General features: G+C 71.7%; 61 protein-coding genes, 2 tRNA genes and 2 pseudogenes. 36 read left to right on the top strand and 29 right to left on the bottom strand.

Annotated features, from left to right (window positions below; genetic code table 11):
• Window positions 1–178: 178 nt before the first annotated feature.
• Entirely contained in the window at window positions 179–1,024 is an 846-nt protein-coding gene (locus tag ABZ858_RS31035; RefSeq protein ID WP_361386013.1) for an SURF1 family protein, read from the bottom strand.
• 154 nt (window positions 1,025–1,178) lie between these two features.
• On the opposite strand from ABZ858_RS31035, the gene ABZ858_RS31030 reads away from it, so the two are divergent.
• Window positions 1,179–3,068, top strand: a complete 1,890-nt coding sequence (locus tag ABZ858_RS31030; protein WP_361386009.1) for a prolyl oligopeptidase family serine peptidase — start codon at window positions 1,179–1,181, stop codon at window positions 3,066–3,068.
• A 143-nt stretch (window positions 3,069–3,211) separates the two neighbouring features.
• On the opposite strand, the gene ABZ858_RS31025 is transcribed toward ABZ858_RS31030, so the two are convergent.
• The gene (locus ABZ858_RS31025) at window positions 3,212–5,239 is read right to left on the bottom strand and encodes an NAD-binding protein (RefSeq protein ID WP_361386006.1); all 2,028 of its coding nucleotides are present in this window, start codon (window positions 5,237–5,239) and stop codon (window positions 3,212–3,214) included.
• A gap of 367 nt (window positions 5,240–5,606) precedes the next feature.
• On the opposite strand from ABZ858_RS31025, the gene ABZ858_RS31020 reads away from it, so the two are divergent.
• Window positions 5,607–6,452: an LLM class flavin-dependent oxidoreductase gene (locus ABZ858_RS31020; RefSeq protein WP_361386003.1), complete on the top strand. Its 846-nt coding sequence runs from the start codon at window positions 5,607–5,609 to the stop codon at window positions 6,450–6,452.
• Window positions 6,453–6,578: 126 nt separating this feature from the next.
• On the opposite strand, the gene ABZ858_RS31015 is transcribed toward ABZ858_RS31020, so the two are convergent.
• From ABZ858_RS31015 to ABZ858_RS31000, 4 genes and pseudogenes are all read right to left on the bottom strand, one after another.
• The gene (locus ABZ858_RS31015) at window positions 6,579–6,782 is read right to left on the bottom strand and encodes a cold-shock protein (RefSeq protein ID WP_361386000.1); all 204 of its coding nucleotides are present in this window, start codon (window positions 6,780–6,782) and stop codon (window positions 6,579–6,581) included.
• A 255-nt stretch (window positions 6,783–7,037) separates the two neighbouring features.
• The gene (locus tag ABZ858_RS31010; protein ID WP_361385997.1) at window positions 7,038–7,943 is read right to left on the bottom strand and encodes a phosphorothioated DNA-binding restriction endonuclease; all 906 of its coding nucleotides are present in this window, start codon (window positions 7,941–7,943) and stop codon (window positions 7,038–7,040) included.
• A gap of 15 nt (window positions 7,944–7,958) precedes the next feature.
• A pseudogene (locus ABZ858_RS31005) lies at window positions 7,959–9,105 on the bottom strand (hypothetical protein).
• Between the two features lie 111 nt (window positions 9,106–9,216).
• Entirely contained in the window at window positions 9,217–9,612 is a 396-nt protein-coding gene (locus tag ABZ858_RS31000; protein WP_361385994.1) for a hypothetical protein, read from the bottom strand.
• Between the two features lie 528 nt (window positions 9,613–10,140).
• Here ABZ858_RS31000 and ABZ858_RS30995 point away from each other — a divergent pair.
• On the top strand, window positions 10,141–10,371 hold the full coding sequence (locus ABZ858_RS30995; protein WP_361385991.1) for a hypothetical protein: 231 nt from the start codon (window positions 10,141–10,143) through the stop codon (window positions 10,369–10,371).
• 94 nt (window positions 10,372–10,465) lie between these two features.
• Here the strand turns inward: ABZ858_RS30995 and ABZ858_RS30990 are convergent.
• The 3 genes from ABZ858_RS30990 to ABZ858_RS30980 all read right to left on the bottom strand — a co-directional run bounded on the left by ABZ858_RS30990 (window position 10,466) and on the right by ABZ858_RS30980 (window position 12,439).
• Window positions 10,466–10,539 (bottom strand) — tRNA-Pro (locus tag ABZ858_RS30990).
• 33 nt (window positions 10,540–10,572) lie between these two features.
• Window positions 10,573–11,403, bottom strand: a complete 831-nt coding sequence (locus ABZ858_RS30985; RefSeq protein ID WP_361385988.1) for a Pr6Pr family membrane protein — start codon at window positions 11,401–11,403, stop codon at window positions 10,573–10,575.
• 109 nt (window positions 11,404–11,512) lie between these two features.
• Window positions 11,513–12,439: a metallophosphoesterase gene (locus ABZ858_RS30980; RefSeq protein ID WP_361385985.1), complete on the bottom strand. Its 927-nt coding sequence runs from the start codon at window positions 12,437–12,439 to the stop codon at window positions 11,513–11,515.
• A gap of 102 nt (window positions 12,440–12,541) precedes the next feature.
• On the opposite strand from ABZ858_RS30980, the gene ABZ858_RS30975 reads away from it, so the two are divergent.
• Window positions 12,542–13,006: a GatB/YqeY domain-containing protein gene (locus tag ABZ858_RS30975; protein WP_361385982.1), complete on the top strand. Its 465-nt coding sequence runs from the start codon at window positions 12,542–12,544 to the stop codon at window positions 13,004–13,006.
• A 195-nt stretch (window positions 13,007–13,201) separates the two neighbouring features.
• On the opposite strand, the gene ABZ858_RS30970 is transcribed toward ABZ858_RS30975, so the two are convergent.
• Window positions 13,202–15,538 carry a transglycosylase domain-containing protein gene (locus ABZ858_RS30970; protein WP_361385979.1) on the bottom strand — a complete coding sequence of 779 codons (2,337 nt, stop codon included), beginning with the start codon at window positions 15,536–15,538 and terminating at the stop codon, window positions 13,202–13,204.
• Window positions 15,539–16,021: 483 nt separating this feature from the next.
• On the opposite strand from ABZ858_RS30970, the gene wblA reads away from it, so the two are divergent.
• The gene (gene wblA, locus ABZ858_RS30965; RefSeq protein ID WP_361386038.1) at window positions 16,022–16,360 is read left to right on the top strand and encodes a transcriptional regulator WblA; all 339 of its coding nucleotides are present in this window, start codon (window positions 16,022–16,024) and stop codon (window positions 16,358–16,360) included.
• A 184-nt stretch (window positions 16,361–16,544) separates the two neighbouring features.
• Here wblA and ABZ858_RS30960 read toward each other — a convergent pair whose 3' ends face one another.
• Window positions 16,545–18,068, bottom strand: coding sequence for an ArsA family ATPase (locus ABZ858_RS30960; RefSeq protein ID WP_361385976.1), 1,524 nt, complete (start codon window positions 18,066–18,068; stop codon window positions 16,545–16,547).
• Complete coding sequence (locus tag ABZ858_RS30955; RefSeq protein ID WP_361385974.1) at window positions 18,065–19,042, bottom strand: ArsA-related P-loop ATPase; 978 nt, start codon at window positions 19,040–19,042, stop codon at window positions 18,065–18,067. The genes ABZ858_RS30960 and ABZ858_RS30955 overlap by 4 nt, the downstream gene beginning before the upstream one ends.
• 141 nt (window positions 19,043–19,183) lie before the next feature.
• Here ABZ858_RS30955 and ABZ858_RS30950 point away from each other — a divergent pair, with 141 nt between their 5' ends.
• The 4 genes from ABZ858_RS30950 to ABZ858_RS30935 all read left to right on the top strand — a co-directional run bounded on the left by ABZ858_RS30950 (window position 19,184) and on the right by ABZ858_RS30935 (window position 21,839).
• A complete protein-coding gene (locus ABZ858_RS30950; RefSeq protein WP_361385972.1) occupies window positions 19,184–19,342 on the top strand; it encodes a DUF4177 domain-containing protein in 159 nt (52 codons plus the stop codon).
• Window positions 19,339–19,803 carry a RidA family protein gene (locus ABZ858_RS30945; protein WP_361385969.1) on the top strand — a complete coding sequence of 155 codons (465 nt, stop codon included), beginning with the start codon at window positions 19,339–19,341 and terminating at the stop codon, window positions 19,801–19,803. Before ABZ858_RS30950 ends, ABZ858_RS30945 begins: the two co-directional genes overlap by 4 nt.
• Before the next feature lie 301 nt (window positions 19,804–20,104).
• Window positions 20,105–20,977 (top strand): NUDIX hydrolase, encoded by an 873-nt coding sequence (locus ABZ858_RS30940; RefSeq protein WP_361385966.1) that lies wholly within the window; start codon window positions 20,105–20,107, stop codon window positions 20,975–20,977.
• Between the two features lie 31 nt (window positions 20,978–21,008).
• Entirely contained in the window at window positions 21,009–21,839 is an 831-nt protein-coding gene (locus tag ABZ858_RS30935; RefSeq protein WP_361385963.1) for an MBL fold metallo-hydrolase, read from the top strand.
• A gap of 96 nt (window positions 21,840–21,935) precedes the next feature.
• Here ABZ858_RS30935 and ABZ858_RS30930 read toward each other — a convergent pair whose 3' ends face one another.
• Both ABZ858_RS30930 and ABZ858_RS30925 read right to left on the bottom strand, forming a co-directional pair.
• Window positions 21,936–22,688, bottom strand: coding sequence for a nucleotidyltransferase domain-containing protein (locus ABZ858_RS30930; protein ID WP_361385960.1), 753 nt, complete (start codon window positions 22,686–22,688; stop codon window positions 21,936–21,938).
• 89 nt (window positions 22,689–22,777) lie between these two features.
• Entirely contained in the window at window positions 22,778–23,452 is a 675-nt protein-coding gene (locus ABZ858_RS30925; RefSeq protein ID WP_009189818.1) for a Crp/Fnr family transcriptional regulator, read from the bottom strand.
• Between the two features lie 334 nt (window positions 23,453–23,786).
• Between ABZ858_RS30925 and nth the strand changes: the two genes are divergently transcribed.
• From nth to ABZ858_RS30910, 3 genes are all read left to right on the top strand, one after another.
• The gene (gene nth / locus ABZ858_RS30920; RefSeq protein WP_361385957.1) at window positions 23,787–24,881 is read left to right on the top strand and encodes an endonuclease III; all 1,095 of its coding nucleotides are present in this window, start codon (window positions 23,787–23,789) and stop codon (window positions 24,879–24,881) included.
• Between the two features lie 76 nt (window positions 24,882–24,957).
• Window positions 24,958–25,749: a CoA pyrophosphatase gene (locus ABZ858_RS30915; protein WP_361385954.1), complete on the top strand. Its 792-nt coding sequence runs from the start codon at window positions 24,958–24,960 to the stop codon at window positions 25,747–25,749.
• 125 nt (window positions 25,750–25,874) lie between these two features.
• Complete coding sequence (locus ABZ858_RS30910; RefSeq protein WP_361385951.1) at window positions 25,875–27,074, top strand: MarP family serine protease; 1,200 nt, start codon at window positions 25,875–25,877, stop codon at window positions 27,072–27,074.
• A gap of 24 nt (window positions 27,075–27,098) precedes the next feature.
• Here the strand turns inward: ABZ858_RS30910 and ABZ858_RS30905 are convergent, their stop codons facing one another.
• From ABZ858_RS30905 to ABZ858_RS30880, 6 genes are all read right to left on the bottom strand, one after another.
• Window positions 27,099–27,278 carry a hypothetical protein gene (locus ABZ858_RS30905; protein WP_361385948.1) on the bottom strand — a complete coding sequence of 60 codons (180 nt, stop codon included), beginning with the start codon at window positions 27,276–27,278 and terminating at the stop codon, window positions 27,099–27,101.
• A gap of 171 nt (window positions 27,279–27,449) precedes the next feature.
• Window positions 27,450–28,400 (bottom strand): alpha/beta hydrolase, encoded by a 951-nt coding sequence (locus tag ABZ858_RS30900; protein WP_361385945.1) that lies wholly within the window; start codon window positions 28,398–28,400, stop codon window positions 27,450–27,452.
• Window positions 28,397–28,891, bottom strand: coding sequence for a phage holin family protein (locus ABZ858_RS30895; RefSeq protein WP_361385942.1), 495 nt, complete (start codon window positions 28,889–28,891; stop codon window positions 28,397–28,399). Before ABZ858_RS30895 ends, ABZ858_RS30900 begins: the two co-directional genes overlap by 4 nt.
• A 77-nt stretch (window positions 28,892–28,968) precedes the next feature.
• The gene (gene nhaA / locus ABZ858_RS30890) at window positions 28,969–30,432 is read right to left on the bottom strand and encodes a Na+/H+ antiporter NhaA (RefSeq protein WP_361385939.1); all 1,464 of its coding nucleotides are present in this window, start codon (window positions 30,430–30,432) and stop codon (window positions 28,969–28,971) included.
• A gap of 395 nt (window positions 30,433–30,827) precedes the next feature.
• Window positions 30,828–32,783 carry an acetate--CoA ligase gene (gene acs / locus ABZ858_RS30885; protein WP_361385936.1) on the bottom strand — a complete coding sequence of 652 codons (1,956 nt, stop codon included), beginning with the start codon at window positions 32,781–32,783 and terminating at the stop codon, window positions 30,828–30,830.
• A gap of 269 nt (window positions 32,784–33,052) precedes the next feature.
• Entirely contained in the window at window positions 33,053–35,665 is a 2,613-nt protein-coding gene (locus tag ABZ858_RS30880) for a SulP family inorganic anion transporter (RefSeq protein ID WP_361385933.1), read from the bottom strand.
• A 256-nt stretch (window positions 35,666–35,921) separates the two neighbouring features.
• Here ABZ858_RS30880 and ABZ858_RS30875 point away from each other — a divergent pair, with 256 nt between their 5' ends.
• The gene (locus ABZ858_RS30875) at window positions 35,922–37,181 is read left to right on the top strand and encodes a hypothetical protein (protein ID WP_361385930.1); all 1,260 of its coding nucleotides are present in this window, start codon (window positions 35,922–35,924) and stop codon (window positions 37,179–37,181) included.
• 6 nt (window positions 37,182–37,187) lie between these two features.
• Here ABZ858_RS30875 and ABZ858_RS30870 read toward each other — a convergent pair whose 3' ends face one another.
• Complete coding sequence (locus tag ABZ858_RS30870; RefSeq protein WP_361385927.1) at window positions 37,188–38,168, bottom strand: ATP-binding protein; 981 nt, start codon at window positions 38,166–38,168, stop codon at window positions 37,188–37,190.
• Window positions 38,169–38,268: 100 nt separating this feature from the next.
• Between ABZ858_RS30870 and ABZ858_RS30865 the strand changes: the two genes are divergently transcribed.
• Window positions 38,269–39,093 (top strand): Fic family protein, encoded by an 825-nt coding sequence (locus tag ABZ858_RS30865; RefSeq protein WP_361385924.1) that lies wholly within the window; start codon window positions 38,269–38,271, stop codon window positions 39,091–39,093.
• A gap of 394 nt (window positions 39,094–39,487) precedes the next feature.
• Here the strand turns inward: ABZ858_RS30865 and ABZ858_RS30860 are convergent, their stop codons facing one another.
• Window positions 39,488–40,321 (bottom strand): HAD-IB family hydrolase, encoded by an 834-nt coding sequence (locus ABZ858_RS30860; protein WP_361385921.1) that lies wholly within the window; start codon window positions 40,319–40,321, stop codon window positions 39,488–39,490.
• A gap of 589 nt (window positions 40,322–40,910) precedes the next feature.
• Here ABZ858_RS30860 and ssd point away from each other — a divergent pair.
• The 7 genes and pseudogenes from ssd to ABZ858_RS30825 form a co-directional block, all read left to right on the top strand.
• A complete protein-coding gene (ssd, locus tag ABZ858_RS30855; RefSeq protein ID WP_361385918.1) occupies window positions 40,911–42,017 on the top strand; it encodes a septum site-determining protein Ssd in 1,107 nt (368 codons plus the stop codon).
• 179 nt (window positions 42,018–42,196) lie between these two features.
• Window positions 42,197–43,381, top strand: coding sequence for a TadA family conjugal transfer-associated ATPase (locus ABZ858_RS30850; RefSeq protein ID WP_361385915.1), 1,185 nt, complete (start codon window positions 42,197–42,199; stop codon window positions 43,379–43,381).
• A 32-nt stretch (window positions 43,382–43,413) separates the two neighbouring features.
• Entirely contained in the window at window positions 43,414–44,265 is an 852-nt protein-coding gene (locus ABZ858_RS30845) for a type II secretion system F family protein (protein ID WP_361386035.1), read from the top strand.
• Window positions 44,262–45,122 (top strand): type II secretion system F family protein, encoded by an 861-nt coding sequence (locus tag ABZ858_RS30840; RefSeq protein WP_361385912.1) that lies wholly within the window; start codon window positions 44,262–44,264, stop codon window positions 45,120–45,122. The genes ABZ858_RS30845 and ABZ858_RS30840 overlap by 4 nt, the downstream gene beginning before the upstream one ends.
• Before the next feature lie 120 nt (window positions 45,123–45,242).
• Complete coding sequence (locus ABZ858_RS30835; protein ID WP_361385909.1) at window positions 45,243–45,443, top strand: DUF4244 domain-containing protein; 201 nt, start codon at window positions 45,243–45,245, stop codon at window positions 45,441–45,443.
• Window positions 45,430–45,825: a TadE family type IV pilus minor pilin gene (locus ABZ858_RS30830; RefSeq protein WP_361385907.1), complete on the top strand. Its 396-nt coding sequence runs from the start codon at window positions 45,430–45,432 to the stop codon at window positions 45,823–45,825. The genes ABZ858_RS30835 and ABZ858_RS30830 overlap by 14 nt, the downstream gene beginning before the upstream one ends.
• Window positions 45,822–46,166, top strand: a pseudogene (locus ABZ858_RS30825) (Rv3654c family TadE-like protein); the annotation flags it as partial. The gene ABZ858_RS30830 and the pseudogene ABZ858_RS30825, both read left to right, overlap by 4 nt.
• Window positions 46,167–46,370: 204 nt before the next feature.
• On the opposite strand, the gene ABZ858_RS30820 reads toward ABZ858_RS30825, so the two are convergent.
• Window positions 46,371–48,869, bottom strand: a complete 2,499-nt coding sequence (locus ABZ858_RS30820) for a DEAD/DEAH box helicase (RefSeq protein ID WP_361385905.1) — start codon at window positions 48,867–48,869, stop codon at window positions 46,371–46,373.
• Window positions 48,870–48,950: 81 nt separating this feature from the next.
• On the opposite strand from ABZ858_RS30820, the gene bldG reads away from it, so the two are divergent.
• The 11 genes from bldG (at window position 48,951) to ABZ858_RS30765 (ending at window position 66,091) form a co-directional block, all read left to right on the top strand.
• Window positions 48,951–49,292 (top strand): anti-sigma factor antagonist BldG, encoded by a 342-nt coding sequence (gene bldG, locus ABZ858_RS30815; RefSeq protein ID WP_009189842.1) that lies wholly within the window; start codon window positions 48,951–48,953, stop codon window positions 49,290–49,292.
• 110 nt (window positions 49,293–49,402) lie between these two features.
• Complete coding sequence (locus ABZ858_RS30810) at window positions 49,403–49,834, top strand: ATP-binding protein (RefSeq protein ID WP_361385903.1); 432 nt, start codon at window positions 49,403–49,405, stop codon at window positions 49,832–49,834.
• Window positions 49,835–50,203: 369 nt separating this feature from the next.
• Window positions 50,204–52,615 (top strand): sodium-translocating pyrophosphatase, encoded by a 2,412-nt coding sequence (locus tag ABZ858_RS30805; RefSeq protein ID WP_361385900.1) that lies wholly within the window; start codon window positions 50,204–50,206, stop codon window positions 52,613–52,615.
• 274 nt (window positions 52,616–52,889) lie between these two features.
• Window positions 52,890–53,489 carry a small secreted protein gene (locus ABZ858_RS30800; protein WP_361385897.1) on the top strand — a complete coding sequence of 200 codons (600 nt, stop codon included), beginning with the start codon at window positions 52,890–52,892 and terminating at the stop codon, window positions 53,487–53,489.
• Window positions 53,490–53,579: 90 nt separating this feature from the next.
• Window positions 53,580–55,127: a class I SAM-dependent methyltransferase gene (locus ABZ858_RS30795; RefSeq protein WP_361385894.1), complete on the top strand. Its 1,548-nt coding sequence runs from the start codon at window positions 53,580–53,582 to the stop codon at window positions 55,125–55,127.
• 392 nt (window positions 55,128–55,519) lie between these two features.
• Complete coding sequence (locus tag ABZ858_RS30790) at window positions 55,520–55,717, top strand: hypothetical protein (protein WP_361385891.1); 198 nt, start codon at window positions 55,520–55,522, stop codon at window positions 55,715–55,717.
• 266 nt (window positions 55,718–55,983) lie between these two features.
• Complete coding sequence (gene topA, locus ABZ858_RS30785) at window positions 55,984–58,830, top strand: type I DNA topoisomerase (protein ID WP_361385888.1); 2,847 nt, start codon at window positions 55,984–55,986, stop codon at window positions 58,828–58,830.
• 324 nt (window positions 58,831–59,154) lie between these two features.
• On the top strand, window positions 59,155–62,679 hold the full coding sequence (gene tmk, locus ABZ858_RS30780) for a dTMP kinase (protein WP_361385885.1): 3,525 nt from the start codon (window positions 59,155–59,157) through the stop codon (window positions 62,677–62,679).
• Between the two features lie 106 nt (window positions 62,680–62,785).
• On the top strand, window positions 62,786–63,991 hold the full coding sequence (locus ABZ858_RS30775) for a DNA polymerase III subunit delta' (protein WP_361385882.1): 1,206 nt from the start codon (window positions 62,786–62,788) through the stop codon (window positions 63,989–63,991).
• Between the two features lie 380 nt (window positions 63,992–64,371).
• A complete protein-coding gene (locus ABZ858_RS30770) occupies window positions 64,372–65,907 on the top strand; it encodes an alpha/beta hydrolase (RefSeq protein WP_361386032.1) in 1,536 nt (511 codons plus the stop codon).
• Window positions 65,908–66,014: 107 nt separating this feature from the next.
• Window positions 66,015–66,091 (top strand) — tRNA-Thr (locus ABZ858_RS30765).
• Window positions 66,092–66,968: 877 nt separating this feature from the next.
• Here the strand turns inward: ABZ858_RS30765 and ABZ858_RS30760 are convergent.
• Together ABZ858_RS30760 and ABZ858_RS30755 are read right to left on the bottom strand one after the other, a co-directional pair.
• Window positions 66,969–69,113, bottom strand: a complete 2,145-nt coding sequence (locus ABZ858_RS30760) for a hypothetical protein (RefSeq protein WP_361385878.1) — start codon at window positions 69,111–69,113, stop codon at window positions 66,969–66,971.
• On the bottom strand, window positions 69,110–71,023 hold the full coding sequence (locus ABZ858_RS30755) for an AAA family ATPase (protein WP_361385875.1): 1,914 nt from the start codon (window positions 71,021–71,023) through the stop codon (window positions 69,110–69,112). Before ABZ858_RS30755 ends, ABZ858_RS30760 begins: the two co-directional genes overlap by 4 nt.
• Before the next feature lie 139 nt (window positions 71,024–71,162).
• Here ABZ858_RS30755 and ABZ858_RS30750 point away from each other — a divergent pair, with 139 nt between their 5' ends.
• The gene (locus tag ABZ858_RS30750) at window positions 71,163–72,437 is read left to right on the top strand and encodes a site-specific DNA-methyltransferase (RefSeq protein ID WP_361385872.1); all 1,275 of its coding nucleotides are present in this window, start codon (window positions 71,163–71,165) and stop codon (window positions 72,435–72,437) included.
• 380 nt (window positions 72,438–72,817) lie between these two features.
• On the opposite strand, the gene ABZ858_RS30745 is transcribed toward ABZ858_RS30750, so the two are convergent.
• The gene (locus ABZ858_RS30745; RefSeq protein ID WP_361385869.1) at window positions 72,818–73,039 is read right to left on the bottom strand and encodes a helix-turn-helix domain-containing protein; all 222 of its coding nucleotides are present in this window, start codon (window positions 73,037–73,039) and stop codon (window positions 72,818–72,820) included.
• 223 nt (window positions 73,040–73,262) lie between these two features.
• Window positions 73,263–73,511, bottom strand: coding sequence for a hypothetical protein (locus tag ABZ858_RS30740; RefSeq protein WP_361385866.1), 249 nt, complete (start codon window positions 73,509–73,511; stop codon window positions 73,263–73,265).
• 544 nt (window positions 73,512–74,055) lie between these two features.
• Here ABZ858_RS30740 and ABZ858_RS30735 point away from each other — a divergent pair.
• Both ABZ858_RS30735 and ABZ858_RS30730 read left to right on the top strand, forming a co-directional pair.
• Window positions 74,056–74,289 carry a DUF397 domain-containing protein gene (locus tag ABZ858_RS30735; protein ID WP_361385863.1) on the top strand — a complete coding sequence of 78 codons (234 nt, stop codon included), beginning with the start codon at window positions 74,056–74,058 and terminating at the stop codon, window positions 74,287–74,289.
• A gap of 218 nt (window positions 74,290–74,507) precedes the next feature.
• Window positions 74,508–75,317 carry an SAM-dependent methyltransferase gene (locus tag ABZ858_RS30730; protein ID WP_361386029.1) on the top strand — a complete coding sequence of 270 codons (810 nt, stop codon included), beginning with the start codon at window positions 74,508–74,510 and terminating at the stop codon, window positions 75,315–75,317.
• 72 nt (window positions 75,318–75,389) lie between these two features.
• On the opposite strand, the gene ABZ858_RS30725 is transcribed toward ABZ858_RS30730, so the two are convergent.
• Window positions 75,390–76,217, bottom strand: a complete 828-nt coding sequence (locus ABZ858_RS30725; RefSeq protein ID WP_361385860.1) for a helix-turn-helix transcriptional regulator — start codon at window positions 76,215–76,217, stop codon at window positions 75,390–75,392.
• A gap of 430 nt (window positions 76,218–76,647) precedes the next feature.
• Between ABZ858_RS30725 and ABZ858_RS30720 the strand changes: the two genes are divergently transcribed.
• Entirely contained in the window at window positions 76,648–79,182 is a 2,535-nt protein-coding gene (locus tag ABZ858_RS30720; RefSeq protein WP_361385856.1) for an NB-ARC domain-containing protein, read from the top strand.
• 17 nt (window positions 79,183–79,199) lie between these two features.
• On the opposite strand, the gene ABZ858_RS30715 is transcribed toward ABZ858_RS30720, so the two are convergent.
• Window positions 79,200–80,872 (bottom strand): hypothetical protein (locus ABZ858_RS30715; RefSeq protein WP_361385853.1); only part of this gene is annotated, 1,673 nt, incomplete at its 5' end.

Below are 80,872 nucleotides of genomic sequence, written 5' to 3'. Positions count from 1 at the left end.
ACCCGCCCACACACGCACATCCGCAAGGTCCCCACCCATGACCAGACCAACGACCGAACTGGCCAGCAGTCACGGTAGACACCGTTGCAGTACTAGGGCGACGAGGGGCGACTGTGCCGGCGGGTCGCGGGCAAGGACGGCAAGCCAGGCAGGGCAGGCCGCGGGCGGCCCGGGTCGCTCAGAGCGCCGGGGCGCGCCGCTCCTCAGCGGCCTCGCGGGTACCGGAGTCCCCGGGGTCACCGGAGTTCTGGGAACCTTCGGAGCCCTCGGGTGTCAGCCCCAGCTCCGCGTCCCGCAGCGCCTCCACCTCGCGCCGCACCAGCCGGAACCACATGAAGACCACGAACCCGGCGAAGACGAACCACTCGCCGGTGTACCCGAGGTTCTGGAACGCCTTCAGGTCCAGCCCGGAGCCCTCCGGCGCCTTCGCCGGTACGGCCTTCATCCCGGAGTCGGCCTTGTCGAGGGTGACCCACGCGTCGTACACGTCGTAGGGCACGAGGTTGACCAGCGACGCCGCGCTGATCACCCCGGTCTGCCCGGACGGCAGGCCACCCTGGGCGCTGACCCCGCTGTCGGTGGGGGACTCGGAGGCCTGGAGGGCGCCGGTGACGGTGACCTCGCCCGTGGGCGGCGCCGGGGCCTTCGCCGGGTCCGCGGCGCCGGGCAGCCAGCCCCGTACGACGGGCAGCGCCTTGCCGGAGCCGGTGCGCAGCAGCGTCAGGACGTAGTAGCCGGCCTTGCCGTCGAGTTCCCGGCCCGGGACCAGCAGCTGCTTGCCGTACCGGCCGGTCGCGGTGGCCGGCGCCCCGGAGGTCCGCTGGTCGACGGGCAGGAGCCGGTCCAGCGGACGCGGGGCCGCCGTGCGGGCGGAGGCGGCCTGCGCGGTCAGGGTGCGGTGGTCCTGGACGCGCGCGTCGAACCGGCTCAGCTGCCAGGACCCCATGAACACACAGAAGGGGATGGCGAGCAGGACGAAGACGTTGATGCCCCACCAGCGTGGTGTCAGCAGAAACCGGTACACGCCCCCACGGTACGGTGCGGGCCGGACACGGCGGGCCGCGGGGTCGGGGTTTTCCACAGGCGGGCGGTCGCCGGGAGCGGCCGGACCGGCCGGGTTTTCCACAGGCTGGGGGCGGGGGCGGCGCGCCGCCCCTCCGGCCAGGCACTATGGGGCCATGACTGAGAGCAACGGGTTGGGCGGCGCGCCGGACGAGCACAGCGAGCGGGGCAGGACGGGTCCGGTGGGTCCGGTGGGTCCGGTGGGTCCGGCGAAGGACGTGGGGCGGACGCCGGAGTGGGAGAAGCGCTTCCGGGCGCCCAGGGTGTCGCTGCCCGACTGGGCGGAGGACGCGCCGGACCGCTCCCTGTTCGTGTCCAACGCGACGGGGACGTACGAGCTGTACGCGTGGGACCGGGCGAGCGGCGCCCAGCGCCAGGCGACGGACCGGCCGAACGGGACGACGGACGGCCTGCTCTCCCCGGACGGCGCGTGGATCTGGTGGTTCGACGACAAGGACGGCGACGAGTTCGGCGTCTGGCGCCGCCAGCCGTTCACCGGCGGCCCCGACGAGCCGGCCGTGCCGGGCCTCGATCCCTCCTACCCGGCGGGCCTCGCGCTCGGCCGGGACGGCCGCACGGCGGTCGTCGGCCGCTCCACGGACGAGGAGGGCACGACCATTCACCTCGCGCGCCCGGGTTCGGGCGAGGCACCGGTGGAGATCTACCGGCACCGCGAGTCGGCGGGCGTCGGCGACCTCTCCCACGACGGCGCGCTGATCGCGATCGAGCACACCGAGCACGGCGACGCCATGCACTCGGCGCTGCGCGTCCTGCGCCCGGACGGCACGGCGGTCGCCGAGCTGGACGACACCAAGGGCGGCACGGTCGAGCTGGGCCTGGAGGTGCTGGGCTTCGCCCCGGTGGCCGGCGACACCCGGCTGCTCATCGGCCACCAGCGGCGCGGCCGGTGGGAGCCGCTGGTGTGGGACGTGGCGACGGGCGAGGAGACGGACCTCGCCCTGGACCTGCCAGGAGACATGAGCGCCGAGTGGTTCCCGGACGGCGGCGGCCTGCTCATCGCCCACAGCTTCGAGGCCCGCAGCGAGCTGTTCCGCTACGACCCGGCCGTCCGCGAGCTGACGCGGATCCCCACCCCGCCCGGCACGGTCTCCGGCGCGACGGCCCGCCCGGACGGCAGCGTGGAGTACCTGTGGTCGTCCGCGGCCGAGCCCTCGGCGGTCCGCTCGACCAGCGGCCGGGTGGTCCTGGACCCGCCGGGCCTGAAGTCCCCGGGCTCGGTGCCGGTGGAGGACGTGTGGGTGGACGGCCCCGGCGGCAGGATCCACGCCCTGGTCCAGAAGCCGGCCGGCGCCACCGGCCCCCTGCCCGCGGTCTTCGACATCCACGGCGGCCCCACCTGGCACGACAGCGACTCCTTCGCCGCGGGCCCGGCCGCCTGGGTCGACCACGGCTACGCGGTGGTCCGGGTCAACTACCGGGGCTCCACGGGCTACGGCCGGGAGTGGACGGACGCGCTCAAGCACCGGGTCGGCCTGATCGAGCTGGAGGACATCGCGGCGGTCCGCGACTGGGCGGTCGCCTGCGGCCTCGCGGACCCGGACCGGCTGATCCTCACCGGCGGCTCCTGGGGCGGCTACCTCACCCTGCTGGGCCTGGGCACCCAGCCGGACGCGTGGACGCTGGGCATCGCCGCGGTCCCGGTCGCCGACTACGTCACGGCGTACCACGACGAGATGGAAGCCCTGAAGGCGATGGACCGCACCCTGCTCGGCGGCACCCCCGAGGAGGTCCCCGAGCGTTTCGAGGCGTCCTCCCCGCTCACCTACGTCGACCAGGTCAAGGCCCCCGTCTACATCTCGGCCGGCGTCAACGACCCGCGCTGCCCCATCCGCCAGGTCGACAACTACGTCCGCCGCCTCGAAGCCCGCGGCGCCACCCACGAGGTCTACCGCTACGACGCCGGCCACGGCTCCCTGGTCGTGGACGAACGCATCAAGCAGGTCCGGCTGGAACTGGACTTCGCGAGGCGGCATCTGGGGGAGTGAGGGAGCGGCCCCCGGACTCCCACTGAGGGAGCGGCCCCCTCCGGGCACGCCGGGAGGCGGTGGCGGGCGCGGAGGCGGGGCGGGGGTGGAGGCGGGGCGGGCGCGGAGGCAGGGACGGCTGCCCGGCCCGGCTGTCCGCCCGGCTACCCGTCCCGCCCCCGCCTGCCCAGCAGCTCCGCCAGCCCCCGCCGGGTCGCCGCCAGCACCACCCGGTCCCCCTTCCGCAGGACGTACCCGGCGGGCAGGTTCCACACCAGCCCGCCACCGCCCCGGCCCGCCTCCTCGGCCGCGTCCTGACCGGCGTGACCGGCGGCGGGCTCCCGCCGCTCCCCGTCGGCCGGCTGCGCCCCCGCGTGCAGCCCGAGGACCCGCCAGTACCCGGCCCGGAAGGTCTCCCCGAGCGTCCGCCCCTCCAGCTGCGGATGCCCGTCCACGTCCATGGAGGCGAACAGCAGCACCCGCCGCTCCACCGGGATCGCCCCCAGGATCTGCCGCCCGAACATCGCCCCGGCGAACGCGGGCGCCGCCAGATGCGTCACGCTCCGGCTGCGGGTCAGCGCCCGCGGATGCGCGGCCCGCAGCGTCCGGTACACCGCCGTGGCGAAGTCGTCGTCGTACAGCCGCAGCACCACCCGCAGATCGGGCCGCACGGACCGGGCGTACAGCACGGCCTCCAGGTTCGTGGTGTCCGAGCTGGTCACCGCGAGCAGCGCGTGCGCGCGATGGATCTTCGCCGCCTCCAGCACGCCCTCCTGCGTCACGTCCCCGAGCACCACCGGTACCCGCAGCCGCCGTGCCGTGGCCAGGCCGCGCGCGTCCGGACCGGCCTCCACGCACACCACCGGGATCTGCAGCTCCCGCAGCCGCGTCAGCACCCGGGTGCCGATCTTGCCCAGCCCCAGCAGCACCACATGCCCGCCGAGGCCGCGCGGCGGCTTGCGCAGCGCGGACCCCGACCGGAACGTCCCCAGCGCCTCCAGCACCGCCGCCAGCAGCACCGGCAGCAACAGCAGCCCGACCAGCCCGGACAGCAGCTGGAGGACCTGCCGGCCGGTGCCCTGCCCGATCGCCGGGTCGTCGATGGCGAACAGGTCGAGCAGCGTCAGGTACAGCGCACCGAGCGGCCGTACCCCCGCCACCAGCCACAACGCCACCGCGAGCGCGAACACGCAGGCCACAAGACCCGCCACCGACCACCGCAGCCGCCGCGAGAACAACGAGGTGAGCGGCGGTACGATCCCGCCGCCGCGCCCGGCCGGCAGGGGCGGTGCGGCGGCGTACGACACCTGTTCGAGGACCACGGTCCCGCGCCCGGTGGCCGCCCGCACCGCGGCCTCGTCCGGCAGCAGCTGGGGCCGCTGCTCACCGCTGCCCTCGGACCCGTCGGCACCGGCCGGATCGCTGCTGGTCGCCGACAGCAGCGCCAGCGTGCACAGCCCCGGGTCGGCGACCTGCCCGGGAGCGGGCGGCGGCCGTTCCACCGCGCGCAGCAGCAGTCCGTCGGTCTGCACGACCTTGCTGGTGCCGACGACGGCGCTGGCGGCCAGAGCGGGCGCGGCGGTGTCGGCGTCGGACAGCACGGTGGTGGACGCGTCGCCGCCCGGCACCGGCTCACCGGCCGCCCCGGTCGCCAACGCGGCGGCCTGGTCGAGGAGTTCCTCGATGTGCTGGCCCAGTCGCCGGTTGTACAGGCGCAGGACGAGCCGCAGTCGCGGGTTGAGCCGCCGGACGGTGAGCGCGGCGCGGATGTTGGTCTCGTCGTCGTCGTACACGAGCGCCAGCGCGCTCGCCCGCTCCACACCCGCGTCCACGAGCACGGCCTCGGTCAGCTCGGCGGCCTCCACCACCCGCCCGGCGCCGACGAGCCGCCCGCCGTCACCGCTGCCACCGTCACCATTGCCGTTCCCACTGCCACTGCCACTGCCACTGCCACTGCCACTGCCACCGCCACCGCCGCCCCCGCCCGCCCCGTTTCCGGCCCCGCCGACCCGGCCCACGGCCGCGCTCACCATCCGGTCGAGCAGCGCCGAGGCGCCCCGCGTCCGGCCGACCACCGGCGGCCGTACCGCGCGCTCGGCGGGCGGCACGACCAGCGTGACCTGCTCGCCGTACACACCGCGCAGTTCGGCGGCCAACCGGTGTGCGAGCCCGTCGTCCCCGCACACCACCATGTGCGCCCCCGGACCACCCGGCGCACCACCTTGATACGGAACGCTCCCCACGAGAGAGAAGACTGCGGTACAGGGACGGCTGGTTCCACCGGCACGCCGCGCTTGCCGCTCGGCCGCATACCGTCTGTGGCCGGAAAACCATTGGCCCCGCCCCTGGGCCGCCCTGTCCTGACCCCACTCCGAAGAGACCTCCCCGGAAGTGCGCCGCAGAGCGGGAGCGTCCCACCCGGCCACCTGGCCGAGGTGCCGGAGAGGGCGGCACGGCTCTTCCGCGGATCTGCGGGCATGGTTCTCCCACACCCGCACGATTCTCCTGCCCGCGCGGCTCTCCTGCCCGCACGGCTCTCCTGCTTCCCGGAGGTTCTTCATGAACGTCGGTATCGGCCTGCCCATCAGCGATCCGGCCACCCTGCTCACCTGGGCCCGCCGCGCCGAGGACGGCCCCTTCACCACCCTGGGCCTGCTCGACCGGCTCGTCTACGACAACCCCGAGCCGCTGATCGCCCTCGCCGTCCTGGCCGGCGCCACCTCCCGCATCCGCGTCCAGACGGAGGTGCTGCTCGCCCCGCTGCGCGACACCGCCCTGCTCGCCAAGCAGACGGCCACCCTGGACCGGATGACCGGCGGCCGCCTGGTCCTCGGCCTCGGCGTCGGCGGCCGGGAGGACGACCACCGGGCCACCGGCTACGACCTGCGCACCCGTGGCCGCCGCCTGGACGAACAGCTGCCGCTGCTGCGCCACCTGTGGTCCGGCGGACCGTACGGCGACGGCGTGGGTCCCATCGGCCCGGCGCCCGCCCGCCCGGCCGGCCCGGAGGTGCTCTTCGGCGGCTTCAAGCCGGTGGCGCTGGAACGGGTGGCCCGCTGGGGCGACGGCTTCCTGGCCGCCGCGCTGCCGTCGTGGGCGGGCGGCCTCTTCGACACCGTCCGCGAGCAGTGGCGGGAGCACGGCCGCGCGGGCGCCCCGCGCCTGGTCGCCCAGGTGAACGTGGCACTGGGCCCGCAGCAGGTCGTGGACGAAGCCCGCGACGCCATGCACGCGTACTACGCCTTCACCGGCATGCCCGAACGCATGGTCGCCGACCTGCTCACCACCCCCAAGGCGGTCCGCGAGGCGCTCACCGCCTACGCCGACCTGGGCGCCGACGAGGTCATGTGCTACTGCCACGGCGTCGACCCGGCCCAGGTGGACCGCCTGGCAGAACTGCTGTGACCAGCGAAGACACCCCGCAGACGGCATGACATGAAAAGGCCCGGGCCGGCACTCTCGTCGAGAGTGCCGGCCCGGGCCGCTGGGGCACACCCGCCGCGCTCGGCGGCGGGGCCCCGCAGTTCATCGTCAGGCGGGGACGATGTTCTCCGCCTGCGGGCCCTTCTGGCCCTGCGTGACGTCGAAGTTCACACGCTGGCCCTCCTGCAGCTCACGGAAGCCCTGGGCGTTGATGTTCGAGTAGTGCGCGAACACGTCCGGACCGCCGCCGTCCTGCTGGATGAAGCCGAAGCCCTTTTCGGCGTTGAACCACTTCACGGTACCGCTGGCCATGATTTTCTCCTCACATGGGTCGATTCGACGTTCCACTGTGTGCGGAACACCGGTTGCCGAAATGACCCATCCGGAGTGATCCGGAAAACAAAAATGCGCCTGATGGTCACATACCGTCAGGCGCACACTCAGCTTCATGGGTACCAAACTGCAACTACGTCAAAGCTAGCACGGATCGGCATGCGATGCCGGTGTGGCAAGAACAACTTGGCCAGAAAGAGTGACGAAGGTGCTGCGGGCGCGAGAAACCGCAGGTCAGGCGGCGTCAGGCCGTGGCGCGCCCCGGAAGACCTGGCTGGTGTGCCAGGTGCGGTGGGTGTCGGCGACGGGCCGGACACCGGGCTGGGGCCCGAGGAGCGGACGGCCCGCGAGCGCGGTGACATGCTCACGAGCAGCCCGGCTGCGGCCGACGAAGCCCTGGGAGACCAGGATGCGGTGACCGGTGCCTATGCCGAGGACGCCCTTGTCGAAGAGCTTGTGGTGCAGCGAGCACAGGCACAGCCCGTTGTCGACGTCGTCCGGCCCGGCGAAGGCCCACCAGCGCACGTGCGCGGCCTCCAGCCCGACGGAGGCCGCGCCGATCATGCCGTCGTAGCCGCAGAAGGCGCACTGGTACTCGTAGGCGGTCAGCACCAGCTCCCGCATCCGCCGGTCCCGCTGCCGCTGCCGCTGCCCGGCCGCACCGGCGATCGTCTCCACCGGCCCCGGCTCCAGGCCCACCGCGTCGCACAGGTCCTGGTGCAGCGACGGCGGGAAGTGCAGCTCCAGCAGCACCCGCGCCATGCGCCCGAGCAGCGACGGCTCCCGCCGCAGCGCCGCCCGCAGCTCCGGGGCGAGCCGCCCGGTGGCCCGGCTGGCCCGCAGCTCCCGCACCCCGGTGCCCGGACTGCCGGGACCACGATCGGACCGCACTTCCCACACCCCGTCGTTCACCAGATGGTGGAAGGGATAGGCGGGCGTGCTCCCGCGCGCCGGCCCGTACTCCGCCAGCAACCGCTTCAGATCACCCTCGACAGCGCTGTACGGCAACTCGTCCGCGCCGCCCGCCCCGTCCGCCTGAAAACGCCCCAGCGCGTACAGCAGCAACAACGGCTTGTGCGGCGCCCGCACCCCGTCCCGACTCCACTGCCTCAGCGTGGCCACGCGCTCCAGCCAGTCCATGACCGGTGATCGTAGTCACGACCGCGTGGCGGCCGCGCACCCCGCGTCCCCGGCCTCCCGCATCCGCGCCTCCATCGACGTGCTCCGGGCGTACGGGTCGACCTCGGGCCCGGTCCCCGGGGACGAGGCCGCCAGATCCCTGCCGAACTCGGGGGTGAGGTACCCGGTGAAGGTGCGGCAGCCGCCGTTGGTGGTGTCCACCTTGTAGGACACGAGCGAGAACGTACCCGGCTCGATGACGACCTTCGCCGGATCGTCCCAGCTCATCACGGCCTCGCGGCGCACGATGGTACGCACCACTTCGTCGCTGCCCGCCGCCGCGCGCACGACCGGGTAGACGTACGTGATGTCGCTGGTCACCTCGACCGCACCGCGCTCACCCTGCCGGTACGTGATCCGCCCCCGCGTCTTGACCACGTCCCCGGCGAGCCGGACCTTCGACGCCTCGAACCGGCTGAACAGCAACAGCGGATCATTCTCCCGACTGGGCGCCCAGAACGCGGTCCCCACATACTCCTGCATACTCCTGCACATCGCGCTGATGAGGATTGACCAACGCGATCGCCTTGCTCGGCCGCTCCCCGCGCAGCACCCCGGGGTCCAGACTCGACGCGACGAGAAAGTCCCGGGTCCTCTCCAGCGCCTGCGCGACCTGCCCCTCGCTCATCCAGCCGGTGGCCCGAGCCTCCGGCACCCCGAACCCGGCCGTCCCGTCCCCCCACCGCACAGCGGGCGACCCCCGGAACGGCTCCGCCAGGGTAGGACGCAGCTCCACCCCGTCCGCCGGCGGCGGCCGATCGGGCCGCCCGGTCTCAAGGGCAAGAGGCACACGGTCACCGCCCCCATCACCCCCGCCCCCATCACCCCCGCCCCCATCACCCCCGCCCCCGAACCACCCGACCACGCGCCCCGGAGCCAGCGCCACGACCAGCAAGGCGACCGCGACCAGCAGACCGACCACGTACCAGCCCTTGCCCCCTCACCGCCGAGCCGGCCGATGACCCCGCCACGGCTCCGGCGGACCACTCTCCTCCCGCAACCGCCGCGCCACCATCCGCGCCCGCGCCGAAGGCTCCTCGGGCGCCCCCGCGCTCCCCGCCCCGGCCTCCCGGAGAAACCGCTCCCACTCCTGGTCCGATACGGACCCCCCACCGTCCCCCACGACGGCCCACCCTTCTCCCCCACCCGGCCCCTCCCCAGGTCCGGTCGTCCTCCGGGCACTTCACACGGAACGGCTCGGCCCAGCGGCCACCCGATCGGACACTCGACGCCACTACCCGTGGGTGTAGCGCAGGAGTTCCTCCAGATCGTTGGCGACCATGACCTGAGCGAGGCGCCCGGCGACGGCAACGACGTCAGGCCAGGAAGACGACCGCAGATGCTCTTCATCGGTCCCATCGGGAGCCTGAGCCGCTGCGGCACTGAGCGCCACACCCAACTCACGCATGAGAGCGACCTCTTCTCCGGTCCTCAGACTGACGCCGAGAAAACCTTCGGGGCTGTCGGCGTCGCAGAAGTCGTCGAAGAGCGTGTGGAAGATGTGGTCCAGATCCTCGAACACCGAAGGGTCCAGCCAGACGTCCCGCTGCCAGGGCGGATTGGCCAGAGCCAGAACCGCGGGTACGACGTTGACTCGGTGATTCGCTATGAGGCGGGCATCTTCCCTCACGGCACCGAGCCTATCGACGGGGCGCTGATGACGCGTCGACATCCAGCGCCTGCGCCCTCCGGCAGACGGAAGCGCTTATCTGGACGACCCCTTGTCCTGGCCGGTGCACCTCGGCGCCTGCCTGCGCGGTGAGGACGCGCAACGAGCCGCGTTCGGTCCCGACTGGGACGCGGCCACGGGGCTGTGCCGCGCACTCCACGCCGACCACCAGCGGCCGGTGTTCAGTGTGCCCCTGCGCTCCCGCCACACCCTTCATGTCGTGTACCGCAACCTCGACGGAGACCGAGGGGTGGACTACCTGATACACCACCCGGCTTGGCCCGTGGCGGAACTCCTCGCAGTGGACGACGGCCACTTCATGGCCCCGGCACGGCCTGGCCGCAACGGCTGTCCACCGCCCGACAGCCGGCGACCGAAGGCGCCGGCGATACCGACGCTCGCCTCCTTCTCCTCTTCCCGACACTCGGCGATGCACGGCTCCCCGACGACGCGACGCTTCCCCTCACCGCCGCGCTCACCGCTCTCACCGTGATCGAAGAACCCGCCGAAGTAGCGGAGACACTCCTGGAAAATCAGAGCCAGTGGGAACCACCCCACTGGAGGTCGGCAGACGGCATCCGGATCAACGACGGCAGAAACTCCCACCGAAACCCTCACAACGCCTTCGCCCTCCCGGAAAGACGCCTGCGGGAGATCAGCAACGCTGTGAACGACGACGTCGACGGGATCAGCACGGACGAGTGGACGCCCCGGATGTAGCCACGGGGGCTCTGATCGCGCGGGCAGACCCGCACGCAGAAACAGGTGTGGCACCTAGGAGCGTTCCTAGGTGCCACACCTGCTGTTACGGCTGTCGGGGTGGCGGGATTTGAACCCACGACCTCTTCGTCCCGAACGAAGCGCGCTGCCAAGCTGCGCTACACCCCGATGTCGCTGCTTGTCGCGGCGACGACGTTTACTTTAGCCCACTGGTGGCCGGAGACGAAATCCGGTTCTGGTGCGGCGGCGGATCGGGTTCGGGCGGGTGTGGTCGAGGGCGATGAGGAGGAGGGCGAGGGCGTAGAAGGAGAGGCCCAGGAGGAGGGCGTTGCCGAGGACGTGTTTGTAGCCGTGCTGGGTCACGTCGAGGAAGGCGTAGAGGTAGCGGTCGGGCGCCGTGGGGGGCAGGAAGGCTCCGCGGGCCAGGGAGAAGGCCAGGTAGGCCAGGGGGTAGAGGAGCCATGGGGCGGCCTGGCGCAGGTGGAGGCGGGCCGGGGTGGTCAGCAGGAGCCAGTCCAGGAGGGCCGCCAGGGGGATCACCGTGTGGAGGAGGCGGGCGGCCGTCGACTGCCACAGGGGGTGCGTGCCGGGGGCGCCGGTGATCGAGAGCGCCGGGGAGGTCTCGGTCAGCAGTACGTGGTGGATCAGGGCGCTGATCGTGACGTACAGCACGGTCGCGCCCGTCAGGGCCGCCGGTACGGGGCGGCGGGCGGTCCAGGCCCTGCGGGCCGAGAGTACGAGCACCGGTATCAGCGCGATGGTGCTCTGGATCGCGAAGTGGCTCAGGACGCGCAGCGGCGGGCCGATGACCATGTCCAGGGTCACCGCGCCCGCGGCCGCCGCGGCGAGTAAAAGGCGGTAGACCGCTGTCCAGGGGCGATGTACGGCCGGCACCACGGCGGTCGCGGGGACGGCCGAGGGGAGCAGCGCGGTGATGCCCGGGATCGCGGGGAGGCCCGGTATGTCCCGGGGGATCGGCGGCGTCGGGGGGACCTGGGGCGCCGAGGGGCCCGGAGGTGTCTGGGCGGTCATGCCCTCACGGTAGGAAGTGAGGGCATAACGGGCGATTCGGGTGGGCTGTGTGGGTGAGAGGGGGTGTAGGAGGTGGGGGAGGGGAGGTTCGCCTGCCGGTGGTGCGGAGTCAGTCCTTGGGCGCCAGCGTCAGCAGCGTCGCCTCCGGGGGGCAGGCGAAGCGGACCGGGGTGTAGCGGTTGGTGCCGCAGCCGGCCGAGACGTGCAGGTAGGAGGTGTGGCCCTCGGCCGTGTGGGTGGACAGGCCCTTCACCCGGTCGGTGTCCAGGTCGCAGTTGGTGACCAGCGCGCCGTAGAACGGGACGCAGAGCTGGCCGCCGTGGGTGTGGCCGGCCAGGACCAGCGGGTAGGCGTCGGCCGTGAAGGCGTCCAGGACGCGCAGGTACGGCGCGTGCACCACGCCCATCGAGAAGTCGGCCTCGCCGGACGGGCCGCCGGCCACCCTCGCGTAGCGGTCCCGCTTGATGTGCGGGTCGTCCAGGCCGGTCAGCTCCACCGAGGCGCCCTCGATCTTCAGGGTGCCGCGCGTGTTCGTCAGGTTGAGCCAGCCCGCCGCGTCGAAGCCGTCGCGCAGGTCCTCCCACGGGTTGTGGATCACGCCGACCGCTGGCGCGTTGCCGTTCAGGCCGTGCCGGCCGCTCGTCTTCTCCAGCAGGTAGCGGGCGGGGTTGCGCAGCTTGGGGCCGTAGTAGTCGTTGGAGCCGAAGACGTAGGCGCCCGGGAACTCCATCAGCGGGCCGAGCGCGTCCAGCACCTCCGGTACGCCCTGCGGGTCCGAGAGGTTGTCGCCGGTGTTGATCACGAAGTCCGGGCGCAGTCCGGCGAGCGAGCGCAGCCAGCGCTGCTTCTTGCGCTGGCCGCCGACCATGTGGATGTCGGAGACCTGCAGGACGCGCAGGGGGCGCATGCCGGAGGGCAGGACCGGGGCCGTCACCCGGCGCAGCCGGAAGGAACGGGCCTCGAAACCCGCCGAGTAGAGGAGACCGGCGGTCGCGACCGCCGTGATGCCCAGGGGAACTCCGTATCGCGCGCGCATGTGTCCATCGTCGCAGGGCCGCGCCGCACAGCGGAAATCACTCCTCGGGCCGGAGGGAAATCCGCGCGCGTCGGCGTCGGCGTACCTGCGACAATCGGAGCCATGACCACGCTCAAGTCGAAGCTGCACGACGACCTCAACGCCGCCATCAAGGAGCGCGACGAGCTGCGCTCCGCGACGCTCCGGCTGACGCTCGCCGCGATCACCAAGGAGGAGGTCGCGGGCAAGGAGAAGCGCGAGCTGTCCGACGACGAGGTCCTCAAGGTGATCACCAAGGAGGCCAAGAAGCGCCGCGAGGCGGCCGAGGCGTTCGCGCAGGGTGGTCGTACGGAGTCCGCCGAGCGGGAGAAGGCGGAGGGCGAGGTGCTCGCCGCGTACCTGCCCAAGCAGCTGTCCGACGACGAGCTGCACGCGATCGTCGGCCAGGCCGTCGAGGAGGCCCGGGCGGCCGGTGCGGAGGGGCCGCGGGCCATGGGCGCGGTCATGAAGATCGTGAACCCGAAGGTCGCGGGTCAGGCGGAGGGCGGGCGCGTCGCCGCCGTCGTCAAGAAGCTGCTGGCCGGCTGAACGGTAACTGAGCGGCCGATCAGTTGAGCGGGCGGCCGGGTGATCGGGCGGCCCGTTGATCGGCCGGCCGGGTGATCGGCCTCCGGCTCCTCGTGCGAGCCGGGACGGGAGTGAGGGGTGTCCGGCGGACAGCCGGGCGCCCCCGCCAACTCCCCGCCGGCCTGGCGGCCTCAACCGCCTCAGCCGGCTGCCGCCTCAGCCGCGCCGCCCCCCATTGCTGTTCCCGTGCGTGCCGCCGCCCTGGCCCCGGATGAGGCCGCCGGGGAGCGGGAAGCCCGGGTCGGTGCCGCCACCGGCTCCGCCGCCAGCTCCACCCCCGGCCCCGCCGCCTGCTCCGCCCCCGCCGCCGATGCCGCCGATCAGTCCGCCGATCAGGCCGCCGTTGTCACCCTGGCCGCCACCGTGGCCGTGGCCGTTCCCGTCGCCCTTCCCCTTGTCCTTGTCCCGGCCCTTGGGCTTGCCGCCGTCCGGGATGTCGACGAGGTTGAAGGAGGGGGCGGGCTTGCCGGCCAGGGCGCCGGTCATCGCGTCCCGCCAGATCGGGCCCGGCACGTCGGCGCCGTAGACGAGACCGTGCAGGACACCGCCGATGCTGATGTCGGTCATCTGGACCTTCTGGGTGGCGCTGCCCACCCACACCGCGCCCGCCATGTTCGGCGTGTAGCCGACGAACCAGGCGTTCTTGCGCTCGTCCGTCGTACCGGTCTTGCCCGCGTTGTCGCGGTCGGAGAGGCCGGCCTGCTGGCCCGTACCGGAGTCGATCACGCCCTGCAGCAGCGTGTTCACGGTGTCCGCGGTCTTCTGGGACATGGCGCGCGAGCAGCTCGACTTCGGCACGGCCAGTGTCTTCTTCTGGCCGCCGAGCTTCTGGGTGATCGACTCGATGGCGACCGGGGTGCAGTACACACCGCGGGCGGCGAAGGCGGCGTACGCGGAGGCCATGGTCAGCGGGGAGATGCCCTTCGAGCCGAGCGCGATGGCGGGCACCTGGGGCAGCTTGTCGCCGTTGCCCTGCACCACGTGCAGCTTGTCGGTCATGCCGACCACCGGGCACAGGCCGACGTCGGAGATCATCTGCACGAAGTAGGTGTTGACCGACTTCGCCATGGCCTCCTTCATGGCGTACGGGCCGTGCTCCGAGGTGCTCTCGTTCTCGACGTTCGCGTGTTCCGAGTTCACCCACTGCTTGCCGTCGCACGCCTGCACCGGGCTCGGGTACGGCATCTTGTACGGCGAGGAGTACTCCTGCGAGGGCGATTTGCCGCCCTCGATCGCCGCCGCGGCGACGAACGGCTTGAACGTCGAACCGGTCGGGAAGCCGAAGTTCGACCCGCCCGCGTCGCTGCCCACCGAGTAGTTGATCTCGGTCTCGTTCTTGCCGTAGCCGTACGGCTTGGACTGGCCCATGCCGACGATCTTGCCGGTGCCCGGCTCGACCAGCACGGCCGCCGAGGCCACCGAGTCCGACTGGTAGATGTGCTGCTTGAGCGAGTCCTGCACCGACGCCTGGGCCTGCGGGTCCAGGGTGGTGCGGATGGTCATGCCGCCCTGGTTCCAGACCTTGGCCCGCTGGGCGCGGGTCTTGCCGAACACCGGGTCGTCGAGAAAGACCTGCTCGACGTACTTGCAGAAGAAGCTCGCGCCCTTGACCGCCGTGATGCAGCCGTTGCGCGGGTGGGTGACCTTCAGCTCCAGCGGGGCCTTCTTGGCCTTGTCGGCCTCCGCCTGGGAGATGTCGCCGACCTCGGCCATGCGCTGCAGCACGGTGTTGCGCCGCTTGGTGGCCTCGGCCTCGTCGTTGACCGGGTCGTAGCGGGTGGGCGACTGGACGATGCCGGCCAGCAGCGCCGCCTGGGGGAGGGTGAGGTTCTTGGCGTGCACCGAGAAGTACCGCTGGGCGGCGGCCTCGACGCCGTACGCCTGCTCGCCGAAGAAGGTGATGTTCAGGTAGTTCTCGAGGATCTTCTTCTTGCCCAGGTCCTGCTCGACCTGGATGGCGTACTTCAGCTCCTTGATCTTGCGGCCGAGCGTCTGCTGGGTGGCCTCGGCGACCTTCGTCGGGTCGTCGCCGGCCTCCTCCACGAAGACGTTCTTCACGTACTGCTGGGTGAGCGTGGACGCGCCCTGCGAGACGCCGCCGCTCTGCGCGTTCTTGTTGAGCGCGCGCAGCACGCCCTTCAGGTCGATCGCGCCGTGCTGGTAGAAGCGCGAGTCCTCGATCGCGACGATCGCCTTCTGCATGTACGGCGAGATGTCCTTGAGGTCCACCACCGTGCGGTCGCGGGAGTACACCTGCGCGAGCTGGTTGCCCTCGTCGTCCAGGATGGTGGTGCGCTGGCTGAGCGGCGGGCGCCGGAGATTGGCCGGGATGTCGTCGAACCCCTGCACCGAGCCCTTGGCCGCCAGACCCAGCGCGCCGGCCGCCGGCAGCGCGATTCCGGCCAGGACCGCTCCCGCGAGCACGCTGACACCGAGGAACTTGGCGGCCTGCTGCGTTGGCGACAGACCGCTGCCCGAGCGCTTCTTTGGCATGAGGGCAGCCTACGTTCTCATTCGCCGGACACGCGTATATGCCTTGGCCTAAGCTGCTCTCGACTGTCACAGCGGTGCCGTCATACATCCCTACGTCCGGCGACCCCGAAACGTTCCGGACCCGCCCGGTTTCTCCCGACGCGGCGGCGCGAGAGGCGTGTCGGGCGTGTCGGGTGGGGTGGCGAAGGCGGAGGAAGCGGCGAAAGGCCCGCGGGGCACGGGCGCCCGAATTCGCCTTGTGTGCCACCCGGCGTCCGTTGTGGCGCAGCTGAAACCTCCCGTTCCGCCGGGAATGTCGCGCATGTCGCCACCTCACTCCCCCGGGTGATCTGTCGCTGACCCATAGTCCGTTCGGGCCATTCAAGATTGGGCCCGCTGGGGGTGTTGCGCTGTGCCCACCTTCCGTAACGTCCTCAACTGGCGGCGGTGAATATGCCGCTGCCGCCGTGGGGGAGCCTCGATTCGGGAGAGGACGGCGCCGGTATGGGCTGGGTAACCGACTGGAGTGCGCAGGCGGCCTGCCGCACTACCGATCCGGATGAACTGTTCGTTCAGGGAGCAGCGCAGAACAGGGCCAAGGCGGTGTGCACCGGATGTCCGGTACGCACCGAATGCCTCGCCGACGCGCTCGACAACCGTGTCGAGTTCGGCGTCTGGGGAGGCATGACGGAGCGGGAACGCCGCGCACTGCTGCGCAGGCGGCCGACCGTCACCTCCTGGCGCCGGCTGCTGGAGACGGCACGCTTGGAGTACGAGCGCGGGACGGGCCTCGTGGCCCTCGACGACGACCAGGTGTACGAGGCCTACGCGGCGGTGGGCTGAGGGCGCTTCCACGTGGCGCTTCCATGTGGACTCCCACGGGTGCTTTCGCGGGTGGCCTCGCGGGTTCCCCGCCGGGTCCTGCCTCCCCGCCGGGCACTTCCTCTTTGCCGGGTCCCGCCTCCTCGGCGGTCCGGTCCTCCGCGGGAGCCCGGTCCTCCTTCCTCGGACTTCCTCGGACGCCTCCTCACGCACCCGGCTCGGGCAGCTCGCGGCGGTTGTCCGCGAGCCGGTCGCCGATGTCCCGCAGCCCCACCAGGTCGTGCACGTCACCGGGCAGCGCGGCGACTTCGGCCACCGCCACCTCGGGATGCCGGGCGGCGAAGCGGTCACGCGTGCGCTGCTCACGGGCGAGCAGCTGCATGCGCTCGGCGTGCAGTCTCAGCAGGCCCGCGGTGACCTGATCGACCGGATCGGCATCGACTGGATCGGCATCGACCGGATCGGCGGCGTCCTGACCGGCCGGGTTCTGATCGGCGGAGGCCCGGTCGGGGGTGCCTGGATCATCGAGGGTGCCTGGACCCGATGCGCCCGCCTCGGGCGAGTCCGCGTGAGACGAGTCTGAACTTCCGTACGTTTCGGGAGAGTTACGAAGTCCAGCTTTCCCGCCGCCCTGATCCACAATGCGGGGCTCCTCAAGATTTTCCGCCGCGGCGAGGGCCCGCTCGGCCGACAGCCGGGCGGCGCCGCTGCCGTGGACGCGGTTGAGCACCAGCCCGGCCAGCGGCATCCTCTCCGCCGCCAGCCGCTCCACGAAGTACGCGGCCTCGCGCAGCGCGTCCCGCTCCGGGGCCGCGACCACCAGGAACGCCGTCCCGGGCGCCTGGAGCAGCTTGTACGTGGCGTCCGCGCGCGTGCGGAAGCCGCCGAAGGTGGTGTCCATCGCGGCCACGAAGGTCTGGACGTCCTTGAGCAGCTGGCCGCCCAGCAGCTTGCCGAGCGTGCCGGTCATCATCGACATCCCGACGTTCAGGAACTTCATCCCCGCGCGTCCGCCGAGCTTCGCCGGTGCGGTCAGCAGCCGGATCAGCCGGCCGTCGAGAAAGGAACCGAGCCGCTTGGGCGCGTCCAGGAAGTCCAGCGCCGACCGCGAGGGCGGCGTGTCCACGACGATCAGGTCCCACTCGTCCCGGGCCCGCAGCTGGCCCAGCTTCTCCATCGCCATGTACTCCTGCGTGCCCGCGAAGCCCGCCGAGAGCGACTGGTAGAAGGGGTTCGCCAGGATCGCGGCGGCCCGCTCGGAGTCCGCGTGCGCCTCGACGACCTCGTCGAAGGTGCGCTTCATGTCGAGCATCATGGCGTGCAGCTCGCCGCCGCCCTCGGTGCCCTTCACCCGGCGCGGCACGTTGTCGAGCGAGTCGATGCCCATGGACTGGGCGAGCCGGCGGGCCGGGTCGATCGTCAGGACGACCACCTTGCGGCCGCGCTCGGCCGCACGCAGCCCGAGCGCCGCCGCCGTGGTCGTCTTGCCGACCCCGCCCGAGCCGCAGCACACCACGATCCGCGTCGTCGGGTCGTCGAGCAGCGGATCGACGTCGAGCACGCGCGTGTGGGCGAGCCGACGGGAGCCCTCCCGCCCTCGGCCGGAGTCCTCCCGGCCGGAGTACTCCGGGTCCACGGCGTCGTGCGCGTCCACGGTTTCCTGCGCGCCCGCGGTCTCCTGGGCGTCCACGGTCTCGCGCGTCCGCGCGGGGTCCGGGTCCGGGCTCATGACATCCCCTGCTTCCGCAGCTCGGTCGCCAGTTCGTACAGGCCCGCCAGGTCCATGCCCTCGGCGAGCAGCGGCAGTTCGTGCAGCGGCAGGCCCAGCTCGCCCAGGACGGACCGCTGCTCCTCCTCCAGGGCGTACCGCTCGGCGTACTCCTCGGCCTGCCCCAGCAGCGGGTCCACCAGCCGCTCGGCGTTCCCGCCACGCCGCGCGCCGCCCAGTCCCGCGGAGGACAGCGACCGGGCGAGCGCGGTGCGCGGCACGGTCCGTACGAGGTCCAGACCGGCAGCGTCCAGCACTCGCGGCCGCACCATGTTCACGGCGATGCGGCCCACCGGCAGCCGGGCGGCGCGCAGTTCCGCGATGCCGTCCACCGTCTCCTGGACGGGCATCTCCTCCAGCAGGGTGACCAGGTGCACGGCCGTCTCGGACGACTTCAGCACCCGCATCACCGCCTGCGCCTGATTGTGTATGGGGCCGATCTTGGCCAGCCCGGCCACCTCGTCGTTGACGTTGAGGAAACGGGTGATGCGGCCGGTCGGGGGCGCGTCCATGACGACGTAGTCGTAGACGAACCGGCCGTTCTTCTCCTTGCGCCGCACCGCCTCGCACGCCTTGCCGGTCAGCAGGACGTCCCGCACGCCCGGCGCGATGGTGGTGGCGAAGTCGATGGCGCCGAGCTTCTTCAGGGCGCGGCCGGCACCTCCCAGCTTGTAGAACATCTGGAGGTAGTCCAGCAGCGCCAGTTCGGGGTCTATGGCGAGCGCGTACACCTCCCCGCCCCCGGGAGCGACCGCGATCTTCCGTTCCTCATAGGGCAGCGCCTCCGTTTCGAAGAGCTGTGCGATGCCCTGCCGGCCCTCGACCTCGACGAGGAGCGTGCGCTTCCCCTTCGTGGCCAGGGCCAGCGCGAGGGCTGCGGCGACCGTCGTCTTTCCGGTCCCGCCCTTGCCGCTGACGACCTGGAGCCTGCTCACGTCTTCGAGCCTAACCAGTCCGCGCCCGGCGCACGCGGGAGGCTGTGGACAACCGTCGTCGCGGTGCGGTCCCGGCGGCCTCGCGGACGGCCGCATGTCCGGCGGACGGAGGCGGTCACGGCAGCGGCTACAGTCGGCTCCATGACCAAGTGGGAATACGCAACCGTGCCGCTGCTCGTCCACGCCACGAAGCAGATCCTGGACACCTGGGGCGCGGACGGCTGGGAGCTCGTCCAGGTCGTGCCCGGGCCGAACCCGGAGCAGCTGGTGGCCTACCTGAAGCGGGAGAAGCAGGCATGAGCGCGGTCGAGGCCAAGCTGGCCGAACTGGGTCTGACGCTGCCGGAGGTCGTGCCGCCGCTGGCCGCCTACCAGCCGGCCGTGCAGTCCGGGCCGTACGTCTACACCGCCGGCCAGCTGCCGATGGTGGAGGGCAAGCTGCCGGTCACCGGCAAGGTGGGCCTGGAGGTCACCCCGGAGGAGGCCAAGGACCTGGCCCGCACGTGCGCGCTGAACGCGCTCGCGGCCGTCAAGTCCGTCGCGGGCGACCTGGACCGCATCGCGCGTGTGGTGAAGGTCGTGGGCTTCGTCGCCTCGGCCGCCGACTTCACCGGGCAGCCCGGGGTCGTCAACGGCGCCAGCGAGCTGCTCGGCGAGGTGCTGGGCGACAAGGGCGTGCACGCGCGCAGCGCGGTCGGTGTGGCGGTGCTGCCGCTGGACGCGCCCGTGGAGGTCGAGATCCAGGTCGAGCTGGCGCCCTGAGCGGTGGCTGGACCGGCCCCTGAGCGGTGGCTGGACCGGCCCCTGAGCGGCGGCTGGACCGGCCCCTGAGCTTGGGGGTCTCGGCCCCGGGAGTCTCGACCCGGGGCCCCTGGGCGAGGGTCCTGGGAGTCCCGGCCCGGGAGCCCTGGACCAGCTCGGGGGACCTTGGTCCGGGCCCGCGAAGCAGCTCGGGGGGCCTTGGCCCGGGACCCCGGACCAGCTCGGGGACCTCGGCCCCGGGGCCTCTCGAACAACTCGGGGACCTCTCGAACATTCGCGTGGCACGGGATAGCCTCCGCCCATGGCGAATGGGCAGTGGTTCCCCCCGGACTGGCCGGACCGCATCCGCGCGCTCGCGGACGGCAGCCTGACCCCGGTCACGCCGAGGCGCGCGGCCACCGTCATGCTCCTGCGGGACACCGACGCCGGTCTCGCCGTGCACATGCTGCGCAGACGCGCCTCCATGGCCTTCGCCGGGGGCGCGTACGCGTATCCCGGCGGGGGCGTCGACCCGCGCGACGACGACCACCAGGTGCGCTGGGCGGGTCCCACGCGCGCGTGGTGGGCCGACCGGCTCGGCGTGGACGCGACGGCGGCCCAGGCGCTCGTCTGCGCGGCCGTCCGGGAGACGTACGAGGAGGCGGGCGTCCTGCTCGCCGGCCCGGACCCGGACTCCGTCGTCGGCGACACCACCGGTCCCGACTGGGAGGCCGACCGCGCCGCCCTGGTCGCGCGTGAGCTGTCCTTCGCGCGGTTCCTGGACCGCAGGGGCCTGACCCTGCGCTCGGACCTGCTGGGCGCGTGGACACGGTGGATCACCCCCGAGTTCGAGTCCCGCCGCTACGACACCTGGTTCTTCGTGGCCGCCCTCCCCGAGGGGCAGCGCACCCGTAACGCCTCCACGGAGGCCGACCGCACCGTGTGGATCCGCCCCGGTGACGCCGCGGCCGGATACGACCGGGGCGAGCTGCTGATGCTGCCGCCCACCGTCTCCACCCTGCGCCAGCTCATCGGCTACGGCAGTCCCGCCGAGGCGCTCGGGGCGGCCCGCGAGCGCGACCTGACCCCCGTGCTGGCCCGGGCCCGCCTGGTGGCCGACGAGGTCGTCCTGACCTGGCCGGGCCACGACGAGTTCACCCGGCGCATCCCGGCCGACGGCACGGCGCCCGCATGACCGACGTCCAAGGAGAGGAAGGCCCCCTCGCATGACGGACGCAGCAGCGCTCCCCGGCCGGCCCCGGGGCGGCGTCCTCACCGGTCCCGTCACCGCGCGGGCCGTCAACGTCCTCGCGCCCAACGCCTCCGCCATGACCCTGGACGGCACCAACACCTGGATCGTCTCCGAGCCCGGCTCCGACCTGGCGGTGGTGATCGACCCGGGCCCGCTGGACGAGGGGCACCTGGGCGCCGTCGTCGACACCGCCGGGAAGGCGGGCAAGCGGATAGCCCTGACCCTGCTCACCCACGGCCACCCGGACCACGCGGAGGGCGCCGCCCGCTTCGCCGAGCTGACCCGCACGCGCGTGCGTGCCCTCGATCCGGCGCTGCGGCTGGGCGACGAGGGCCTGGCGGCCGGGGACGTGATCGCGGTGGGCGGCCTGGAACTGCGGGTCGTGCCGACCCCCGGACACACCGCCGACTCGCTCTGCTTCCACCTCCCGGCCGACCGGGCGGTCCTCACCGGCGACACGATCCTGGGGCGGGGCACGACGGTGGTCGCCCACCCCGACGGCCGCCTCGGCGACTACCTGGACTCGCTGCGCCGGCTCAGGTCGCTCACGGTCGACGACGGCGTGCACACGGTCCTGCCGGGCCACGGCCCGGTCCTGGAGGACGCGCAGGGCGCCGTGGAGTTCTACCTGGCCCACCGCGCCCACCGGCTCGCCCAGGTCGAGACGGCCGTCGAGGACGGCCACCGCACCCCGGCCGACGTCGTCGCCCATGTGTACGCCGACGTGGACCGCTCCCTGTGGCCGGCGGCGGAGCTGTCGGTGCGGGCGCAGCTGGAGTACCTGCGGGAGCACGGGCTGATCTGATCGGCCCTCGGGTGAAACGGGTCCTTGGACGAACGGTCCCCCGGGTGAAGCGGGTCCTCGGACGAACGGTCCCGGGTGGACGGCCCTCGGGCTCGGTCAGGGTCTGGGCGGCGTCTTGACGCCGTGCACGCGCGCGTACTCCCCGGCCGGCCAGGGCCCCAGGTCGTCGACGTAGCAGCGCGGCACGGTGGCGTCGCCGGTCGGCTCGTACCCGCGTACGGCCGCCGCGCTCAGCTGCGCGGCGCGCTCCGGGTAGTACGCCCCGAAGGCGGCGGCCATCTCGCGCAGGTCGCTGGTCCAGCCCTGCCAACGGGCCATGACCAGGGTGAATCCCGTCCGCACGAGGTGGCGGGACATGGACCGCATCAGGGGCCTGCGGGCCTCCTCGGTGTCCTCGGCCGCGGCGATCCGGGTCCGCCACCGGGGGAGGAGCAGGGCCAGGTCCCCGTTGGTCTCGCGGGCGAGCAGCGGGTCGCCGGGGCGGTAGCGGGGCAGGCGGGCGGCGAGATCCTCACCGAGCAGCGGGGTGCACAGGCAGGCCACGAACCAGCCCATGTCGTACCGCTCCGGGGTGCTCAGCAGCCCGTCCCGGCTGTGGAGCAGGAGACCGGCACCGTCGATCTGGGCGAACTCCCGGTCGAGTGCCGTGCCGAGCGCCCGGGCCTCCTGCCGGTCGGCGTCCGCCGGCTCGTCCCGCAGGACGACCAGCAGGTCGAGGCCGCTGCGGCCCACGCGCGCGGTGCCCCGGGGGATCGACCCGTAGAGGTAGGCGCTGTGCAGCCGCTCTCCATAGACCCGCGGCAGCCGGTCACGGGCCGCCGCGACGACGGGCCGGAAGGCGTCCGGCACGCGCGCGAGAGATCCCTCGCGCGCGATGTATCCCCCCGCGGTCAGGCCCCGGCGGTGACCGGGCACGGCCGCGGGACGGGCCTGCGGGGTCAGCGCGACCTCTTGGCCAGCCGCTCCACGTCCAGCAGGATGACGGCGCGCGCCTCCAGGCGCAGCCAGCCGCGCTGGGCGAAGTCGGCCAGGGCCTTGTTGACCGTCTCGCGGGACGCGCCGACCAGCTGGGCCAGCTCCTCCTGCGTCAGGTCGTGCACGACGTGGATGCCCTCCTCGGACTGCACGCCGAAGCGCCGGGAGAGGTCCAGCAGCGCGCGGGCGACCCGGCCCGGCACGTCGGAGAAGACCAGGTCGGACATCTGGTCGTTGGTCTTGCGCAGCCGCCGGGCGACGGCGCGCAGCAGGGCGCCGGCCACCTCGGGCCGCACGTTCAGCCAGGGCTGGAGGTCGCCGTGGCCCAGGGCGAGCAGCTTGACCTCGGTCAGCGCGGTCGCCGTCGCGGTGCGCGGGCCCGGGTCGAAGAGCGACAGCTCGCCGATCAGCTCACCGGGGCCCACGACGGCGAGCATGTTCTCGCGGCCGTCGGGGGAGGTGCGGTGCAGCTTGACCTTGCCCTCGGTGACCACGTACAGGCGGTCGCCCGGGTCGCCCTCGTGGAACAGCGAGTCGCCACGGGCGAGGGTCACCTCCGTCATGGAGGCGCGAAGCTCCGCGGCCTGCTCGTCGTCGAGCGCCGCGAAGAGCGGATTGCGCCGCAGAACGTCGTCCACGAGTTCTCTCCTTGTCGACCTGCTCAGGGGATCTTGTCCCCTGTTGCCAGGGGTCCGTGTTCCCCATTTTGCCGGACGGTCCAAACAGTGTGATCTGTCACAAGGATGCCGTACAGGTGTCCCGGGGTACGCGGCAGGGGTCCGATCGGACGCCGGTCTCCGGGGTTCGGGGCGGTTGCCGGTGCCGGGCCTCTAGGCTGGCCGGGTGTCCGAATCGCCGGTGAGAGCACAGGCCGAGGGGGCTGCGCGGGTGGTTGTACGTCAGGATTCCGCCGTGGGCGAACACGCGCCCGAGGGCGATGGTGAAGCGGCAAAAGCGACGAAAAGGGCACCTGTGAAGAAGGCTCCCGCGAAGAAGACCGCGGCGGAGAAGGCTCCTGCGGAGAAGACGCCGGCGAAGAAGGCAGTGGCGAAGAAGGCAGTGGCGAAGAAGGCAGTGGCGAAGAAGGCGGCCGGCGGCAAGAAGGCGACTGCCGGAAAGGCGACTGCCGGGAAGACCAACGGCGGAAGGACCACCGCCGGGAAGGCAGCCGCCGCGAAGGCCCCCGCGAAGAAGGCCGTACCCCCCAAGAAGGCGGTCGTCGCCCCGCAGAAGGCCGCCGCGGCCGTGGCGGACGCCTCGCCCGTGAAGACGGTCGCCGCGAAGTCCCCGAAGGGCGAGTCGCACACGGCCCTGGTCCGCCGCGCCCGCCGGATCAACCGCGAACTCGCCGAGGTGTACCCGTACGCCCACCCCGAACTGGACTTCGAGAACCCGTTCCAGCTGCTGGTCGCCACGGTCCTGTCCGCGCAGACCACCGACCTGCGGGTCAACCAGACCACGCCCGCGCTGTTCGCCAAGTACCCGGCCCCGGAGGACCTGGCCGCCGCCAACCCCGAGGAGGTCGAGGAGATCCTGCGGCCCTGCGGCTTCTTCCGGGCCAAGACCAAGTCGGTCATGGGCCTGTCCAAGGCGCTGGTGGAGGAGTTCGGCGGCGAGGTGCCGGGCCGCCTGGAGGACCTCGTCACGCTGCCCGGCGTCGGGCGCAAGACGGCCTTCGTGGTGCTGGGGAACGCCTTCGGCCGCCCCGGCATCACCGTGGACACGCACTTCCAGCGGCTGGTGCGGCGCTGGCAGTGGACCGAGGAGACCGACCCCGGCAAGATCGAGGCGGCCGTCGGCGCGCTCTTCCCCAAGAGCGAGTGGACCATGCTCTCGCACCATGTGATCTTCCACGGCCGCCGCATCTGCCACGCCCGCAAGCCCGCCTGCGGCGCCTGCCCCATCGCGCCGCTCTGCCCGGCGTACGGCGAGGGCGAGACCGATCCGGAGAAGGCGAAGAAGCTGCTGAAGTACGAGAAGGGCGGCTTCCCCGGCCAGCGCCTCAAGCCCCCGCAGTCCTACCTCGACGCGGGCGGCATCCCGGCACCGCCGCTGGCGGCCGGATGACCGGGACGGAACGATCTCGGAGCCCTCGGGCGTTGGACACGGCAGAACGGCGGCGGCGCCGGGAACAGGGGCGGCGATGACGAGAGCGAGCGACACGACGCACGGAACGGCGAGCGCCACGGGGCACGGGACAGCGCGCGGAACGGCGAGCGCGGCAGCACAGGGAACGGCCCGGCAGACGGCGCGCGGCGCGCAAGCCGCCCCGGTGGCGCTCAGCGCGGAGGGCCTGCCCGAGTGGCTGGACCCGGTGGTGCGGGTGGCCGAGACGGTCCAGCCCGTCCAGCTGAGCCGCTTCCTGCCGCCCGAGGACGGCGCGGGGCGCCAGTCCGCCGTGCTCGTCCTGTTCGGCGAGGGCGAGCGCGGCCCCGAGCTGCTGCTCATGGAGCGGGCGAGTTCGCTGCGCTCCCACGCCGGTCAGCCCTCCTTCCCCGGCGGGGCGCTCGACCCCGAGGACGGCGACCCGCAGGGCGAGGGCCCGCTGCGGGCCGCGCTGCGCGAGGCCGAGGAGGAGACCGGGCTCGATCCGGACGGCGTACAGCTGTTCGGTGTGCTGCCGCGGCTCTACATCCCGGTCAGCGGCTTCGTCGTCACCCCCGTGCTCGGCTGGTGGCGTGTGCCCAGCCCGGTGGACGTCGTCGATCCGGCCGAGACCGCCCGGGTCTTCACGGTCCCCGTGGCGGATCTCACGCACCCGGGCAACCGCGCGACGACGGTCCACCCCAGCGGGCACCGAGGCCCGGCATTCCTGGTCGAATCGGCGCTCGTGTGGGGCTTCACCGCGGGCATCATCGACCGTCTGCTGCACTACGCGGGCTGGGAGTTGCCGTGGGACCGCGGCAAGCAGGTCCCGCTCGACTGGAGGTCATGACAGGGTGAACCCGTGCCGTTCGGGCGGGAGCCCGCGAGGACGCCGTGTCCTGCTCCCGACCGCGTGGCGGGCCGGGCCCCGGCCGACCTGTGTGACCGGAAGACGATGAGGCGAGGCTCGACGCAGTGAACGTGCTGGACATCCTGCTGCTGCTCGCCGCCGTGTGGTTCGCGGTCATCGGTTACCGCCAGGGCTTCGTCGTGGGCATCCTGTCGGTGCTCGGCTTCCTCGGCGGCGGCCTGATCGCCGTGTACACGCTCCCGGTGGTCTGGGACGCCGTCACGGACGACACCCCCGTCGGCACCACCGCGGCCGTCGTCGCGGTCATCGTCGTGATCATCTGTGCCTCGGTCGGCCAGGCCCTGACCACCCACCTCGGCAACAAGCTGCGGGTGCACATCACCTGGTCCCCGGCCCGCGCCCTGGACGCGACCGGCGGTGCCGTGGTCAACGTCGCCGCCCTGCTGTTCGTCGCCTGGCTGATCGCCTCGCTGCTGGCCGCCACCGCGATACCGACCGTCCGCAAGGAGGTGCGCGGCTCCCGGGTGCTCATCGGCGTCTCCGACGTCCTGCCCGAGCAGGCCAACAGCTGGTTCAAGGACTTCACCTCGGTCCTCGCGCGCAACGGCTTCCCGCAGGTGTTCAGCCCGTTCGCCGACGAGCCCATCACCGACGTCCGGCCGCCGGACCCGGCGCTGCGCAACAGCGCCGTCGCCGCCCGCGCCCAGCGCTCCGTCGTCAAGGTCGTGGGCACCGCGCACGGCTGCGGCAAGGTGCTGGAGGGCAGCGGCTTCGTCTTCGGCGACCGCCGGGTCATGACCAACGCGCACGTGGTCGGCGGCGTCGACGAACCCACCGTCCAGATAGGCGGCGAGGGCAGGAAGTACGACGCCAAGGTCGTCCTGTACGACTGGCGCCGCGACATCGCCGTGCTCGACGTGCCGGACCTGAAGGCGCCCGCGCTCCAGTTCACCGGCACGGACGCGCACAGCGGGGACAGCGCGATCGTCGCCGGCTTCCCGGAGAACGGCTCGTACGACGTGCGCGCCGCGCGCGTGCGCGGGCGCATCACCGCCAGCGGCCCGGACATCTACCACCGCGGCACCGTCCGCCGTGACGTCTACTCGCTCTACGCGACCGTCCGCCAGGGCAACTCCGGCGGCCCGCTGCTCACCACGGACGGCCGGGTGTACGGCGTGGTGTTCGCCAAGTCCCTCGACGACGCCGAGACCGGCTACGCGCTCACGGCCGACGAGATCGAGCAGGACATCGCCCGGGGCCGCACCGCCACCCAGCAGGTGGACAGCGACAACTGCGCGATGTAGCGCCGCGGCGGGGCCGGCGGCGGATCAGGTGCGCGGGTGGCGCAGCCGTACCGAGACCCAGCGGGCCCGGCGGCGCAGAATGAGGGGAATGCCCACCCGCGGGTCGGCGTCCGTCAGTTGCCGGGCATCCCCGTGCAGGGATCCCGGTCCGCTCGCCGAACGGCGGGTGCGTGCTACGTCACTGTAGTCGTGCGTCCAGCCCATACCCCGACGTCTGCCCCCGCCCCAAGGTCCATAACCTCCCAGGGGTGCGCGAATTGGCTTATGCGCCGGGCAATTGGCCGTTCGGAGAACAGCTGTTCACGTCCGGATACCGGGCGGACCGCCCACATCACCGGACCGCCACGTCACCGGACCGGTCACCGGGCGCCGCCGTCAGCGGTCCGGCTCGGGGTCCTTCAGCCAGTTGATCAGCTCGGTGGAGAACGCCGCCGGGTCCTCCTCGTGCGGGAAGTGCCCCAGCCCGTCGAACAGCCGCCAGCGGTACGGGGCCTCCACGTACTCACCGGAACCGGCGGCGCTGCGGGTGCGCTGCACGGGGTCGAGGGAGCCGTGCAGATGCAGCGTGGGCACGAGCACCGGACGTTTCATCCGACGGTAGAACTGGATGCCGTCCGGGCGGGCCAGCGAGCGCACCAGCCAGCGGTACGGCTCGACCGAGCAGTGCGCCGTCGACGGGATGCACATGGCCCTGCGGTACGTCTCCACCGCCTCGTCGTCCGGCAGCCGCGGCCCCGACCAGTCCCGTACCAGCCGGGCCACCAGCGCGCCGTCGTCCGCGGTGAGCTGCCGTTCGGGGACCCAGGGCCGCTGGAACCCCCAGATGTAGGAACTCGCGGCGGTCTGCCGGACGTCCGAGAGCATCGCCGAGCGCCAGCGCCGCGGGTGCGGCATGGAGGCCACGGCCAGGCGCCGCACCAGCTTGGGGCGCATCGCCGCCGCCGTCCACGCCAGGTAGCCGCCGAGGTCGTGGCCGACCAGGGCCGCGTCCGGCTCGCCCAGCGAACGGATCACGCCGGTGACGTCGAGGGCCAGGCCCGCCGGGTCGTAGCCGCGCGGTGTGCGGTCGCTGCCGCCCACGCCCCGCAGGTCCATCGCCACGGCCCGGAAGCCGGCGTCCGCGAGGGCGGTCAGCTGGTGCCGCCAGGTCCACCAGAACTGCGGGAAGCCGTGCAGCAGCAGCACCAGCGGCCCCTCGCCCAGCTCGGCGATGTGGAAGCGGGCGCCGTTGGCGGCGACGTCCCGGTGCGTCACCTTCCGGTCGCCGGGCACGTCGATCCGTACGACCGAGGTCGATTGCGCCGAGGGAGTGGCGGGGTCCGTCATGAGGACGAGCGTGCCACAGCCTCGATGGCCTGCGGTGCCCGGTCCTCCAGCACGGGGGTCTGCGGACGCGGGTGCGGCTTGGCGTTCTGGAGCACACCGGCCGTCTGCTTCATCGAGGCGGCCACTTTCTGGGGGCCCTTGCCCTTCTTGGCCTTCTTCGCGAAGACGGTGCCGAGCAGCCCGAGGAGGACGGCGATCAGCACATTGGCCGCGAAGGACAGCAGGAAGCACCAGCCGAGGTTCCAGCCGCTCCAGGTGCGGATGCCGTACGCCAGGGCGAAGTTGAGCATCGGGAGCGAGAACAGCAGGATGGCGCCGGCCACCGAGAACGCGCCGCCGCTGACCGCGCCGCGCTTGACGTCCTGCTTCAGCTGGGCCTTGGCCAACGCGATCTCGTCGTGCACCAGCGCCGACATCTCCGCCGTGGCCGAGGCGAACAGCTGGCCGATGCTGCGTTCGGCGCCGACCGGGCTGCCGTCGGGTGCGCTCATCGCGGGTCTCCCTTTTCTGCTCTTCTGCCTGACTCTGCGATCCAGTACGGTCCAGCTTTTTGTACCGTCCCGTCAGATCATGCCGGACTGTCGTTCTGCTCGCCTGCCCCGCCCGGCACTTCGGCAAGCCGCTGTGCCCGTTCGGCCGCCTTCTCCGCCGCCTGCTCCTTCGCCTTCTCCTCGGCGAGCCGGCGGTGCTCGGCGGCCTTGCGTTCGAGGATCGCGGCCATGCGCAGGTGGTAGGCGGGGTCGTCCTGCGCGTACACGTCCGGGACGCCGTCGAGGTCGTCGTCGCGGTCCTCGGCCTCGCACAGCCGGCGGTAGCGGGCGTTGCGCATCCGGAGCAGGACCGTCGCGAGCGCCGCCGCGATCACGGAGCCGGTGAGGACGGCGGCCTTGACCTCGTCCGTCAGCGCCGCGTCGCCGGTGAAGGCGAGTTCGCCGATGAGCAGCGAGACGGTGAAGCCGATCCCGGCGAGCGTGGCGAGCGCGAACACGTCCGGCCAGGCCAGTTCGTCGCTGAGCGAGGCCCTGGTGAAGCGGGCGGTGAGCCAGGTCCCGCCGAAGATGCCGACCGTCTTGCCGACGACCAGGGCGAGGACGACGCCGAGCGTCTCGGGCCGGGTGAACACGTCCGCCAGCGCCCCGCCGGAGACGGACACCCCCGCGCTGAACAGCGCGAACAGCGGAACCGCCAGACCCGCCGACAGCGGCCGTACGAGATGCTCGATGTGCTCGCCGGGAGAACGCTCCTCGCCCTCGCGGGTGGTGCAGCGCAGCATCAGGCCCATCGCGACGCCCGCGATGGTGGCGTGCACGCCGCTGTTGTACATCAGCCCCCACACGACCAGCGCGAGCGGCACGTACACGTACCAGCCGCGCACGCCCTTGCGCAGCAGCACCCAGAAGACGGCCAGGCCCACGAAGGCCCCGCCGAGGGCGGCGAAGTCCAGCCGGTCGGTGAAGAAGATTGCGATGATCAGGATCGCGCACAGGTCGTCGACGACGGCCAGGGTGAGCAGGAAGGCGCGCAGGGCACTGGGCAGCGAGGTGCCGATGACCGCCAGCACGGCCAGCGCGAACGCGATGTCGGTGGCGGTCGGCACCGCCCAGCCGCCCAGCGAGCCGCCGCCGGCGAGGTTGGTGAGGGCGTAGACGGCCGCCGGGGCCGCCATGCCGCACAGCGCCGCGACCACCGGCAGCGCGGCCGCCCGGGCGTCGCGCAGGTCGCCCGCGACCAGCTCACGCTTGAGTTCGATACCCGCGACGAAGAAGAAGACCGCGAGCAGCCCGTCGGCGGCCCAGTGCGCGACGGACAGGTGCAGGCCGAGGGCGGCGGGGCCGAGGGGGAAGTGGCCGACGCTCTCGTAGCTCGCGCGCAGGGCCGGGACGTTCGCCCACACCAGCGCGGCGATCGCGGCGAACAGCAACAGCATGCCCCCGACGGTCTCGGTGCGCAGGGCGTCCGCCACGAAGGTCCGCTCGGGCAGGGACAGGCGTCCAAGGACTTTACGGGCGGTGCTGGTGCGGGGGGTGGCCACGGGAACCTCCGGTCGGTGGGCAGCGCTGAGCACATGCCGACCAGACTTCCCGGCGCACCTGATTGAGGATCTTGTCGCGTCGTTGACGCTCTCTTGACTGTACCCAAAGTGCGGCGGGAGTGGTGGGTGCGGGTGGGACGCGGTGTGCGGGGGGAGTGGTGCGGGCGCGTAGGACGCGGTCTGCGGTGGGGGAGGTGATGGGTGGTGCGGGTTGTGGTGTGCGGTGGGGGAGGTGATGTGCGATACGAGACGTGGTGAGCGGTGGGGGAGGTGATGAGTGATGCGGGTTGTGGTGTGCGCGCGGATGCGGGAAGGGGCACCCGGCGGCGTGTATCTGCCGCCGGGTGCCCCTTCCGCTCGCGCTCCATGCGCGAAGCGGTCCGCGGGACGCGCGCTCAGTCCTCGCTGGGCGCCGAGGGGAGCTGGGACTGGATGAGGTCCATGACCGCGGAGTCCGTCAGGGTCGTGACGTCTCCGAGCTGCCGGTTCTCCGCCACGTCGCGCAGCAGGCGGCGCATGATCTTCCCGGAACGGGTCTTCGGCAGCTCCGCGACCGGCAGGACCCGCTTGGGCTTCGCGATCGGCCCGAGCGTGCTGCCGACGTGGTTGCGCAGCTCGTCGACCAGCCCCTCGCTCTCCGCGGCCGAACCGCGCAGGATCACGAAGGCCACGATCGCCTGCCCGGTCGTCTCGTCCGCCGCGCCGACCACCGCCGCCTCGGCGACCGAGGGGTGGGCGACGAGCGCGGACTCGACCTCGGTGGTGGAGATGTTGTGGCCGGAGACCAGCATCACGTCGTCCACGCGGCCGAGCAGCCAGATGTCGCCGTCGTCGTCCTTCTTCGCGCCGTCACCGGCGAAGTACCGGCCCTCGAAGCGGGACCAGTAGGTGTCCAGGAAGCGCTGGTCGTCGCCCCAGATGGTGCGCAGCATCGACGGCCACGGCTCGGTGAGCACCAGGTAGCCACCGCCGCCGTCGGGCACCTCGTTGGCCTCGTCGTCCACGACGGTCGCGCTGATGCCGGGCAGCGGGCGCTGCGCCGAGCCCGGCTTGGCCTCGGTCACGCCCGGCAGCGGGGAGATCATCATGGCGCCGGTCTCCGTCTGCCACCAGGTGTCGACGACCGGGGTCCGGTCCCCGCCGATGTTCTTGCGGTACCAGATCCACGCCTCCGGGTTGATCGGCTCGCCCACCGAGCCGAGCACGCGCAGGGAGGACAGGTCGAACTTCGCGGGGATGTCGTCGCCCCACTTCATGAACGTCCGGATCGCGGTCGGCGCCGTGTACAGGATGGACACCTTGTACTTCTGGACGATCTCCCAGAACCGGCCCTGGTGCGGGGTGTCGGGCGTGCCCTCGTACATCACCTGCGTACCGCCGTTGGCCAGCGGGCCGTACACGATGTACGAGTGACCGGTGACCCAGCCGACGTCGGCCGTGCACCAGTACACGTCCGTCTCCGGCTTGAGGTCGAAGACGGCCCAGTGCGTGTACGCGGCCTGCGTGAGGTAGCCGCCGGAGGTGTGCAGGATGCCCTTGGGCCTGCCCGTGGTGCCCGAGGTGTAGAGGATGAACAGCGGGTGCTCGGCCTCGAACGCCTCCGGGGTGTGCTCCGCCGACTGCCCGCCGACGACCTCGTGCCACCACAGGTCGCGGCTGTCGTCCCAGGCGACGTCCTGGCCGGTGCGCCGGACCACGAGGACGTTGCGGACGCCGTCCACGCGGCCGACCGCCTCGTCGACGGCCGGCTTGAGCGCGGACGGCTTGCCGCGCCGGTAGCCGCCGTCGGCCGTGATCACGACCTTGGCGTCGGCGTCCTGGATACGGGTGGCGAGCGCGTCCGCCGAGAAGCCGCCGAAGACGACCGAGTGCGCCGCGCCGATGCGGGCGCAGGCCAGCATCGCGACCGCCGTCTCCGGGATCATCGGCATGTAGATCGCGACCCGGTCGCCCTTCTGGACGCCCAGCTCGGTGAGGGCGTTCGCGGCCCGGGAGACCTCGTCCTTCAGCTCGGCGTAGGTGATGGCCCGGCTGTCGCCCGGCTCGCCTTCGAAGTGGATGGCGACCCGGTCGCCGTTGCCGGCCTCCACATGCCGGTCCACGCAGTTGTACGCCACATTGAGCGTGCCGTCCTTGAACCACTTGGCGAACGGCGGATTCGACCAGTCCAGGGTCTCGGTCGGCTCCTTGGCCCAGGTCAGCCTGCGGGCCTGCTCGGCCCAGAAGCCGAGCCTGTCAGCCTTGGCCTGTTCGTACGCCTCTGCCGTGACGTTGGCGTTGGCGGCCAGGTCAGCGGGCGGCGCGAAGCGTCGCTCCTCCTTCAAGAGGTTGGCCAGGCTTTCGTTGCTCACGACATCTCCCTTTCCCAGGGTGTCCGTTGTGTCCCAGGCCACAGCTCATCAGACCCGGGGGTCCGATGACAAGGGCCGACCGGTAATTGGTTTAGACCTGTTGTGAAGCGTTCGCACAGCTCCGGCGGTGGAGCGTGCGAGGTGGAAGGCGGTCGGTGGACGATGGCCGGTCGGCCGTTCCCGGGGGCGGCGCGCCTTCCGGATTCAGCATGGCCCCCGGGAACGGGACCGGCCATGCGGTCGGGGCGCGTGTCGGCGTGTGTCACCGGTCACGTCCGGACGCGCGGCTCCACCCCGGCCTCCACGGCCTCCACGGGCGCGAACACCTCCCCACCGGGCTCTCCTGTGAGGAGATACGCCTGCGCCTCGGCCATGTGGAAGTACATCCCGTGCAACTCCAGCGCGTCCCTCCGCAGCGCCCGGGCCACCGAGTCGTGAGCGCGCAGGTGGTCCAGCTGCTGGATGACATTGGCCAGGCACAGCTCCTCGACCGCGTCGGCGGGTGCGCGCCCGGACAGCCCGGGCCCGGACCCGGGTCGGCCGGAGCCGGCCATCCTCTCCAGACTGGGCATCCCGTGCCGCAGCCAGCGGCCGAGGGGGGTTCTGGCGTGTCCGGGGCCGGTGTCGGCGCCGGAGCCGGAGCAGGAGCCAGCGGTGGTGCTGTTGTCAGGGGCGGTGCTCGCGCCGGTGCCTTGGCTGGTGCCCGTGTTCAGCAGCGCCTGCATCGCCCCGCAGCCGGAGTGACCGCACACCGTGATGGAACGCACCCCGAGCACGTCCACCGCGTATTCGATCCCGGCCGCCACCGAGGCGTCGCCGCCGTTCGCCCCGGGGAGCGGCACGAGGTTGCCCACGTTGCGCACGACGAAGAGGTCGCCGGGGCCACTGGAGGTGATCATCGACGTGATCAGCCGGGAGTCGGCGCACGCGAGGAAGAGCTGCGACGGTTGCTGTCCCTCCCGAGCCAGCCGCGCCAGCTCGTCGCGCACATGCGGTGCGGTGGTCCGCTGGAACGCGCTGATCCCGCGCGCCAGCCGCGCCCTGCCGGGGCCTGGTCCCAGGGCCGCGCCGAGGCCCGTGGGCGTCTGCGCGTCCGCACCCGTCGCCGCTGCTGCTCCTACTCCTACTCCTGTTCCGGGCTTGGTATGTGCGCCGGAGTACGTACCTCGGCCTGCGTCCGTGCCCGTGCCCGTGTCGGTCCCTGTGTCCGTGGCCGCCCCCGCCCTCGTCCCTTCGTTCGGCGCCTGCCATGGTCCCGACCCGCACTGGTGGTTGCGCCAGGGTGTCCAGGGGCGGCAGCGGCATTCCGCTCCGGACGGGCCGGTGGGCTCGGCGAGGCGTACGCCGGTGCGGCCCGCGGTGAGCCGGACGGAACCGCCCCGCGCGGTGTGCGTCCGCTGCCAGTCCTGCAGCGTCTCGTACGCCGCGTGGTCCATGAAGGAGCCGTCCAGTTCGACGACCGCTTCGTCTCCGTGGGGCACGAGGTGCAGGACCCGGCTGAGGCGCGGCACCGCGAGGAAGGTCAACTGCCCGCGCACCCGCACATGATGGACCCCGTCCCGCTCTTCGTGGGTGATCCGGGTGCGGGTGAGGCGGCGCAGGGCGACGGCGACGGCCACGGCGACCCCGAGGCCCACGCCCTGGAGGACCCCGAGGACGACTACGCCGAGAGTGGTGACGGCGTACACCGCCGCTTCTCGGTGGCGGGTCACCGTGCGGATGTGGTGCAGGGACACCATCTGGATGCCGACGGCCATGACCAGGGCGGCGAGCGCGGCGAGCGGGACCAGCTCCAGGACGGGGACCATCAGCAGCGCGGCGGCCACCACGAGAACGCCGTGCAGCATCGTGGAGTTCCGGCTGACGGCACCCGCCCGCACGTTCGCCGAACTCCGTACGGCCACCCCCGCGACGGGCAGCCCGCCGAGTGCGCCGGAAACCACGTTGGCGGCTCCCTGGCCGAGCAGCTCGCGGTCCAGGTCCGAGCGGCCGAGGCGGGCGGCCGGTCCAGGGCGGCCGCCCGCCAGCTTGTCCACGGCGACGGCGCCGAGCAGCGACTGCACACTGCACACCAGCGTCGTGCTGAGCACGGCCGCGGCGATGCCGAGCACCGGTCCGTCGGGCAGTCCGGCGAGGGCGTGGCTGCGCCAGCTCGGCAGGTCGACCCTGGGCAGCACCAGCCCGGTCAGGGAGGCGGTGGCGGTGGCCCCGGCCACGGCGACGAGCGCGGCCGGCACTCTGCGCAGCCGGAGTCCGGCCCGGCCGGGAAGCCGCGGCCAGAGGAGCAGCAGGGCCAGGGTCAGCGCGCTGACGGCGACGGAGGCCGGGTCCAGGCGGGCCAACTGAGCAGGCAGCGCACCGAGGTTGGCGAGGACGGAACTCTGCGGGCTGCCGCCGAGGACGATGTGGACCTGAGCGACGGCGATGGTGACGCCGATGCCGGCGAGCATGCCGTGCACGACGGCGGGGCTGACAGCGAGCGCGCCACGGGCCACGCGCAGGCAGCCCAGGAGGAGTTGGGTCAGACCGGCGAGGACGGTGATGGCACAGGTCGTGCGCCATCCGTAGCGATGGATCAGGTCGGCGGTGACGACGGTGAGCCCGGCGGCAGGCCCGCTGACCTGGAGGGGGGAGCCGCCGAGCCGGCCGGCGACGAGGCCGCCCACGGCGGCGGCCATCAGGCCGGCGCGGAGCGGGGCGCCGGTGGCCAGCGCGATGCCGAGGGACAGCGGCAGGGCGATCAGGAAGACCGCGACGGCGGCCGACAGATCGGCGCCCGCCACCGGGAAGCGGCGCCGCCGGCGCGGAGGCGGGCTGTGCGGTGGGTGGGAGCGGTGGGACGGCGAGGAGTTGCTGGTGCGGAGGGGAACGCAGGCTGACATGTCTCACCCTTCCTCGGGAACGGCCGAACCAAAGCCGGGTAAAGCAAAAGTAATGCAACGTAAAGTCCTTGCATAGGTTTTCTGTGCGAATGGGGTATGCATTCACCTTCACGGGTGAAGTGAACTTTTTATCGGCTTGTCGTATTAATTCCTTCTCAGCCCCGTGCGACCTTGACGGCGCTGTCGGCACGTCCGGCACAGCGCCAGCACACGCCGTCTCGGCGTTGGACGAGAGAAGGAAGAAGGTGGGCGGAACATGGCCGCCACCCAGAGGATCGCCATGGGCGTCGTCGCCACCGTGGCCTGCGCCTCGTCGCTCGCCGGTTGCGCGAGCGGACCCGACGCACCCAAGCAGGGCGCGCACGGTGCGCCGAAGGCAGCGCAAGCGCCGGGGAGCGTCGTCCGTCTGATCGGCGACGGGTCGACCGCGTACACCGGAGCCCAGCCGCACCTGCCCAAGCCGGAACGGCTGAAGGCCGGTGAGAAGCCGCCACAGTTCGTCGTGTTCTCCTGGGACGGCGCCGGCGAGGACAGCCAGAAGTTGTTCTCGCACTTCCGCAAGGTGGCCAAGGACAACCACGCGAACATGACCTTCTTCCTCAGCGGCGTGTACATGCTGCCGGAGGGGAAGCGCGACCTGTACCGGCCCCCGCAGCACGCGCCGGGCAGTTCGGAGATCGGCTTCAACGACGACCAGGGCATCGCCGCCACCGCCGAGCAGGCACGTCTGGCGTGGCTGGAGGGCAACGAGATCGGCACCCACTTCAACGGGCACTTCTGCGGCCCCCAGGGCGGGGTCGGCCAGTGGTCGGTCGACGAGTGGAAGAGCGAGATCGACCAGGCCAAGCAGTTCGTGAAGACCTGGAAGAGCAACAGCGGCCTGAAGAACGTGGCCTCGCTGCCCTTCGACTACGACAAGGAACTCATCGGCGGCCGCACCCCCTGCCTGGAGGGCCAGAAGAACTTCATGAAGGCGGCGAGCCAGATGGGCTTCCGCTACGACAGCAGCGGCGTCAACAACCAGGTGTGGCCCAAGAAGCGGGACGGCCTGTGGGACCTGTCCATGCAGCTCGTGCCGTTCCCCGGGCACACCTTCGAGCAGCTGACCATGGACTACAACTTCATGGTCAACCAGTCGGGCACGCAGACCCAGGGCGACCCCGACAAGTTCGACTACTGGGGCGACCAGATGCGCGACGGCCTCCTCAAGGGCTTCTACCGCGCCTACGACGGGAACCGCGCGCCGCTGGTCATCGGCAACCACTTCGAGTCATGGAACGGCGGCACCTACATGCGCGCCGTCGAGGATGTCGTGAAGGAGGTGTGCAACAAGCCCGAGGTGCGCTGCGTCTCCTTCCACCAGCTGACGGACTGGCTGGACGCCCAGGACCCGCAGACCCTCGCCAAGCTGCGCGGCCTGACGGTCGGCGAGGCCCCCAAGCAGGGCTGGGCGTCCTTCCTGTCGGCCCGCCCGGCTCCGGCGCCCAAGGGAGTGCCCGGGGCGCCCAAGCCGTAGCGCCCGTCAGGCGGAGGCGGTGACGCCCTCGCCGAGGACGAAGCCGGGGTCGACCTGGGCCGCCAGGTCGGCTCCGGTGCGCTCGTTGCCCCACGAGACGGCGTTCTTGAGGTGGAAGTGCGCCATCTGCCGGGTGTAGCGCTCCCAGTCGCGCAGCTCGTACGTGGCGTCCGCGGCGACCTGGAGCAGGCGCAGGGCGCGGCGGTCGGCGTCCGCCAGGAACTCGAACCGGGGCGGCCGGCCCTTCTCCATGGCGCGCACCCAGTCCGAGTGCCCGACGGTCACCAGCAGGTCTTCCCCGACCTCGGCGCGGAGGAAGTCGAGGTCGTCCTGGCCCTGCACCTTGTTGCCGACGACTCTGAGGACCACGCCGAAGTCACGGGCGTACTCCTTGTACTGGCGGTAGACGGAGACCCCCTTCCGGGTCGGCTCGGCGACGAGGAACGTGATGTCGAAGCGGGTGAACATGCCGGAGGCGAAGGAGTCCGAGCCCGCCGTCATGTCGACCACGACGTACTCGTCCCGGCTGTCCACCAGGTGGTTCAGGTACAGCTCCACCGCTCCGGTCTTGGAGTGGTAGCAGGCGACCCCCAGGTCGGCGTCCGTGAAGGGACCGGTGACCATCAAACGGACGGAGCCGCCGTCGAGTTCCACCGGTCGCGCGCAGGCGTCGTAGAGCGGGTTGTTCTCGGCGACGCGCACCAGGCGCGAGCCCTCGCCGGGCGGCGTCGTCTTGATCATCGTCTCGGCGGAGGCGATGCGCGGGTTGCTGCCGCGCAGGTAGTCCTTGATCAGCGGCAGCCGGTCGCCCATGGCGGGCAGCGCCGCCGCCTGGGCCTCCTCCAGGCCGAGCGCGGCTCCCAGGTGCTGGTTGATGTCGGCGTCGACCGCGACGACGGGCGCCCCGGTCGCCGCGAGGTGCCGGATGAACAGGGAGGACAGGGTGGTCTTGCCGCTGCCGCCCTTCCCGACGAAAGCAATTTTCATGTTCACGAAGCGTAGTAGGGGAATAGCTGTACGTGGCAGCCTGCGTGAAGAAGACCACTCCTTCGAGGAGGGGGCCGCCCGGGTGCGTAGGGTCGTACTCATGAGTACGACAGGCGCGACCGCTGATCCGCTCGCGACGCTGGGCACCCTGCCCGGGGTGGCCGAGTCCGTCGAGTCCGTGCGCAAGGCCGTGGACCGGGTCTACGGTCACCGGATCATGCGGCGCCGGAGCAACGCGGTCACCTCCGAGGCGGCGCTGCGTGGCGCGCGCGGCTCCGGGGCGCTGTCGGGGGCGGACTGGGCCCTTGAGGAGGTGCGCCGGCGCACCGACTTCAGCGGCGACGACGAGGCGCGCGTACTGGGGGCCGCGCTGCGGCTGACGGCCGAGGCCGGGCAGTTGCTGTCCGTCTGGCGGCAGTCGCCCCTCAGAGTGCTGGCCCGGCTGCATCTGGTGGCCGCCGCCGGCACGGAGGACTCGGTCGGACGGCCGCGTCAGGAGGGCGAGGGCGTCGACGAGCCGCTGATCGAACTGGCACTGCCGAGCGCGGCCGAGGTGTCCGGCCGGCTGGAGGGGCTGGCCGAGCTGATCATCATGGGCAGTGCAGCCCCGGCCCTGGTGACGGCGGCCGTCGTGCACGGAGAGATCCTGGCGCTGCGCCCGTTCGTCTCCCACAACGGCCTGATCGCGCGGGCGGCCGAGCGTGTCGTCCTGGTCGGCAGCGGCCTGGACCCGAAGTCGGTCTGCCCGGCCGAGGTGGGACACGCCGAACTGGGCCGGGCCGCCTACCTGGCCGCCCTCGACGGCTATGTCTCCGGCACCCCGGAGGGCATGGCGGCCTGGATCGCGCACTGCGCCGGGGCGGTCGGGCTGGGTGCGCGCGAGTCGACGGCGGTGTGCGAGGCGCTGCAGCGCGGCGCGGCGTAGCGGACACGGAGTGTGCGGGCGCAGGGGTGCGGACACAGAGTTGCGGCGGTACGAGTCCTCGTACCGCCGCTGGCATGAGCACCGGGTTACCAAGCGTCCTCGATATGTCGCCCATCAGGCCGGGATCTTTGCCCGTCACCTGGTGCGGCTGGCCCGTAATCGACGGGTCGACGTCGCGTGGGTGCCCGGTGTCCATGCTCGGTCCGTGGGGCCGGATGCGTAGGTGAGGTGACCCTTTCGGGTGTCCTCAAGGTCTCGCGGGCCGTTGAGTCCTTTGTACTGCACCCGTGTGACAAGCGGAACCCCCGGCCGCACTTCTTTACTTTCAGGCCCGAACGGTACGTAATCGGACGCCGGTGACCGGAAGGGAATTCCCGCCCGGAAACGGGGCCTGTCAGCCGAGCGTGCCCCGGCGCCGGCTCGCGTACCAGACGAGCCCCGCGGTGGCGGCCGCGGCTCCTACGGCGGCCGCCGCGACCAGGGCCGGACGCGGCGGTACGGAGAACGTGGGCAGCCGCTGCTTGAGTCGCACGGGGCGGTGGAAGTCCAGAATCGGCCATCCGCGCGCCACCGCCTCCTTGCGCAGCGACCGGTCCGGATTGACCGCGTGCGGGTTGCCCACCGCCTCCAGCATCGGCACGTCGGTGACCGAGTCGCTGTAGGCGTAGCACCGGGCCAGGTCGTACCCCTCGGACGCGGCCAGCTCGCGGACCGCGTCCGCCTTGGTCGGTCCGTAGGCGTAGTACTCGACCTCGCCGGTGAAGCAGCCGTCCTCGCCCACCACCATGCGGGTGGCCACCACGCGGTCCGCGCCGAGCAGTTCACCGATGGGCTCGACCACCTCCGCACCGGACGTCGACACGATGACCACATCGCGTCCGGCGCTGTGGTGCTCCTCGATGAGGGAGGCGGCCTCGTCGTAGATGATCGGGTCGATCAGGTCGTGCAGGGTCTCGGCGACGATCTCCTTGACCTGTCGCACGTTCCATCCGCGGCACAGCGCGGACAGGTACTCGCGCATGCGCTCCATCTGATCGTGGTCCGCACCACCGGCGAGGAACACGAACTGGGCATAGGCGGTACGCAGGACGGCCCTGCGGTTGATCAGTCCGCCTTGGTAGAACGACTTGCTGAAGGTGAGCGTGCTCGACTTCGCAATGACCGTCTTGTCCAGATCAAAGAACGCCGCTGTGCGGGGCAAGGAGTGGTTATCCACGACCCCGAGCATAGGGGCAGCCCATTCGGCGTAAGGTGGGCGTGTGGGTTTGCCTGAGAGGGCTCTCGGGTACACCATGGAAGTCACGGATCGTTCGCGACCGTGCTAACCCGGCCCGACTCCTCCCCCCCCGAGTCGGCCGTGGAGACGACCCCCGCTCTCCCCCCCGGCGGGGGTCGTCGCATGTCCGGACGCATTTTCGCTCCTTCCTCTGTCGTCGGCGGGCCGCCCGAACGCCTCGGTCGCGCCGCCCGGCCTTCGCCGCCACCACCATGATTCGTCACCGCGCGTAGTCGTCGTGCTGCGCTGTGGAAGACGCGGGGGATCGGGCACAAGGGGTCACCGGTTTGGGTGACGGTCATTTTCACTTGCGCCGAGTTGTCCACAGATTTCGACCAAGATCCACATCATTTTCCGCTTCGTTGCACCGTGATTCCCGCGCACACCGACGGCGCCGAGTTCATGGCCGGTTCCGTTTGTCGAGCGCGTTTGGCCGGTTTCTGTCGGCCGCCCATATGGCGGCCCGTGGCCGGCTCTTCACGTACGCGGGATTCGCGGGGCCGCAGGGGCCGCGCGAGACAAGCAGCGAGGGGGAAGTCCCATGGCCGAAACCGTCACCCACGATCCACCGCCGGGCCCCGCGGGGCGCCAGGGCAGGCCGCTGATCCTCACCGAGGACGCCGGACTCCTGGACGACCTGCTGCGCCTGTGCGCGGCCGCCGGCGCCACCCCCGAGGTCCATCACGGGCTGCCCGAGCGCCGGGGCGGCTGGGAGACCGCGCCCCTGGTCCTGGTCGGCGACGACGCCGTCCGGCGGATCCGCGGCGCCGCCTCGCGCAGACACGGGGTGGTGCTGATCGGCCGCGACCAGGACGACTCCGGTGTCTGGCGGCGCGCCGTCGAGATCGGCGCGGACCACGTCCTGATGCTGCCCGACGGCGAGCAGTGGCTGGTCGACCGGATCGCCGATGTCGCCGAGGGTGTCGGCCGGCCCGCGCTCACCGTGGGCGTCATCGGCGGCCGCGGCGGAGCCGGGGCGTCCACGCTGGCCTGCGCGCTCGCCGTGACCGCCGCGCGGGAGGGCCTGCGCGCGCTTCTCGTGGACGCCGACCCGCTGGGTGGCGGGCTCGACGTCCTGCTCGGCGGGGAGACGGCCGAGGGGCTGCGCTGGCCGGCGTTCGCGGCCTCGCGCGGAAGGGTCGGCGGCGGCGCCCTGGAGGAGTCGCTGCCGTGGCTGCACTCGCTGCGCGTGCTCAGCTGGGACCGCGGCGACTGCGTCAGCGTGCCGCCGGAGGCCGTCCGCGCGGTCCTGGCCGCCGCCCGGCGGCGCGGCGGGACCGTGGTGGTCGATCTGCCCCGCCGGGTCGACGAGACGGCGGCCGAGGCCCTGGCCCAGATCGACGTGGGACTGCTCGTGGTCCCCGCCGAGCTGCGCGCCGTGGCGGCGGCCGCGCGGGTCGCCTCCGTGGCCCGCATGGTCCTGCGCGATCTGCGGGTGGTGGTACGGGGCCCGTACGCGCCCGGACTCGACGAATGCGAAGTGGCCCGGCTGCTGGGACTGCCGCTGGTGGGCGAGGTGCCCGCCGAGTCCGGACTGCGGCGCCCCGGCGAGGGCCGGACACCGCCGGGCGCCGCCGCGCGCGGACCGCTGGCCCGGTTCTGCACGGCCTTCTGGGAGCGGGCGCTGGTCGAGGCGGGTGCCGCGTGAGGGCGCCGACCGGGCGGCAGGGGCCGACGGGGGAGCGGGGCGGAGCCGCGGGCGGATCGCACCTGGCGAGCCCGCCGCACCTGGCGCGCTCCCTGCACCCGACGCGTTCCCCGCACCTGACGCGTCCACCACTCTCGGCGCGCCCACCCCTTCTGGCGGGAGCCGCCGGTACTCCCGGCATGGCCCCGGACGGTATGCCCGCGGAGCTGCTGGACGGTGTGCGGCAGCGGCTGGCCGAGAGCGGGGCCGAGCCCACACCCGCGCGCGTGGCGCAGGCACTGCGCGAACAGGGCCGGGTGCTCGGGGACGCCGAAGTGCTCGGCGCGGCCGAGCGGTTGCGGTCCGAGCTGATCGGCAGCGGCCCCCTGGAGCCGCTGCTCGCCGATCCGTCCGTGACCGACGTCCTCGTGTCGGCCCCCGACCGGGTCTGGGTGGACCGCGGCGGCGGACTGGAGCGGGCCGCCGTCGCGTTCCCCGACGCGGCGGCCGTACGGCGCCTGGCGCAACGCCTGGCCGCCGTGGCAGGACGGCGGCTGGACGACGCCCGGCCGTGGGTGGACGCCCGCCTGCCCGACGGCACCCGGCTGCACGCGGTGCTGCCGCCGGTGGCTGTCGGCTGCACCTGCCTGTCCCTGCGGGTCGTACGGCCGCGCGCCTTCACCCTCGGCGAACTGGTGGCGGCCGGGACGGTACCGCCGGGCGGGGACCGCGTGCTGCGGGCGCTCATCGGGGCCCGGGTGTCCTTCCTCATCAGCGGCGGCACCGGCAGCGGCAAGACCACACTGCTCAGCGCGCTGCTCGGACTCGTCGGACCGGGCGAGCGCATCGTGCTCGCCGAGGACTCCGCGGAACTGCGGCCCGACCACCCGCACGTCGTCCGGCTGGAGACCAGACCCGCCAACCAGGAGGGAGCGGGGCTGGTCACCCTGGAGGACCTGGTACGGCAGGCGCTGCGGATGCGGCCGGACCGGCTGGTGGTGGGCGAGGTGCGAGGCGCCGAGGTGGTCCACCTGCTGGCCGCGCTGAACACGGGCCACGAAGGCGGCAGCGGCACCGTGCACGCCAACGCCGCGGCGGACGTCCCCGCCCGGCTGGAGGCGCTGGGCACCGCGGCCGGCCTCGACCGGGCCGCGCTGCACAGCCAGTTGGCCGCCGCGCTGTCGGTGGTGGTGCACCTCGCGCGGGACCACGCCGGGCGGCGGCGCATCGCCGAGGTGCGGGTGCTGGAGCGGGACGCCTCGGGCTGGGTGCGGGCGGTACCGGCGCTGAGCTGGGGCGCGCGGGCGTTCGTGGAGGAACGGGGATGGGAGCGGCTGCGGGAGCTGCTCCGCCCGGCGCAACCGGAGGGGAAGTGGTCGACGTGATGGGCGGGTTGCCGCAGGAGCCGATGCTCACGATGGTCATGGGGACGGTCGTGCTGTGCGCCGTGGCGGGCGCCTTGATGCTGGGCGAGAGGCATACGGGAGCCCGGCGCGCCCGGCTGCTGCTCGCGGGCGGCGAGGCCGTGGGCACCGGCCCTCCGGTGTGGGGACGGGTCTGGGGCCAACTGGTCCGCCTGCGCGCGCGGTTGCGCTCCGAGTGGTGGGCACTGGCCGCCGGATTGCTCGTGGCGGTGCTGGGTTCCTCGGTGCTGCCGCTCGCGGCGGGGGCGGCCGGGGTACCGGTGCTACGGCGGAACCGGCTAGCCCGAGCCGCCCGCCGGGTCCGTGAGCGGCGGGCGGACGCGGTGATCGCGCTGTGCGGTGCACTGGCCGGGGAGGTGCGGGCCGGACGACAACCGGGCCAGGCCCTGCTGTGCGCCGCACGGGAGGCGGACGGCTTCGGTGACGCCCAGGCGGCTGTGCTGGCGGCGGCGCGGTTCGGCGGGGACGTGCCCGGCGCGCTCGCCACCGCGGCCCGGCAACCGGGCGCCGAGGGGCTGCGCGCACTGGCGGCGTGCTGGCGGGTGGCCGTCGACCAGGGAGCGGGCCTTGCGGCCGGACTCGACCGGCTGGACACCGCCCTGCGTGCGGAGCGGGACCAGCGAGCCGACCTGCGCGCGCAGTTGGCGGGCGCCCGGGCCACGGCGGTGATGCTCGCCGGCCTGCCGGTCTTGGGCCTCCTGCTCGGCACGGCCATGGGCGCGGACCCCTTGCACGTGCTGCTGCACACCGGAGCGGGCCTGGGCTGCCTGGTCGTCGGCGGGGCGCTGGAGGGCGTGGGGCTGTGGTGGGCGCTGGGCATCGTACGGCGGGCGGAGGCGGCATGAGCGGCGATGTTGTCCACAGGCTGGGGACGACTGTGGGTGCGGTGGCTCTTCTGGCCCTCTCTCTGATCCTCCTGGGGCTGGCGGTGCGGTGGCCGGTGGCATGGCGCCGGGAGCGGCGGGTGCGCCGACGGATGGCCTCGCTGCTGGAGGCGGCCGGGGCGTCTGGGATGTCTGGGGCCACTGGGGCATCCGATTCCACCGGTACGCCGAAGGACCGGCACGCGGGTCCCCGCTTCGCGCCGCCAGGTGCCGTACGGCGGTGGCTTCCGGTGCTGGGGGTGGTGGGTGCCGGGTGCCTGCTGATCGGCGGGCCGGCCGGGGCCGTGGCCGGAGCGGTCGGTGCGGCGGCCCTGTGGCGGTGGCGGGAGCGCGCCACGAGCCCTCCCGACGCAGGTTTCGACACGGTCGAGGCCGCCCGGCAGCTTCCGCTGGCCGCCGATCTGCTGGCCGCCTGCGTCGCGGCGGGCGCGGGACCGGTGGTCGCCGCCCAGGCGGTCGGCGATGCCCTGGGCGGGCCGGTCGGGGAAGCACTGGCGCGGGGAGCGGCGGAGGTACGACTCGGCAGCGGACCGGCCGACGCCTGGCGAGGACTCGCCTCGATACCGGGCGCCGCGGCCCTGGCGCGACTGCTGGAGCGGGCCGGCGAGTCCGGGCTCCCGGCCGCCGCGCCGGTCGCCCGGCTCGCGGCCGATGCCCGCGCGGAGCGGGCCCGTACCGCCACGGCCCGGGCCCGGAGGGCGGCCGTCCTGGTCACCGCGCCGGTGGGGCTGTGCTTCCTGCCCGCCTTCGTCGCGGTCGGCGTGCTGCCCGTGGTGATCGGCCTGGCGGGCGGGGTGCTGAGGGGAGGCGGCGGCTGACAGGAAGGTGCGGCGCGGGCGCGCGTACCGCGAAAAGGCAGGGAACCGAGGACGCGACCGCATACGGCGGGGCGCGTACCGGGTGAGTGGATGACAGAACGAGACCTCACGGGGGTTGAGATGTACGTGAAGACACGGGCACGGATGCGTGCCGTGGTGAGCCGGCTGCGCCGGGACAGCGGAATGGTCACGTCCGAGTACGCGATGGGGATCATCGCGGCGGTGGCGTTCGCCGTGCTGCTGTACGAGGTGGTGACGAGCGGCCAGGTCAAGACGGAGCTGCAGAACATCGTGAAACGGGCCCTCAGTGCGCGGATGTGAGCGCCGGGGCGGGCGGGCGGCCGACCGGGGGTTCGTGACGGCGGAGGCCGCCATGGTCCTGCCCGTGCTGGTGCTGGTGGTGACGACGCTGGTGTGGGGGCTGCTGGTGGTGCTCGCGCAGATCCAGTGCGTGGACGCGGCACGCGCGGGTGCCCGGGCGGCCGCCCGCCAGGATCCGGACGGTGCCGTCGTCCGGCTGGCCCGGCAGGCGGCTCCGCGCGGCGCGCGGGTCACGGTGAGCCGGGAGGAAGAGCAGGTCCGGGTGGCGGTCGTCGCGGACCCACCGGGGATGGGCGCGCTGCCGTTCGAACTGAGGGAGGAGGCCGTGGCCGAGGCGGAGGACACGGTGGGGGCCCGGGCGGCGAGCGGGGCGGGCTCATGAACCGCCTCCGCTCCGGCCGCGACCGCGGGTCCGCCACCGTCTGGAGCGTCGGGGCGATCGCGCTGCTCTGCGTGGTGTTCGGGGCCGGTCTCGCGCTGGGGCAGGCGGTGGTCGCCCGGCACCGGGCGGCGCAGGCCGCCGACCTGGCGGCGCTGGCCGCGGCGGACCACTGGGCGCAGGGCGGGGAGGCGGCCTGCGCGCGGGCGGAGCGGGTGGCCCGGGCGCAGCGCGCCCGGCTCGTCCGGTGCGCCCTGACCGGTGACGTCTCGGACGTCACGGCGGCGTCGGGCCGTGGGCCGTTCGCGGCGCGGGTCCGGGCGCGGGCGGGGCAGCCCACCGACCGGGCACCCCTGCGACCGGCCGGCGCGACGTCTCCTGAACGGGAGGGTCACCCGATCGGCGTAACCCACGTCCTCGGCCTGAGCCACCCCCTCCGCCGACGCCAGCCCCTCGGCCCAGGTCACTCCCTTGGCCCGACCCTCTCCCTCGGCCCGACCCTCTCCCTCAGCCCAGCCCACCCCGCCGGCCCAACTCACCCCAGCGGCCTAAGCCACCCCTTCGCCCTGAGCCACCCCTCCGGCCTCCGCTTCCTTCTCCGCGGGCGCCCCCTTCAGCAGCACGGTCAGCAGCCGTACGGCGCCCCTCTTGTGGAGGGGGTCGTTGCCGTTGCCGCACTTGGGGGACTGGATGCAGGACGGGCAGCCGGCCTCGCACTCGCAGGAGGCGATGGCCTCACGGGTGGCGGAGAGCCAGGCACGGGCGGTGTGGAAGGCGCGCTCGGCGAAGCCCGCGCCGCCGGAGTGGCCGTCGTAGACGAAGACCGTCGGAAGGAGCGTGTCGGGGTGCAGCGGGATGGAGACCCCGCCGATGTCCCAGCGGTCGCAGGTCGCGAACAGGGGGAGCATGCCGATCGACGCGTGCTCGGCGGCGTGCAGGGCACCGCCGAGGATCTCCGGATTGATCCGGGCTTCGTCGAGCTGGTCCTCGGTGACCGTCCACCACACCGCGCGGGTGCGCAGCGTACGGGGAGGGAGATCGAGCTTGGTCTCGCCGAGCACTTCCCCGGTGATGACACGCCGGCGCAGGAAGGAGACCACCTGGTTGGTGACCTCGACGGAGCCGTAGCACAGGCGGCCCGCGCCCCACGGGACCTCGACGTCGGTCTCCAGGACGGAGATCGCGGTCGTGTCGCGGGCGACCGTCGTGTACGGCGGATTCGCCTCCTCGACCAGGGCGACCGAGTCGTCCAGGTCCAGGGAGCGCACCAGATAGGTGCGGCCCTGGTGCAGGTGGACGGCGCCCTCGTGCACGCTCGTGTGCGCGGCGGCCTCGTCGACCGTGCCGAGCAGCCGTCCGGTGCCGGCCTCGACGATCTGGACGGGCCGCCCGCCCTCGCCGCGGATGTCGGTCAGGTCGGCGGCCCGCTCCCGGCGGGTCCAGTGCCACGCGCTGGTCCGCCGGCGCAGCAGCTTCGCGGCCTCAAGCTGGGGCAGCAGGTCCGGGCAGGCCGGGCCGAACAGTTCCATGTCGTCGGCGGTGAGCGGCAGCTCGGCGGCGGCGGCGCACAGGTGGGGGGCGAGGACGTAGGGGTTGTCGGGGTCGAGGACGGTGGATTCGACCGGCTGGTCGAACAGGGCCTCCGGGTGGTGGACGAGGAAGGTGTCCAGCGGATCGTCGCGGGCCACCAGCACCGCCAGGGCGCCCTGGCCGGCCCGGCCCGCACGGCCCGCCTGCTGCCACAGGGAGGCGCGGGTGCCGGGATATCCGGCGATCAGCACGGCGTCCAGGCCGGCGACGTCCACCCCGAGTTCCAGGGCGGTCGTGGCGGCCAGGCCCAGCAGCTCGCCGGAGTGCAGGGCGCGTTCCAGGGCGCGGCGCTCCTCGGGGAGATAGCCGCCCCGGTACGCCGCGACACGCCGGGCCAGCGGCCGGTCGATCTCCGCCAGCCGTTCCTGGGCGATCACCGAGATCAGCTCGGCGCCGCGCCGGGAGCGGACGAAGGCGACCGAGCGCACCCCCTGGAGGGTGAGGTCGGTGAGCAGGTCGGCGGTCTCGGCGGTGGCGGTGCGGCGCACGGGCGCGCCCTTCTCGCCCTGGAGTTCGGTGAGCGGGGGCTCCCAGAGGGCGAACACCAGTTCGCCGCGTGGGGAGGCGTCGTCGGCGACCTCCACCACGGGCAGGCCGGTGAGGCGGCGGGCGGCCCCGGCGGGCTCGGCCGCGGTCGCCGAGGCCAGCAGGAAGACGGGGGAGGCGCCGTAGCGCGCGCACAGCCGGCGCAGCCGGCGCAGCACCTGGGCGACGTGGGAGCCGAAGACGCCGCGGTAGGTGTGGCACTCGTCGATGACGACGTACTTCAGGGCCCGCAGGAAGGCGGACCAGCGGGGATGGGAGGGCAGGATCCCGCGGTGCAGCATGTCCGGGTTGGTCAGGACGTAGTTGGCGTACTGGCGGATCCACTCGCGTTCCTCGACCGGGGTGTCACCGTCGTACACGGCGGCCCGTACGGCGTTGCCGAGCGGCCGGGCGAGTTCCCGCACCGCGCGGCACTGGTCGGCCGCCAGGGCCTTGGTGGGGGCCAGGTACAGGGTGGTGGCGCCGCGCCCGTTCGGCGCCTCGGAGCCCTCCAGCAGCGTGGAGAGCACCGGGACCAGATATGCCAGCGACTTGCCGGAGGCCGTGCCCGTGGCGACGACCACCGACTCGCCGTCGAGGGCGTGCTCGGCGACGCGTGCCTGGTGGGCCCAGGGGTGTTCGATCCCGCACTTCTGGACGGCCGCGACGACCTCGGGCCGAATCCGGTCGGGCCAGACGGCATGCCGACCCGCCCGCGGGGGCAAGTGCTCCGTATGAGTGATGCGCGCAGCCCGGCTCGGCCCGGAGGTGAGCCGGTCCAGAACCGCGCCCGGCGTCAGGCGGGTTGCGGTGTCCGTCGGGGTTCGATCGGATCGGTGATTCTTGGCCATCGGCATCGAGTGTGTCACCGGCGTGACGGACAATGGGGCCAAGGCGTCGTGCACGCCTGCCGGTAAGTGATTGAATGCCATCGCGGCTGGCGAACCGTCCCGGGGGCTTCAAGCCGAGGTGCCCGAGGGGCGAACGCTCGATAGCAAGGTGCTGGAGGATCCGTGGACCTGTCCCTGTCGACCCGTACCGTCGGCGATCGTACGGTCGTCGAGGTCGGTGGCGAAATCGACGTATATACCGCGCCCAAGCTGCGCGAACAGCTGGTCGAGCTGGTGAACGACGGGAATTTCCACCTCGTCGTCGACATGGAGGGCGTGGACTTCCTCGACTCCACCGGGCTCGGCGTACTGGTCGGCGGTCTCAAGCGAGTGCGGGCCCATGAGGGCTCGCTGCGCCTGGTCTGCAACCAGGAGCGCATTCTCAAGATCTTCCGCATCACCGGTCTGACCAAGGTGTTCCCCATCCACACCTCGGTCGACGAGGCGGTGGCGGCCACCGACTGACCGGTGGCCAGCCCCGGGCCGGTGTCCGGGGCGGAAGAAGTACAGGCGGGGGACCGGGCTCTCGGCGGCCCGGCCCCTCGACAGCACGCCCGTAGCTCCTAGGGGGATGCATGGCCACCGTCGAACTCCGCTTCAGCGCGCTGCCCGAGCACGTCAGGACCGCCCGGCTGGTGGCGGCAGCGGTGGCGCGCAGGGCCGGAGTCGACGAGGCCGTCCTGGACGAGGTCAGGCTCGCCGTCGGCGAGGCGTGCTCCCGTGCCGTCGGGCTGCATCAGAGCAGCAACATCGCGGCGCCGGTGACGGTGATGCTGATCGAGGAGGAGAAGGAGTTCTCCATCGAGGTCGGCGACGAGGCCCGGCACGCGTCGCACCACGCCGGGGACGCTCCGGGGGCCGCGGAGGAGGCCGAAGCCGAGTTGGACGAGATGGGCCTCGCGGTCATCAGCGGTCTCGTCGACGACGTGAAGGTCACGGCCGGGGAGGACGGTGGCCTGATCAAGATGACCTGGCCGACCGCCCCGCCGTCCGCCGTCCTCTCCTGACCGGCCCACCGGCCGGCCACCCGTTCTGGTCAGCCAGTGTTCCGGCAGGCCACCCGTTCCGCTGCCGAAGGGCCCCGCTCGTGCGGGGCCCTTCGGCGTGTTCGCGTGGATCGTCCGGCGTGTCCCGGCGGCCGGGCCTACAGTAGGGCTGCCATCATTTCGTGAATTCATTCACGATCGATAGCCTGATGATGGATCAAGGGTCAATGCTTTTGAGGCATTACCGCTTTCGGGTTCCTCGGTGTCCCGCGATCATTTGCTGGGAAGCATGTGAAGGCTGATTCCCTTTACCGCCCACTGTTTCGATCGGTTTCCGCTACCTACAATCCGTCCACATCTTGAGCTCAGCCCAAGCGTCAAGGAGGACGAATGGCGGGGCTTTCTACCCCTCATCAGTTGGGCCACCCCACGACTTTCGCAGCCGCGGTGCTGACCAACGACAATCGGATCATCATCGCGGTCATCGCGGCCGTCGCGGTGGCCGCGCTCGTGCTCGCGGGTGTCCTGGTGCGCCAGGTGCTCGCGGCAGGCGAGGGCACCGAGAGCATGAAGAACATCGCGGAGGCGGTCCAGGAAGGCGCCAAGGCCTATCTGGGACGTCAGCTGCGCACGCTCGGCGTATTCGCCGTCGTGGTGTTCTTCCTGCTCCTGCTGCTGCCCGCCGACGACTGGAATCAGCGCGCCGGCCGGTCCGTGTTCTTCCTGATCGGTGCCGTGTTCTCGGCGGTCACCGGTTATATCGGCATGTGGCTGGCGGTGCGCAGCAATGTGCGTGTGGCCGCCGCGGCCAGGGAGGCGACCCCCGCGGAAGGCGAGCCGGAAAAAGATCTCACCACCGTCTCGCACAAAGCCATGAAGATCGCTTTCCGCACGGGCGGCGTCGTCGGCATGTTCACAGTGGGGCTCGGCCTGCTGGGCGCCTCCTGCGTGGTGCTGGTGTACGCGGCCGACGCGCCGAAGGTGCTGGAGGGCTTCGGTCTCGGCGCCGCCCTGATCGCCATGTTCATGCGAGTCGGCGGCGGCATCTTCACCAAGGCCGCCGACGTCGGCGCCGACCTGGTCGGCAAGGTCGAGCAGGGCATTCCGGAGGACGATCCGCGCAATGCCGCGACCATCGCCGACAACGTGGGCGACAACGTCGGCGACTGCGCGGGCATGGCGGCCGACCTCTTCGAGTCGTACGCCGTCACGCTCGTCGCCGCGCTCATCCTCGGCAAGGCCGCCTTCGGCAACGACGGGCTCGCCTTCCCGCTGCTGGTGCCCGCGATCGGCGTGGTCACGGCGATGATCGGCATCTTCGCGGTGGCGCCGCGCCGCGCCGACCGCAGCGGCATGAGCGCGATCAACCGGGGGTTCTTCATCTCCGCGGTGATCTCGCTGGCGCTGGTCGCGGTGGCCGTCTACACGTATCTGCCGTCGACGTACTCCGGTCTCACCGGCGTCACCGACGCGGCGATCCGCGGCAAGGCCGGCGATCCGCGGATCCTCGCCCTGGTCGCGGTGGCCATCGGCATCCTGCTGGCCGCCGTGATCCAGCAGCTGACCGGCTACTTCACCGAGACCAGCCGGCGGCCGGTCCGCGACATCGGCAAGACCTCGCTGACCGGCCCGGCCACCGTCGTCCTCGCCGGTATCTCCGTCGGCCTGGAGTCGGCCGTCTACACCGCGCTGCTCATCGGGCTCTCGGTGTACGGGGCGTTCCTGCTCGGCGGTACGTCGATCATGCTGGCGCTGTTCGCGGTGGCGCTGGCCGGCACGGGCCTGCTCACCACGGTCGGGGTGATCGTCGCCATGGACACCTTCGGGCCGGTCTCCGACAACGCGCAGGGCATCGCCGAGATGTCCGGCGACGTCGAGGGCGCCGGCGCGCAGGTGCTCACCAACCTGGACGCGGTCGGCAACACCACCAAAGCCATCACCAAGGGCATCGCCATCGCCACCGCCGTGCTGGCGGCCTCCGCGCTCTTCGGGTCCTACCGGGACGCGATCACCGGCGGCGCTCAGGACGTCGGGGCGAAGCTGTCCGGTGCGGGCGCGCCGATGACGTTGATCATGGACATCTCGCAGCCCAACAACCTGGTCGGCCTCATCGCCGGGGCCGCGGTCGTCTTCCTCTTCTCGGGGCTGGCGATCAACGCGGTGTCGCGGTCGGCCGGCTCGGTGGTCTACGAGGTACGGCGGCAGTTCCGCGAGAAGCCCGGGATCATGGACTTCACCGAGAAGCCGGAGTACGGCAAGGTCGTCGACATCTGCACCAAGGACGCCCTGCGCGAACTCGCCACGCCCGGACTGCTCGCCGTGATGGCGCCCATCTTCATCGGGTTCACGCTCGGCGTCGGCGCCCTCGGCGCGTACCTCGCCGGTGCCATCGGCGCGGGCACGCTGATGGCGGTGTTCCTGGCCAACTCCGGCGGCGCCTGGGACAACGCCAAGAAGCTGGTCGAGGACGGCCATCACGGCGGCAAGGGCAGCGAGGCCCATGCCGCCACGGTGATCGGCGACACGGTCGGCGACCCGTTCAAGGACACCGCGGGACCGGCGATCAACCCGCTGCTCAAGGTGATGAACCTGGTGTCGCTGCTCATCGCGCCCGCGGTGATCAAGTTCAGCTACGGCCACGACAAGAGCATCGGCGTGCGGATCATGATCGCGATCCTGGCGCTGCTCGTCATCGTCGGCTCCGTCTACATCTCCAAGCGGCGCGGGATCGCCGTGGGCGACGACGAGGACGACAAGGCCGAACGGACGGCGAAGCCGGCCGACCCGGCGGTGGTGTCCTAGCGGGGGGTCGTAGCGGCTCCCCGGCCGTACGCCGATAGGTCCACGGCACTACGCCGGCAGGTCCACGGCAGTACGCCGGTAAGGCCCGGAAGGGCGGGCGGGCGGTGCGTACGACGCGCCGCCCGCCCGTTCGTGCACGGGGGGAGTGGGCGCGACGCGCCGGAAACCCGTGAGCCTTCTCTCGCTTGGTGCAAATGGCTGCAAGACAGGCCGTAAAGGGCGCCCGGCCCTCGGTCGCCGTCCGGGCGGCGTGTATGTTCCGGGGCCGAGAGCCATGGAAGGGACCAATCCGGTGAACAAGAAGCTCGCGGCCGCGCTGTCCGGCGGTGCGGTACTGGTACTGGCACTGACGGGATGCTCCGGCAGCAGCGACGACGGCAAGAACGACGAGCTGAACGCCTGGGCCAAGCAGGTGTGCGACGGAGTGCAGCCGCAGGCCAGGAAGATCGAGGCCGCCAGCGCCGCGATCCAGAAGCAGACCTCGGACAACACGCCGACGACGACGGTCCAGAAGACCGACGCCCAGGCGTTCCAGGACATGTCCGACGCCTACAAGGCGATCGGCGCCGCGGTGAGCAGGGCCGGCGCGCCCAAGGTCGACGGCGGCCCGAAGAAGCAGCAGGACGCGGTCAAGGAACTCAACGACCTCGGCGCCTCCTACGCCACGCTCAAGCAGCAGGTGGACAAGCTCGACACCAAGGACCAGGCCAAGTTCGCGGACGGCCTCAAGGACATCGCCACCCAGCTGGACAAGCTGAGCAGGACCGGGAACGACGCCCTGAAGACCCTGGAGCAGGGCGACGTCGGCAAGGCGATGGCCACGCAGCCGAGCTGCAAGTCCGCCTCCGCCCCGGCCTCCACCGCCAAGAGCTGAGCCGTCCGGCCCACCGGCGTCGCCCACGCGCATCGCACACGCCCGCACACGCGCGTGTGCGATGTCGGTGGGAGCCGACACAATGGGTGCGTGAGTGACTCCAGCGTGCCCGCCCCGACCGTCCTGCCCGCCGCCGACCGCCCGGAGGTCGCCGCCCGGCTCCGGGACGCCCTGCTCGGCGCCTCCTTCACCGTCGACGGCCTGCTCGAACTGCTCGGCGCACCCGCGTACGCGGCCCTCGCCCGCAGCGAGACCGTGCCCGCGCTGCGGGCCACGCGCGGGGACACGCCGCTGGAGCTGCTCGTCCGGCTGTTCCTGCTCCAGCAGCCCGTGCCGTACGCGCGCGTGGCGGACGTGCTGCCCGTCGACGCCTGCCTGGAGAGCGGCTGGCTGGTGCGCGCCGGCGAGGACGAGCTGGCCGCGACCGTGGACGTACGGCCGTACGGCGGACTCGACGGCGAGGACTGGTTCATCGTCTCCGACCTGGGCTGCGCGGTCGGCGGCGCGGGCGGCATCGGCAGCCACGAGGAGGGCGTGGTCCTCGGCGTCGGCGGCGCCTCCACGACCCTGGCCGGCATCACCGTGCGTACGCCCGTGGCCTCCGCGCTCGACCTCGGCACCGGCTCCGGCATCCAGGCGCTGCACGCGAGCCGGCACGCCACGCGCGTGACCGCCACCGACGTGAACCCGCGCGCGCTGCACATCACCGCCCTCACCCTCGCGCTGTCCGGCGCTCCGGCCGCCGAGCTGCGGGAGGGCTCGCTGTTCGCACCGGTCCGCGACGGCGAGACGTTCGACCTGATCGTGTCCAACCCGCCCTTCGTCATCTCCCCGGGCGCCCGGCTCACGTACCGCGACGGCGGCATGAGCGGGGACGATCTGTGCCGCACGCTCGTTCAGCAGGCGGGGGAGCGGCTGAACGAGGGCGGGTTCGCGCAGTTCCTCGCCAACTGGCAGCACGTCGAGGGGGAGGACTGGCAGGACAGGATCAGGTCGTGGGTGCCCCGCGGCTGCGACGCGTGGATCGTGCAGCGCGAGGTGCAGGACGTCACGCAGTACGCCGAGCTGTGGCTGCGGGACGCCGGTGACCACCGCGACGACCCGGCGGCGTACCAGGAGCGGTACGACGCCTGGCTGGAGGAGTTCGAGGCGCGCAAGGTGAAAGCCGTGGGCTTCGGCTGGATCACCCTGCGCAGGACGGGTTCGGCCGTGCCCTCGGTCACCGCCGAGGAGTGGCCGCACCCGGTCGAGCAGCCGCTCGGCGACACCGTGCGCACGCACTTCGCCCGCCTCGACTACCTGCGCGACCACGACGACGCGGCGCTGCTCGAAGGACACTTCCGGCTCGCCCGCGAGATCGTGCAGGAACAGGTCGGGCTGCCCGGCGCCGAGGACCCCGAGCACGTCGTGCTGCGCCAGCACCGCGGGATGCGCCGGGCCACGGCGGTGGACACGGTCGGCGCGGGCTTCGCCGGCGTCTGCGACGGCACGCTGAGCGCCGGCCGCATCCTGGACGCGATCGCCCAGCTCGTCGGCGAGGACCCGGTGCTGCTGCGCGACCGTACGCCCGCGCAGATCCGGCTGCTGGTGGAGCAGGGCTTCCTGGAGCCGGCGGCGGACCGGGCCGCGGAGGGCTGAGGCCGGCTCGCGGCGGATCGAAGCGGATCAAAGCGGATCGAGGCGGCTCGCGGCCGGCGGTCCGCGCCGACCGGTCCGTGGTCAGCCGGTCCGTGGTCAGCCGATCTGTGGTCAGCCGGTCCGTGGTCAGCCGGTCCGTAGTCGGCCGATCTGTGGTCAGCCGGACCGTGGTCAGCCGGTCCGGTCTGTAGTCATCAGCCGGTCCGGTCTGTAGTCAGCCGTCCTCGACCATTTTTCGGTCATCCGCCCGTGCGCGCGGACCCTGCCCGCGCCGCCGCCGGCGGGGTGGAGCGGGGCACCCGGCCGCCTCGCGTTCACCGCGGGTTGGCCCGCCCGTCGCCCGGGGGTGCCAGCCTCCCCGACCGGAAGGGTCGGGGCGGGAGGGGACGTACATGGAGAGTGGTCCGGCGATCTTCACGGGGACGGTGTTCGCCCTGTTCGGAGCGGTGCTGCTGGGGTGGACGGCGGTCCGGGTGCGGCATGGGGAGCCGGTCGCGCTCGGGGTGCCCCGGACCGTCTCGGCGGCCCTCGCGACACTGGCCGCCCTGGTCGCCCTGGCCCTCGGCGCGTGGTGCCTCACCCGCCTGTGAGAACCGCCGCGGCCCTTCGCGCCCCGTATCCGGCGGCTCACGTTCCGCATCGGCCCGAACCGGCCGGTGGACACGCCGGGCGGCAGGAAGGGCGGTAGTCGGGTTACCGTTCGAGTGGCCGTTGCGGGCTTTTCCCGTTTGACACGGGGGCGGGATGTACCGTCACACTCCGCAGCGTCAGCACTGCCCGGCCCCGGGAACCCACAGCCTGGGGAGATCCAGCGAGACACAGCGAGACCCAGCGTCGACCGGAGAGAAGAGCGAAGTTGTCCCCGACCAGCGAGACCGCACAGGGCGGCCGCCGACTCGTCATCGTCGAGTCGCCTGCCAAGGCGAAGACGATCAAGGGCTATCTCGGCCCCGGTTACGTCGTCGAAGCGAGCGTCGGGCACATCCGCGACCTTCCGAACGGGGCCGCGGAGGTCCCCGAGAAGTACACCGGCGAGGTCCGCCGCCTCGGTGTGGACGTCGACCACGACTTCCAGCCGATCTATGTGGTCAACGCCGACAAGAAGGCCCAGGTCAAGAAGCTCAAGGACCTACTGAAGGACTCCGACGAACTCTTCCTCGCCACCGATGAGGACCGCGAGGGCGAGGCCATCGCCTGGCACCTCCAGGAAGTGCTGAAGCCGAAGATCCCGGTCAAGCGGATGGTGTTCCACGAGATCACCAAGGACGCGATCCGGGCCGCGGTCGCCAACCCGCGCCAGCTCAACCAGAAGCTCGTCGACGCCCAGGAGACCCGCCGCATCCTCGACCGCCTCTACGGCTACGAGGTCTCGCCGGTCCTGTGGAAGAAGGTCATGCCGCGGCTGTCGGCGGGCCGCGTGCAGTCGGTGGCGACCCGGCTCGTGGTCGAGCGGGAACGCGAGCGCATCGCCTTCCGCTCCGCCGAGTACTGGGACCTGACGGGCACCTTCTCGACCGGCCGCGCGGGCGACCTCTCGGACCCGTCGTCCCTGGTCGCACGCCTGCAGTCGGTCGACGGGCGGCGCGTGGCGCAGGGCCGCGACTTCGACTCCCTCGGGCAGCTCAAGAGCCCGAACACCCTCCACCTCGACGAGGCGAACGCCCGCGCGCTCGCCGCCGCCCTGGAGAACACCGCCTTCTCCGTCCGGTCCGTCGAGTCCAAGCCGTACCGCCGCTCGCCGTACGCCCCGTTCCGTACGACGACGCTGCAGCAGGAGGCCAGCCGCAAGCTCGGCTTCGGTGCCAAGGCCACCATGCAGATCGCGCAGAAGCTGTACGAGAACGGCCACATCACGTACATGCGTACGGACTCCACGACGCTGAGCGACACGGCGATCACCGCCGCCCGCGCCCAGGTCACGCAGCTGTACGGCGCCGACTACCTGCCGCCGCAGCCGCGCACGTACGCCGGCAAGGTCAAGAACGCGCAGGAGGCGCACGAGGCGATCCGTCCCTCGGGCGACCGCTTCCGCACGCCCGCCGAGACCGGCCTGACCGGCGACCAGTTCAAGCTGTACGAGCTGATCTGGAAGCGGACCGTCGCCTCCCAGATGAAGGACGCGACCGGGAACTCCGTCACCGTGAAGATCGGCGGCCGGGCGGCCGACGGCCGGGACGTCGAGTTCAGCGCGTCCGGCAAGACGATCACCTTCCACGGCTTCCTCAAGGCGTACGTCGAGGGCGCCGACGACCCGAACGCCGAGCTGGACGACCGCGAGCGCCGGCTGCCGCAGGTCGGTGAGGGCGACGCGCTCGGCGCCGAGGAGATCACGGTCGACGGGCACGCCACCAAGCCCCCGGCCCGCTACACCGAGGCCAGTCTGGTCAAGGAGCTGGAGGAGCGCGAGATCGGCCGCCCCTCGACGTACGCGTCGATCATCGGCACGATCCTCGACCGCGGCTATGTGTTCAAGAAGGGCACGGCCCTGGTGCCGTCCTTCCTGTCCTTCGCCGTGGTGAACCTGCTGGAGAAGCACTTCGGCCGGCTCGTCGACTACGACTTCACCGCGCGGATGGAGGACGACCTCGACCGCATCGCGCGCGGCGAGGCGCGGGCCGTGCCGTGGCTGAAGCGTTTCTACTTCGGTGAGGGCACGGGCGAGGGCGGCGCCGCGGACGCCGGCAACGGCGACGGGGACCACCTCGGCGGCCTCAAGGAACTGGTGACCGACCTGGGCGCGATCGACGCGCGCGAGGTGTCCTCGTTCCCGGTCGGCAACGACATCGTGCTGCGCGTGGGCCGTTACGGCCCGTACATCGAGCGCGGCGAGAAGGACACCGACGCCCACCAGCGCGCCGACATCCCGGACGACCTGGCCCCCGACGAGCTGAGCGTCGACCTCGCCGAGGAACTGCTCGCCAAGCCGAGCGGCGACTTCGAGCTGGGCACGGACCCGGCGACCGGCCACCAGATCGTCGCCAAGGACGGCCGCTACGGCCCGTACGTCACCGAGGTCCTCCCCGAGGGCACCCCGAAGACGGGCAAGAACGCGGTCAAGCCGCGCACGGCCTCGCTCTTCAAGTCGATGTCCCTGGACACCGTGACGCTCGACGACGCGCTCAGGCTGATGTCGCTGCCGCGTGTCGTCGGCGCGGACGCCGAGGGCGTCGAGATCACCGCGCAGAACGGCCGCTACGGCCCGTACCTCAAGAAGGGCACGGACTCGCGGTCGCTCCAGGCCGAGGACCAGCTCTTCACGATCACGCTGGAAGAGGCGCTGGCGATCTACGCCCAGCCCAAGCAGCGGGGCCGCGCGGCCGCCAAGCCGCCGCTGAAGGAGCTGGGCGAGGACCCGGTCAGCGCCAAGCCGGTCGTGGTCAAGGACGGCCGCTTCGGCCCGTACGTCACCGATGGGGAGACCAACGCGACCCTGCGCTCCGGCGACAGCGTCGAGACGATCACGCCCGAACGCGGGTTCGAGCTGCTCGCGGAGAAGCGGGCGAAGGGTCCGGCCAAGAAGACCGCGAAGAAGGCGCCCGCCAAGAAGACGGCGGCGAAGAAGACGGCGTCCACGGCCGCGAAGAAGACCACGGCCAAGAAGGCGGCGGCGAAGAAGACGACCACCGCGGCCAAGAAGACGGCCACCGCGAAGAAGACCGCCGCGGCGAAGGCGACCGCCGCCGCCGAGGCCGCGGACGACTGAGGCCGCCGCCAAGGCCACGGCGGACTGAGGCCGCCGAGGTCACGGAGGACTGAGCGGGGCCGGACGGACGGCGCGGGTCCGGTCCCGGGGCGGTGCCCCGCGGGCCGGGCGGTCCCGGGGGCAGTGCCCCGGCGGACCGGGCGGTCCCAAGGCAGTGCCCCGGCGGGGCGGGCCGAATCTCTCCGGCCCTTCGTCCCCGTCGTCTTCACGACTTGTCCACCGTACGAACGCCCCGGTATCACGTCCGTGCGACGTCCGTGCCGGGGCGTTCACACGTTCGTATGGTCACGACGTGTTGTCGGTGCGTCCCGATAGGCTGAACGCATGACGCGAGCCGAGCAGCCAACGGCCCACACCCCGGCCCCCGACGACGCACCCGACGACGCCTTGGTGGCGGACTCCCGCGAGCGCGCCGTCCGCGCCCTGCTGCGCCGCCCCCAGCTCAGGCGGCTGTGGAGCACCCACCTGGTGGGCAGTATCGGCGACACCCTGGCGCTGCTGGTGCTGGTGGTGCTCGTCCTCCAGGCCGCCGTCGCCCAGGGCACCTTCGGCGGCGGCTACCGGGGCGCGGCGTTCGCGGTGGCGATCGTCTTCGGGGCCCGCATCCTGGCGACCCTGCTCTTCGGAGCGGTCCTTTTGGGCCCGATCACCGCACTGACCGCCCAGGAGGGCCCGCTCGACCGCCTGTGGACCATGGTCGGCGCCGATGGCGTACGCGCCGTACTGCTGATCATCGCGCCGCTGTGGATCGACTGGACGCCCGGCAACGCGCCGGTCCTGCTCCTGGTCACCGTGTTCGTGACCGGGATCGCCGAGCGGCTGTGGACGGTGTGCCGGGAGAGCGCGGCCCCCGCGCTGCTGCCCGCCCCGCCCCCGGAGGGCGCCACCGTGCGCCCGCTGCCTGACCACCTCGACGCCCTGCGCCGCCTGTCGCTGCGCACGAATTTCCTGGCGATCCCGCTGGCGGCCGCCGCCCTGGTCGTCGCCTCCCTGCTCAACAACCTGCTGGGCACCGGCGTCGCCTGGTTCGACCAGCACCACGCCGCGCTCGGCGCCTATGTCGCGGCCGGCCTGTTCGCCGCGTCCCTGTCCGTGCTGACCTCCCTGGAGCTGCCCGGCACCCGCACCCCGCGCGCGCGGTCCCCGCTGGAGGGCCTGCGCCGCCCCCGGACCGGCACCGGTGTCGACAAGGGCCGCACGGGCGCGGTCCCGCTGCTCGTGCTCGCCTCCGCTTCGGTGGCCGGCGCGATCGCCGCCGCCGTCGCCGTCTGCGTGCTGCACGCCAGGGACCTGGGCGGCGGCCCGGTGCTCTACGGGCTGGCCGTGCTCGCCCTGACCGGCGGTGTCGTGGCCGGTATCCGTACGGCGCCGAGGGCGCTCGTCACGCTGTCGCGGCGCCGGCTGCTGGCGCTGGCCATCGCCGTCACCGGTGTCGCGCTGCTGGCCGCCGGACTGATCCCGGACGTCACCACCGATCTGCTGGTCCTCGCCCTGGCCGGGGTGAGCGCGGGCATCGCCGCCAACACCGGGCACACGCTGCTCGACCTGGAGGCCGAGGACTTCCGCCGGCCGCGCATGACCGAGCACCTGCACGCGGTGGTGCGCGTCTTCGTGGCCCTCGGCGCCGTGCTCGCCCCGGTGGTCGCCGCCGGGATCGGACCGCACCGGCTGGAGAACGGCCGGTTCGTGTTCGCGCACGGCGGCGCCGCCTTCACGCTGATGCTGGTCGGCGCGCTGCTGCTGCCGCTGGCCGCGGTGGTCCTCGCCAAGGTCGACGACCGTTCCGGCGTACCGCTGCGGCGGGATCTCGTCGACGCCCTGCGCGGCGGCGACGACCCGGAGACGGCGCCCGCGGAGTCCGGCTTCTTCATCGCCCTGGAGGGCGGCGACGGCGCCGGCAAGTCCACCCAGGCCGAGGCGCTCGCCGACTGGATCCGCGCCAAGGGCCACGAGGTCGTTCTCACCCGCGAGCCGGGCGCCACGCCGGTGGGCAAGCGGCTGCGCTCGATCCTGCTGGACGTCTCCTCGCAGGGCCTGTCGCACCGCGCGGAGGCGCTGCTGTACGCCGCCGACCGCGCCGAGCACGTCGACACGGTCGTCCGGCCCGCCCTGGAGCGCGGCGCCGTGGTGATCACCGACCGGTACATCGACTCCTCCGTCGCCTACCAGGGCGCGGGCCGCGACCTGTCCCCGACCGAGATCGCACGGATCTCCCGCTGGGCGACGAACGGGCTGGTGCCGCATCTGACGGTCCTCCTGGACGTCTCCCCGGAGACGGCCCGCGAGCGGTTCACGGAGGCGCCCGACCGCCTGGAGTCGGAGCCGGCCGAGTTCCACGCGCGCGTGCGGACCGGTTTCCTGGCGCTGGCCGCCGCCGACCCCGGGCGGTACCTCGTCGTCGACGCGGGCCAGGAGCCCGAGGCGGTGACCACGGTCGTCCGGCACCGGCTCGACCAGCTGCTGCCGCTGTCCGAGGCCGAGGTGAAGGCCCAGGAGGAGGCGCGCAGGCAGGCCGAGGAGGAGGCCCGCAGGAAGGCGGAGGAGGAGGCCCGGCGCAAGGCCGAGGAAGAGCGCCTGGAGCGGGAGCGCCAGGAGCAGCTCGCCCGGCTGCGCGCCGAGGAGGAGGAGCGCAAGCGGCGCGAACTGGAGGAGGCCCAGCGCCGCGAGGCCGAACGGCAGGCGGAGGAGGCCCGGCTGCGGGCCGAGGAAGCGCGCCGCCGCGCCGAGGAGGAGCGCGCGCGGCTGCTCGCCGAGGAGAAGGCCCGCGCCGAGGAGGAAGAGCGGCACCGGGCCGAGCAGGAGCGGCTGCGCCAGAAGGCGGCGCAGGAGGCCCGGCAGCGTGCCGAGGAGGAGGCGCGCCGCCTGGCGAAGCAGCGCAAGGCCGAGGAGGCCCTGCTGCGGGCGGAGGAGGCCCGGCGGGCGGCCGAGCAGGCCGCGGCCGTCGCCCAGTCGGGTCCGCGCCGGCCGGAGGCGCCGGCCGGCCCGCCGTCGGACGCGGTGACCGTGCCCACGCCGGTGGTCACGCCGACGAACGCGTCGGGCGGGCCGGCGGACGAGACGGCGGTGCTGCCGGCGGCCGGGGACGGGGCCTCTGGTCCGGGCGCCTCCGGTGCCGGGATCACTGGTTCCGGAGTCTCCGGGTCCGGGGTCGCTGGTTCCGGGGCACCGGTTTCCGGGGCGCCCGACTCCAGGGCCTCCGCTTCCGAGGTCCCTGATTCCGAGACCCGCGGTGCTGATGCCGAGACCCGTGATTCCGAGGTCACGGCCGAGCTGCCGCAGCCGCCGGTGCCGTCTCCGGCGCCGGGTGCGGCGGACGAGACCGCCGTACTGCCGCCCGTGGCGCCCGCCGGGGCGGCCGACGAGACGGCGGTGCTGCCGCGGGTTCCGCACGGTGACGGCGCGGGACCCGCCGACGAGACCGCGGTGCTGCCGCCGGTGCCACCGGTGCGGGGCGGGGACCCGGCCCAGGCGGCGGGCGGGGCCCGGGACGAGAACGTCGCGGACCGGGTGCCGCCGGGGTACTTCCGGGACGAGCGGCCGTCGGCCGCCGCCCGGCCCGACGGTTCCGACGACCGTACGCGCGAGCTGCCCCAGGTCGAGGACGACGGCGGCGTACGGCGGCGGCCGCGGCCGGACTGGGCCGAGGAGACACCGCTCGACGACCTGCCGACGCTGGCGGACGAGCTGCTGGGCCCGCACGAGGCCGACGACTACGCCGGCGGGCGGGGCGGCGGCCGCGCGGACGGCCACGATGACGGCCGTGGTCATGTTCATGGTCACGACGATGGCCATGACCACGGGCCGGGGTCCGGGTCCGGGCGTGGCCGGGGTCGCGGACGCAAGGGCTGAGACGAGGCACGACGGAGGAGACAGGGGTCCGGCGGTCCCGGCTGTCAGTGGTCGCCCGCACAATGGAGGGCGCACCACGAACCATGACGGAAGGGCGGCGTGACCCATGAGCGTGTGGGACGACCTCGTCGGGCAGGAGAAGGTCGGCGGACAGCTGGCCGCCGCTGCCCGGGACGCCGACGCCCTGGTCACGGCGATCGCCACCGACGCCCCGCCGCCGGAGGCGTCGAAGATGACCCACGCGTGGCTGTTCACCGGGCCGCCCGGCGCGGGGGTCACGCAGACGGCGCGCGCGTTCGCCGCCGCGCTGCAGTGCGTGAGCCCCGACCGCGCCCTCGGCGGCAGCCCCGGCTGCGGCTTCTGCGACGGCTGCCACACGGCGCTGATCGGTACCCACGCCGACGTCACCACGGTCGCGGCCGTGGGCACGCAGATCCTCGCCGAGGACATGCGGGACACCGTGCGCAAGTCGTTCACCTCCCCGGCGAACGGCCGCTGGCAGGTGATCCTCGTCGAGGACGCCGAGCGGCTGAACGAGAAGTCCGCCAACGCCGTCCTGAAGGCCGTCGAGGAACCGGCGCCCCGCACGGTCTGGCTGCTGTGCGCCCCCTCGATCGAGGACGTCCTGCCCACGATCCGCTCCCGCTGCCGCCATCTGAACCTGCGCACTCCGTCGGTGGTGGCGGTCGCCGACATGCTCGTCCGGCGCGAGGGCATCGAACCCGCGGTCGCGGCCGCCGCCGCCCGTGCCACACAGGGCCACGTCGACCGTGCCCGCCGCCTGGCCACCGACCCGGCCGCGCGTGAGCGCCGTACCGCCGTCCTGAAACTCCCGCTGCGCCTCGACGAGATCGGCGGCTGCCTCCGGGCGGCCCAGGAACTGGTCGACGCCGCCGCCGACGACGCCAAGGCGCTCGCCGAGGAGCGGGACGCCAAGGAGACCGAGGAACTGAAGGCGGCGCTGGGCGCGGCCCAGGGCGGCCGGCTGCCGCGCGGCACGGCGGGTGTGATGAAGGACCTGGAGGACAAGCAGAAGCGGCGCCGTACGCGCACGCAGCGTGACAGCCTCGACCTCGCCCTGACCGACCTGACCGCCCTCTACCGCGATGTGCTCGCCCTCCAGCTCGGCTCCCGGGTGGCGATCGCCAACGCGGACGTGGGGGACACCCTGGAACGCGTCGCCGGCGGCAGCTCACCGGAGTCCACGCTGCGCCGGATCGAGGCGATCGCCGCCTGTCGCGACGCCCTCGACCGCAATGTGGCTCCGCTGCTGGCGGTGGAGGCGATGACGATGGCGCTGAGAGCGGGCTGACGGGCGCTCTCCGGCGGGGCATCCGCCGGTGCCCCGTGGAGTCACTCGTACGGGGCATGGAGCCGACGAAGCGCACTCGGGCGGTCGCTGAGAGTTACGCTCGCAGGATGTACTTCAGGCGCGCGCTTCGTCCGAGCCCGAGCGGTCCACCAAGCCCGAGCAGTTCACCGGACCTGAGCAGTTCACCGGACCTGAGCAGCCCACCGGGCACGTGCCCCGACGGCAGCCGTCCGGGCGGTCACTGTGGCGGCGGCCGGGACGGGACCCCGGTGAGCGGCCCGGTGAGCCGCTCGGTCCGCTCGGTCCGCCCGGTCCGCTCTGCTCGCCGGGGCCTCCGGCGGCCCCCGGCGGCCGTACGCACGGCGGCCCGTACCGGTGGCTTGTTCCTGGTGGCCGCCTCCCTCTTCGTCTCGGCCTGTTCCACCGGCCGGGCGCAGCACCGGGCGGCGCCCGCCGCGGAGGCGGTGCTGGCCGCGCTGCCGCGCTCCACGCCGGCCGCCCTGACGTCGTACTACGACCAGAAGCTGACCTGGCGCGACTGCGGGGTGCCCGGCTTCCAGTGCGCCACCATGAAGGCGCCGCTGGACTACGCCAAGCCGTCCGCGGGCGACGTCCGGCTGGCCGTGGCCCGCAAGAAGGCCACCGGACCGGGCGGCCGCCTGGGCTCGCTGCTGGTGAATCCGGGCGGGCCGGGCGGCTCCGCCATCGCCTACCTCCAGCAGTACGCCGCCCTCGGCTACCCGGCGGAGATCCGCGCCCGCTACGACATGGTGGCGGTGGATCCGCGCGGGGTCGCCCGCAGCGAGCCCGTCGAGTGCCTGGACAACCGGGACATGGACACGTACACGCAGACCGACGTCACCCCGGACGACCGCAAGGAGACGGACGCGCTCGTCGGGGCGTACCGGAAGTTCGCCGAGGGCTGCGGCGCCCACGACCCCAAGCTGCTGCGGCACGTCTCCACGGTCGAGGCGGCCCGTGACATGGACATCCTGCGGGCCGTCCTGGGCGACCGGAAGCTGAACTACGTCGGGGCGTCGTACGGGACGTTCCTCGGGGCGACGTACGCCGGGCTGTTCCCGGACCGGACGGGCCGCCTGGTGCTGGACGGCGCGATGGACCCGTCCCTGTCCGCGCGCCAGATGAACCTGGACCAGACGGCGGGCTTCGGGACGGCCTTCCAGTCGTTCGCGAAGGACTGCGCAAGCCAGAGCGACTGCCCGCTCGGCGGCCGGGGCACGACACCGAAGCAGGCCGGCGACCGCCTCGCGGCCTTCTTCCGCACGCTCGACGCCCACCCGATCCCGACCGGCGACCCCGACGGCCGCAAGCTGGGCGAGGCGCTGGCCACCACCGGCGTGATCGCGGCGATGTACGACCAGTCCGCCTGGCCGCAACTGCGCGGCGCGCTGAACGCGGCGATGAAGAAGAACGACGGCGCCGGCCTGCTGGCCCTGTCCGACAGCTATTACGAACGCGACTCCAGCGGCCACTACAGCAACCTCATGTACGCCAACGCCGCCGTGAACTGCCTGGACCTCCCGGCGGCGTACTCCACCCCCGCGGAGGTCGAGAAGGCCCTGCCCGCCTTCGAGAAGGCGTCCCCGGTCTTCGGCAGGGGCCTGGCCTGGGCCTCCCTGAACTGCGCCTACTGGCCGGTGAAGCCCACCGGCGAGCCGCACCGCATCGAGGCGAAGGGCGCGGCCCCCATCGTGGTGGTCGGCACCACCCGCGACCCCGCCACCCCCTACCGCTGGGCCCAGTCCCTGGCCCACCAGCTCTCCTCGGGCCGCCTGCTGACCTACAACGGCGACGGCCACACCGCCTACGGCCGCGGCAGCCGTTGCATCGACTCCGCGATCGACACCTACCTCCTCCGGGGCACCCCGCCGACCCAGGGAAAGCGCTGCTCGTAGCCCCGCCACCCGCCCCGGAGCGCTTCCTCCGGGGCGGGTACGAAGCACCCCCGGAGACTGTGTAGACTTACCGACGTTGCCGATCGCACCCCAGGTGCGGGCAGCGCGCCGCTTTAGCTCAGATGGCCAGAGCAACGCACTCGTAATGCGTAGGTCTCGGGTTCGAATCCCGAAAGCGGCTCCATCAAACCCCAGGTCACATAGGTCGTGACCTGGGGTTTTTGTTGCTCGGGGCATGCGACATCACGCGGCCTGGGTGCCGCGACTTTGCTTGCGTGAGCGGAGCCGCTCGGGGATCTACTTCTTGGGGTTACGACGCGTGGCCTTCTTGGCGGCCTTGGTCTGGGCTTTCGCCTTGTCCTTCTTCGGCTTGCGACCCTTGCCCTCGCCGGTCGCCTTGGCCGCAGCCTTCCTAGCTTTCTCCTTCTTGGCCGCCTTGCGCGCGGCCTTCTCGGCCTCGGCCTTGCGCTGGAGAGGGACGAGCTTCGCGGTCGCCTCGGCGGCGCTCTTGCCCCACGTGGGGGAGCACGCTTAAGGACTTCACGGCGCGGCACTGTCCCCCCTCCGCTGGCCCCGTCCGTCGACTCGACGACTGGCCCGCTCCCGTCCGTGGCACCTTCACCACATTCGCCCAGACGACGGCTTCGCCTTTCCGTCCCAGAGGACCCATGTTGGTCGGAGCCGAGTGTCAAGCAGCCGCTCGCAGGCGTCAGCGGGCATCGGCATGCGTCTGCCACGGACGCCCACTGCCAGATCATGCAGCAGTCCAGTTCCCTGCCAGGACGGCTGTTGGGGCCGATATGTAGGGCGCGAGTTCGCGTTCGCATCTGTCAGCGCGCCTCTTCTGCCCGCGTGACCGTACCAACTCATCTCGGTGCACGCGTTGCGTCAGAATAGAACCCTAGAACCCTCTTCCGCAGCGCAGTCGCGGCGATGGCGCACAACTTGGCCCGACGAAGCCCTTATCGGTGTCATTTCTGAAACTTCCCAGATCGAGAGTGGGACAGTTGACTCCGTCCCTCGACAGTAGGTAGGGAGACGGCCGGAGTAGTACTCGGCGTCTACGGGAGGTTTCCTGCACTGTCACCCGTGTCGTAGTCAGCGGTCTCGACGGGTGGACAGACGGCGTCGATTACCTGCGCCAGAATTCTGTCTTCGCTCACCACAAGCTGCCAAAGTCCTGTCCAAGCCTGTCGTTGCAGGACGTGACGGTGAGCGGCCGGATTGCGGAAATTTTTGCTGATTCGCCTAAGTGGAAGGATGAGCTCGCCGATAACGTCCGCATTAAAGCCAGATTCTTCGATGTATGTCCGGACCGCGAGATGTTTAGGCTGCGGATTGTTGATTCCCTTGAGGCTATCTTCGATAAGGCTGATAGTCGCTCCAAGAGTTGCTTTGTTGCAGCTTTCTTGGAGTGCTGGATCATATGCTGTAGCAGGGGTAATCACCCAGTCATGCAAGACGCTTTCGATGCTGGCACACACTCCAATCACAGGGCCGGAGTAGTCGTTGATCGTCTCGGAGGAGGATTCAGGGCCGGCGAGTAGAGCGAAACCGATGTGCTCGGCGGTAGCAAGCATGACTTGCGCTTGGTTGCCAAGGGCCTGCCAGCGCGAGTCGCCCAGCGCTATGCGGACTCGATGACGTGACTGGTTGAGGAGATTGGGCGGGATCGTGTCTGCGTATGCTCGAAGCTCGGCCTGCTTTGCACGGTAGAAGCGCTCAGGTTCGTCGCTATCGGACTCTTCGTCTGCATATAGGTCCAGGCGCGGGATGTTGAGCATGCTGAGGATATCTGTCACCAGCGGCGCTAGAGCACTCATGCTCGCAGCGAGCGCAGCGGGGTTTAGCCGGACCGCGTACAGTGCTCCGCCGTTGAGAGCGTCAGAATCGTCAACATCAGGACCACCTGCCCGATACAAGTAGCTGGTTAGGTCGTCGGTGTCGGTGGTCTGGAACAGGATCGCACCGAGCGGATAGCTGGACAGACCGAAATTTTCTAGATAACCGAGGATCTTGTATAGCTCTTCAGTGGGAGGTCCACCACGCTGGCGCAGCTTCGGGTCGATTACCGCAAATCGTTCGGAGACTGGATCGCCGTGCCGAACCGCCCGGATGATCATGTCGGGTATTCCCCCGAGTGGCACGCCGTCATTGCGGCGCCAACGCGCTCGACGTTCGGGGGCCACACGAGGAAGAGATCGCTGAAAATAGAGCTGGAACGTGCCCGCGTATTGATGCCATGTGTACGCCGGCTCCCCGCCCCGCCAGCCTGGGTTCAGATCTGGCACAGGCGCCACGAGTTGCCTTGAGATTTCGACCGCAAGGATCCTGAGGCACCACAATTCGAACAAGCGGGTGTCAAATTGTTCACCGTAGAAGTCCCACTCCAGGTCGCCAGAGTCGACTACGGGCTCGCCCGCCAAGACACATTCAACCCAGTGGACCAGCTCGGCGTAGGGCGCAGCGTTGGCGATCTCGCGGCGGTTGAGCCGCTGCTTTACCGACGTGATTAGGTCGCGTTCAGCTCGGTGGTGCCGTACTTGGGCCGACGCAGGGATGCACGCCATCAGCCAGGGCAGACGTAGGGCGCGCTCCAGCGACTGCCGCTCCTCCAGGTAACGACGATGCTCGGGGCCAGCGGGGGGCACTCGGACTGCCGCCACGCTTGCCTGCAGTTCGCGGAGCAGCCATCGGGTGGCATAGGCAGCAAGGACGTTTTCCGGAGTGTGCTCGGTTCGCCGGACAGTCAGCACCGGGTATGTTGGCACATCTGCGACCGTGCCAAGCCGCATGAGGTAGCGGCTAACGTCGAGCTGTCCGGCTACTTGCCCAATGCTCTCTTCTGGCCGTAGCTCGTAACGGAAGGTCGCCCGGCCAGCAATTTGGTTGAGGATTTGCCCAATGCGCCGTGCAGCGGCGAGAGCGACCCGCAGTCGTAGCGCTTCTAGCAAGGTACCTGGGGACTGCTCGATGCCCGAACCTGCGGCGTTAGTGTTCTTGTGACCGAGCGCAGCTTGCGGAGTCAGTGGCTGATTCCCTGTGGCGAAGTAACGGCCGACAACCGAAATCGCTGTGGCGATGGCAGCTTGCCGCGCCGCCGGGCTCAGAGCGCCGCCGCGGCTGATTCGCTCTGCAGAGCCGTCTTCTGCACCACTCTGCGCCATCCCCTCGCTGTCATCGCCAGCGGGCATAAGGGTGTTCACGGCATGTGGTGGGGGTCGGCCAGGTGGCGAAGTGCGTGAGCTGCGACAGCGAAGCCCTGGGCCTCGAAGAGCCCAGCGAACGCCTGCCATTCGTTGCCCACGCCTGCCATCTGGGGCACGAGGCGGTCGGCCACGGCATCATCGACCACGGCAGCCAGGTCAATGTCTGGGTTGCTCGCCCGCTGCAGCAGCATCAGTCGGAGGACGTCAACGATCTGTGCGGTGCCCACAGGCCATCCCGGCCCTGTGTCGGGATGGCGCAAGCCATCGACCACGCTCTGCAAACGCTTTAGCTCCTCTTCGCACGTCTGGCTTGCTTCCTCAAGAGAGCCTGCGGGCAGGTCATGGCTGTACGTGTCCTGGAGCCAGCGATGGGCTGATGCGAGCGCCTGGCGCAACTCTTCAGTGATTGGTTGATCTGTGCTTGCGCGCTCCGTGGGCACCCCTACGGTTACGAATTGAAAGCGTCTGGTCAGGCCCTGCGACATCTGATTGACGAAGGAAGTGTCCAAATCGTTCATTGTCCCGATGATCCGGAAGCGAGCCGGAATCCAGAGATTTCGTCGGTCTGGCGTGGATTCGAACCACAGGTCCACTGGTGTCGCCTGGAGATGCCGGGCGTCGCAAGAGGACAGTACGGTGAACAAGGAACCGATCGCTTTATCGATGTCGGCTCGATTGAATTCATCGATGAATAGCCAGGCAGCCTGGTACCCGGAGAGAGACTCGTCGCCCGCTTCCGCCTCGGCTTTCTCCCCTTCGTCCTGCCGGACGACTTGGGCGCACTGTAGGGCGGCACGGGTAACTGCGCCATGGTTTGCGCTCAGTCCACCATCGGCGGCCGGGCGGAAACCACCGACGACGTGATAGGGGGACCATTCGCTGGTGGCAGTGGTTTCGATCAGTTGGACCTCGAAGGCGTCTGCGAGTAGACGCGCCAGCGTGGTCTTGCCGGTACCTGGTGGGCCTTGGAGTATCAGGTTTCCTACAAGAAGGGCGTTGACGCTGCGCCGTACCAAGCGTTCGGCATCTGGCAGCGCCATATGGGCATTTGCAAGACTCTCCAAAACCTGGTGCGTCAGGGCATCGACGTCTACATCGCGCAAGGGGTAGTGGCACACATCCTGTGTCCAGGTGAGTCCCTCGTCCTTCTGCTGCTCGGGCGGCTCTTCGTGCTCAACCGGCCTCAGAGTTTTGTCCTCCTGCAATGGCTCTTCTTTAAGGTGGCTGGGAGCTGGAGGTCGGAGCGCGGAGTGTTCGATCAGCTCGGGGCTCCATTCAGGGTCCCCCAGTACCGGGCAGCCAAGCTTCCCATCTGCAGTGATTCGTGCGAATTCATGGGTGCTCAACCCGAGTTTCTGGCTAGCCTCTTCATGTAGCTGCTCGCGGGTAGGCTCGGCATCCCAAAGGTGTTCACGGGTGAGGAAGAGGGCCAGGGCGTCCCTGCGGGGCAGCGGTGCGTCGTCACCGATTCCCTCGAGCAAGACGTCGATGGCGTCTGGCCGTAGCCCATGCTTGAAGTGTTCCTGGTTGAAGAGGACCCTCTGTGTCCCTTGCCGGGTTCCAGTGTTCCAGACTGTGGAACGCCCAGAGTCGGTAATCTTCAGCCAGCGGCCCGAGGCGCTGGAGCGCACGAACGGGTTGATGCGGCCATGCTCCCGGTTGTCGGGCAGCAGGACGAAGAGGTCGTCCACGGCCTGGTTGACGCCATTGATTGTCCTCGGGTAGTCCGCGGCATGAACCCAGCAGGCGGCCAGGAACGTGGACATCCAGTTCGACCGATGCTTGTTATCCCCGGCATGCTCGGCCAGCTGGAGCAGGGCCTGCTCCAATGCCTTCTGTGAGCAGCGCAACATCTCTCCCCGTGCCCGGCCGCGGTCATACGGCAGTCGATTTCGTCTGGTTTGCACACAGCTACCCTGATCGCGGGAGGGCTGCTGCGTCCAGTTGACACAGGGTAGCGAGGATGCCGCGACCTTATGCTGGTCGGCTCACGCCTTGCGATAGGGTTCGACGACCAATACCGCAAATGTGACGGAGGGGAATCCCGTGGCTACCGCCTCAAGCCCTCGGCTGCCCGACATCAAGCCGAAGACGCCTGTAGCTACGCTGGACCGCTCCGCCTGGGCACAGCGCACCGAGCAGTTCTCTGTCAAGGAGGTTGCTCCTGTCGTGGGCATGTCTCGGGTGTTCGTTCGGCGGGTTGTGGGGCACGGTGGCGATCTGTCGGTCGACGATGTCCTGCTGCTGTTGGATCAAGACGCATTCAGCGAGACCTTCGTCCCGCGCAGCATGGTCCTTCCGTACCTTATGTCCACTGGTGCCGAGTCGGCTCCGAAGCCGGACGTCGTCGAGCCGCCGACCTACGCTCTCATCGAAGGCAGTGTTCTGGATCACCTGGATCGCCTGCCGGCTGGTTCCGTGCAGTGTGTTGTGACGTCATCCCCGTATTGGGGAGTGCGAGTCTACAAAGACGCCACCACGGTCGTCTGGGCCGATGGAGAGGAGTGCGTGTACGGCCACGAGCAGACTCCTGAAGCCTTCGTCCGTCACACGGTGCAGATCCTGCATCACTTGCACTCTCGGGTAAGTGCTAGCGGCTCGGTCTGGTGGAACCTGGGTGACACTTACAACACCCGGACTCAGATCCGCAGCAACGCGGCTGAGACGCTTCAGGCGATGCAAGGCAAGGATGGCCGGTCCTGGGGTGACTATGATTGCCGCCGATACAGCGCTGGGCACTCGTACCTTAAGGATGGGGAACAGTGCATGATCCCCTCGCAAGTAGCGGAGCGGGCCAGCCGGATTGGCTACTACGTCAAGAGCATCATCAGTTGGGTCAAGACGAGCAGCACCCCCGAGCCGCAGAACTCGCGTGTTAGCAGGGGGATGGAGTACGTCCTTCACTTGTCGACGACCCGTGCCCCCAAGTTCAACAAACTTGCCTACCGCACTACGGGACCCGCTTTGGGTGGTCGTAACATTGGCTGGGAGTCTGACAAGTTGTCAGACGTTTGGGTCCTGCCTACGTCCAGCGGTCGGGGCGGGCACGGTGCTCAGTTCCCCACCGCCTTGCCCGGTCGCTGTATCGCTCTGAGCACGGATGTTAACGACCTGGTGCTCGACCCGTTCGTAGGGAGCGGCAGCTCTGGAGTTGCGGCCCGCGCCCTCGGACGGCGCTTCGTCGGCATCGATGTGTCCCCCAGCTACCTAGCCACGGCTGAGGAGGCAATTGCAGCAGTCCCCGAGAGTGGGTTCACGGCCGCTGCTGCCCCGGTGTCTGCTGGGACGCCTCAGCTCCTCCCAATGACTGGTATCGCGTAGTTGTAAGGGCGACTCGTCGCCAAGGTGCAGATTGCAGCCTGGCGAGGGTTCTGGCGAATCTCGCCAATCGTTTCAGGGCCGTTGTGAGAAGCTTCTGATGCGTGAGCCGTGCGTGAGCGGACGGGGCGGTACAGGGTGGACTGGCCGATACGAGGACGCGGGAGCATGAGGCCCTGACCTGGGGCAATGGGATTCTGCGGCACCGTCCGGCACCACCCGGGATGATCTTGCAGGCCCTCGTAATGCGTAGGTCTCGGGTTCGAATGCCGAAAGCGGCTCCGAGACGGCCCAGGGCAGACATTCTCTGTCCTGGGTCTCTGTGCTTTCCCGTATCGATCCGTAGCGGCCAGGGCTGCGTTCGAGGTGGGAGTTCTCGTCGCCTAGTCGCCCGGTGCCTGGATGCCCGTACGCCGTCGTTGGTCTTCTCTGACCATCAGGAGGACGGTGGGGTCGGCGCCGCAGGTGCGGGCGAACTGTTCGAGCAGGGGGCGGTCGGGGAGTTCCGCTCCTTCGAGGAAGCGGGCGAGGCCGCGGGGCGAGACGCCCAGTCTGGCCGATACTTCCTCCGGCGGTAGCTGTGCCAGCAGGAGGACGCGCTCCATGATCTGTCCTATGTGCCATCGGGGAGGCGGGGGTCCTTCGTCATGGTCCATGTGAGGCGGCCCTGATTCGACGATGGGTGTTTCGACGCTGTTCGTGGTGCTCGCGCATCTGGACCGGCGGACGCGGCTCAGCCTGGCGTGTGCGGGTACCGGACGGCCGCTCCATGGCGAAGCGGTGAAGCGGCGAAGTGGCGAAGTGGCGAAGCGGCCGTCCGGTCTTCCGTCAGTCGTTCTTCAGCAACCGGTAGAGCTGGTAGCCCTGGGAGGCCAGGCTCAGCGCCACCGTGATGTAGTCAGCCGACGAAGCGGACGGCTCCCGCAGCGGCAGAGCTGTGCCGATCGCCTGCGTGACCACGGCCAGCCGGTGGGTGAGGCAGATCGAGCACGCCGCGTCTCGTAGGTGGCTGCTAGCCTCTCTCGCGCGGGCGAACGTGCTTCGCTCGCCGCCTATACGGTCAGAAGAGGACGTCATGGACGTTTCTCCTTTGGTCGGAGGAAACGCAGGGCCCTGGCGGCGACGGCCTCGAAACTGTGCAGCCAGGGTCCTGCGGCTGATCAACTGACCAGCCGCATCAGACGGTAGCGGGCACAACGCCCCCGTCCGGCCGCTCACCGAGCCCCTCGCCCGCCGCATTCAGGTGCCGGCTGCGGTGCGAAGGACGCCGCCGTTTCAGGTACGCGGGAGTCGGTAATGGCGGTCCGCGATTGCTGTTGCCCGGATCGGCTGGGAACTCGTGTGTTTGCCCAGGTCACGGGGTCTGGCTACGGGTAGCGAACATATGCCCAACGCATTTTCCCTTTCGTGTCCGAGGTCGAGGAGTCCTGTCTCCGGGCCGCTGCGACGGTATGGAGAGAAGTCGGCGCTCGTGTGCACTTGCGCGCCGGCGCACTTCCTCGGGACTCGAATCTCTGCTGCCCGGGGCATGACCGGCGCGGCGAACGGTCATACTCTTACCGATCGCAGCCATGCAATTGCATGCCTGCAACGGGGAAGCAGAAACCGCGGAGGTGGCGTGATGGCGCAGCCCAGCACCGTGCGAGTCGGAACTGCGAACACGGGGTTCGCCTGGAAGAAGAGTTCGTACAGCGGCCACAACGGCGACTGCGTGGAATGGGCCGAGGCGGGCAATGTGGTGGCCTTCCGTGATTCCAAGGACCTTCAGGGGTCCGTGATCTCGGTAGGTCGCCGGACGGCCTCGGCCTTCCTGTCCGCACTGACGGGCGGCCAGGTGCGCGGAAGCTGGCTCTGAGGTCGTAGTTCGGCCACCTCGCACCTGGCGAGGTGGCCCCGCCGGACCGGGGCGCAGTGAAGAGTCGCGGCGGCTCTGGAAGAGTCCGGTGGTGACGGGCCATCATGGGTCGCGTGCAACTGCACGCACAGAGCGGTCAGTTCGGACCACCGCACGCCGGAGCACAGTGACAGAGGGGGGATGTCCACGTGGATGGCGTAGGCAAGAAGCCGGAGTTCCTGGACGAAGGGGTTACTGATTTAGGCCAAGATCGGCCGCACAGTGCCCGCATGTACGACTACTACTTGGGCGGGAAGACCAACTACGCGGTGGACCGGGAGGCGGCCGAGGCCGTCATCCAGCGGTTCCCGGCGATCCTGACGACGGCCCGCATCAATCGCGCGTTCATGCACCGGGCCGTCCGCTTTCTCGCCGCGGAGTGCGGCATCCGCCAGTTCCTCGACATCGGCAGTGGCATCCCCACCGCACCCAACCTCCATGAAGTGGTGCAGGCGGTGGACGCGCGATGCAGGGTGGCGTACGTCGACACGGACCCGATCGTCCTGGCGTACGCCGACTCGCTCCTCACCAGTTCCCGGGAGGGCAGGACCAGCTACCTCGAAGCCAGCGTCACCGACCCCGAGGCGGTCATCGAGGCCGTCGAGGAAGACGGGTGCCTCTCGCTCGACGAGCCCGTCGCGCTGACTCTGCACGCCCTGCTGCACTTCGTCCCCGACGACCAGGACGCGTACGGGGTCGTGGAACGGCTCCTCGCCGCCCTCCCGAGCGGTTCGTACCTCAGCCTGTCGCACTGCACCGGCGACTTCGCCCCGGAGTCCTGGCAGGCCATCACGGACCTCTACACGCAGAAGGGGACCCCGGCCCAAGTGCGGTCCCACGCGGAGGTGTCGCGCTTCTTCAACCACCTCGGACTCGTGAAGCCGGACCTCGTCGTCGCGCACCGCTGGCGACCTGAGCCGGCCAGTGGGCCGAGCTTGGTGACCGATGCCGACGCGTCTCTCTACGCGGGCGTGGCGAAGAAGGAGTGACTGTTCCGTCCTGCGGGTGCGGCGGCTCGGCCGTCACTTCTTCTGCTTTTACTTCTTCTAGTACTTCTTCTTCTACTTCTTCGCAAGAAGATCCCGGAGCCTTCGCTGTGACCGCTTCTTGGTCAGGCTGGCTTCGAGGAGACGGTCGAAGCCCTTGCTGCGGTGGTCCACCTCGTCCTCCTCCTGGCAGACAAGGCCGCCCTCGTCACGCTCCTCATAGAGGACCGTGGGGAGTAACTCCCCTTCGAAGTCGAACAACATGGTCTGCCCGATGCCTGTCGGTGTGTTCAGGCGCGACAGTTCGACGAGGTGCAGGCTGAAGCGCTGGTCGTCGGACAGCTCGACCAAGTGGGCGAGCTGTTCCCGCATGATCTCCCTGGTTCCGAGGCCCCGGATCAGCGTCACCTCGTCGAGCAGGCACAGGTACTGCGTCGACTGGAAGTCCCGGAAGCGCGCCTGGCGCTGCAGCCGGAACTGCACCCGCTTCTCGACCTCCTCCCCAGGAGCCGCCGGCATCCCCAGCCGGATCGCGGCACGTGCGTAGTCGGCCGTCTGGAGCAGCCCGGGCACCCGGTCGCGGTCGTAGACCCGGATGAGCTTGGCCCCCTCCTCCAGCGTCACCAGGGTGAGCAGCTTCTCCTTGACCACTCCCCGCCATTCAGGCTCCTGCCACCACCGACGTTGGCTGGCGTTCTCCAGGACCCCGAGGAGGTACGCCCCTTCTTCCGGCGTCGCCCGGTAGATCTGGAGGGCCTTGCGGACGGTCTGGGGCTTGCACGGGGTCTCGCCGGTCTCGTTGCGGGACATGACGTACGTGGAGAGTCCCAGCAATGCGGCTGCTTCCTTCTGGGAAAGGCCCCGGGCCTTGCGAAGCCGCCGCAGTTCGTGGCCGACTACCATGTGCTGCGCTTTGGGAACAGCCTTGTGGAGTTGCCGAACCTGTCGCCGATCCTGCGCTTGGGCTCCCACTTGCTCTCCTTGATGAACAGCACTACTGAGGGGGGTTGAGTTGGACGCGACAACCATCGTGCAGTACACCCGGCAGTGGTACACAGTAAATCGGATAAGCAGCCCAATTGTGTCTATGTGTTCGATTTACGGGGCTGTCCGAGGAGACTCCTGGTAGCCGGTCGGTCGATCAGGTCAGTCGATCGGGTCGGTGATCAGGCGGTCGGTCGACCGGGTCAATGGCCTCACCGGGCGCGGCGAGCGCCTCTGCCGCCTCGGCCGGGCGGCCGTCGACACGGCCTGGCGGGAAAGGGCTTCTTGGGCTCGCGGCTGATCGATACGATCGGGCTCGGGCTCAGCGGGCGAGTTGGGGGAGTCTTGCGTGGAACCCTTCATGGGAGTGGTGCTGCAGGCCGTCGGTACGGTCGCCTCGGGGGCCTTGTCCGGGGCGGGCGGGGAGATGGGCAGGCGGACCTCGGAGTCGCTGTTCGGGCTGCTGAACCGGGCGCGCCCGGAGCCCGTGGCGGTGGGCGCCGGTGGCCGGGGGAGCGGGAGTCCGGCTCCCACGCTGCCCGTGACCGAGGCGGAGCAGCGGGCGGCCGCGTTATGGCTGACGGAACTGGCGTGCAGCTCACCGGAGTTCGCCCGTGAGGTGACGCGGTGGGTCGACGAGGCCGCGTGGGTGGGGCCCCGGGCGGTGCCCGCCGTGACGGGGCGGGTCGCGCCGCCGCGCACGCTGCCGCCGGTGACCTCGGTGTTCACGGACCGCGAGGACGTGACCGAGACCGTCACGCGGCTGCTGGAGGAGACCGGCCGTCCGCAGGGCGCGCCGACGGTCGTCGTGCTCACCGGACCCGGCGGCATCGGCAAGTCCGCCGCCGCGGTCAACTGCGCGCACCTGCTGCTCGAACGGTTCCCGGACGGCGCGCTCCACGTGGACCTGGCCGGTGACTCGGCGGACACGGCGCTGTCGCCGTCCGAGGCGCTGGCCCGCTTCCTGGACCGGCTCGGCGTGCCGTCCGCCATGGCGTCGGGCGACGAGGCCCGCCAGCGGGACCTCTACCGCGACTGCACGGCCGGGCGGCGCATGGTGGTCGTCCTGGACAACGCCCACTCGGACGCCCAGGTCATGCCCTTGCTCCCGGCCTCCCCGGACTGCCTGGTCCTGGTGACCAGCAGGCGCCGCCTCGACCGGCTCGTGGCCGCCACCGGGGCCCGCCACCTCACCCTCCCGCCGCTCTCGACCGAGGACTCGGTCCGCCTGCTCACCCGTATCGTCGGCCAGGAGCGGACGGCGGACGCGGAGACGGGCGTACGGGCCGTGGCCGAGGGGACCGGCGGAATCCCGCTCGCCCTGTGCACCACGGGCGCGCGGCTGGCCGTACGGGAGCACCTGGCCTGGGAGCGGGTGGCGCGGCAGCTGTCCGGGCGGGACGCCGGCGACGGCGGGGAGGGCGCGGCGATGCGGGACGGCACCCCCGAGGACGACCCGGTACGGCTCGCGCACGACGGCGCGTACCGCGAACTGGCGCCCCGGTGCGCCGCGCTCTACCGGGCGATCGCGGTGTGGCCCTGGCCCACGGTGACGGTGCGGTGCGCGGCGCACGCGGCCGACGTCGGTGAATCCGAGGCCCGCGTGCTGCTGGAGCAGCTGGCCGATGTGCATCTCCTGGAGGAGGTGGCGGAGGAGCGCTACCGGTTCCACGACGTGGCCCGGGCGCTCGCCCACGACCTCGCCGCCGCCGAGGACGGGCACGGCCGCATGGCCGCCGCCGTGCGCCGGGTGGCCGTCGGGCAGCTGCGGTTCGCGGCGGGCGCCGACTTCCGGGTCATGCCGGGCCGCTGGCGGCTCGGTCCCGCCTACGCCCCGCTCAGCCTGCCCGAGCACCGCGACCCCGCCGACGGCAGGCGCGCGCTGGCCGAGCTGCGCCAGGAGCGGGAGAACCTCGCCGCGGCCGTCCGCGCGGCGGCCCACCACGGTTTCGACGATCTGGCCTGGCAGTTGTGCGAGGCGATGTGGGGACTGCACCTGCGGCTCGGGTTCCACGAGCAGTGGGTCGACACGCACCTGCTGGGCGTCGCGGCCGCCCGGCGCGCCGCCGCCGAGTTCGGCGACCGGCGGGCCGTGGGCCGGGTGCTCGTCCAACTGGCCTTCGCCCACATGGGACTCGGGCGCGCCGCCGAAGCCGAGCAGGCCCTGACGGAGGCGGCGGCCGCGGACGAGTCCTGCGGGCACCACCGCGGGCAGGCGAGCGCCGTCGAGGCCCTCGGGCTGCTCCACCTCAAGCAGTGGCGCTGGGCCGAGGCCGAGCAGTGCTTCGAGCGGGCCGGTGGCGTCCTCGCCCGGATCGGGCAGGGCGAGGAGGGCTGGAAGGACCTGCCGCGCGCCCGCGCCCTGCTGGACCACCACACCGGGCGCGCGCAGGCCAGGCAGGGGCGCTTCGCGGAGGCGGTCGGCCGGCTCAACGCCGCGCTCGTGCAGTTCCGCGAGCTGCCGGACGGCGGCGACCGCTACAACGAGGGCCGCGTCTACATGAGCCTCGGAGAGACGCACCTGGAGGCCGGGGACACGCACCTGGCCCTGGTCTGCCTGGACAAGGCGGTCGACACGATGACCGGCGAGGGCGCGGAACCGCAGCTCGCCCTCGCCCTGGAGCTGCGCGCCCGCTGCCATCAGCGCGCGGGCGAACCGGAGGAGGAGCAGGAGGACCTGCGGGCCGCCGCGCTGCTGTACGAGCAAGGGGGTGACCGGCTCGCCCTGACCCGGGTGCGGGCTCTGCTGGCCGAGCCGGATGGGCCGGACAGGTCGGATGGGCCGGACAGGTCGGATGGGCCGGACAGGTCGGATGGGCTGGCCAGGTCGGACAGGTCGGATGGGGCGGACGGGTCGGATGGGCCGGACGGGGCGGGGGGCTGATCCCCGTCCAGGGACTGTCAGGCAAGCCCTGAGCCTTGGTCTTGGTCCTGGTCCTGGTCCTGGTCCTGGTGCGGCGGAGGCGGTGCCAGATGCTCGACGCGGACGTGATGGGCCGTCCGCCCGGTGCGTACGACGATCTCGGGGGCGGCCTCGGCCAGGGGCCTGCCTCCGGACGTCCAGGCGTACAGCGCGGACGCGTAGGCGGCCGGATCGCACAGGTCGGGCCTGCCGTCCGGGCCCGGCCGCGCGGTCAGTCGCAGGAGGGTGCCCTCGCGGGTGCGGACGGCGCAGGTGTCGGTGCCGTCCACGTAGACGGCCAGAGCGCAGTACGGGTACCGGGTGAGCGTCTCCGTCGTCCAGGCGCTCGGCGGGCCGACCCGCGGGTCGTCGGCGGGTGCGTGGCGTACGACGACGTCGGCGATGCGCAGTCGGCTGATGTGCGGGGTGTCCTCGTCGACCACGGTGTGGGCGGCGTCCGGGACGGCCTTGGCTGTCGTGGGCTCGGACGTCGTGAGACCGGCTGTCGCGGGTTCGGCCGTCGCGCGACCGGCCGTCGTGGGCTCGGGCGCGTCCTCGTCGGTGGTCCGGCGGATCACCGTGATCTCCGGTGGAGTTCCGGCGAGCACCCGCGTCAGCGCGCGTATCGGTGCGGTGCGCCGGGCCGGGGTGTACGGCGGCAGGGGCAGCGGGTCGAGCAGCGCCGGGCGGTCGTCGGGCTCGGTGAGGTCCATGAGGCGGTAGAAGAGGCGGCGCAGCAGCGTGCCCGACTCGCCGGGGGAGGAGGTGGTCTGCGCCGCCAGTTCCCGGTACCGGCCGGGGTCGTGCGAGGCGATCACCTGGTCGATCTGTGCCCGCAGGCCGCCCGGGCCGCCGTGCCGGACGAGCCGTGGAGCGGCGCGGACGAGGGCGGCGACGGGGGAGTGCGGGTCGAGGGTTTCCTCGGGGAACGCGCCGAGGAGGACGGGGACGCCGATGGACGCGGCGTAGTACGTCACGCTGCCGTGGTCCCCTATGACGCAGTCGGCCGCTATCAGCGCCTGGCGCCAGCCGTCCAGGGGCGGGATGAGGTCCAGGCCGGCCTGCCGGGCGTGGTCCAGCCATGCCCGGACCTGGCCGGGGCCGTGGCCGTGCCAGATGTTCGGGTGGAGTACGGCCGTGGTCCGGTACTCGTCGGCCGGCAGGTCGCGGGCCAGGCGGGACAGGAGCCAGGGCAGCAGGTCGCCGGTCTCGGTGCCGTCAGCGCCCTTTGTCCTGCCCTGAACTCCGGTCGTCCTGCCCTGGTCTGCGGTCGTCCTGTCCTGGTCTCCGGGCGGGCCGCCGAAGAGGGAACGCGCCGACCAGGTCGAGTTGACCACGATCAGCCGCTGTCCGGGCCCGACGCCCAGGGCTCTGCGGAAGCGGTCGCGCTGGGGGAGTGCGGCGAGGATGCGGTCGTAGCAGGGATCTCCGCCGAGGACGGCGGTGGGCGCCGCCTCGGGGCAGTACTCGCTCAGCCGCTCCAACTGCTCGGGATGGGACAGCACCGTCGCCGCGGCGAGCGGCCGGCCGTCGACGAGCAGCCAGCCCGACGACATACCGAAGACCGGGTCCGGCGTCCGGCGTCCGGCGTCCGGCGTCCGGCGTCCGGCGTCCGGCGTCCGGCGTCCGGCGTCCGGCGTCCGGCGTCCGGCGTCCGGCGTCCGGCGTCCGG

The sequence above is a fragment of the Streptomyces sp. NPDC047017 genome (genome assembly GCF_040644175.1).
GTDB lineage: Bacteria > Actinomycetota > Actinomycetes > Streptomycetales > Streptomycetaceae > Streptomyces.
The sequence above is the reverse complement of the archived record's forward strand: the minus strand, read 5'-3'. Positions and strand labels throughout refer to the sequence as shown.

What these genes read in the sequence shown, in the direction of transcription:
- ABZ858_RS31030 (WP_361386009.1), top strand. Translation starts at nt 1,179, where the DNA reads ATGACTGAGAGCAACGGGTTGGGCGGCGCGCCGGACGAGCACAGCGAG.
- ABZ858_RS31025 (WP_361386006.1), bottom strand. Translation starts at nt 5,239, where the DNA reads ATGGTGGTGTGCGGGGACGACGGGCTCGCACACCGGTTGGCCGCCGAA.
- ABZ858_RS31020 (WP_361386003.1), top strand. Translation starts at nt 5,607, where the DNA reads ATGAACGTCGGTATCGGCCTGCCCATCAGCGATCCGGCCACCCTGCTC.
- ABZ858_RS31015 (WP_361386000.1), bottom strand. Translation starts at nt 6,782, where the DNA reads ATGGCCAGCGGTACCGTGAAGTGGTTCAACGCCGAAAAGGGCTTCGGC.
- ABZ858_RS31010 (WP_361385997.1), bottom strand. Translation starts at nt 7,943, where the DNA reads ATGGACTGGCTGGAGCGCGTGGCCACGCTGAGGCAGTGGAGTCGGGAC.
- ABZ858_RS30985 (WP_361385988.1), bottom strand. Translation starts at nt 11,403, where the DNA reads ATGACCGCCCAGACACCTCCGGGCCCCTCGGCGCCCCAGGTCCCCCCG.
- ABZ858_RS30980 (WP_361385985.1), bottom strand. Translation starts at nt 12,439, where the DNA reads ATGCGCGCGCGATACGGAGTTCCCCTGGGCATCACGGCGGTCGCGACC.
- ABZ858_RS30975 (WP_361385982.1), top strand. Translation starts at nt 12,542, where the DNA reads ATGACCACGCTCAAGTCGAAGCTGCACGACGACCTCAACGCCGCCATC.
- ABZ858_RS30970 (WP_361385979.1), bottom strand. Translation starts at nt 15,538, where the DNA reads ATGCCAAAGAAGCGCTCGGGCAGCGGTCTGTCGCCAACGCAGCAGGCC.
- wblA (WP_361386038.1), top strand. Translation starts at nt 16,022, where the DNA reads ATGGGCTGGGTAACCGACTGGAGTGCGCAGGCGGCCTGCCGCACTACC.
- ABZ858_RS30960 (WP_361385976.1), bottom strand. Translation starts at nt 18,068, where the DNA reads ATGAGCCCGGACCCGGACCCCGCGCGGACGCGCGAGACCGTGGACGCC.
- ABZ858_RS30950 (WP_361385972.1), top strand. Translation starts at nt 19,184, where the DNA reads ATGACCAAGTGGGAATACGCAACCGTGCCGCTGCTCGTCCACGCCACG.
- ABZ858_RS30945 (WP_361385969.1), top strand. Translation starts at nt 19,339, where the DNA reads ATGAGCGCGGTCGAGGCCAAGCTGGCCGAACTGGGTCTGACGCTGCCG.
- ABZ858_RS30940 (WP_361385966.1), top strand. Translation starts at nt 20,105, where the DNA reads ATGGCGAATGGGCAGTGGTTCCCCCCGGACTGGCCGGACCGCATCCGC.
- ABZ858_RS30935 (WP_361385963.1), top strand. Translation starts at nt 21,009, where the DNA reads ATGACGGACGCAGCAGCGCTCCCCGGCCGGCCCCGGGGCGGCGTCCTC.
- ABZ858_RS30915 (WP_361385954.1), top strand. Translation starts at nt 24,958, where the DNA reads ATGACGAGAGCGAGCGACACGACGCACGGAACGGCGAGCGCCACGGGG.
- ABZ858_RS30905 (WP_361385948.1), bottom strand. Translation starts at nt 27,278, where the DNA reads ATGGGCTGGACGCACGACTACAGTGACGTAGCACGCACCCGCCGTTCG.
- ABZ858_RS30900 (WP_361385945.1), bottom strand. Translation starts at nt 28,400, where the DNA reads ATGACGGACCCCGCCACTCCCTCGGCGCAATCGACCTCGGTCGTACGG.
- ABZ858_RS30895 (WP_361385942.1), bottom strand. Translation starts at nt 28,891, where the DNA reads ATGAGCGCACCCGACGGCAGCCCGGTCGGCGCCGAACGCAGCATCGGC.
- ABZ858_RS30880 (WP_361385933.1), bottom strand. Translation starts at nt 35,665, where the DNA reads ATGTCAGCCTGCGTTCCCCTCCGCACCAGCAACTCCTCGCCGTCCCAC.
- ABZ858_RS30875 (WP_361385930.1), top strand. Translation starts at nt 35,922, where the DNA reads ATGGCCGCCACCCAGAGGATCGCCATGGGCGTCGTCGCCACCGTGGCC.
- ABZ858_RS30870 (WP_361385927.1), bottom strand. Translation starts at nt 38,168, where the DNA reads ATGAAAATTGCTTTCGTCGGGAAGGGCGGCAGCGGCAAGACCACCCTG.
- ABZ858_RS30865 (WP_361385924.1), top strand. Translation starts at nt 38,269, where the DNA reads ATGAGTACGACAGGCGCGACCGCTGATCCGCTCGCGACGCTGGGCACC.
- ABZ858_RS30860 (WP_361385921.1), bottom strand. Translation starts at nt 40,321, where the DNA reads ATGCTCGGGGTCGTGGATAACCACTCCTTGCCCCGCACAGCGGCGTTC.
- ssd (WP_361385918.1), top strand. Translation starts at nt 40,911, where the DNA reads ATGGCCGAAACCGTCACCCACGATCCACCGCCGGGCCCCGCGGGGCGC.
- ABZ858_RS30850 (WP_361385915.1), top strand. Translation starts at nt 42,197, where the DNA reads ATGGCCCCGGACGGTATGCCCGCGGAGCTGCTGGACGGTGTGCGGCAG.
- ABZ858_RS30845 (WP_361386035.1), top strand. Translation starts at nt 43,414, where the DNA reads ATGGTCATGGGGACGGTCGTGCTGTGCGCCGTGGCGGGCGCCTTGATG.
- ABZ858_RS30840 (WP_361385912.1), top strand. Translation starts at nt 44,262, where the DNA reads ATGAGCGGCGATGTTGTCCACAGGCTGGGGACGACTGTGGGTGCGGTG.
- ABZ858_RS30835 (WP_361385909.1), top strand. Translation starts at nt 45,243, where the DNA reads ATGTACGTGAAGACACGGGCACGGATGCGTGCCGTGGTGAGCCGGCTG.
- ABZ858_RS30820 (WP_361385905.1), bottom strand. Translation starts at nt 48,869, where the DNA reads ATGGCATTCAATCACTTACCGGCAGGCGTGCACGACGCCTTGGCCCCA.
- ABZ858_RS30810 (WP_361385903.1), top strand. Translation starts at nt 49,403, where the DNA reads ATGGCCACCGTCGAACTCCGCTTCAGCGCGCTGCCCGAGCACGTCAGG.
- ABZ858_RS30805 (WP_361385900.1), top strand. Translation starts at nt 50,204, where the DNA reads ATGGCGGGGCTTTCTACCCCTCATCAGTTGGGCCACCCCACGACTTTC.
- ABZ858_RS30800 (WP_361385897.1), top strand. Translation starts at nt 52,890, where the DNA reads ATGGAAGGGACCAATCCGGTGAACAAGAAGCTCGCGGCCGCGCTGTCC.
- ABZ858_RS30790 (WP_361385891.1), top strand. Translation starts at nt 55,520, where the DNA reads ATGGAGAGTGGTCCGGCGATCTTCACGGGGACGGTGTTCGCCCTGTTC.
- tmk (WP_361385885.1), top strand. Translation starts at nt 59,155, where the DNA reads ATGACGCGAGCCGAGCAGCCAACGGCCCACACCCCGGCCCCCGACGAC.
- ABZ858_RS30775 (WP_361385882.1), top strand. Translation starts at nt 62,786, where the DNA reads ATGAGCGTGTGGGACGACCTCGTCGGGCAGGAGAAGGTCGGCGGACAG.
- ABZ858_RS30745 (WP_361385869.1), bottom strand. Translation starts at nt 73,039, where the DNA reads ATGGAGCGCGTCCTCCTGCTGGCACAGCTACCGCCGGAGGAAGTATCG.
- ABZ858_RS30740 (WP_361385866.1), bottom strand. Translation starts at nt 73,511, where the DNA reads ATGACGTCCTCTTCTGACCGTATAGGCGGCGAGCGAAGCACGTTCGCC.
- ABZ858_RS30735 (WP_361385863.1), top strand. Translation starts at nt 74,056, where the DNA reads ATGGCGCAGCCCAGCACCGTGCGAGTCGGAACTGCGAACACGGGGTTC.
- ABZ858_RS30725 (WP_361385860.1), bottom strand. Translation starts at nt 76,217, where the DNA reads ATGGTAGTCGGCCACGAACTGCGGCGGCTTCGCAAGGCCCGGGGCCTT.